Genomic DNA, 111,721 nt, shown 5'->3' with positions numbered 1-111,721 from the left:
CGAAGAGCACCCCCCTGGCAGCACCAGCGAAAAGGAACCGCGAGAGGGGATCCCGTGCGAACCGGTGGCAGCAGGACACGCAGCAGGGCGCGCTTCGGCGCGATCATGGCGGGCGGGGCGCTCGCCGTACCGCCGCTGATGCTCACCGGCGCGGCCGCGAAAGCCGACCCGTCCGCCGTCCGGCTGATCATCGCGACCTCGACGTCCGCGGCCGCCGTCGGCGCGCCCGGCCACGCGCTCGGCCACACCGTCCGCGTCCGCGCTGAGGGCGGCGTCGCGCACCGCACCGTCCTGCGCCTCCGCGCCGCCGCCCCGCTGACCTGGGCGGACCGCCCGCCCGGCTGCGCCCGGCTGAGCTCCGGCCACGAACTCCGCTGCGACCTCGGCGAGGTGGGCGGCGCGCGGGTGACGAGGACCGCCACCGTCTCGATCCCAGCCTCCGCCCTGGCGCGGCCGGCGCGGACCCGGCCCGCCATCCTCACCATCGCCGACGCCGACAACGCCGCGCCCCGCTCGTCCCGCACCGTCCTCGACCTTCCGGCCGACGGCGGCGAGTCCGCGGCGGCCGACGCGCCGCCCGCCCAGCCCCAGCCCGGCCCCAACGAGGGCGACGCGCACTGCACCGCCGACGCGCCCGGCACCGGGAAGTCCTGCCAGGACGACACGTCCACCGGCAACGCCGTCGTGCCGCAGGGGGCCGCACCCCAATGCCAGGCGGGGCGTCCGCAGGACGTCCCCGCCTCGTCGTGCCACAAGAGCCCGGCGACGACCGCCGGCCAGCACCTGCACCAGGGGCGGCCGACTCAGCCCGAGCATGTCCGTCCGCCGGCGCACGGCCGGCCATGCCCGCACGGCGAACCGCCCGCGCACGCCCAGCCCTTCGCCCACGCGAAGCCGCCCGCGCAGGGGAAGCCACCCGCGTACGGTCAGTCGTCCGCGCAGGGGAAGCCGGCGCATCACGGTCGGCCGCTGGCGCACGGACTGCCGCCTTCGGACGGGGCGCCGGTACAGCACGCCGCGCCCCACCAGATGGGTGACACCGATGCCGGGGCTCAGCAGCCGCATCACAGCGCGCCGGCGCACCAGGGCGCCACGGCACACAAGTCGCCGAGCCACCACGCCGAGCCGAGCCAGCACACGGTCACCGTCTACGGCGACGGGCCGAGCAGCGCGGCCGATGGAAGTGACGCGGCCGGCCAGCACACCTGGTCGTACGACGAAGGCGTGCCGTGGGACGACGGGGTTCCCGGCGCCGGGAAGCACGAGCATCACGGCGGGACGCCCACGGGCGACGTCGCGTCGGCGGAGGACGGCTACCCGGCCGGTGAGTGGTCGGCGGCGGACGGCGGCGCCGGTTACGGCTGGACCGCCGACGGCGGGCATGTGAAGGAGGGGCATGTGCCGGACCTGCCCGTCGTGCCCGGCCAGGGACGGCCGGGCGTCCCGCTCCCGCCGCTGAACGCGCCGGGGCCGGTGCCCATGCCGAACAGCCAGGCCATGGCCGGGACGACGAGCGACGGCACCGACCGCGGCGACGGCCGGATGATGCTGGTGTCGCCGGTCGGGATGGAGCAGGGCAACGGGACCGACTGGGCGGTGGTGCTCGGCGTCGCGATCGTCGCGGAGATCGGCCTGCTGTGGGGCGCGGCGTGCTTCGGCCTGTGGCGGCGCCGGATCGCGCTCTACCGTGCGGAGACCCGCGCGGCGGAGGCGCGGGCGGAAGCCGCCGCGCGCGGCGGCGCCTACATCTGACGGCTTCCCGGACGGTCGGCCCCGACCCGCGCCCCCCGGGGCGGCGCTCGCTGGAATCCGCCGGGATCTTCGGCGTCCCCGGCTGATCACCCGGGCGATGTGCCGCCCGCCTCCTCGTCACCGAGCGTCTCGACGATCCGCTCGACCTCGTCGGCCAGCCGGGAGTCCTCGATCATGCGCGGCCTGAGCGCCGATGCGGCGCCGTACTTCAGCGTGGTGAGGGGGATGTACCTGCCGGTGCCGCCCTGCGTGCCGGCGGGCGGGCTGCCGTACATCCCATCGAGACAGGCGAATTCCATCGCGTTGAACGCGACGATGCAGTCCTGCCAGCCCAACCAGCTGGCCTGCTCCACCCGTTGCCGCCGTTCGTGCCGCTGTTCCTCCAGCACGTGTTGCAGGCTCTCGTAGGAGAACTCGTAACGGATGATCGGATGCGGATAGATCCCGGTGTCGTACTCGTAAACGGTCTTCCGATGCGTGTCGTACATCCCGAACAGCATCGCCGTCGCGAATCCCGAGCGGCCGAAGACGACATCGGGACGCTTGGCAGCGAGCCCCGCCTGGCCCGGGGCCAAGAGGAGAATCCGGGCGAGGGTCTGCCCGGCCAGGATGTCGGCTTGTACCTCCATCCCGCGCCGCAACCGCGTCTGATCGAGATCAGGCCGGATGCGCGGGTCGCCGGACCCGGCCAGCCTGGCGAGCTGGTCGTGGCCTTGGGCGATGTGAGCCAGTTCATGCAGCGCGAGAAAGAGCAGGCAGTGACAGGTCATGTCATTGACCGCCTCCTCCCGCCTCCTCTTCGCAGGCGTTCGCCGGTCGAACGCGTCGAGCCTGTCCCAGTACCCGGGGTCCTCCTCGGCGTCCGCACCGAAGACGACGACCAGGTCGGGGGCGATTTCCCAGGGGAAGTCCCGGACGTCCATGGCCGAGCCCATCATGTGGATGACCGGACCGCGCTGGTCCAGGTGCCACAGCAGGCGGCGCGCGAGAGCCCTGGCCCGAGCCAGGGCGCCGAGCGGAATGAAGATGGCCGCTCGGCGGTCGTCGAGAAAGGTGACACCGCACCGCAGCGACGGCGAATTGGTGATCACGAGGTCGATCGCGTCCTGGAACGGGGTCTGCTTGAGCAGACCCCGCATCACCGCGCCGACGCTCTGCAGGGTGCCGCCGACGGCGGAGGCACCGTCCGGGGTCAGGCAGGCCTCGACCAGCTCCTCGTCGGCCGGCCCGCCGGCCAGAGCGACGGCCTCCTCGAACCGCATCCCGCTACTCGCCGCCGGGCGCGGCGCACAACCGGTCGACCCCGTAGTGCATGATCATGACCGAGACGGCCGCGACGGGGACGGTCACCCCAAACCGGCTCCCCAGGACATCGACGAGAGCGCCGAGCAGCGCATTGCGGTCCTTGTTCGCGCCGGCGACCACCGACCCCGACCCGCACACGGCCGCGCGGAACGCCTCCATGTTCGCCTGGAACCAGCGCCGCGCGACCAGCCGCTTCTCCGCGTCGTTCGCGTCCTTGGCCCCGAACCCGTCCGCCAGCAGCGCTTCGCCGATCATGACTTCGACCTCGTTCAGGGGCAGCTCGAAGATGGGTTCCATGGGCGAAGGCGCAGGCTGCATGAAAGCGGACCCCTCTGGAGGCTCTGACCCGGATCCTTGCATCTTCCCAAAAGAGCAGGGCCGGCGTCAGCCGCACGGCCGGGCCCGGCCGCAGCGCCTCGAAGCGCCCACCTCCCTCGTGCGGGCATGTGAATCGAGTGCGGATGTACTGGCCCGGTGTCGAATAGGGGATCGTGTCACTAAGCTGTTGCGCTGACAGCAAAGTCGCGGTCACGGACGGGGGGATCTTCGCCTCGGACCACTAGTGCGCACACGGTCGGTAACGACGCCTGCGCCCACGCGTGAAATGGCAATTCCTCTTGTCACAGCGGTGACAAACCCGGCCGCGGCGAATGTGGCGCGCAGCTAATATCGCACGCTGCCTACCATCCGGTAGCTTCACGATCATCGCCGGTAGCCGGGGGCGCTGGACACGGTCGTCCGGTCGGCCGCACGCATCGCCGACGGCGCCCGCCCCCTACGATGGCCCGCCCGGCCCGTCCCCTCGGGAGATAGATCAATGGCATTGGGCTCGCTGCTTCCCGAACTCCTCCCCGGCGGCTCCGGCCGCACCCCGCTGATCGAGCGGGTCGCGCGGTGGGCGAGGGAGAAGCCGGACGCCCCGGCCTTCACCTTCGTCGACTACTCGCTGGACCCGGCCGGCAAGCACATCACGCTGAGCTGGGCGGAGACCGACAGGCGCGCCCGCGCGACGGCGACCGCGCTCCGCCAGGTGACCGGTCCCGGCGAGCGCGCCGCGCTGCTGCTGCCGCAGACGCTCGAGTACATGATGACGATGCTCGGCGCGATGTACGCGCACGTCATCGCGGTGCCGCTGTTCTCGCCCGACCTGCCCGGGCACGCCGACCGGCTGATCGGCGCGTACACCGACAGCGAGCCGGCGGTGATCGTCACGACCCGGAACGCGCTGCCGCACGTGGAGAAGTTCCTCGCCGACCACGATGTCCCGCAGCCGAAGGAGATCCTGTTCGCCGAGGAGGTCGACCTCGGGCTCGCCGCGTCCTGGGAGGACGAGCCGATCGGGTTCGACGACCTGGCGTACCTGCAGTACACGTCCGGGTCGACGCGCCGCCCGGCGGGCGTGGAGATCACCCACGGCAACGTGACGGCGAACGCGGCGCAGCTGTGGGCGGGATGGGCGCCGGAGAAGCCGGACCCCGAGCTCGTGAGCTGGCTGCCGCTGTTCCACGACATGGGCCTGATCGCGACGATGGCGCTGCCGCTGGTGCGCGGCGACCACGCGATCTACACCGACCCGGTGTCGTTCATCATGAACCCGATGCGCTGGCTGCAGCTGATCGCGGCCCGGCCGGGCAAGAACGTCTACACCGCGGGCCCGAACTTCGCGTACGAGTACGTGGCGTCGATGGCGTCGCCGGAGAAGCTGGAGGGCCTGGACCTGTCCGGGCTGACGACCTGCCTGAACGGCGCGGAGCCGATCCGCACCTCGACGCTCGCGACGTTCGCGGAGGCGCTCGCGCCGGCGGGCCTGCGCCCGGGCGCGCAGGCCCCCGGGTACGGGCTGGCGGAGGCGACGGTATTCGTCACCGCCGCCGCCGAGGACGCCCCCCCGAAGATCATCTCGGTGGACCGGGACGCGCTCACGCAGGGCGAGGTGCGGCTGTGCGACGCGGACGCCGAGCGGGCCAGCACGCTGGTGTCGTGCGGCCGGCCGTCCGGGCAGATCGTCGCGATCGTCGACCCGGACGCGCGCGCCGAGCAGCCCGACGGGCACGTCGGCGAGATCTGGGTGCACGGTCCGAACACCGCCGCAGGGTACTGGCGCAACTCCGAGCGCAGTCAGGACACCTTCGGCGGCGAGCTCGCCGACCCGGGCGATCTGCCGGCCGGGCCGTGGATGAAGACCGGCGACTACGGCGTGGTCCACGAGGGCGAGCTGTACGTCACCGGCCGCATCAAGGACCTGATCATCGTCGACGGCCGCAACCACTACCCGCAGGACATCGAGGTCACCACGCAGGAGGCGCACCCGGCGGTGCGGCCCGACTTCGTCGCCGCGTTCGCGCTGCCCGGCGAGGAGACCGAGCGGCTCGTCGTGGTCGCCGAGCGGAACCGGCGGGTGCCGCTCGGCCGGCTGGACCTCGACGAGGTCGAGTCGGCGGTGCGCGGCGCCGTGAACGTCGAGCACGAGATGAGTGTGCACGCGTTCGTGCTCGTCGAGCCGGGCGGGGTGTCCCGCACGTCCAGCGGCAAGATCGCGCGGGCGGCGACGCGGCGGCGGTACCTGGACGGCGCGCTGCCGACCACGGCGGCGCGGCTCGCGTCCCGCAAGTAGTCTCGGCCTCGCACGCCGCGTCCCGCGGCCGCGACGACACAGGAGGACCATGCTCTCGGGGCTGGGGCGTCTCATCCATCGGCGACGGTGGGTCACCCTCGTCTGCATCCTGCTGCTGACCGGCGTGGCGGGCGCCTGGGGCCTCGGCGTGCTCGCGAAGTTCAAGGCGGGCGGCTTCGAGGACCCGAACGCGTCCTCGACGCTCGTCGCGCGGCTCGGCGCGACCTACTTCGGCAGCACGAACCCCGACGTCCTCGTCCTCTACAAGAGCGACACGATGACGGTGGACGACCCGCGCTACGAGGCCGCCGTCGTCACCACCGCGGCGCGGCTCCCGAAGAGCCAGGTCGCCGAGATCATCTCCTACTGGTCGTTCGACGAGAAGGACGCCGCGTCCTTCGCCTCCCGCGACAAGCACGAGACGTTCGTCGCGCTGAAGCTGAAGGGCGACGACCCCACCAAGATCGAGAACTACCAGAAGCTGAAGGACCGGCTGCGGGCGCCGGGGCTGACCGTCCAGTTCGGCGGCGCCGTCCCGCTCGGGCAGGAGTTCGGCGAGCAGGTCGTCGCCGACATCGTCAACGCCGAGACGATCACCATCCTGCCGCTGCTGATCCTGATGGTGCTGCTGTTCGGCGCGATCGTCGCCGGCCTCCTGCCGATCGGCGTGGCCGCCTTCTCCACGATCGGCGGCCTGGCCGTCCTGCACGTGGTCACCTACGTGGCCGACGTGACGTCGTTCGCGCTCGAGGTCGTCACGATGATGGGCGTCGGCCTCGCGATCGACTACTCGCTGTTCATCATCAGCCGGTTCCGCGAGGAACTGCAGCGCGGCATGGCCGCAAGGGGCCTACCGCCCGGCAAACCCTGGAAACGCGAGCGCGACAAGCGCGCGCGCAAGGCCGCGAAGAAGGCCTACAAGCAGGCGATGCTCCCGGCCCGGGAGGACGCGCTCGCCGCGACCCTCGCCACCGCCGGCCGCACCATCATGGTCTCCGGCGTCACCGTGTCCGCCGCGCTCGCGGGCCTGCTGCTGTTCCCGCAGATGTTCCTGCGGACCATCGGGCTCGCCGGCATCGCCACCGTCATGGTCGCCGTGTTCGGCGCGACGGTCCTGCTGCCGACGATGCTCGCCCTGCTCGGGACGCGCGTCGAGGGCGGCCGGATGCCCTGGCGGCGCCCGACGTCCAAGCGCGCGCAGCGCGACCGGGACAGCGGCTTCTGGTACCGGCTCGGCCACAGCGTCATGAAGCACCCGCTGCCGTACTTCGCCGGGGTGGTGGTGATCCTCGGCGTCATGTTCCAGCCGTTCCTGCACGTCCAGTTCGGCAGCGTCGACGCCCGCGTCCTGCCGAAGGCGAGCCCGACCCGCGCCGTCGTCGAGACCGTCAAGCGCGACTTCCCCAACGGGTCCGCCGAACCGATCGACGTGGTCGTCTCCGGCGACCTGATCCCGCGCGACTGGAAGCCGTCCAAGTCGGGCGACAACATCCCGCCCTACCTGGAGAACTTCCGCAAGACGCTCGCCGCGCTGCCGGGCGTCACCGAGGCCAAGTTCACCGGCTACTCCGGCGAGTACGGCGGCGTGCGGATCTCCGTCACGCACAAGTACGAACCCATGGACAAGCACGCGCAGGACCTCGTCAAGAAGATCCGCGCGATGAGCCTGACCTCGGACGGCACCCCGATGCACATCGACGTCGGAGGCAGCACCGCCGCGCAGATGGACCTGATGTCCAGCCTGATGCGCAGCCTGCCGAAGATGGCGGTCGCCGTCGGGATCGCCACGTTCCTGCTGCTGTTCATGTTCTTCGGCTCGGTCCTGCTGCCGCTGAAGGCCATCGTCATGAACGTGCTGTCGATCGGCGCGTCGTTCGGCGCGATCGTCTGGGGCTTCCAGTACGGGCACCTCGCCGGGGTCCTGGACTTCACCCCGACCGGCGGCGTCGAGGCCACCAGCATGATCCTGATCCTCGCCGTCGTGTTCGGCCTGTCCATGGACTACGAGGTCTTCCTGCTCAGCCGCATCCGCGAGGAGTGGGACCGCAGCCACGACAACCGCGCCGCCGTCGCCCGCGGCATGCAGCACACCGGCAGCATCATCACCAGCGCCGCCCTGCTGTTCCTCGTCGTCGTCGCCGCGTTCAGCATGGCCGGCATCACCGTCGTGAAGCTGATCGGCGTCGGCATGTTCGTCGCCGTCGTCGTGGACGCCGTGCTCGTCCGGTCCCTGCTGGTGCCCGCGACGATGCGGTTCCTCGGCAGGGCGAACTGGTGGCTGCCCGGCCCGCTCGCGTTCCTGCACGCCAAGATGGACCTGCGCGAGCACAGCGCGGCCGCCGCGGGCGCGGGTGCGGCGGCGGTCGCGGTCCCGCCGCCCCTCCCGGAGGCGCAGCCGTTCCCGTACCGCGTGCACTGGGAGCAGGCCTCGTCGGAGGCGCCGCCGGCGCCGGCAAGGCCTGAGCCTGCGCCACCTGCGCCTGCCGTGCCACCTGCGCCGCCTGCGCCCGAGCCCGCCGCCGTGCCGGTGCGGGACGCGAACGACGCGTTCCGGTCCGTCCTGCAGCCCACCCCGAGCGGGCCGGTCGACGGCGAACGGCCGCAGCTGGTGTTCCGCGACCCGCACCCGTCCGCGCCGCGCCAGCAGCAAGCACCGCAGGCGCCGCGGGAACCGTGGGCGCCGTGGGCGAACGGCCGGCCGCAGCCGCAGCCCGTCCGGCCACCGCGCGTCAAGCGCCGGATCGTCCCGTCCCCCGACGGCAACGGCTGGACGTGGAGCTCCGACTGACTTTTAGCGCAGCAGCCCGTCGATGACGTCGCGGGCGCGGCCCACGCCGTCCTCCGCCCGGATGCGCCGGCCCACCTCGTACGCGCGGTCCGCCATCTCCTGGTCCTCCGCGACGCGCCGCAGCCTCCGCGCGAGCCGCGGCACCGTCATCGCGCGGAACGGCAGCGGCGCCGGCCCCGCGCCGAGCGCGGCGACCCGCTCGCCCCAGTACGGCTGGTCCCCGAAGAACGGGCACACCACCGTCGGGACGCCCGCCCGCAGCCCCGCCGCCGTCGTCCCGGCGCCGCCGTGGTGCACGACCGCCGACATGCGGGGGAACAGCCACGCATGCGGGACGTCCCGCACCGCGAGGACCTCGTCGTCCGAGGTGTCCGGGTCGCCCTGCACCACGCCGCGCAGGCCCGCCAGCCGCAGCGCCGTCCGGACGACCCGCCCCGTCATCCGCGCGTCCTTCGGCACCATGCTCCCGAACCCGACGTAGACCGGCGCGGGCCCCGCCTCCAGGAACGCGGTGATCTCCTCCGGCGGCTCCCATTCCGGCTCGTCCCAGAACCAGTACCCGGTCATGTGGACGCTCGCCGGCCAGTCCTTCGGACGCGGCACCACGGCCTCGCTGAAGCACGCGAGCACCGCCGTCCCGTCCCGCCGCAGGCCCCGCAGCGGAAGCCGGGGCAGCCCCAGCCGCTCGTCCCGCCACGGGTTGATGAACGGCCGCGACAGCTGCCACGCGATCTGGTCGACCGCCCCGAAGCTCGCCCGGTTCCCCCAGCGGCCCAGCATCCGCGCCTGCGGCACGAACGGATGCGGGAACGCCCCCGTCGGCTGGCTCGGCTGGAAGTGGATCAGCGCCCGCGGCACGCCCAGATGCGCGCCGATGTGCTCCGGCAGGAAGCCCAGCGTCGGGCCCAGGATCAGATCGGCGCCCTTGCAGGCGTCCAGGCACTCGCCCAGCAGCCGTTCCGCCATCGGCCCGAGGATGCGCCGGAACCCGCCGAGGAACTTCACCGGGTTCCGGCCGCCGGCCAGCAGCTCCTGCCCCGCGTCCGATTCCAGGATCTCCGTCGGGTCGGCCGTCAGCGGTGCCAGCTCCAGGCCCGCCGCCATCGCCATCGGCGCGTACCGCGCGCTCGCGACGAGCCGGACCTCGTCACCCCGCTCGCGCAGCGCCCGCCCGAGCGCCACGCACGGCTGGATGTCGCCGCGCGACCCCGCGGCGAAGATCACGATTCGGCTCATGGCGGCTCCTCACCAGGCATCGCTGCGCGGGCTGACGGACGGCTCGCCGGGCGGCTCCCCGTCCTCGGGCACGTACGGCGTGTACAACCATCCGTCCGGCGGCGGCGGAGGCCACCCCGGCCCGCCGACCTCCGGCACCTCCCCGTCGTCCGCCGCGTCCGCCGCGTCCGCCGGGTCCGCCGCGTCCGCCGGGTCCGCGCCCCCGCGTCCGGCCACCCAGGCGTCCCCAGGCTCGCCGCCGAGCACGTGAGCCGGCCGCTCGTCGACGTCCGGCACACCGCGAGGCTCGCCCGCCGGCTCGCTCATCACCGGGGCGCTCAGCGGATCGGAGACGTCCTGACCCGGCGCGACCAGCGGCGACGCCCCGGAGCCCGGCGGGTTCTCCGCCGCCTGGCCGGAGTCGCCCACGCGCGTCTCGCCTTGGGCGGTCGTGGCGTCGTCGTGGCCGGGCGTCGGCGGGGTGCTCAACGGGCCGGGGGTCTCCCAGTTCAGCGTGATCGGCTGGGACGGCGCGGTGCCTTGCGCGCCGCTCGGCTCGGCCGTCGCCACCGGGGCTTCGGGGTCCGCGGCATCCGGTCGGGGCGTTTCGGGCGCGGGGCCGGGCGCCTCGCCGAGGGGTTCATCGTCGGGCGGGGACGACGCCGCGCCGCCGGGGGCGGACTCCGGCCCCTGCGCGGCGTGGGGCACCGAGGGAGCGGGGTCTTCGCCGTCCGCCGCCTGCTCGTCGTGCGGGGGGTTCCCGCCGCGGGCCGCCAGTTCGCTGAGGAGGGCGGCGGCTATGGGTTCGGTCTCGGGGGTGGGGGCCGGGAGGGGGGAGCCGCCGGGCGTCCAGCGGTCGGGGAGCGTGGCCAGCGGGTCGTCGTCGGGCGGGAGGGTGCCGCGGGAGCGGGCGGCGGACTCGTCGTCGAACCACTTGCTGGTGGGCGGCGGGGGCTCCTCGGCGGGGAAGGTCCAGGTGGGGATGGCGGTGTCGGCCCAGTCCTGCCAGGGGGACGTCGTGCCCGGCGGGGACGGGTGCCGGGGGGCGGGCTCGTCGTCGTCGGGGATGTCGCTCCACCAGTGGGGACCGGGGGTGCGGGGTGCGGCCATGGTGTCCGTTTCCGTCCTGAGGGGGGTGGGCGCCTGGACGGGGCCGGCGGACGGGGTCGCGCCGGCGGGGTCCGGGCCCGGGACGACGGGGATCGGGTCGCGGGGAGTGGCGGTGACGGCGGTGGCGGTGGCGAGGGCGGGTTCGGGGCGCGCGGCGCCCGCGAGGGCGGGTTCGGCGAACGGGGTCTGCTTGCCGTGCTTGGGGCCGAGCCAGCCGCGCCGGCTGGGCAGGGTGAGGCCGCTGATGACGCCGCCGATGAGGACGAGGACGGCGCCGAGGACGAGCCCGGAGGAGGTGCCCTGCCGGAAGGTCTCGAGGGCCTCGGCGCTCGCGCCCTCGTCGGGGACGGTCTGGATGAGCAGGCCGACGATGGCGATGCCGAACGCGCCGGAGGCCTCGCGGATGACGTTGATGACGCCGCTGGCGACGCCGGCGCGCCGTTCGGGGACGGCCTTGAGGACGTACATGACGAGGGGCATGGCGAGGGCGGCGCCGACGCCGACGAGCAGGACGCCGGGCATGAGGTCGGCGTACCCGTCGCCGATCCCGAGCGCGGAGAACAGCACCATGCCGACGCCCATGAGGCCCATGCCGGCGCCGATGGCGGGCCGGGGGCCGACCTTGGCGGCGAGCACGAACGCGACGGGCGTCAGCACCATGATCGTGAGGGCGGGGGGCAGCATGACCAGGCCGGCCTCGGGCGGGGAGAAGCCGAGGAAGCGCTGCAGGAACGGCTGGGAGTAGAACATCATCCCGTTGAAGCCGATGCCGTAGAGCATCTGGGACACCAGGCCGCCGGTGAAGACGCGGTTGCGGAAGAACCGCAGGTCGATCATCGGGTCGGGGGCCCAGCTCTCGACGACGATGAAGCAGGCGAGCGCGATGGCGCCGAGCGCGAAGGTGCTGAGCACGGACGGGTCGCCCCAGCCGTGCTTGTTGCCGTCCTCGAGGCCGTAGATGAAGGCGAACAGCATCGTCGCGGAGATGAGCACGCCGGGCAGGTCGATGCGGGCGTGCGGGTTCTTGCTGCGGCCGGTGAGGACGACGGCGCCGAGCAGGATGACGAGGACGCCGGGGACGATGTTGATCAGGAAGATCCAGCCCCAGTGGAAGTGCTCGACGATGATGCCGCCGATGGTGGGGCCGAGCGCGGTGGCGCTGGACGCGGCGCCGATGAAGACGATGTTGCCGATGGAGCGCTGCTTGTCGCTCCGCCCGACGGTGACCATGACCTGGGTGGCGGGCAGCACCAGCGCGGCGCCGCCGCCCTGCACGATGCGGGCGAGGATGAGCACTTCGGAGGTGTGGGACAGGCCGCAGACGGCGGAGGCGGCGGTGAAGACGACCATGCCGGTGGTGAAGGTGAGCCGGCAGCCGTACAGGTCGGTGAGCCGTCCGCCGGTGATCATCAGGCAGGAGAACATGAGGATGTAGCCGGTGGCGACCCAGTCCTTGGCGGAGGACGACATGCCGAGGTCGGCCATGATCCTGGGCAGCGCGGTGAAGACCACCGTGTTGTCCATGGTGGTCATGAACGCGCTGACGGCCACCACCGCCAGCGCCCATCGGTATCGGCCCCGGGTCACCTGATCCCGCGGCGGGTCCCGTGCCGCCGGGAAATCCGCCGCTTCCCCCTAAAAGCGTTCGTGGCTATTGTTACTATTGGTTGGCATCTGGTCACTCGGCCCGCTGTTAGGGCAGAGCCCCTCAACTATCCCATCAGGCCACATTGGTTACTGCTGAGTCTTGTCATCACCGTGACAAGTGGCAGGGGAGAAAAGTGGTCTGGGTGCGCATCGTGAGCCGGTCACCGTAGGACAAAGTGGTCCCTCCGCTTCGATGAACGATCCCGGTTTCATGGGGGGAACCCACCGCATGCAGAGCAACGATCGTTCCGGAGCCGCGCGCGACACCGCGGAGGGCGACACTCGCGCCGCCGAGGACGCGATTCGCCGGCACCTGATCGAGCAGATCGCGCGGCGCTCCAGGATCCCCGAGGCCGAGGTCGACCCGGACCGTCCGCTCGAGGAGTTCGGGCTGGCGTCGCGGGACGCGGTCGCGATCGCGGGCGATCTCGAGCAGATGCTGGGCCGGGCGCTGCCGGCGACGCTGGTGTGGGAGCACCCGACGATCAACAAGCTGTCCCGGGCGCTGGCGGGCGGCGCCTCGGCCGCGGCCGAAGCGGAGCCCGCGGCGGCGCCGGTCCGGGCGGCGGCGCGCGACGACGAGCCGATCGCGGTGATCGGGATCGGCTGCCGGTTCCCCGGCGGCGACCGCGACCTGACGGGCCCGGCGGAGTACTGGCGGTTCCTGACGGGCCGGGGCGACGCGATCCGGGAGGTGCCGGACGGCCGCTGGGACCCGTTCGACGACGGTTCCCCGGAGGTCGCCGACCGGCTGGCGCGGACGACGCGGCTCGGCGGGTTCCTGGACGACGTGGCGCGGTTCGACGCGCAGTTCTTCGGGATCACGCCGCGCGAGGCGGCGGTGATGGACCCGCAGCAGCGGCTCGTCCTCGAGGTGGCGTGGGAGGCGTTCGAGCACGCGGGGATCGGGCCGGCGTCGCTGCGCGGCAGCCGCACCGGCGTGTTCGTGGGCGTGTCGGCGCCGGAGTACGCGGCGTTCACCGCGTCGGACCTGGCGTCGCTGGAGCCGTTCACGGCGACGGGCGCGGCACTGAGCATCATCGCGAACCGGCTGTCGTACCTGCTGGACCTGCGCGGCCCGAGCATGATCGTGGACACGGCGTGCTCGTCGTCGCTGGTGTCGACGCATCTGGCGGTGCAGGCGCTGCGCAGCGGCGAGGCGGACGTGGCGCTCGCCGGCGGGGTGAACGTGCTGCTGTCGCCGACGGTGACGATGACGTTCGACCTGGCGGACGCGACGGCGAAGGACGGGCACTGCAAGGCGTTCGACGCGTCGGCGGACGGGATGGTCCGCGCGGAGGGCTGCGGCGCGGTGGTGCTGAAGCGGCTGTCGGACGCGGTCCGCGACGGCGACCGGATCCTCGCGCTGGTGAAGGGCTCGGGCGTCAACTCCGACGGCCGCTCCAACGGCCTGGTCGCGCCGAACTCGGACGCGCAGCGGGCGCTGCTGCGGGACGTGTACGCGGCGGCGGGCGTGGAGACCGGCGAGGTCGACTACATCGAGGCGCACGGGACGGGCACGTTCCTGGGCGACCCGATCGAGGCGAAGGCCGTCGGGGAGGTGCTCGGCGCGGGCCGGGCGGAGGACGAGCCGCTGCTGATCGGGTCGGCGAAGAGCAACCTCGGCCACATGGAGTCGGCGGCGGGCATAGCGGGCCTTATCAAGACCGTCCTGGCGCTGCACCACAAGGTGATTCCGGCCAGCGCGCACTACAAGGAGCCGAATCCGCACATCCCGTTCGACGAGCTGCGGCTCCGGGTGGTCGCGGACGAGACGCCGTGGCCGGAGCGGAGCCATCCCGCGCGCGCGGGCGTGTCGGGTTTCGGGTTCGGCGGGACGAACGCGCACGTGCTGCTGGAGGAGGCTCCGGCGCAGGAGGTCGCGAGCCGGCCGGCGGTGGTGCGGACGTTCCCGCTGTCGGACACGAGCGACGACCGCGTCCGCGACCACGCCGCGCTGCTGGCGGAGTGGGTCCCGGCCCGCGACGACGTGAAGCTCGCCGACCTGGCGCGGACGCTGCACCGGCGCGGCGGGCGGGGCCGGTCCCGCGCGGCGGTGTCGGCCCGCGACCGCGACGGCCTGGTCGAGGGCCTGAAGGCGCTCGCGGAGGGCCGTCCGCATCCGGGCGTGGTGACGGGTTCGGCGCTCGGCGTCCCGGGACGTCCGGTCTGGGTGTTCTCCGGATACGGGGCGCAGCGCGCGGGCATGGCGCAGCGGCTGCTGGAGGAGGAGCCCGCGTTCGCCGAGGCGATCGACGACCTGGACGGCCTGTTCGCCGAGGAGGGCGGCCCGGACCTGTGGTCGCTGCTCGAGGAGGGCCGCAAGCCGGACGGCCCGGCCGACACGATGCCGGTGCTCTTCGCGGTCCAGCTCGGCCTGGCCCGGATGTGGCAGGCGTACGGCGTGGTGCCGGGCGCGGTGATCGGGCACTCGATGGGCGAGGTCGCGGCGGCGGTCGTCGCGGGCGCGCTCACCCCGCAGGACGGCGTCCGGGTGATCGTGCGGCGGTCGAAGCTGCTGACGCAACTGGTCGGCGGCGGCGCGATGGCGGTGCTCGGCGCGTCCGCGCAGGACGTCGAGCGGCTCGCGGACGGGCTGCCCGAGGTGTATGCGGCGGTGCACTCCTCGCCGAAGCAGACGGTCGTGACGGGCGACGCCGATCAGGTCGCCGAGATCGTCAAGCGTGCGGAGGCGGAGGGCCGGCTCGCGCGCATGGTGCAGGCGGAGGGCGCGGGGCACTCCCCGCAGGTCGACCCGCTGCTGCCCAACCTGCGCGAGCAGCTCGCCGAGGTCGGCCTCGAACCCGGCACGCCGCTCGCCGACGGCATCAGGCTCTACACGACGGCGCTGCCCGACCCCCGGGCGTTCGACGGCGAGGACGCGCGGCTGGACGTCGAGTACTGGGCGGCGAACCTGCGCAACCCGGTCCGGCTGACGGACGCGGTGGCGGCGGCGGCCGAGGACGGGTTCCGGACGTTCGTCGAGGTCAACGCGCATCCGATCCTCGCGCACGCGGTCGGGGAGACCCTCGCCGGCAGCGGCGCCCTCGTCACGCACACGCTGAAGCGCGCGCCGAAGGGCCAGGAAACCGACGACACGCTGACGTTCCACGCGCAGCTCGCGACGCTCGCCGCGCACGGCCTCGCCGTCGCGCAGCCCTCGGACGGCCGGATCGTGGACGTCCCGCAGTCGCCGTGGCGGCACGAGCGCCACTGGGTCGACCTGTCGAACCGCAACCGCGGCGGCCGTGACGAGCATCCGCTGCTCGGCGCGCACGTCGAGCTGCCCGGTGAGGACCGGCACGCCTGGCGCGCCGACGTCGGCCTGGACGCGCAGCCGTGGCTCGGCGACCTCGCCGTGCACGGCCTGCCCGCGCTGCCGGTCGCGGCGTTCGCGGAGATGGCGCTCGCGGCGGGCGCGACGGCGCTCGGCACCGAGGCCGTCCGCGTCAACAGCCTGTGGATGGAGCGCCCGCTCGCGCTCGCCGGGCGCACGACGGTGACGACGACGTTCGCCGAGGCCGAGCAGCGCGTCGAGGTGCACGCGCTGACGCCCGCCGGCACGTGGGCGCGGCTGGCCAGCGCGGACGTCGGCGAGGACGCGCGTCCCGCCCCCGCGCCGGAGCCCGGCGCGGCGACGGAGGTCGCGGGCGCCGAGCGCGGGTCGCGGCACTACCGGCTGCACCCCGAGGTGTTCGACCGCTGCCTGGCCGCGCTGTCCGCGGAGGCGGCGGCGGTCGCGGGCGGCGGCGTCTGGCTCGCCGAGACGATCGGCAGCCTGCGCGTGCACGGGCCCACGCACCGAGGCGGGCACGTCCGCGTGGCGGCGGTGCAGGACGACGGCGAGATGACCGGTTCCGTCCTGCTGCTCGGCGCCGGCGGCGAGGTCCTGGCGGAGGCGACCGGCATCGTGCTGCGCCGCACCGAGCGCCACGACGTCCCCGTCCCCGTCGCGGACAAGCTGGTCGAGCTGCTGTGGGACGAAGCGGAGGCCCCCGAGCCCGGCGAGCGTGACGGCACATGGCTGATCCTCGCCGACGACGATGACGCCCTCGCCGCAGCGACCGCCGCCGGGCTGGAAAGCAGCGGACGCCGCGCCGTCCGCCGCGACCGCACCGACCTGGGCGACACTTCCGGCGTGGAAGGGGTCGTGCTCGTCCCGGCCGCCGACCTCGTCGACGAGGACCTCGTGCTCGCCATCGCGGAGACGAGCCGCTCCCTGCCGGACGGCCCCCGCCTGTACGTCGCGACGCACCGCGCCGTCCCCGTGCTGGACGGCGAGGCCGGCGAGCCCGGGCACGGGTTCGCCGCCGCGCTGACCCGCGTCCTGGCGTTCGAGCGGACCGTCCAGCGGGCGACGCTCGTCGACGTCGACCGGCCCGACGACCTGGTCCGGGAGCTGCTCGGCGATGGCGCCGCCCGCGAGGTCGCCTGGCGCGCCGGCCGCAGGTACGCGGCGCGCCTCGCGCAGGCCGCCCTCCCCGACTCCGACGCCAGGCCCAGGAAGATCGTCCGGCGCGGCGGCGCCTACATCATCACCGGCGGGTACGGCGGGATCGGCCTGGTCACCGCGCGGCTGCTGGCCGAGCGCGGCGCCGGACGGATCGTGCTGTCCGGCCGGAGCGGCCCCGGCGCCGGCGCCGAGAAGGTGATCGCGAAGCTGCGCGAGAGCGGGGTGGACGTCGGCGTCGTCCTCGGCGACATCGCCGCGCCCGGCACCGCCGAGCGCCTGGTGAAGGCCGCCACGGAGGGCGGCCTGGCGCTGCGCGGCGTCGTGCACGGCGCCGGCGCGATCGACGACCGGCTGATCGCCGACCTCGGCGCCGAGGATCTCCACAGGGTGTGGACGGCGAAGGTCGAGGGCGCGCGGCGGCTCAGCGACGCCACCTGGGACGCCGGCCTCGACTGGTTCGCGCTGCACTCGTCGGCGGCGGCGCTGCTCGGCTCGCCCGGCCAGGCCGCGTACGCGGCGGCGAACGCCGCGATCGACGCGCTCGCCGCGTACCGGCGGGCGCACGGCCGGCCCGGCACCACGATCAACTGGGGCACGTGGTCGCGCGTCGGCGGCGCGGCCGAGACCGCGGTGACCGTCATCGACCCGATCAGCCCCGAGGAGGGCGCCGAGGCCCTCGAAGCGCTCCTCGCGCACGGCACGACCGCGGCGGGCGTACTGCGGTTCGACCCGGTCACGGCCGTCGAGCTGTTCCCCGAGATCCGCAACATGCCCTACTTCGCGGCGCTGACCGAGGCGGCGGCCGAGCGCGGCGCGGACGACGCGGGCGACTGGCCCGGCGTCGACGCCCTCAAGAACCTCGACCCCGTCGAGGCCCGCGCGCTGATCGCCGCGCGGGTCCGGTACCGGATCGCGTCCGTCCTCGGGTTCGACCCGGAGCGCCTCGACCCCGCCGTCCCGCTCACCGACCTCGGCCTGGACTCCCTCGTCGCCGTCCGGATCAAGAGCGGCGTCGAGCACGACCTCGGCCTGACCGTCCCGCCGTCCGTGCTGCTGCAGGGCGCCAGCGTCAACGTGTTCGAGGAGTGGGCCGCCGGCGAGCTGGGCCTCGCCGGCGCCGCCGCCCCGTCCACCGCCGTGTCGAACGCCGAGTCCGGCTACGTCATGCCGCGCGACGCCGCCGAGCGCCTCGCCGTCCGGATCTTCGAGGACGTCCTCGGCCTCGACCGGGTCGGCGTCACCGCCGACTTCTTCGCCGACCTCGGCGGCCAGGAGCACCAGGCCGACCAGGTCGTCGCGATGGTCGCCGCCGAACTGGCCCGGGAGGTCGGTCGGGGTCGGTTGGTCGGGGAGAACAGAGAAGTGACGCGCGGCGAGCTGTTCGAGGTCCCGACCGCGGAGAACGTCGCGGAGGTCATCCGGGCCGCCGACGAGGAGGCCGCGCGGCAGACCGTCCGGCCGCTCAAGCCCACCGGCGACCGCCGCCCGATCTTCATCGCGCACCCCGCCGGCGGCACCACCGCCTGCTACCGGCAGCTCATCGACCTGCTCGGTGCCGACCAGCCCGTCTACGGCCTGGAGCGGTTCGAGGACGCCCCGTCCGTCGAGGAGCGCGCCGCCCGCTACGTCCAGCACCTGCTCGAGGCGCAGCCCGAGGGCGCGTTCCGGCTCGGCGGCTGGTCGTTCGGCGGCGTCCTCGCCTACGAGACCGCCCGGCAGCTCACCGCCGCCGGCCGCGACGTCGAGTTCGTCGCGCTGTTCGACGCCGGCATCCCCCTCGCGGTGGACGACGAGTCCGACACCCTCGCCCGCCGGTTCGCCGCGTTCGCCGACTACATCAACCAGACGTACGGCCTGGACGTCACGCTCACCTACGACGAGCTGTCCGGACTGGACGAAGAGGCGCAGTTCGCGCTGGTCATGGAGCGGGCGGCGCCGCTGGTGGACTACATCCCGCCGGCGGCCCTCACCCACCAGCTCACGTCCCACCAGGACACCCGATCCCTGGAGGCGTACCAGCCGCGGCCCTACGACGGCCGCGTCATCCTCTACCACGCCCCGGAGGAGACCCCCTGGGCGGTGCGCGACGCGCGCTACGTGCTCGACGGGACCAACGGTTTCGGCGGGCTCTGCTCCGACCTGGAGATCGTCACGATCCCCGGGGTGCACCACCTGAACCTGCTGGACCCGCCGGGCGTGGAGATCCTCGCCGCGCACCTGGAGGGCCGGCTCGCCGGACGCGCCGCGGGCGCGGACGGCGGCACCCGGCGGCCCGCGGACGGCCCGGACGCGCGCGACGCGTCCGGCCGCGCCCGGACCGCGGCACGGTCAACTCCGGCCCGCTGAGGCCGCGCCCCACCCCGTCGTTCACGGAGGACACTCATGGCCCACGACCTGCTCGACGCCGTCCGGTCCGGAGCGAGCGGACCCGAGCTGCAGGAGATCGACCTGCCGACCCGGTTCCGCGCCGCGTTCACCCGCAAGGACGAGGTCGGCATCTTCGACGGCCAGACCGACAAGGACGTGCGCAAATCCATGCACGTCGGCGAGGTCGACATGCCCGAGCTGGCGCCCGACGAGTGCGTGGTCGCGGTGATGGCGGCGGCGATCAACTTCAACACCGTCTGGTCGGCGATCTTCGAGCCGGTGCCGACGTTCGCGTTCCTGGAGAAGTTCGGCCGGCAGGGCTGGTACGGCGCCCGCCACGACCTGCCGTACCACATCCTCGGCTCCGACGGCTCCGGCGTCGTCGTCCGCACCGGCAGCGGCGTGAAGAACTGGAAGGCCGGCGACAAGGTCGTGCTGTCCCCGTCCTACGTGGACGAGGAGGACCACGGCTCCTACGACGACGGCATGATGTCGGAGTCGCAGCTCGCGTGGGGCTTCGAGACCAACTTCGGGTCGCTCGGCGAGTACTGCATCGTCAAGGCGAACCAGCTGATCCGCAAGCCCGCGCACCTCACCTGGGAGGAGGCGGGCTCTAACACGCTCTGCGCCGCGACCGCGTACCGGATGCTCGTCGGCAGCCACGGCGCCCGCATGAAGCAGGGCGACGTCGTGCTGATCTGGGGCGCGACGGGCGGGCTCGGCTCGTTCGCGACGCAGCTGGTCAGGAACGGCGGAGGCATCCCGGTCGGCGTCGTCTCCTCCGAAGAGAAGGCCGAGATCGTCCGGTCGCAGGGCTGCGAGCACGTCATCAACCGCAGCGAGCTGAACCTCGGCGAGCAGGGCCTGCGGCACCCGAAGGCGGGCCGGATGCTCGGCGAGGCGATCCGCCGCCTCGTCGGCGAGGACCCCGGCATCGTGTTCGAGTACCTCGGCCGCGAGACGTTCGGCGCGTCCGTCTACGTCGCCAAGCGCGGCGGCAAGATCGTCACCTGCGGCTCGTCGACCGGCTTCAAGCACGAGTACGACAACCGGTTCCTGTGGATGCGGCTGAAGAGCATCATCGGCTCGCACGGCTTCAACTACCACGAGGCCGTCGAGGTGAACCGGCTGTTCTCGCTCGGCATGATCCACCCGACGCTGTCCTCGGTGTTCCCGCTGGACGAGGCGGGCGAGGCGACCCGAGCCGTCCAGACCAACCAGCACATCGGCAAGGTCGCCGTCCTCTGCGGCGCCACCGGCGAGGGCCAGGGCATCGACGACCCGGCGCTGCGCGAGCGCATCGGCGAGGACAAGTTCACCCTCTACCGCCGCTGACCACCCGCCGGCCTGCGGCGTGCCGTTTCCGGGACGGCACGCCGCGATTCGGCGTCAAGGGGCGGGCTCAGGAGGCGGTCATCGTCGAGTAGACGATGAGGTTCTCGGTGTAGTGGCCCGCCTTGGGGTCGAAGGCGCCGCCGCAGGTCACCAGGCGGAGCGCCGGGTGGTCCAGCGACTCGCCGAAGACCTTCCGGTGCGGGAAGGCGTCCTTGTTGACGCGCTGCGTCCGCTCCACGGTGAACGTGGCGGTCGTCCCGTCCTTGCGGCCGATCTGGATCTTGTCGCCCGGCTTCAGCTCCTTCAGCCGGAAGAAGACCGCGGCCTTCTTGTTCGCGTCGACGTGGCCGAGGATGACCGCCGGGCCGACCTCGCCCGGCGTCGGGCCCTCCTTGTACCAGCCGGCCAGGTTCGGCCTGCTCAGCGGCGGTTCCTGGATCCGGCCGCCGGGCAGCAGCCCGATCTGGCCGACCGGCGCCGACACCCCGATCCTCGAGATCGTGATCTTGGTGGGCTCGGACGGGGCCAGCGACGAGACGTTCGACGCGGCCGTGGTGCCGCCGGGCGTCGCGCTCGCCGCCGGCGCCGACTTCGGTGCGGACGGCGAGGACGCGGCGTGTCCGTCGCCCCCTCCGCAGGCGCTGATCAGCAGCCCGGCGAGCAGCACCCCGGCCACCGCGCATCCGGCGCGGCCGAGCCCGGCGGGCACCGCGGCCCCCCGGTCCCGGCCGTCGCCGGCCGATGCTCGGAACTCAGGCAACGTTCGACCGCTCCCGCGCCGTCCGCCGCCGCAGCGCGACGGCACCGAGCCCGGCGGCCGCGAGCGCGCCCCAGCCGATCGCCATCAGCGGCGCGCCGGAACCGGCCGTCCGGCCGTACATGCTGCCGTCACCGGTGTCGATCCGCCCGTTCGGGATCTTCGGCGTGGCCGGCTGCAGGCCGCTGCCGGGCTTGGCCGGGGTCTTGGACGGGTGGGTGCTGTACTTCACGGACCCGAAGCCCTTGCAGACCACCGTCGCGACCGTCGGGTCGGGCAGGCTGCTCTTGAAGGTGCCGGTCGCGGTCCAGGTGGCCTTGCCGACCTTCTTCACGGGCAGCGGGTTGCGGGTGTAGCCGTTGCCGGTGATGGTCACCGTGCCCGGGCACGTCACCGTGAACGTGGTGTGCCGTCCGGGCGCGACGACCCGGCTGGACAGCTTCACCTTGTCGAACCCGAACGTGAACGTCGGCTTCGGCTCGGTGGGCGGCGCCGTCGGCGGCTTCTGGCCGGTGACGTCCACCCAGTGGGGGACCTTCTGCCCGGCCTTGAGCTCGCACTTCAGCAGGGTGCCGTTCGCGAGCTTGACCTGTTTGCCGATCTCGGCCTTCTTGCAGAACTGCCCGGCCTTGGGCCCGTCCTGGGCGTCGGCGAGGGCGGTGCCCGCCATGCCGAACACCAGGGACCCGGTGGCGACCGCCGCCGCGGCCAGCCGAGTTGCACGCATTGCTGCTCCTCTGATCGGGGGGTCTCTCCATGCGTTCCGGGCTGGATTCGCACCTGGCCGATGGCGGGGGAAGCCGCGGGACCGCGCGGCTTGCAGGGCGGGTGCGCTCGTGCAGTAAGGCCCGGTGTGCCGGACGAGAACGATGCGCCTGGAGCTTAGCGGGATCAATCACCGCACAACCGGAATGCGCTGGAAAAGTGAGCTGACTGGCCATTTCCGGAAATCTGCGGGAATGCTGTAAACCCCGCTCGCCCCCTGCGCGACTCTGTGGTCAGAAACGATCTTTGTTGGTGCCCGTGTTCGCCGAGGCCCGGGAGTGACCTCCGTCGCATCGGCTTTATGCATGCCGAGCCGGTCATTTCGTGACGTGCTGGGCATTCTAACGATACGGGCAGGGAACGTCGCTCAACGTAGTCGCCGCCATGTGCGGCAAAAACGGATGAAGTGTGTGCCAGTTTGGCGCTGTCCCGGTACGTGATCTTGGCCATCACCATGGCCAGGTGACCGCCCGAGGAGAGCTCCCATGGAACGGCACCTGAGGGCACTGGCCCGCGCGTGCGCCCCGACCGCGGTCGCCGCCGCCGGCCTGACGGCCGTCGCGGGCCCCGCCCACGCCGACGACCCGCCCACCCCCAGCCTGGACAACTACTCCATGCGGCCCGCCTGGAACCAGGCCGAGCTGCAGGACCGGGTCGAGCAGCTGGACGCCCAGCTCCCCAAGCTCGGCGTGCAGAACATCCTGGCCGAGGCCCCGCGCCAGGGGACCACCGCCGACGGCAAGGCCTGCAACTCCAAGGCCATCGACGGCACCACCGGCCACCAGCCGGACGTGACCTACGGCTTCTGCTGGGACACGGCCGACTCCGCCGCGTCCGGCAACTACGAATGGACGCCGCAGGGCGACGACCAGCGATGATCGCGGTTGAGCCGCGGCGTGCCGCCCTGATGAGCGCGGCCAGGGCGACACGCCGCACGTCAACGGGTCAGGGCGGGCGCCGGACGGCTCCGCGAACTCGACAGGGTCGTCGACGGCGTTCAGAAGGAGTTCCTCGCACCCCTGACGGCCAGCAGCGCCAGTTCGTCACCCTGCTGTCGCGGCTCGTCGACGCCCGGCCGTGACCCGGTGAAGGAGGGACGTCAGGAATCGGCGGCGAGGCGGAGGCCCAGGCCGAGAAGGACGAGCCCGGACACCTGCTCCATCCGGCGCCGGATCGACGCGCGCCGCAGCAGCACACGGGCGCGTCCGGCCAGCCAGACCATCGGCAGGAACCACGCCATGTCGACCACGGCCCAGATCACCGAGAACAGGACGAGCGTCGCCAGGACGGGCGCGCCGTGCGGGACGAACTGCGGCAGGAACGACACCGCGAACACGCCCGCCTTCGGGTTCGCGACGTTGGTGATCAGGCCCTGCCGGAACGCGCGCCCGTGCGAGACGGCCGCGGCCGGGGCCGGCTCCCCGTCCGCTCCGTCCTCGTGCCGCGCCTTCCACAGCGCGCGCGCCCCCATGCACACCAGGACCACGGCGCCCGTTATCCGCATCGCGTCGTAGGCGAGGCGCGAGGCGAGCAGGAGGGCGGACAGGCCGAACGCGGCGGCCAGGCCCCACAGCAGCACCCCGCACTCGTTGCCCAGCACGGTCGCCATGCCGTTGGCGCGGCCGTTCATCACCGAGCGCCGCAGGATCACGGCCGTGCTGGGGCCGGGGACCATCGCGACCAGGAACGCCGCGCCGACGAATGCCACGAGCGAGGACACCATCCGCCAAGTATCCAAAGCCGCTCATGTCCCGACAACGCGTTTCCGGGCGGCGCGTCCGTCTCGGCGGACTCCTAGCTAGGCGAACTGGCCGGGCACGTAGTCGCCGGCGGGCATTCGCGTGATGACGTTGAGGCGGTTGTAGGCGTTGATGAGGGCGATCATCCCCACCAGGGCGGCGAGCTGCTCCTCGTCGAAGTGCTTCGCGGCGTTCGCCCAGGTCTCGTCGCTGACGCCGGACCCGTCGGCGAGGCGGGTGCCCTCCTCGGCCAGCTCGAGCGCCGCGCGCTCGGCGTCGGTGTAGACCGTGGCCTCGCGCCAGGCGCCCACCAGGTTGATCCGCTGCCGAGTCTCCCCGGCGGCCGCGGCGTCCTTGGTGTGCATGTCGAGGCAGAAGCCGCAGCCGTTGATCTGGCTCGCGCGGATCCGCACCAGCTCCTGCGTCGCGGCGGGAAGGCCCGACTCGGCGATGGCCTTGCCCGCGGAGTTGAAGTACTTCGCGACCTTCATGGCCAGGTCGCTCCCGTAGAAGTTGATCCGGGCGTTCATGGTGATCTCCTCATGGTGGTTTCGATGCCGATACCTCCATGACGGAGCCGGCGGGCGGAATGTGACGTCCCGCCCGCACGGTTCACCGGCCTCAGGGGATCTGCGCGCCGAACGTCTGGAGCGCCTCGGTGACCGGCTGGAAGAACGTGACGCCGCCGGTCTGGCAGTCGCCCGACCCGCCCGACGTCAGCCCCAGCGCGGTCTTCCCGCTGAACAGCGGGCCGCCGCTGTCGCCCGGCTCGGCGCAGACGGTCGTCTGGATCATCCCGGTGACCGTCCCCTCCGGGAAGTTCACCGTCGCGCCGACCGCCGTGACCCGCCCGGTGTGCACGCCCGTCGTGCTGCCGCTGCGCGCCACCTGCTGGCCGACCACCGCGTCGGCGGCCTTCGCGATCGGCTGCGCGGTGCCGTCGTGCAGGTCGACCGCGCTCTGCCCGTCGTCCGTGGCCTGGACGAGCGCGAAGTCGTTGCCCGGGAAGTCGCTCTGCACCGTCGTGCCGAGAGCCTGCGCGCCCGCCTGGTCGGCGGTCCAGTCCTTCACGATGTTCCCGCAGTGCCCGGCGGTGAGGAAGAACGGCTGCCCGCCCCGCTCGACGTTGAAGCCCAGCGAGCAGCGCGCGCCGCCTCCGAAGATCGCGTCGCCGCCGAGCGCGAGGGTGTGCAGCCGGCCCGGGAGGCGCACCATCCGCACCGCCGTCCCCATGCCCGCCGCCGCGCGCCGCACCCCGGCCATCCGGGCGCCCTTCACCGAGTCGTCGACCCACATCACGACCTGCGACGTCGCCGGGTCGACGGCCCATCCGGTGCCGGGCGTCCCGGCCATCGACCGGCGCAGCGCGGCGGTCGTCCTGGCCAGGGTCCGCGGGCTCGTCCGCATCATCTTCGGGACGGCGCCCGCCGACCGCACCATCGCCGCGTCCGCCGCGGTGGCGACCGTGACGACGGGACGTCCGGCGGCGTCGAGGTACCCGCCGGCGGTCCGTCCGCCGAGCCGTCCGGCGAGCCGCGCCGCGAGCGCCGCCGCCCGCGGCTGCGCGCTCGACGCCCGCGCGCCGCCGGCCTGTGCTCTGCGGGCCTGCGCGTCCCCGGCGAGCTTCGCCGCCTGCGCGCCCTCCCCGGTGTGGCCGGCGTACAGCGACCCGGCGACGAGGCCGGCCGCACCGGCGACCGCCACGCTCGCTCCGACCACGGTACGCAGACGACGTTTCCTCGCGGCGTTCCGGCGCCTCATGAGCCCTCCAGCTCCCGAGATGACGATCTACGGGAGGTGTTACGGCGCCGCGCCCGGCGGAGTTCAACGCTCCTGCCGCGGTCCCGCCGGACCGTCGATCGTGCAGGTCAGAGCCTTAATGATTTACCTACGAGGAGTAGTCGACCGGTCGCGCTCCGGGTACTGGAGGGGAGGAGACAAGGGTCCGGCAGGGCCCCGAACCCCTGGAGGAGAAACATGAAGATCCCGAGTCCGCTGCGCTCGGCGGCGCTGACCGCCGCCGGCCTGGCCATGGCCACCGGCCTGGCCGTGGTCGCGCCCGCCGCCTCGGCGAGCGCGGCGGAGACGACCGCGGGCGCGCAGGCGCATCCGCGCGGCTGCCCGTGGGGGACCCACTGGGACCCGTACTGGCACAGATGCGTCCGCGACCGCGGCCATCACCACGGCGGCTACGGCCACCACCACGGCCACCACGGCCACGGTCACGGCCACGGTCACGGCGACCACGGCCACCACTGGTAGAACGCACTGAGGCGTCCGGCCGTCCCGGTGAGATCCCGGGGCGGCCGGACGTCGTCCGGCCGGAACTTGCCACCGGCAGATGCAAGCCTCTACTGGCGGAAAAGCTTGCATCTGCGAAAGGAATGTTTGACAAGAGCCGCAGGTGCGGAAGCATCGAGGGAGCGGGCCGTGCCGTCGGCTCGCCTCATGGTGTTCCGGAGGAACGCATGGACAAGGGGATCTCCTCCCGGCTCCCGCAAGCGGCCGCCTCGTCCCGTCCGGCTCGAGTGCCCGGCGCCCGCGCACCCGGCGCGGCGGGGACCCGGCTCCGGCTGTCCGGTGACCTGGAGCGCGCCGCCCTGCTGGCGGTCGCCGACCTGCGCGAGATGCCGCAGCGCACCGTCGAGGCCGGCTTCGCCTGCGGCCGGCTCGGCGAGCAGCGGCACGCCTACACCGGCCCGCTGCTGCTGGACGTCCTGCTCGCCGCCGGCCCGCGGTTCGATCCCGTCATCGGCAAGGACCGGGTGCGGTTCCTGATCGCGGTGACCGGACGGGACGGGCACACCGCCGTCCTGTCCTGGGCCGAGATCGACCCCCGCTACGGCGGTGGCGTCGCGCTGCTGGCCACCCGCGTGGACGGGCGCGACATGGACGCCGACGGCCCGCAGCTGGTGGTGCCCGGCGACACGGCGGGCGGCCGGTACGTCTCCCGCATCGCCGCGATCTGGACCGGCCCCGCTGCCGCCGCCGGAGCGGCCTGACCGGCTCCGCGGAAGGTCAGGACAGGTCGCGGGCGAAGCGCGCCGCGCCGCTCGGCGCGGTGCACCCCAGCGCGTCTTCGTCTTCTTCGGCCTGCGCACCGACCCGCACGACCTGCCCCCGGTGCTCGGCATCGCCGCGCTGCCGGCCGTCATCGGCATCGCGACGAAGCTCGCGGCCGGCTGGTTCGCCGCCCGCCGCGCCGGCGTCGCGGTCACCGGACGGCTCCGCGCCGGCGTCGCGCTCGTCCCGCGCGGCGAGTTCAACATCGTCATCGCCGGGCCGCGGTCACCGCGGGCACCAACGCCCGCCTCGGCCCGCTCGCCGCGGCGTACGTGCTGATCCTCGCGGTGGCCGGGCCCGTCCTCGCGCGCGGCGTCGAACCGCTGACCGGGGCCGTCCGCGCGCCGGAGCGACCGCCGGGACGCGCGCCACGACGACGCGCCGCAGAACGACGACGACGTGCCCGTCACCCTCGCCCCTGGCGGGACGAGGCTGAGCTTCGGCACCCCCGAACCGGGTGACGCCCACCGGCCCTTCGGGGTGGTGGGTGGAGGAGGATGGGCGGTCGACCAGATTGACGACTGGTTCTGAAGAGGTGCCGTTGTGCCTGTGATCGTCGTCGGGACCGTGGCGTACGCTGCGCTGGGGCTTGCCTGTATCGCCGTGGGAGTGCGCACCCGCAAAGGCGTCGGGAAATACAAGGTGTCCCGCAGCGCGAAGGTGAGTTACGAAGAACTGCCGCTCAGGGAGCGGACGCGCACGGGCAACGCGCTGTTGGTTCTCGGCGTGGCGTTGCTGTTGTGCAGCCCGTTCAGTCTCCTTCCAGGGCCGGCCGTGGCGGTGGTCTTTCTCGTGGCGCTCTGCTGTTTCGTCGCCTACCTGGTGATCCAGGTGGGCTTGAGGAGGGCCGCGCAGGCGGTCGTCCGGGCCAAGGCGGGGTGAGGGGGAGGCCGCGCGGGCGGGCCGGCGGGGGCCGGGCCGCCGCGCGCGGGCACACCCACCGCGGGGACTCAGGGGCCGAGCGCGTGCCGCTCCTCCTCGGTCGCTGCACGGTCGGGGGCGGCGAGGTCGTGGATGAAGCGGCGGTTCAGCGCGATGCGGACGCGGCCGAGGCCGGAGCGCCGCTCCGGCGCCTGGACGCCCTTGGTGTCCGGGCGGGCCAGCGACACGGCGGCCGGCGGGCGGTCGTCGGTGATCAGCGCGGTCTCCTCGGCCGGGAGGTGCCGCTCCACCTCGATGTACTCGCCGCTCGGGAGGCGCCGGATGACGCCGGTCTCCAGCCCGTGCCGGACGAGCCCGAGGTCGCGGCGCTGCAGGCCGAGGCAGATGCGGTACGCGACGATGTACGCGAGGACGGGGCCGAGGATGATCGTGCAGCGGAAGAACCAGGTCGTCCAGAACAGCGGGATGTCGAACCGGTCGGCGATGACGTCGTTGCCGCCCGCGGCCCACAGCACCCCGTAGAAGACGACGCCGCCCATGCCGATGCCGGTGCGGGCCGGGACGTCGCGGGGCCGGTCGAGCAGGTGGTGGACGCGGCCGTCGCCGGTCACCCAGCGTTCGACGAACGGGTAGGCGGCGAGGCCGGTGAACAGCAGGCCGGGCACGCCGAGCGCGGGGACGAGCACGTTCATCGGGACCGTGTGGCCCCACGCGCTGATCTCCCAGGCCGGCATCATCCGCAGGGACCCCTCCAGCCAGCCCATGTACCAGTCGGGCTGCGAGCCGGAGCTGATCGCGCCGGGGTCGTACGGGCCGAACAGCCAGATCGGGTTGATCTGGAAGAACGCCGCGAGCAGCGCGGTGATGCCGAAGACCCACAGGAAGAACGCGGTGGTCTTGGCGATGAAGACGGGGAAGAACGGGTAGCCGCGGACGGTCGTGTTGGTGCTGCCCTTGCCCGGGAACTGGGTGTGCGTCTGCCGCCACGTCAGCACGACGGCGTGCAGGGGGATCAGCGCGAGCAGGATGCCCGGGATGAGCAGGATGTGGACGACGTACAGCCGCGGGATGATGTCGGTGCCGGGGAACTCGCCGCCGAACACGAACATCACCAGGTACGAGCCGACGAGCGGGACGGACGCGAGCACGCCCTCGAGGATCCGGATGCCGGTGCCGGACAGCAGGTCGTCCGGCAGCGAGTAGCCGAACAGGCCGTTCACCATCACCAGCATGAACAGCAGGATCCCGATCAGCCAGTTCAGCTCGCGGGGCTTGCGGAACGCGCCGGTGAAGAAGTTGCGGAGCAGGTGGACGGTGATGGCGGCCATGAAGACGTCGGTGGCCCAGTGGTGGATCTGCCGCATGAGCAGCCCGCCGCGCACGTCGAAGCTGATGTGCAGGGCGGAGGCGTACGCCTCGCTCATCCGCACGCCCTTCAGCGGCCCGTAGGACCCGTCGTAGACGGTCTCGTTCGCGCTCGGGACGAAGAACAGGGTGAGGAACACCCCGGTCAGCACGATGATCAGGAACGAGTACATGGCGATCTCGCCGAGCAGGAAGCTCCAGTGGTCGGGGAACGCCTTGCGGAGCGCCTTGCGCGCGAACGCGGCGCCGCCGAACCGGTCGTCGGCGGCGCGGCCGGCGGCGGCGAGGGCCCTCGCGGGAACGCGGTCGGCTGGGCTCGGGGGGACGCGGTCGGCTGGGCTCGCGGGCACCGGGCACCACCTCACGCTTGCGCATGCTCGCCTGTGCCTTCACTGTCGCACCGGACGGACGGTCAGGCCAGGGGTGGCGCCGACTGTGGATAACCATCGAACCGACCGGCCGAACCTGGTCGTATCTCGACCTAGACTTTGCGCCCGGGCACCGCCACGGGTCATGATTTGCCCCACACGAGTCCCAAAAGTAAGTAATTACCCCGTGTGTACGGCGCGCAACGCAGGGGGACGAGCGGCGGGGAGGTTCCGTGTCGGACGACGGTTCGGCCACGTTCGGGCGCCCGTGGGCGGATCTGCCCAGGGAACTGGCGGATCACATGCGGCCGCACCTCGACGAGGTGGCCGACGACATGATCCAGGAGATCCAGACCAAGGTCCGCGAGTACGACCGCCCCGGCGACGGCTCCTACTCGGGGACGCTCCGCCAGGCCGTCGAGCGCGTGCTGCACTACTTCGTCGACCGGGTGGCCGATCCCGGCCACGAGCCCGCCTCCGTCACCGACTTCTTCCGCGCCATCGGCCGCGGCGAGGCCGGCGAGGGCCGCAGCCTCGACGCGATGCAGTCCGCGATGCGCGTCGGTGGAATGGTCGCCTGGCGGCGGATCACCGAGGGCGCCGAGGCCCAGCGGGTCTCGCCGCGCACCCTCGGCGCCGTCGGGGAGGCGCTGATGCAGTTCCAAGACGAGCTGGCCAAGGCCGCCGCCGAGGGGTTCTCGCAGGCCAAGGCCGCCGTCGCGGGCGAGATGCAGCGCCGCCGCAAGCGCCTGCTCGACCTGCTGTTCGCCGACCCGCCCGCCGCGCAGGAGGCCATCGCCGACCTCGCCGCCGCCGCGCACTGGCCGCTGCCGCGCACCGTCGCCGCCGTCGCGCTCGGCCGTCCCGGGCAGGACACCCGGCAGCCCGCGTTCCCGCCGGACGTGCTCGCCGACCTGACCCGCCGCACCCCCAGCCTGATCATCCCCGACCCGGACGGCCCCGGCCGCGCCAAGCTCGTCGACCGCGCCCTGGCCGGCAGCCTCGCCGTCGTCGGGCCGACCGTCCCGCTGATGGAGGCGGCCCGGTCGATCCAGTGGGCGCGCAAGACGCTGTGCCTCGTCCAGCGCGGCGTCATCGAGGCCCACGACGGCGTCATCCGCAGCGTCGAGCACATGTCGACGCTGATCCTGTTCCAGGACGAGGGGCTCATCACCTCCCTCGCCGACCTGCGCCTCGCGCCGCTGTCGCACCTGCGCGCCAGCCAGCAGGACCGGCTCGCCGAGACGCTGCTCGCGTGGCTGCAGTCGGGCCGCAACGCCAACGAGGTCGCGATGCGGCTGCACGTCCACCCGCAGACCGTCCGGTACCGGCTGCGGCAGCTGGAGGAGCTGTTCGGCGACCAGCTCCTGGACCCGGACCTGCGCTTCGACCTGGAGATCGTGCTGCGCGCCCGCGCGCTGCTCGCCGACAACGCCGGCGAGCGCATCATCCCGCCGGCCCGCGAGGCCGTCGGCGACAGCGCCGAGGTCGTCACCTTCCGCCGCACCTGACCGGGCCGCCCGCCGGCACCCGGCCGCGCGGTCAACGCGGAGGAGGCGAGGGTTCCCGACAGCAGCAGCGAGCGCAGCTCCTGGTACGTCCGGCTGTGGCGGGTGACCGAGGCCTCTTTCGTCCCCCCGGCTCCGGTGTCGCTCTCCCGGCTCATTCGCGGGCCTCGGTGGAGGGACGCGCGTCCGCCGGGCGGACAGGGCGGGGCGACTCAACCGCCGAACCGGACGCCGCCGCGGAGGCGCTCGGCGGTGGCGACGCGCTCGGCGAGCCGGGTCTGCGCGTCGCACAGCAGCCACAGCTCGCCCTCGTCCAGCGCGGTGATCTCCTCCAGGCAGCCGTTGAGCAGCTGGTAGTCCGACAGCGGGGTGACCCGGGTGGCCTTCAGGCCCCGCTCCGAGCGTTCGCCGTGCCAGCCGGGCATGCAGGTGATCAGCGACATCGACGCGGACTCCTTGGTCGGCCTATGGTAGGTCTACCCTAGGCCGACCACCCCGGTCCCGCGCCGGGTTCGGCAGAATGCCTGCAAGGCCTCCCGGCAGGCAGCAGAGAAGGATCCGGTATGCCGCGTCCCCCCACCAAGGCCCAGGCGATCACCAGCGCCCTCGCCGCCCGCATCGTCGAGGGCGAGCTGGAACCCGGCGCCTGGCTGCCGTCCGAGCGCGACCTCGCGCGCACGTTCGGCGCCGACCGCTCCACCGTCCGCCGCGCGCTGCGCATGCTCGCCGAGCAGGGCCTGGTCGAGGCCCGGCACGGCGCCGGCGTCCAGGTCCGCACGGCCGCGCCGGTGCGCCGCGCCGCGTCCGACATCACCCGGCAGGTCGGCGCCTGGCGCGGCTTCCACGTCTCCGCGCAGCGGGACGGCCGCCGCCCGTTCACCCGCACCACCGTCGCCGAGATCGAGGCGGGCGAACGGCTCGCCCGGCACCTGGACGTCCCGCCCGGCACGCGGGTGCTGGAACGCGCCCGCGTCCAGGGCGTCGAGGGCGAGCCGCCCGTGCAGACCGCCACCACCTGGGTGATCCTCGACATCGTCGCGGAGATCCCGCGGCTGCGCGAGATCGACACCGGCCCCGGCGGCATCTACTCGCGGCTCGAGGAGACCGGGCACCGCATCGCCTTCGAGGAGACCGTCACCTGCCGGCTGCCCCGCGCGGACGAGCAGGAGACGCTGCGGATCGGGCCCGAGCAGCCCGTCCTCACGCTGTGGCGGCGCGGCACCGACGAGGACGGCCGCGTCGTCGAGGTCACCCACCGCGTCGTGGTGGGCGACCGGCACGAGCTCGTGTACCGCTACGGCCCGGGAGCCTGAAATGAGCCGAGAGCAGGAGCCCGCCGTCCGCCGCGTCGGCTCGCGGGTCGTCTACGAGAACCCGTGGATGCTCGTCCGCGAGGACGAGGTCGAGCGCCTCGACGGCTCGCGCGGCATCTACGGCATCATCGAGAAACCGGACTTCGCGCTGGTCATCCCGGTCGAGGGCGACGGCTTCCACATGGTGGAGGAGTTCCGGTACCCGATCGGCAGGCGCACCTGGAGCTTCCCGCAGGGCTCGCTGCCGGACCGGCAGAGCGCCGAGCCCGAGGAGCTGGCCCGCATCGAGCTGGCCCAGGAGACCGGCCTGCGCGCCGGCACCCTCACCCACCTCGGCCACCTGAACTGCTCGCACGGGACGAGCGGCCAGGGCTTCGACGTCTTCCTCGCCACCGACCTGAAGGCGGGCGAGGCCGACCGCGAACCCGAGGAGCAGGACATGCGGCAGCGCCTCGTACCGCGCGCCGAGTTCGCCGCGATGATCCGCGACGGCCGCGTCACCGACGACTCCACCGTCGCCGCCTACACCCTCCTCACCCTCCACGAGAACCGTTGACTTGTGGCGGGGGGGGGGGTTGGGGGGGGGGGCGACCCCCCACACCCCCCAACGCACACGCGGGGGGCGGTTATGGACGGCCGCATAACCACGACACGCCACAAGTCAACGCGGGGGGCCGGGGAGGGTGACGCGGATGCGGCAGCCCGCCCGGGTGTCCAGGACGGTGATGTCGCCGCCGTGCAGCTCCGTCGCCCAGTTCGCGATGGCGAGGCCGAGGCCGGTCCCGCCGCCGGGCGTCCCGGCGCGCGCGCCGTTCGCCGCGCCGCGCGAGAACCGCTCGAACACCCGCGCGCGCTCCTCCGGCGGGATGCCCGGCCCCTCGTCGGCGACCTCGGTGACCAGCCCGCCCGGCGCCGCGCCCGGCCGCGCCGACACCGTCACCGGACGGTCCGCCGGGCCGTGCTTCGCCGCGTTGTCCAGCAGGTTCGCGACGACCTGATGCAGCCGGTCCCGGTCGGCGGTCGCGCGCAGGCCCGGCGGGACGTCCGCCTCGAACCGCGCGCCCGGATGGCCCGCCGCCGCCTCCGCCGCCACGTCGCCGATGAACGCCGCCACGTCCAGCTCGTCCAGGTCGAGCGGCGCCGCGCCCGCCTCCACCCGCGACAGGTCCAGCAGCTGCGTGACGAGCCGGCCGAGCCGCTCGGTCTGCTCCAGTGCCGACTCCAGCACGTCCGGCGTCGCGGGCGTGACGCCGTCCGCGACGTTCTCCAGCACCGCCCGCAGCGCGCTGATCGGCGTCCGCAGCTCGTGCGAGACGTTCGCGACGAACTCCCGGCGCTGCCGGTCCACCTCCGCGAGATCCGCCGCCATCCGGTTGAACGCCTGCGCCAGCTCGCCGACCTCGTCCCGCGACGTCGCCCGCACCCGGCGGCTGTAGTCGCCGCGCGCCATCGCCCGCGCCGCCGCCGTCATCTCCCGCAGCGGCGCCGTCATCCCGTGCGCGAGCAGCTGGATCACCACCAGCGAGATCAGCACCCCGACCGGCATCGTCTGCCGCGCCCGGAACCCCAGCGGGTACCCCCACAGGACGATGAGCACCGCGACGCACGCCGTCACCACCACGACGACGCCGAACTTCACCTTGATGGACCGCAGCGGGTCCAGCGGCCGCGGCCACCTCGTCCACAGCCTGTGGAAAACCCTCGCCTCCATCATTGCGCCGCCTCCACGCTGTAGCCGACGCCGTGCACTGTGCGGATCAGACCCTGCCCGAGCTTGCGGCGCAGCGCCTTCACATGGCTGTCGACGACCCGCGTCCCGGACGCGTCCGCCCAGTCCCACACCTGCTCCAGCAGGACGGCGCGGGTCAGCACCGCGCCCCGGTTCCGCAGCAGGCACGCGAGCAGGTCGAACTCCGTCGGCGTCAGGTGCACCTCCCGGCCGTCCCGCCGCACCCGCCGCGCCCGCGGATCCACCTCCACCGGCCCCGCCCGCATCGGCCCGTGGCCCGCCGCGTCCACCCCGGGCCGCTCCACGCGCCGCAGCACCGCCCTGATGCGCGCCATCAGCTCCCGCATGCTGAACGGCTTCGTCACGTAGTCGTCGGCGCCGACACCGAGCCCGACCAGCAGGTCCGTCTCGTCGTCGCGGGCCGTCAGCATCAGCACCGGCGTCGCCCGCTCCGCCTGCACGCGCCGGCACACCTCCAGGCCGTCGAACCCGGGCAGCATCACGTCCAGCACGATGAGGTGCGGCCCGAACGCGCGGGCCCGCTCCACCCCGGACGGCCCGTCCGCCGCCGTCTCGACCGCGAACCCCTCGGCGGCCAGCCGGTCCGCCACGGCCCGCGCGATCGTCGGCTCGTCCTCCACCACCAGGATCCGCGTCTCACCCACATGGGCACTCTAAGCACACGAAACGCCCACACCGTGCCCGACATGTGGAGATCCTGTGTTCGTCACCATTCGTGGACGGGGGCGTTGGTGCGCATGTTCTCGACGTAGCGGCGGGTCATGAGGCGGAGGGCCTCGTGGCGGGGGGCGGCGGTGGACTCCTCGATGGCCTCGACGGTGTCGATCTGCCAGGCGGAGCCGGTGCGGCCGGTGACGCAGCGGCGCTCGACGATGCCGAGGAGCCGGTCGCGGCGGGCCGGGTCGACGCCCCAGCGGTCGAGGCCCTCGTGGGCGAGGGGGAGCAGCTTGCGCAGGATGAGCTCGGCGGCGGGGACCTCGCCGACGCCGGGCCAGTAGAGGGTGGCGTCGATGCCGTCGCGGGCGGCGCGGTGCAGGTTCTCCTCGGCCGTGTTGAACGACATCCGCGACCAGACGGGACGGTCCTGCTCGGCGAGCATGCGGACGACGCCGTAGTAGAACGCGCCGTTGGCGACGACGTCGGCGACGGACGGCCCGGCGGGCAGCACGCGGTTCTCGATGCGCAGGTGCGGACGGCCCTTCACGACGGCGTAGATGGGCCGGTTCCAGCGGTAGATGGTGCCGTTGTGCAGGGTCAGCTCGCCGAGTTCGGGGATGCCGCCTTCGTCGAGGACGGTGAGGGGGTCCTCGTCGTCGCAGAGCGGGAGGAGGGACGGGAAGTAGCGGGTGTTCTCCTCGAAGAGGTCGAAGACGGAGGTGATCCAGCGTTCGCCGAACCAGACGCGGGGCCGGACGCCCTGGGACTTCAGCTCGGCGGGGCGGGTGTCGGTGGCCTGCTCGAACAGGGTGATGCGGGTCTCGTGCCAGAGCCGGTGCCCGAACAGGAAGGGGGAGTTGGCGGCCATCGCGACCTGCGCGCCGGCAACGGCCTGGGCGGCGTTCCAGTAGGCGCCGAACTGGTCGGGGCTGACCTGGAGGTGGAACTGAACGCTGGTGCAGGCGGCTTCGGGGAGGATCGTGTCGGTGTGCATGCGCAGCGGCTCGGGGCCGTCGATGGCGATGTGCATCTCCTCGCCGCGCGCGCGGAAGATCTGGTCGTTGAGCATCTTGTAGCGGGCGTTGGAGGAGAGGGTCTCCTCGCCGATGTCGCTGCGCCGCAGGGTCGGGAGCACGCCGATCATGACGAGCTCGCCGCCGACCTCGCCGGCCCGGGCCTCGGCGTGCTCGAGCTGGTCGCGGACCTCGGTCTCCAGGGCGCCGGTGCCCTCGCCGCCGAGCTCGCGCGGCGGGATGTTGATCTCCAGGTTGAACTGGCCGAGCTCGGTGGCCCAGGCCGGGTCGGCGATGGCCTTGAGCACGTCGGCGTTGCGCATCAGGGGGTCGCCGAGCTCGTCGATCAGGTTGAGCTCGATCTCCAGGCCGATGTGCGGGCGTTCGAAGTCGAACTGGGATTCGCCGAGCATGCGGGCCAGCACGTCCAGGCATCTGCGGACCTTGTCGCGGTAGCGCCGGCGGTCCTCGCCGCTGATGGTGACCGAAGCCACGTCCCTGCCCATGTGTCCGTCCCTGGTGCTCCGGAGGAACCGTCATAAAACGGGATGTCCCGGCTGAGGGGGTGGAAAACCCGGCGGGTGATTTCGGGCCGCGTTTAGTGACTGGCCGGTAACCTGTACCGGCGATCCGGGGTCCCGTGACACTCTGTGATGCATGCGGATCCGCCCCCGGTCGATCAGGACCAGGGACACCGTCGTCGCCGCGATCATCGCGGCGCTCGTCTGGGGCGTCACCGCGGCCGGGGTCGACCTCGCCGTCCGCGCGATCGTCCGGTCCGACCTGCTGCAGCGCACCCAGGTGGACGCGCGGCGGGTCAGCGGCGGCGTCCGGGACGGCTCGCTGCGCGACCCGATCCCCGACGGCAGCGGCGGACGCGTCCTGATGCAGGTCGTCGAGCCGGGCGGGCGCGTGCGGGCGGCGACGCCGGCCGCCGCGGGACGCCCGCCGGTCAGCCGGCTCTGGCCGTCCCCGGGGATGCGGGTGCGGGACTTCACCGAGTGCCGGGGGAGCTGGCCGCACCGGCGCTGCCTCGTCGCGGAGGCGATCCGCGCCACCACCGCGCCCGGCTCGGTCGTCGTGTACGCCGCCGAGCCGATGCCGTCCTACCTGGTGAACGGGCTGCTGGAGGCGGCGCTCGGGGCCGGGGTGGCGGTCCTCGCCGGGCTCGCCGCCTGGATCACCTGGCGGGTCGTCGGCCGGACGCTCCGCCCCGTCGAGGCGATCCGCGCCCAGCTCGCCGAGATCAGCGCGTCCGACCTGAGCCGGCGGGTGCCGGAGCCGCCCGGCGAGGACGAGATCGCGCAGCTCGCCCGCACCGCGAACGCGACCCTCGACCGGCTGGAGTCGGCGGTCGGGCGGCAGCGGCAGTTCGCCTCGGACGCCTCGCACGAGCTGCGCACCCCGATCGCGGGGCTGCGCGCCAACCTCGAGGACGCGTCGATGCACCCGGACGACAACGACCTGCCCGCCGTGGTCGAGCAGGCGCTGCACGACACCGACCGGCTGGAGTCGATCGTCACCGACCTGCTGCTGCTCGCCCGGATCGGGACGGGCGGGACGGTCGCGCAGGAGCCGATCGACCTGTCCGCGCTGGCCGGCGCGGAGATCGGCCGCCGCACCTTCCAGGTGAAGATCGAGAAGGAGCTCGCGCACGGCGTGACGGTGCGGGGCGTGCGGATGCAGCTCGTCCGGCTGCTGGGGAACCTGCTGGACAACGCCGAGCGGTACGCCGACCGGGTCATCGCCGTGGAGGCGGTGCGCGACGGCGGCCACGCGCTGCTCACCGTGACCGACGACGGCGTCGGCATCGCGCCCGCGGACCGCGAGCGCGTGTTCGAGCGGTTCACCCGGCTGGACACCGCGCGCAGCCGCGGCGCCGGCGGCACCGGGCTCGGCCTCGCCATCGCCCGGGAGATCGCGCAGGCGCACGGCGGGACGCTGCGCGTCGAGGACGACGCCCGCGGCGCCCGCTTCGCGCTCCGCCTACCCCTCGACGTGGAATGACCCCTGGACAGCGGAAAGGGCCGTCCACCGGTGTGGAACGGCCCTTTCCGGTGCGCGCGCCCGTCAGTATCTGTGTGTGTGGGCGCCCCCCCACACCCCCCGGCACAAGCCGCCTAACGGGCGCCTTACGCTCCGCTGGCGCTCCGCTCCAGGCGCCCGTCAGGCGCGGACGGCCTGGATTTCCAGCTGGAGGGTGACCTTGTCGCCCAGGAGGGCGCCCTCGCCCTTCAGCGGGACGTTGAACTCGATGCCCCAGTCCTTGCGGTTGACGGTGGTCTCGGCGGAGAACCCGGCGCGCGTGCCGCCCCACGGGTCCTCGCCGACGCCGTGGAACTCGACCGTCAGGGTGACCGGGCGGGTGACGCCCTTGATGGTGAGGTCGCCGTCCAGGTAGTACTCGCCGTCCTCGGCCCGCACGCCCGTGGTGTTGAAGGTCATGGTCGGGTGGTTCTCGACGTCCAGCACGTCCGCGCTGCGCACGTGGGCGTCGCGGTCGGCGTTGCGGGTGTCGAGGGAGGCCACCTTGATCTCGGCGGTGGCGGTGGAGCCGGCGAGGTCCTCGGCGATCTGCACGGAGCCGGAGAACTCGGTGAAGGACCCGCGCACCTTGGTCATCAGGTGCCGGATGGAGAAGGTGACCTCGGAGTGGGCGGGGTCGATGTTCCAGGTGCCGGCGGTCAGGCCCGGGGCGATGGTGTCGATGCTCATGGTGGCTCCAGTGGCGCTAGTGCTTGAAAATTCAACGACTAACCCGAGGTTAGTTGAAGGCTCAAACACGTGTCAACCGCCCCTTGTTCCCCCCGTTTCCGGCGGCTGCGGCTAGGACGCGGCGGCCTCCGGACGGGCGCCGAGGAGCGGGTGCGCGCTGCCGTCCAGCAGGACGCGGGCGACCTGCGGCGGGTCGTCGGACATCGGCACGTGGCCGCAGCCCTCCAGCCAGACGAACCGGGCGTGCGGGAGGCGGCGCTGCGCGCGGACGGCCTGGCTGCGCAGCAGCAGCCGGTCCTTGGTGCCCCACGCGATGGTGACCGGGACGTCCGCGCAGGAGCCGGTGAACCGGGTGGCCCGGCCGGCGCGGAGGGTCGGCTCGAAGCCCACGGCGTCGCGCAGCGCGCGGGCGTCGCCGGTGAGGGCCTCGATGTCCATCAGGTCCGGACGGCCGTAGATCATGCCGAACATCGCGGCGCGGCGGCGCGGTGAGCGGGCCAGCCGGGCCAGCATCGCGTCGGGGACGCGGGCGCCGAGCCGGGACGCGCGCAGCACCGAGGACGCGTAGCGCAGTTCGGCGGCGTTGAAGAAGCCGGCGGGCGACAGTACCGTCGCGGAGCTGACCAGGCCGCGGTCGGCGGCCTCCAGGGCGAACAGGCCGCCGAGCGAGTTGCCGGCGATGTGCGGGCGGTCCAGGCCGAGGTCGGCGAACGCGGCGGCGAGGACGGCGATCGCGGAGTCGAGCGTGTAGGGGGTGCCGCCCGGCAGCGGCGGGGACTCCCCGAAGCCGGGCAGGTCGACGGCGATGACGTCGCGTTCCGCGGCGAGCAGGTCCAGGACCGGGTACCAGCCCTGGCGGCGGTGGCCGATGCCGTGCAGCAGCACCAGCGGCGGGCCCTCGCCGCGGCGGTCGAAGACGATGTCCACGGGCCGAGGGTAGGCCCGAAGTTACTCGCCGGTCACTAGTGACGCTGGTCACGCCGGGCGGTCAGGCCCCGGTGACCTCGGCGGGGCGGCGGTGCTCCAGCGCGTTGCGCAGCTGGGCGCGGCCCCGGTGGATGCGCGAGCGGACGGTGCCGAGCTTCACCCCGAGGGACGCGGCGATCTCCTCGTAGGTGAGGCCCTCGATGTCGCACAGCACGACCGCGGCGCGGTACTCGGGGGCGAGGCCGTCCAGGGCCTTCTGGATGTCGGCGTCGAGGTGGCGCTCGTCGTAGGACTGGGCGGGGCTCGGCTCGCGGCCCTGGAGCCGCTCGGCGGCGTCGTCGGCGAGCGCGTCGAAGCGGATGCGCTGCTTGCGGCGGGCGCGGTCGAGGAACAGGTTGGTGGTGATGCGGTGCAGCCAGCCCTCGAACGTGCCGGGGCTGTAGGACGACAGCGAGCGGAAGACCCGGATGAAGACGTCCTGGGTCAGGTCCTCGGCGTCGTGCCGGTTGCCCGTGAGGCGGTACGCCAGCCGGAACACCCTTGTGGAGTGCTCGGTGACGATCTCCTCCCACGTTGGAGGAGTCCACGCCATCGTGCCTGCGCTCACCACGACCCCCGTCTGATACGAAATCGTTACGGCACAGCATGCCGGTACCCAGATAAGACCGGTGTAAGAAGCCTCCGGCGTGGCCGGATCCGGCGGCCCGGGGATCCGGCCCTTCACCTGGGGATCATCGCCCGGACACCCGCGGGCTCTACGGTCCCGGCTGTGACAGATCGCTCATTGCCTTACCGCACGCTCATCGCCGGCGCCGCGCTCGCCGCCGTGCTCGCCCCCGGGACGGCGCTCGCCGCGTCCCGGCCGTCCCCCGCGAGCGCGACGCTGCCGCGCGTGCCGCTCGCGCAGTTCCAGAACGGGCTGCTGCCCGGCAGCGTCGCCGACGACCACGGGGTCGCGCTCGGCGGCGTCGGCAGCGACCTGTTCCACGAGAAGGGCGCCCCGCGCGACGAGTTCTGGGCGATCACCGACCGCGGCCCGAACGGCGAGGTCACGGTGGACGGCGAGGACCGCGTGACGTTCCCCGTCGCTTCGTTCGACCCGGCGATCGTGAAGCTGCGGGTCCGCAAGGACAAGCTGAAGATCACCCGAGCGCTGCCGATCACGGACGCGCAGGGCCGCCCGGTGACGGGCCTGCCGAACGTGGAGGGCCGCGAGTCGGCCCCGTACGGCTTCGACGGGACGGAGCGGCTCGCCTACGACGCCGACGGCATCGACTCCGAAGGGCTCGTCCGGACCAAGGACGGCGACTTCTGGGTGGCGGAGGAGTACGGCCCGTCGCTGCTGCACCTGGACCGCCGTGGGCGGGTCGTCGAGCGGTACGTCCCGCAGGGGTGGACGGGGAAGCCCGGTTACCCAGTGAAGGCGGTGCTGCCCTCGATCCTGAACGAGCGGACCGAGAACCGTGGCTTCGAGGGGCTGACCGTATCTCCGGACGGTAAGTCCCTGTACGTCGCGGTGCAGAGCCCGCTGTCGAATCCGGACAAGGACGCCTACAAGAAGTCGCGGATCGCCCGCGTGTTCCGGTTCGACCTCCGCAAGGGCCGCGTGGCCGGCGAGTACGCGTACCGGTTCGAGGACGTGTGCGCGTTCGACCCGGCCGACTGCGGCGACCAGAAGGAGATGAAGATCTCCGCGCTGACCGCCGTGAGCGACCACGAGCTGCTGGTGGACGAGCGGACCGACAACGTCGCGAAGATCTACCGGGTCGACCTGCGCAAGGCCACCGACATCCTCGGCATGCGCTGGGACGACGAGCGGACGAGCCCGTCGCTGGAGCAGTCCGCGTCGGGCATCGCGCCGCTGCCGAAGACCCTCGCCGTGGACCTCGGGACGGTCCCGGGCGTCCCCGGCAAGATCGAGGGCGTGGCGCTCGCCGACTCCCGCACGCTCGCGGTGATCAACGACAACGACTTCGGGCTCGGCACGTTCGGGCCGGACGGCCGGCTGGTCGACAGCGGCGTCCCGACCCGGCTGACGTACGTCCCGCTGCCGCGCTGAGCGGGCGCGCCGGGCGACCGGGCTCGACCGTGTGACCGAACTCATTGGACCCGATGACAACAGGCATTGAGTCGATCGCCGGTGGGCCAGGATGATCGGAGGCGTCCCCACCCACCCCGAAACGCTCCGAGGACGTGGCATGGCGCGCAGCTACAACCTGGCCGATCTGCTCGAGATCCTGGCGGAGGCGGGGCCCGAGCGCCCCGCCCTCGTCGCCGGCGCCGAGCGGCGCACGTACGCGCAGCTCGACGAGCGGGCGAGCCGGGTCGGCCGCCATCTGGCCGCCGCGGGCGTGCGGGCCGGCGAGCACGTCGCGATCCTCGCCTACAACCGCGCGGAGTGGGTCGAGGCGATGATCGGCGCGTTCAAGATCCGCGCGGTGCCGATCCCGGTGAACTACCGGTACGTCGCGGGCGAGCTGCACCACGTGCTGTCCGACTCCGACTCCGTCGCGCTGATCGGGGAGCGGTCGCTGCTGGAGAAGGTCGAGGAGATCCGCGGGGACCTGCCGGAGCTGCGGCACGTCGTCGTGCTGGAGGACGGCTCGTCCGCGGACATACCGGACGCCGTCCGCTACGAGGACGCCCTCGCGGCGGCCGGGTCCGGCGGCACCTTCCCGGAGCGGTCCAGCGACGACCGCTACATCATGTACACCGGCGGCACCACCGGCTACCCCAAGGGCGTCGAGTGGCGCTGCGAGGACATCTTCTTCGGCGCGCTCGGCGGCGGGAACGTCCTCGGCGACCCGATCACCAGCCCCGAGGCGATCGCGGCGAACGCCGAGCAGCCGGCGATGGCCGTGCTCGACTGCGCGCCGGTCATGCACGGCGCCGGCCAGTGGGTCGCGTTCATGGGCCTGTTCAGCGGCGCGAAGGTCGTCCTCTACACCGACCACGCGTTCGACGCCGGCAGGGCGCTGACGCTGCTCGCCGAGGAGCAGGCGAACGTGCTGATGCTGGTCGGCGACGTGATGGCCCGCCCGGTCGCCAAGGCTCTGGCGACCGGCGCGTACGACACGTCCTCGCTGATGGCGATCGCGTCCGGCGGCGCGCCGCTCACCGAGGGAGCAAAGCAAGCACTCCGTTGCCAGTTGCCGAACATCATGTTCCTCGACAACTACGGCGCGTCCGAGACCGGGGCGTGCGGGCCGTCCGTGGACGCCAAGGAGGGCACCGCCCGGTTCATGATGAAGCCGGGCATCACCGTCCTGGACGACGACCTGAAGGTGGTCGCGCCCGGCCAGATCGGCAGGCTCGCGCGCAGCGGCAACATCCCGCTCGGGTACTACAACGACCCGGCGAAGACCGCGTCGACGTTCTTCACCGATGCCGACGGCACCCGGTGGTCGATCCCCGGCGACTTCGCGAGCCTGGAGGAGGACGGCACCATCACCCTGCTCGGCCGCGGCTCCCTCATGATCAACACGGGTGGCGAGAAGGTCTACCCGGAGGAGGTCGAGGTCGCGCTGAAGGACCACCCGGACGTCTACGACGCCGTCGTCGTGGGCCTGCCGGACGAGCGGTTCGGGCAGCGCGTCGCCGCCGTCGTCGCCCCGCGCCCCGGCGCGACGGTCACGCTGGACGAGCTGACCGAGCACTGCCGCGGCCGCCTCGCCGGCTACAAGCTGCCCCGCGAGCTGAAGGTGGTCGGCGAGGTGCAGCGCACCGCGGTCGGGAAGTCCGACTACAAGTGGGCCAGGTCCGTCTTCGCCTGACCCGCTCCGCCGGACGGGGCGGCGGCGGATTCCACAACCAGCGACGCGCCGGAAAGCGGTCAAGAAAGAATTGACGGCGGCGGGGCGTGCGGCGCCGGATCCGGGCGCATAACACCCCCATGAACGGGGACCGGCCGCCACCGCTCGCGCGCCGGTACCGGCTGCTCTCCGTGGTCGGCCGCGGCGGCATGGGCACCGTCTGGCGCGCCTACGACGAGATGCTGGACCGGGACGTGGCGGTCAAGGAGGTCCGCCTGCCCGGCCGCATCACCGAGGGCGAGCGCCGCGCGCTGTGCCGGCGGCTGCTCGCCGAGGCGCGGGCGACCGCCGCGCTCCGCCATCCCGGCGTCGCCGCCGTCCACGACGTCCTCGTCGAGGACGGCCGCCCGTGGATCGTGATGGAGTTCCTGCCGGCGTGCTCGCTGAACCGGCTGGTCGCCGAGGGCGGCCCGCTCGGCGTGCGGCGGACGGCGCGGATCGGCGCCGCGGTGCTGTCGGTGCTGCGCGCCGCGCACGAGGCCGGCATCCTGCACCGCGACGTGAAGCCGAGCAACGTCCTGGTCTGCGACGACGGCCGGGTCCTGCTCACCGACTTCGGGCTCGCGCTGCACACCGACCGGGGCCGCGGCGCCGGCGGGACGCTGCAGGCCGAGACGATGGCGGCGGGCATCGAGGGGTCGCCCGCCTACCTCGCGCCGGAGCGGGTGCACGGGCTGCCGAGCGTGGAGGCGTCCGACCTGTGGTCGCTCGGCGCGACGCTGTACACGGCGGTCGAGGGGTTCTCGCCGTTCCTGCGCTGCCACGCGCTCGCGTCGATGGTCGCGGTGCTGCTCGGCGACTACGCGCGGCCCGTCCGGGCGGGTGCGCTCGCCCCGGTCATCGAGGGGCTGCTGCGGGAGCGTCCCGAGGACCGGCTGTCGGCCGCGGCGGCCGCCCGGATGCTGCAGGAGGTCGCGGACGCCGAACCGGCGGGCGCGACGGCCGCCGTCCTGGCCCCCGTGCCGAAACCGCGCCGGCCGAAGCCCCGGCCGTCCTGGCGCGCGGCGCGCGTCCGGCGGACGCTGCGGGTCCCGGTGCTGGTCGGGCGGCGGCTGCGGCTCGGCGCCGTGCTGAGCGTCGCGGTCCTCGCGGTGGTCGCGGCGGGGGCGGGGACGTGGACGGCGCGGTGGAACTCCGTCGGCAAGAGCGACTCGTTGGCGCTGCGCCCGGCCGCGGGCGTCGAGGCGAAGATGGTGAAGTACACCGAGAAGGGCGCGTACTCGGTGCGCGTGCCGGCCGGCTGGCAGAGCGAGCGGCGCGGCGACGTCATGGAGTGGGACGACCAGGCGTCGGGGCGCAGGCTCCGGATCTTCCCGGCCCCCGGCGAGCCGCTGGACGGGCTGCGCGCCGCCGAGCGCAGGGCCGAGGTGAGGCACCTGTATCCCGGTTACCGCCGGCTGCGGCTGGAGGCCGCGCCGGAACTCGGCGAGGACGCCGCGGAATGGGAGTTCGTCTGGAACGGCGGGCATGGCCGACATGGCGGGCATAGTGGGCACGGCCGGCAGGGCGGGGAGCACGTGCTGTGCAGCCGCGCCGCCGGGTACGAGTTCTGCTTCCACGCGCCGGAAGCGCAGTGGACGCCGGGGCAGCGGCTCTACGACCGCGTCCTCAGGACGTTCAAGCCGCGGAAGGGCTAGAGGCTCTTCTGGAGGCGGAGCAGGAACTCGGCGTTCGACGAGGTGCCCTTCATCTTCTCCAGCAGCTGCTCGATCGCCTGCTGCCGCTCCAGGCCCTGCAGGGCGCGGCGCAGCCGCCAGGTGAGCGCCAGCTCCTCGGGCGACATCAGCAGCTCGTCGCGGCGGGTCCCGGACGCCTCGATGTCGACGGCGGGGAACACCCGCCGGTCGGCGAGGCCGCGGTCGAGCTTCAGCTCCATGTTGCCGGTGCCCTTGTACTCCTCGAAGAACACGTCGTCCATCCGGGAGCCGGTCTCCACCAGCGCGGTCGCGAGGATGGTCAGCGAACCGCCGTTCTCGATGTTGCGGGCGGCGCCGAAGAACTTCTTCGGCGGGTAGATCGCGGTGGTCGCGACGCCGCCCGCCAGGATGCGGCTGCTGGACGGCGCCGCGAGGTTGTAGGCGCGGCCCAGCCGGGTGATCGAGTCGAGCAGCATCACCACGTCGTGGCCCTGCTCGACGAGCCGCTTGGCGCGCTCGACGGCCAGCTCGGCGAGCGCGGTGTGCTCCTGCGCGGGCCGGTCGAACGTCGAGTGGATCACCTCGCCGCGGACCGTCCGCTGCATGTCGGTGACCTCTTCGGGGCGCTCGTCGATCAGCACCACCATGAGGTGCACCTCGGGGTTGTTCTGGCTGATCGCGCTCGCGAGGGCCTGCAGCACCATCGTCTTGCCGACCTTCGGCGGCGAGACGATCAGGCCGCGCTGGCCCTTGCCGATCGGCGCGACGAGGTCGATGACGCGGGTCGCGAGCGCGCCGGTGTCCAGGCGCAGCCGCTCGTCCGGGAACAGCGGGGTCAGCTTGGCGAACTCGGGGCGGCCGGCGGCCTGCGCGGGCGGCAGCCCGTTCACCGACTCGACGGTGGCGAGCGCGCCGAACTTCTCCCGGCCGCTCTTCGGCGGGCGGGCCGTCCCGGCGACGGCGTCGCCCGGCCGCAGGTGGTACGTCCTGACCTGCGCGAGCGACACGTGCACGTCGTCGTTGCCGGGCAGGTACCCGGACGTGCGGACGAACGCGTGCTTGTCCTGGACGGCGAGGATCCCGTGGAACGGGACGGCGGGCTGGTCGTCGGCGGCGGGCCGCCTGGCCTGCTGCTGCGCGCCCTTGCGCGCGGTGGGAACGGTGTGCGCCCTGCCCTCGGCGGGGCGGCGTTCCGAAGTGAGTGTGGGAGTGGACATACGGGTCCCTTCTCAGGGCGGCGCGGTGAGCGCCGCGCCCCCTGGAGTCGAATCCCGCGTACGGCGGCGGAGCCCGCGGCTCGTACGCGAGGAGAATGCGAGAAATGCAGCTCGGTTCACCGGGCTGACGTCGGCTCCCTTGTGCGACGGTCCAGGACGCTCGTCGGCGCGTCCGGACGGGGGATCACCGGGCGCTCAGATGGCCCGGGCGGGGAAGAAGCGCGCCTCAACCGCGGAGCGCGGGAAATCAAAGGCGCTGCTTCGACAGTACAGCACCGGCGGCCGTTCGCGCATTCCCCAAGGTCATCGGCGCGTCAGCTGGCGGGTCGGCGGGCGCGGGGCAGGGTGAGGGACGACAGGGGGCGCGTCTGGAGCAGCCAGAGGGCGCCCTCCCGGTCGAACCCGAACTCGATCTCCTGCGGGCCGCCGAACAGGGCCGCGGCGCGCGCGGCGAGCTTGACCAGCGCCCGCAGCTGCGGATGGGCGAGCGGCTCCTCCTCCGGCGCCCCGCTGTCGCGTTCCAAGCTGATGACCTTGCCGCGCCGGTTGAGCGCGTAGGTGGTGGCGGCCTGGCTGTCACGGAGCGCGCGCGGGCCGCCCAAGGTGGCGGAGACGATCACGCGGTCGGTCCGGCTCTCCAGCGGGTCCGCGCCGAACAGCACGCCGCCCGACACCAGGTCCAGCTGCGGCTGGACGAGGATCGCGGTGGTCGCGGGCCCCGTCGCGGACGCCACGACCCCCGTGACGGCCTTGAGGAACTCCGGCCAGCCCTTGACGTCCAGGGCGGACACGTACCGGCCCTCCGCGCCCTCCTCGTGCGTGGACGAGGACCGCACCGCGAGGGCGCGGGCCCCGCTCGCGCTGAGGCGGGCCCACGCTTTGCGCAGCTCGCCGGTGTTCCGGTAGCGCTCGCCGCGGACGAAGCACTTCACGGGGATCACGAAGCCGGGCGGCACCGGCAGCCCGTGGCGCACCGCGCGCGCCAGGTCGGACGCCTTGGCGCCGGCCAGATCGGGCGCGGCGGCCAGGGGGTCGTCCAGGTTGATCGTCCAGAAGGCGTGTGCGCTCTGCTGCACCGCGAGCTCCGTTTCGGGGTCAGAGACCGCTCATCTGTCTATAATCCGGCGGGCGTCCTCAGCATTCCTCCCTCGCGGGGGGCGTCCCTAATCCATCCGTTCGGAGTATCCCTGGGCGCGCGCGTCGTCCTCGGGGCGGAGGAACGCCCGCCATGCCGGGTTCCGTACGATGTTGCCGCTGGTGGAGCGGTAGGGAGGACCATGGGCGGCGGATTGCGGTGCGAGGTCGCGGGCGGGGTGGGGACGATCACCATCGACCGGCCGGAGAAGCGGAACGCCATGTCCGCGGACATGTGGCGGGCCCTGCCCGGGATCCTGGACGGCCTGCGGGCCGATCCGGGCGTCCGCGTCGTGGTGCTGACCGGCGCGGGCGGGAACTTCTGCGCCGGCGCGGACATCGCCGAGCTGCCCGACATCCACCGCGACGACGACTCGCACCTGTCGTCGGTCGCCGAACGCGCCCTCGCCGCGTTCCCGAAGCCGACGCTGGCCGCGATCGAGGGGTTCTGCGTGGGCGGCGGCTGCCAGCTCGCCGCGGCGTGCGACCTGCGGTTCGCGGCGCCCGGCGCCCGGTTCGGGATCACCCCCGCCAAGCTCGGCATCGTGTACCCGGCGGCGGCGACGGCCCGGCTCGTCCGGCTCGTCGGCCCGTCCGCCGCGAAGTACCTGCTGTACTCGGCCGACCTGGTCGGCGCGGACCACGCGCTGCGGATCGGGCTGCTCAACGAGATCGTCGACGACCTGCCGGCCCGGGTCGCGGCGTTCACCGCGACGCTCGCGTCGCGCTCGCTGCTGACCCAGCAGGCGACCAAGGACATCGTGGACGCGATCGCCGCCGACGAGCCGGTGGAGGAGAGGGTCCGGGGCTGGCTGGAGGAGGTCGCGGCGCGCGGCGAGGTCGCCGAGGGCATCGCCGCCTTCCTGGAACGCCGCCCGCCCCGCTTCACCTGGACGTCCCGCTAGGACGCGTCGAGGAGGCGGGCGGCGGGGAGGCGGCGCAGGCGCGCGGCCGCGCGGGACGGGTCGTCCAGCAGCCCGGCGGTCTCCGGGAGGCGCAGCTCCGCCAGCGGGAGCACGCCGCACAGCAGCTCCCGGGGCGTCCGGACGATCAGCAAAGGGCCGATCTGCGCGGTGAGCCGCTCCAGCCGCTCGCGCTGCGCCGAGCGGAAGCGCTCCAGCTCGTCGCGGGTGCCCTTGAGCGCGGTGAGCTGGGTGCGGATGTCGGCGATCTCGGGCGCCCCGGCCCGCCGCCTGCGGTCGAACGCCAGGTACAGCTCGCGGCCCGCGATCGCCAGGCAGAGCAGGACCAGGATCACCTTCATCGCGCCCTCCCGAGGGCCACTCGCCCGAGCAACCTATGTCACCGCACGGGAACCCGGGTAGTCCGCTCCGCCCTTGAGAGCGCCGTCAGCGGTTGAGGTAGGCCAGGACGGCGAGGACGCGGCGGTTGGTGTCGTCGGTGACGGGCAGGTCGAGCTTGGCGAAGATGTTCGCGGTGTGCTTGGTGACGGCGCGCTCGGTCACCACGAGCTGCTCGGCGATCGCCGCGTTCGAGCGTCCCTGCGCCATCAGCTCCAGCACCTCGGTCTCGCGCGGGGTGAGCCGGCTCAGCGGGGTGTCGCGGGTGTTGCTGGCGACCAGCCGGGAGATCACCTCGGGGTCCATCGCGGTGCCGCCGGCGGCGACCCGGCGGACCGCGTCCACGAACTGGGCGGTGTCGAACACCCGGTCCTTCAGCAGGTAGCCGATGCCGCCGGTGCCGTCGGCGAGCAGCTCCCGGGCGTACAGCTGCTCGACGTACTGCGACAGCACCAGCACCGGCAGGCCCGGGATCCGGCGGCGCGCCTCCAGCGCGGCCTGCAGGCCCTCGTCGGTGAAGGACGGCGGCAGGCGCACGTCGACCACCGCCACGTCCGGGCGGTGGTCGACGAGCGCCTTCAGCAGCGAGGGCCCGTTGTCGACGGCGTCGGCGACCTCGAAGCCGTGCGTCTCCAGGAGGCTGACGAGTCCCTCTCTCAGGAGGGCGAGGTCTTCGGCGAGGACAACGCGCACGGCAGCTCCAGCGTGACGATGGTCGGGCCGCCCACCGGGGAGTTGAGGGCGAGCACGCCGTCGAATGTACCGATTCGCCGCTCGATCCCGCGCAGTCCGGTGCCGCCGTCCAGGGACGCGCCGCCGCGCCCGTCGTCGGTGACGGTGATGCGCAGCATGCCGCGCTCGTGCCGCATGTCGACCCAGACGCGGGACGCGCCGGAGTGCTTGGCCGCGTTGGTGAGGACCTCCGACACCGCGAAGTAGGCGGCGGACTCGACCGGCGGCTCGGGCCGGGCCGGCAGCTCGGCGACGACCTCGACCTGCAGCGGGTGGTCGAGCGCGAGCGCCTTCACCGCGTCGCCGATGCCGCGGTCGGCGAGCACCGGCGGGTGGATGCCGCGGACGAGGTCGCGCAGCTCGTGCAGCGCCTTCGCGGACGACTCGCGGGTCTGCGCCAGCAGGGTCCGCGCCTTCTCCGGGTCCTTGTCGAGCAGGTGCTCGATGGCGCCGAGGCTCATGCCCATCGCGACGAGCCGGGCCTGCGCGCCGTCGTGCAGGTCGCGCTCGATGCGGCGCAGCTCGGCGGCGGACGCGTCCACCGCGTCCGACCGGGACTCGGTGAGGTGCCGCACGCGCAGCGCCAGCCGGGACTTCTCCGTCGGGCCGAGGACGGACCGGCCCCACCGGCCGTACACCCGCATCATCGCCGGGCCGAGCAGGAACCCGGCGGCGATGAGCAGCGTGGCGACGACCAGGGTCGACGCGATCCGGCCGGTGTCGTGGCCGTAGCCGTCGGTGACGTGGACGTAGGCGTACCAGTCGTTGCCGCCGTAGTTGGTGATCAGCTTGCCCGCGAACGCCGCGACGGCGTACCCCCACAGCCCGTAGCCGATCAGCAGGGCGGGCAGCGCCGCGGTGAACAGCGCGACGAACGGGTCGGCGAGCACCCACAGGTAGTCGCGCCAGGTGGCGGGGTCGCGGGCCAGCGCGAGGGAGCGCCGCACCGAGCCCTTGACGCCGGGCTCGCGCGCGGGCTCGGGGAGGTAGGGCCGCTCGATCGGGTGGCCCGTCCAGCGCTCGATCTTCTCGCGGTAGCCGTCGAGCTGCCGGCGCAGCGCCATCGTCGCGGACGGGAACAGCAGGATCCCGACGAAGCCGCCGACCAGGGTGACGACCGCGGCGAACCACAGGCCCACGAAGGTCGCCGGGATCGACCGGAGCCACAGCCCGAGCCCGCGCCAGGGCGCCCGGAGCCGCCGCTGCAGGGAGGTCTCGCTCACCGGCCGCTCGGTGACCCCGTGCTCGGTCACCTCGTGCTCGTACACCTTGTGCTCGTTCACCGTGTTCCTCCGGTCGTCGCCTGCCGTCGTGAATCCAGTCTCCGGCCGGCGTCCGTCCCGCACAGTGTGCCCGCAACCCGGACGGGGGGTGTAGTCAGATACACCGTTGTCTGAGGCTGCACGAGTGCGAGTCTCAGGCAGTCGCGGCTTGCGCCGTGACGGTCCCGGTCTCATCCACGGGGGGCGTGGTGCCGGGTTCCTGCTTCACGGGCGGTCGCCCGGCGGGGCCGGGTCTTACCTCGCCTCCACAGGCGTTTTGCCTCTCCGCCCCACTGGCGGCGAGGTCTCGCAGATTGATCGCGGCGTTGACATCGCGGTTCAGGGCCAGGCCGCAGGCGTCGCACCGGAACGTCCGCTCGGACAGCGACAGGCTTGGCTTTCGCTCACTGCAGCCCGAGCAGGTCTTGGACGAAGGGAACCAACGATCGGCCGCGACCAGGCAGCCACCGTTCCAACCGGTCTTGCAGGAAAGCATCCGCCGCACGGCCCCGAACCCCTGATCGGCCACGGCGCGGGCGAGCCGCCGGTTGGCGACCATCCCGGTGACGTTGAGGTCCTCCACAACCACGGTCTCGTACCGGGCCGCCAGATGCGTGGTGGCTTTGAGCGATCCGCCGCCGCCCGGTCCTAGCCGGGCGGCGGCTGCTCGTACGGGGGTTGCACATGCTGCTGCTCGTAGTACTGCTGCGGCATGGCGGGCGGCGGTGGCGGCAGCGCCGGCGGCGCTGGCGGCAGGGCGGGTTGCTCCGGTTGCTCGACGGCCCGGCCCGCCCTGCGCTCCTGGTAGGCGTCCTTGAAACGGCCGCCGAGCCGCTTGCCCGCGTCCTGCACCTGCTGCGCCCGCTCGCTCGCCACGGCCTCGCGCAGCTTCCCGGCGGACGCCCGGCCGAGCTCCCGCAGCCGCTCGGCCCGCTCGGACTCGATCGCCTGCCGCACGCGGTCGTGCTGGGCGAGCCGCGCGGCGTTGTCGCGGGCCGCCTGCCGGGCCACCTGGCCCGCGGCCTGGGCGCCGTCCCACGCGACGACGGCGCCCTGCCGCGCCGCCGCCACGGCGCGCTGGTAGCCGCCCGCCCGCACCACCACCGTGCCGCCGACCAGGTCGGCGAGCGTGCGGCGCCGCCGGCCGACGAGGGCGGGCAGGCTGTTTGCCACGAAGAGCGCGACCGCGAGCACCCACAGCAGGACGGAGAGGAAGAACAGCCCCTCCAGCAGGAGCACCCAGGCGAGCGCGTACAGGCCGGTGCCCGACGCGGTCGTGACCAGCGCCCGGCGCGCGGCGCGCGCCTTGCCGGGCTTGGCCGGGACGGCGCTGTGCCCGACGCGCAGGTCCATCACGGCCTTGCCGGCCGTCCGGCCGAGCCAGGCCGTTCCCGCGAACTGGAGGAGCAGCTCCGCCAGGACGAGCAGCAGCAGGCCCTGCTCGACGGTGGCGACGAACGTGTCCCACACGCCCGCGCCGAACTCGCCGGCCGCCTTCTTCACGCTCCCGCCCGACAGCAGCAGTTCGACGCCGGCGGACCACGCCTTGTGGGGCAGGTCCTCGGTGACGTAGGACTGCAGCCGCCCCCACGTCATGGCGCCGAGCAGCAGCGCCACGACCAGCAGGATCCCGGTGTCGATCGACCAGGCCAGCAGGCGGCGGCCGGGCGGCGCCGCCTCGCTCTCCGGTCCGGGCGGCTGCTGCTGCTGGTACGGCGGCTGTGGTGGCTGTGGTGGCGGGCCCGGATGCGCCGGCCCTTGGTACGGGCCGCCATAGGGCGCGGGGAACGGGGAGGGCGGAGGGCCGTGCACGCGTGAACCCCTCTGGATCGGCGCGGGACACCGTGATCTTAAGGACCGCCGCCGCCCGGCCGCCATCAGATGACCACGTCCTGCCAGTGCAAAACTTAGTATGAATCTAAAAATAGGCTTGACCGTCTGATGTAGTGAGCCTAAAGTTCGACTCGTTCCACTTACTTGGAGGTGTCCATGACCGCGCCCACCCGCGCACCGGCCGCGGCGCCCGCCGACGCGACCGGACGGCTCGACCCGGCGCTGCTCAAGACGTCGTTCGTGCTGGTCCTCGGGCCGATCCTGGCGCTGCTGGACACGACGATCGTCGGCGTCGGGCTGGACGCGGTCGCCCGTGACTTCGGCGCCCCCGTCGCGACCCTGCAGTGGGTGTCCGCCGGGTACCTGCTCGCGATCGCGATGGTGATGCCGCTGGCCGGCTGGGCGAGCGACCGGTTCGGCGCCCGGACGACGTGGATGGCGTCGATCGCGCTGTTCACCGCCGGGTCCGCGCTGTGCGGGCTCGCCTGGTCGGCCGGGAGCCTCATCGCGTTCCGGGTGCTGCAGGGCGTCGGCGGCGGCCTGATCCAGCCGGTCGGCCAGTCGATCGTCGTGCGGGCCGCCGGTCCGAAGCGGCTCGGCCGCGTCATCGGCCTGACCGTCATGCCGCTGACGTTCGCGCCCGTGCTCGGGCCGGTGCTCGGCGGGCTCATCGTCGAGCGGCTCGACTGGCGCTGGATGTTCCTGGTGAACGTCCCGCTCGGCCTGGTCACGCTGCTGCTCGCGGCCCGGTACGTGCCCGCGTTCGCCGGGGCCGGCGGATCGGCGCGGCGGCTGGACCTGCGCGGGCTCGCGCTGCTGTCGCCCGGCCTCGCGGCGGCCGTCTACGGGTTCTCCGAGGTCGGCGACGCGGGCGGGCTCGGTGCGGTGCGGGTGTGGGGTTCGCTCGCGGCCGGGGCCGTGCTGCTCGCCGGTTACGGCGTGCACGCGCTGCGCCGGCGCGGCACCGCGCTCATCGACCTCGGCCTGTTCGCCCGGCGCGGCTTCGCGGTCGCGACGGCGAACTCGTTCCTGCAGGGCGCCGCGCTCTACAGCTCGATGCTGCTGCTGCCGCTGTACTACCAGCAGGTCGAGCACGCGTCCGCGCTGGAGGCCGGGCTGCTGCTCGCCCCGCAGGCCCTCGGCACCGCCGTCGCGACGTTCTTCGCGTCGCGGCTCGCCGACCGGATGGCGCCGCGCCCGCTCATCCTGACCGGCATCGTCCTCACGCTCGCCGGAACGGTCGCGTTCACGCAGCTCGGCGCGGGCCCGGCCGGGTGGCTGCTGACGCTGTCGCTCGTCGTGCGGGGCGCCGGGCTCGGCGTCGTGATGGCGCCCGGCATGGCGACCGTCTACGCGAGCGTCCGCCCGGACGAGACGGCCCGCGCCGCCGGCGCCGTCAACACCCTCAACCGGGTCGGCGGGTCGCTCGGCACGGCCGTCCTCGCGGTCGTCCTGCAGCGGTCGCTCGACCATCACCCGCCGGCCGCCGCCTACGGCGCGACGTTCTGGTGGGCGGTCGGCCTGTCCGCGCTGACCCTCGTCCCCGCCCTGTTCTACCCGTCCCGTATCCCGAAGAAGGAGAGCCGGTGAACCTGCGCGTCACCCATGGCGAGCGCCCGCGGCTGCTGACCGTCCACGCGCACCCCGACGACGAGTCCAGCAAGGGCGCCGCGACGCTGGCGAAGTACGCCGCCGAAGGGGCGGACGTGCTCGTCGCGACCTGCACCGGCGGGGAGCGCGGCAGCGTCCTCAACCCGGCGCTCGACCGGCCGGAGGTCCGCGCGGACCTGCCCGCGATCCGGCGCCGGGAGATGGCGGCGGCGCGGGAGATCCTCGGCGTCCGGCAGAGGTTCCTCGGCTTCACCGACTCCGGCCTTCCCGGCGACGGCGAGGACCTGCCGGCCGGCTGCTTCGCGCTGGAGCCGCTCGCGGACGCGGCGCGCCCGCTGGTCGCGCTCGTCCGCGAGTTCCGCCCGCACGTCGTCATCACCTACGACGAGACCGGCGGCTACCCGCACCCCGACCACATCAAGACGCACCAGGTCACGGCGGAGGCGTTCGACGCCGCCGCGGACCCGGACCGCTATCCGGGCACGGGCGCGCCGTGGCGGCCGGTGAAGCTGTACTACCAGGGCGCGTTCTCGCGGGACTGGTTCCAGGCCCTGCACGACGGCATGCTCGCGCGGGGCCTGGAGTCGCCGATGGGCCCCGTGCTCGCGGAGTGGCCGGACGGCGCCGCGAGGCTCGAGACGACCACCCGCGTCCCGTGCGCGGAGTACTTCGGCGTCCGGGACCGGGCGCTGCTCGCGCACGCCACGCAGATAGACCCGGACGCCGGGTTCATGCTGCACCCGCGCGACGTGGAGCGGGAGGTCTGGCCCACCGAGGACTACCACCTGGCCCGCTCGCACGTCGAGACGGAACTCCCCGAGAGCGACCTGTTCGCCGGCCTCCCGGTCACCGTCCCGGCGGGTTAGAGCGCCACGAACGTCAGGCCGCGCTTCTTCATCTTCGGGATGACCTTGCGCAGCGCCGCGATGGTCTCCGACCGGTCGCCGCCGCCGTCGTGGCACAGCATGATGTTGCCGGCCTTGCCGCGCAGCAGCGTCCGGCGGATGTGCCCGACGCCCGGCCGGGACCAGTCGCGCGGGTCGACCGCCCAGTCGATCGGCAGCATGCCGTGCTCCGCGACGAGCTCCAGGATCGTCTTCGACCAGGCGCCGCCCGGCGACCGGAAGAACTGCGGCTCGATGCCGGTCGTGTCGGCGATCCGGTCGCGCGCCTGCACCATCTCCTTCTTGACCCGCTTCTTCGGCAGGCCCGCGATGGTGATGGGGTGCGTCTCGGTGTGGTTGCAGATCTGGTGGCCGGCGTCGGCGACCCGGCGCACCAGCTTCGGCCACTCCTTCACCTGCTCGCCGATCATGAAGAAGGTCGCGTGGATCTCGTGCTCGGCCAGCAGGTCGAGCATCTTCGGGGTGTACACCGGGTGCGGGCCGTCGTCGATGGTGAGCGCGATCGTCTTCGGCGGCGGCGCCGGCGACAGCTGCGTCAGCTCGCGGACGGGAGTCTCCAGCGCGGTCAGCTTCGCCTGCGTCCAGGTGGCGGGCCGCGGCGTCGGGGTGGGGGACGGCGCCGGCTTCGGGTGGATGACGGGACGGGCGCGCGGCGTCGGCACGGACGGCTTCGCCGCGGCGTGCGACACCCGGGACGGGTGCGCCTCGTCGGCGCCGATCGCGGTGATGCCGACGGCGGCGGCCCCCATCAGCCAGAGCGCTCTGCGGCGGGACGGTCCGCCTGCCTCCTCGTCCTCCACAAGTCCCACGCTATCGGGCTTTTCGCTCCCTCGAGCGGCCTTGCGGATCACAATCGGCTCAACTGGGAAGACCCGTTACAGAAGATCGTTCTGGTCGGGGGGTGGGATGAGCGCGGGGCCCGCCGTCGGACCGCTCCTGGCGCTCGTCCTCGGCGCGCTCGCGGTGGTCGCGGCGGCCCTCGCGCGGCTCGGCCGGATCGGTCTCGGCCGGGACATCGTGGTCGTCTCGGTCCGCGCGGCCGTGCAGCTCGCCGCCGTGTCCGCGCTCATCGCCGCGGTGCTGCGCGACGCCGGCTACACCGCCGCGTTCGTCGCGGGCATGGTCGTCATCGCCGTGGTGACGGCGGGCCGCCGCATCACCGGCGGCCTGCGCGCGGGCGCGTGGACGACCGCGCTGCCGATCGTCGCGGGCGTCGCGCCCGTCCTCGCGCTGCTGCTCGCGTCGCGGCTCGTCCCGCTGCGCACCGTGTCGGTGCTGCCGATCGCCGGCATCTTCATCGGCGGCGCCATGTCGGCGACCGGGCTCACCGGGCGGCGCGCGCTCGACGAGCTGGCGACGCGGCGCGGCGAGTACGAGGGCGGGCTCGCGCTCGGGCTGACGCCGCGCGACGCCGCGATGGAGGTGTGCCGCCCCGCCGCCGCGCTCGCGCTGTTCCCCGTCCTCGACCAGACCCGGACGGTCGGGCTCGTCACGCTGCCCGGCGCGTTCGTCGGCGTGCTGCTCGGCGGCGCCGACCCGGCCCAGGCGGGCGCGACGCAGCTGCTGGTGCTCATCGGGCTGCTCGCCATCGAGGTCGTCGCGGTGCTCATCACGCTCGAGCTGGTGGCGGCGGGCGTCCTCACCCGGGCGCGTCCGGACGGGTCCGTTCGGCATAGTCGGCGGAGATGGCGTCCGCGGTCGCGCGCAGGCCGGTGAGGTCCGCCCCGTCGGGCACGGTCACGGCGGCCACCACGCGTCCCGTCGCGTCGCGGACCGGCGCGGCGGCGTAGCGGCCGGACGCGCCGGCGCGCTCCAGGTCGTCGAGCAGCGCGGGCGGGCCGGTGACGAGGCGGGCGGCGCCGCCGGTCGCCGCGCCGAGCCGCGCGAGGTGCGGCGCCGCGACGGCGCGGACGTCGGGGCGGCCGAGGGTGTCGGCGAGCGCGGCGAGGCGCGCGCCGAGGTGGAAGCGGTGGTGCTCGTCGCGGCGCACGAACCGCTCGGCCTCCAGCGCGCGCAGCAGCCGCAGCACGGTCGTCTTGTGCACGCCGAGCTTGCGGGCCAGCTCGTCCAGGTTGTGCGGGCCGTCGCCGAGCTCGATCAGGATGCTCAGCCCGCGCGCGAGGCTCTGGCTCATCGGGTTCCCTCCTCCCGGCGGCCGATGCCGGAGCGCAGCGTACCCGCGGCCCGGGACCGCCCGGGCCGCTGAGGGGGGCGGGGGTCGGCCCGCGCGGCACGGGGAAGGATCATCGCGGGCGGAGGCGACAGGGGAGGGCATGCCGGTGACGGGGATCGACGCGACTGCCGTGGACGCGCTGGACGGGGAGCCGCTCGACTGGCGGTTCAAGGCGATCCCGGCGTCCGCGCAGGGGATGACGGTGGCGCAAGCGCGGGACGCGCGGCTGCCGCTGGACGACTTCGGCACGCCGCTGCTGACCCTCGACGCCGGCGCGCTCGACCACAACGTCCGGATGATGGCGGACTGGGTGAGCGCCGCAGGCATGGAACTGGCACCGCACGGTAAGACTACGATGGCCCCCGAGCTATGGCGCCGGCAGCTCGACGCGGGCGCGTGGGGCATCACGCTCGCGACCTTCCCGCAGCTGCGCGTCGCGCGCGCGTTCGGGGTCCGCCGCGTGCTGCTCGCGGGCGCGCCGCTCGACCCGGCCGGCCTCGCCTGGCTCGCGGGCGAGCTGGACGGCGATCCCGAGTTCGCGTTCGTCTGCTGGGCCGACTCGGTGCGGTCCGTCGAGCTGATCGACGGGGCGCTGCGCGCCGCGCGGGCGCAGCGCCGCGTGGACGTGTGCGTCGAGCTCGGCGGCCCGAACGGCCGGACCGGCGTCCGCGACGACGGCGACGCGCGGGCCGTCGCCGACGCGATCCGCGCGGCGCCGTCGCTGCGCCTCGCCGGGATCGGCGGCTACGAGGGCGCGCTCGCGCACGACGCGTCCGAGGAGGGCCTCGCCGCCGTCGACGCCTACCTGCGGCGGATCGCGAACCTGCACGGGCGGCTGGAGTACGAGACCGGCGCGCCGGTCGTCACGGCGGGCGGCAGCGCCTTCTTCGACCAGGTCGCCGAGGTGCTCGGCGGGCTCGACGCGCAGGTGGTGCTGCGGTCCGGCGCGTACCTCGTCCACGACGACGGCTTCTACCAGGACATCACGCCGTTCGGGCGGGGCGCCGGCGCGGGCGGCGAGCACCTGCGCCCGGCCATGCACGGTTGGGGCCGCGTCGTGTCGGTGCCGGAGCCCGCGCTCGCGCTGCTGGACGTGGGGCGCCGCGACGTCCCGTTCGACGCGGGCCTGCCGCGGCCGCAGCTCGTCCGCGGGAAGGGCGCCGCGCCGGTCGAGGGCGCGCGCGTCACCGCGCTGAACGACCAGCACGCCTACCTGCGCGACGCGTCCGTCGAGCCCGGCGACATCGTCCGGCTGGGCCTGTCGCACCCCTGCACCGCGCTCGACAAGTGGACGCTCATCCCGGTCGTCGACGACGCCGGCGCCGACCACCCCGCCGTGACCGGCTACATCCGCACCTATTTCTGACCTGCGGCGCGCGTTCTGGCGGCCCATCACCGGCTTTTACGAACATTCGTGTCTGTGGGGATGTTACGGTTTTTCCTGCACATCGGGGGCCGGACGTCTCCGCCGGCACGTACGGCGGGACGGCCGAGCGATCAGGGCCCGGCGCAGCCGGTGCGCGGTGATGTCGCTACGTCCAGGCAGTGCGCCACGGGGGCCGATCTGTACCGGACGACGCGTGCCGCCGCCGCACCACGAAGGCTGACCCCGTCGCCGGGCCGATCGCCGGCCCCGCTCCGCCCTGCCCAGCAACGACCCGACCCTGCAACGGGCCGTGCGCGCGCGGGGTGCAGGACCGCCGACGCGCTGCACAAGGCCACCACGCACCTGGCCGCCCGCTACGAGACCGTCGTGGTCGAAGACCTCAACGTCACCGGCATGCTCGCCAACCGGCGGCTCGCCCGCGCGGTCGCCGACCAGGGATTCGGGGCCGTCCGACGGATGCTGGATTACAAGACCGGATGGAACGGCGGACGCCTGATCGTGGCCGACCGCTGGTTCCCGTCCTCGAAGACCTGCTCGGGCTGCGGCGGGCGAAAGCCAAGCCTGTCGCCGTCCGAGCGGACCTATCGGTGCGACGGCTGTGGCCTGGTGCTGGGCAGGGACGTCAACGCCGCGATCAACCTGCGTGACCTCGCCGCCAGTGGGGCGGAGAGGCAAAACGCCTGTGGAGGCGATGTCAGACCCGGCCCCGCCGGGCGACCGCCCGTGAAGCAGGAACCCGGCACCACGCCCCGCGTGGATCAGACCGGGACCGCCGCCGCACAAGCGACGGCTAACTGGACAGCGGATACTCACATTCGCTCACATCTCAGGTAACGGTTGACCCGCCATGACTCCGAGCGGGCCCGCGAGGCCGGCGGTCAGGGCAGCAGCCCGGCGCGGCGCGCCGACGCCACCGCCTCCAGCCGGGTGTGAGCGTCGAGCTTGCGCATCGCCGACCGCAGGTAGCTCTTCACCGTCTCCGGCAGCAGCCCGAGACGCGCCGCGGCGTCCGCGTTCGTGCAGCCGATCGCCACGTAGGACAGCACGTCCACCTCGCGCGGCGACAGCACCGGACGCGGCGGGCCGGCCGCGGGCTCCGGCGGCGCGTCCGGGGTGAGCCCGGCGGCGGCGAGCCGCAGCGTCATCGCGCGCAGCCGGTCGCGGGTCGGCGCGTCCGCCACCTGCTCGGCGAGCGCCCGCAGCTCGGCGTGCACCGCGCGGACCTCCTCCCACCGCGCCGCCGCGTCCTGCGGCGCCGGCGGGCGCCACGCCAGCGCCTCGTCGGCCCGGTCCGCGACGGCGAGGTCCTGCTCCAGGTCGCGGGCCGCCTGCACCGCCGCGCCGACGATCCGGTCGGCGAGCGACAGCGGCTCGCGCAGCGCCCCGTACAGCACGCCGCGCACGCGCCGCCGCACCACCACCGGCACCGCCACGATCGACAGCAGCCCCTCGCGGCCGACCGGCTTGTCGTAGTCGTGGCTGATCGACGCCGCGCACGGGTAGTTGCTCACCCACATCGGCCGGCCCGTCGCCATCGCCTTGCCGCCGAGCCCGTTGCCGTGCCGGACGACCAGGCCGTTCAGCGAGTCGGTGGTGTTGCCGACCAGCTCGGTGATGCGCAGCCGGTCCCGGCCGCTGAGCGCGCCGCCGAACACCATGGGCAGGCCGGTCGCGCGGTGCAGCGTCAGCACCGCCGACCGGACCGCTCCGGCGTCGTCGCCCATGCCGCCCAGCATGCCCGCACGCGGCCGATCACGGAAGGTCACACGCTCGGGAAAGTCGCGCGGTCGCAACGTCAGCCGGCCGGGAAACTCAGGCGTGCTCGCGTGCGGCCACGTCGCCGAGCCCGAGGATGTCCACCGCCTCGGCCCGCATCTGCACCTTGCGGATCTTCCCGGTGACGGTCATCGGGAACTCGTCCACGACGTGCACGTACCGCGGGATCTTGAAGTGCGCGAGCCTGCCGTGGCAGAACTCGCGGAGCGCCTCGGCGGTCAGCTCCGGCGCGCCCTCGCGCAGCCGCACCCACGCCATCAGCTCCTCGCCGTACTTCTCGTCCGGGACGCCGATGACCTGCGCGTCCACGATGTCGGGATGGGTGTAGAGGAACTCCTCGATCTCGCGCGGGTACACGTTCTCGCCGCCGCGGATCACCATGTCCTTGATCCGGCCGGTGATGTTGACGTACCCCTCGGCGTCCATGACCGCGAGGTCGCCGGTGTGCATCCAGCGCGCCGCGTCGATCGCCTCGGCCGTCTTGTCCGGCTCCTCCCAGTAGCCGAGCATCACCGAGTAGCCGCGCGTGCAGAACTCGCCGGGCGTGCCGCGCGGGACGGTGACGCCCGTCTCCGGGTCCACCACCTTGACCTCCAGGTGCGGCATGACCGTCCCGACCGTGGACACGCGGCGGTCGAGCGAGTCGCCCGCCCGGGTCTGCGTCGACACCGGCGACGTCTCCGTCATGCCGTAGCAGATCGCGACCTCCGCCATCCCGAGCCGGTCGATGACCTGCTTCATCACCTCCACCGGGCACGGCGACCCCGCCATGATCCCGGTGCGCAGGCTGGACAGGTCCAGGGCGGCGGCGGACGGTTCGTTCAGCACCGCGATGAACATCGTCGGCACCCCGTACAGCGACGTGCAGCGCTCCGCCGCCACCGCTTCCAGGGTCGCCTTCGGGTCGAACGCGGGCGCGGGGATCACGACGCACGCGCCGTGGCTGGTCGCCGCGAGGTTGCCCATCACCATGCCGAAGCAGTGGTAGAAGGGGACGGGCACGCAGATCCGGTCCTCCTCGTCGTAGCCGCACAGCTCCCCGACGAAGAACCCGTTGTTCAGGATGTTGTGGTGCGACAGCGTCGCGCCCTTCGGGAATCCCGTCGTCCCCGACGTGTACTGGATGTTGATCGGGTCGTCCGCGCCGAGGCCCTCGCCGATGCCGTGCAGGAGGTGCCGGTCGCCGGCGCGTCCCGCCTCTACCAGCGCGTCCCACGCCTGCGAGCCGATGAGGACGACGTCGGCCAGCGCGGCGCAGCGCGGCCGCACCTCCTCGATCATCGCCGCGTAGTCGGACGTCTTGAACGACGCCGCCGCGACGAGCGTGCGGATCCCCGCCTGGTTCAGCACGAACTCCAGCTCGTGCACCCGGTACGCCGGGTTGATGTTCACCAGGATCGCGCCGAGCTTCGCCGTCGCGTACTGGACGAGCATCCACTCCGCGCAGTTCGGCGCCCAGATCCCGACCCGGTCGCCCTTCGTCACCCCGAGGTCGCGCAGGCCGAGCGCGACCGCGTCGACGTCGGCGGCGAACTGGTCGTAGGTCCAGCGGCGGCCCGTCGCCGCCTCCACGAGGGCCTCCCGGTCGGCGAACGCGGCCACCGTCCGGTCCAGGTTCGCGCCGATCGTGTCGCCGAGCAGCGGCGTCGCCGAGACGCCCGACGCGTAGGACAGCGTCATCGCAGGTCCTCCTCACGGAACTCGCCGGGCGGCCGGTCGTCCGCGCCCGGATGCTTGCCGATCTCCGCCGTCCGCAGCTCCACCCGGCGGATCTTCCCGGAGATCGTCTTCGGCAGGTCGCCGAACTCCAGCAGCCGCAGCCGCTTGTACGGGGACAGCTGCGCCCGGCTGTGCTCGAAGATCGCCTTCGCGGTCTCCGCGGTCGGCTCCCAGCCCGCCGCGAGGGTCACGTACGCCTTCGGCACCGCGAGCCGCACCGGGTCCGGCGACGGCACCACCGCCGCCTCCGCCACCGCCGCGTGCTCGATCAGCACGCTCTCCAGCTCGAACGGGGAGATCTTGTAGTCGGACGCCTTGAACACGTCGTCCGCGCGCCCGACGTAGGTGATGTAGCCGTCCGCGTCGCGGGAGCCGATGTCGCCGGTGTGGTAGAAGCCGCCCGCCATCGCCTCCTCGGTGCGCGCCTCGTCGCCGTGGTAGCCGGTCATCAGCCCGAGCGGACGGTCCGCCAGGTCGAGGCAGATCTCGCCCTCCTCGCCCGGCTCCCCGGACACCGGGTCGATCAGCGCCACCGCGTAGCCCGGCACGGGACGTCCCATCGAGCCCGGCTTGACCTGTTGGCCGGGCGTGTTCGCGATCTGGACGGTCGTCTCGGTCTGCCCGAACCCGTCCCGGATCGTCCGGCCCCACGCGTCCTTCACCCGTTCGATGACCTCGGGGTTCAGCGGCTCGCCCGCCGCGACCACCTCGCGCGGCGGCGTCGCCAGCCGGCCGAGATCGGACTGGATCAGCATCCGCCACACCGTCGGCGGCGCGCAGAAGCTCGTCACGCCGCACCGCTCCATCGCGTCCAGCAGCCGGTCGGCGTCGAACCGCGTGTAGTTGAAGATGAACACGCACGCCTCGGCGTTCCACGGCGCGAAGATGTTGCTCCACGCGTGCTTCGCCCACCCCGGCGACGAGATGTTCAGGTGGACGTCCCCGGGCCGCAGCCCCAGCCAGTACATCGTCGACAGGTGCCCCGCCGGGTACGACGCGTGCGTGTGCTCGACGAGCTTCGGCTGCGCCGTCGTCCCGGACGTGAAGTACAGCAGCAGCGTGTCCGACGACATCGTCATCCCGTACTGGGAGAACTCGTCGGAGCCCGCATAGGCGTCGGCATACCGCAGCCACCCGTCCACCGGCTCGCCGACCGCGATCCGCGTGAACTCGCCCTCCAGCCCGGCGAACTTGCCCGTGTCGGACGAGCCCGTCACCACGTGGCGGGCCCGTCCCCGCGTCAGCCGGTCCTGGAGGTCGGCCGGGCCGAGCAGCGGCGTGCACGGGATCAGCACCGCGCCGAGCTTCATCGCGGCGAGGACCGTCTCCCACAGCTCGACCTGGTTGCCGAGCATCAGCACGATCCGGTCGCCGCGCCGCACCCCCGCCCCGCGCAGCAGGTTCGCGACCTGGTTCGAGCGCCGCGCCAGCTGCGCGAACGAGTACTTCTCCTCCGCGCCGTCCTCCTGGACGATCCACAGCGCCGGCGCGTCGTTCCCCTCGGCGATCTTGTCGAACCAGTCGAGCGCCCAGTTGAAGCCGGTCAGCACCGGCCAGCGGAACTTCTCGTACGCGGTCGCGTAGTCGTCGCGGTGCGCGAGCAGGAAGTCGCGCGCCGCGCGGAACTCGACTGCGGGCATTGGTCTCTCCTCGTAGCCGCACGAACACCTGGCACTGCCGCCGGGCCGTCGCCCGAAAGGCGTGGTCAGGGGCATGGTCGAACATCCGGAGTGACCCACGCCACCCCCGAACGGGGGTAGCCGGGCGACTGCTTCCTACCCGCCCGCGACGAAGGTGGACCGCAGCAGGCGCGCCATGTGCTCGCCCACCTCGTCCGGCGTCCAGCCGCGGTCGACCAGCAGCGTCTCGCCGGCGCCGTTGGAGCAGGCGATCATGACCCGGTGCGGACGTCATAGGGTCGTCGCCCATGACCGCCTCCCCAGCCGACACCGGCACCGCCTACGACTCCGTCGCCGACCTGTACGCCTCGCTGTTCACCACCGCGTTCCTCGACATGCCGTTGGACCTCGGGATGATCAACGCGTTCGGGCGGCTCGCCCGGGACGCCGGGCCGGTCGCCGACCTCGGCTGCGGCCCCGGGCACCTGACCGCCCACCTGCGCTCGCTCGGCTGCGACGCGTTCGGCGCGGACGTGTCCGCGGAGATGATCCGGATCGCCCGCGCGGCGCACCCGGGCGTCCGGTTCGACCACGCCCCGATGACCGAGGTGGACGTGCCCGACGGTGCGCTCGGCGGCGTCCTCGCCTGGTACTCGATCATCCACACGCCGGTCGAGGACGTCCCCGGCCTGCTCGCCGCGTTCCACCGGATGCTGGCGCCCGGCGGGCACCTGCTGCTCGGCTTCTTCGTCTCCGACACCGGCGAGCCCGTCCCGTTCGACCACAAGGTGGCGCCGGCGACCCGCTGGCCCATCGACGCCCTGGCCGCCCTGACGACCGAAACCGGCTTCACCGAGATCGCGCGGCTCCGCCGCGAGCCCGCCGAAGCCGAGCGCCACCGCCAAGGCCACCTCCTCGCCTGCAAGCCCCCACGTTGACTTGCGGCGAGTCGTCGTTATGCGGCCCGCCGAAACGACGACTCGCCGCAAGTCAACGGAGGACGGCGAGGGGGAGGCGGTTTAGGCGGGACGGGTCGGTGATGACGGTGAAGCCGGTGATGCGGTCGTGCTCCACCTCGACCTGAAGGACCGCCGCTAGGCGGCCTCGGGGGGCGACGATGACGCCGACCGCGCCGTCCACCAGGGCGAGACGGGCGTTCCGGGCGCGGACGGGGTTGGCGAGGGTCTCCCCGGCGATGCGGCGGGCGCCCCGGACCTCCGCCGCGCCCTCGGCGCGCCGGAACGCGTCCGGCGCGAGCACTGCGAGCAGCGCGTCCATGTCGCCGGAGCGGGACGCGGCGAGGAACGCCGACACGGCCTCCCGCTGCCGCGCGAGGTCGGCGGCGGGCACCGACGGCGACCCCTGCACGCGCTGCCGGGCCCGGCTCGCCAGCTTCTTCGTGGTCTCCGGGGTCCGCTCGACGATCCCGGCGATCTCCGCGAACGGCACGGCGAACAGGTCGTGCAGGACGAACGCGACGCGCTCGGCGGGCGCGAGGCGGTCCAGGACGACGAGCATCGCCAGCCCCACCGAGTCGGCGAGCACCGCCTCCTCCTCGGGGTCCCGGCCCCCGGCCTCCTCCAGCGCGGCCAGGCCGTCGAGGCCGGCGGGGGCCTCGTCGCGGCGCCGCCGCGCCCGCAGCATGTCGAGGCAGATCCGCCCGGCGATCGTGGTGAGCCAGCCGGGCAGGTTCGCGACGTCTCCGGCACCGGCGCGGGACGCCCGCAGCCACGTCTCCTGGATCGCGTCGTCGGCCTCGTCGAGCGAGCCGAGCATCCGGTACGCGACCGCCCGCAGGTGGCCGCGGCACGCGTCGAACCGCTCGGCCAGCACCTGCTCGTCCATCGGTCCCCTTTCGTCGGCGCGGGTCGTCATAGCTGTGGGAACACCGACGACACGAGAGCGAAGGAGACGCGCTCCACCATGCTATCGGCCCATGACCAGGTCGCCTCGCTGCTGCACCTGGACTCCAGCCACTCCGGCGACTCCATCACCCGGCGCCTGTCCGCGCGGTTCGCGGACGCGTGGCGGGAGCGGCACGGGACGTCCGGCTACCGGTACCGCGATCTCGTCGCGGATCCGGTGCCGCCGATCTCGGCGGCCTATTGCGAACTCGGACGCCGCGTCGAGAGGAACGGCTACGTCCCGCCCGCGAAAGTGGACGCGCTCATCGAGACCGCCGCCGAGGAACGGGAATGGGCGCTGACCCTGCCGCTGGTCGAGCAGTTCGCGGGTGCCGGAACCGTGCTGATCGGCGCCCCGATGTACAACTTCTCGGTGCCCGCGTCGCTCAAGGCGTGGATCGACCGGATCACCTTTCCCGGCGCATACACCGACCCTGACACGGGCCGGAGCCTGCTGCACGGCAAGCGGATCGTCGTCGTGACGGCGCGCGGCGGCGCGTACGGGCCCGGCACGCCGCGCGAGGGATTCGACTTCCAGGAGCCCTATCTGCGGGCCTATTTCGCCAATCTCGGCGTCGCGGAGGACGGCGTGTCCTTCGTCAACGCCGAAATGACCCTCGCGGACCTCGTCCCGCACCTGGCGCGGTTCAGGGAAATGGCGGCACGATCGCTCGCCGGGGCGGAGGAGGCGGTGGTCGCCCTGGCCTCCCGGTGACTACGTGGCGGGAGTGTAGGGCGGGGCCACGCCCCAGCCCCAGTGCGGCATCGGCGCTTCGAGCGGCGGCGTCGCGCCGGGCTGGGAGTTCGACAGCGCGATGCGGGTGCCCCACTCGATGTAGGAGGCGAACGCGGCGCGGAACTCGGGGTCGGCGGGCAGGCCGACCTCGTCGGCGGCGTCCATGAGCAGGCTCACCCAGCGGCGGCGCTGCGCCTCGGTGATCGCCTTGCCGAGGTGCTGCCGGACCATGTGGTGGTAGCCGCCGCGCTCCCGGCTGTAGCGCTCGGGGCCGCGGAACACCTCGCCGAGCCAGATCGCGACCCATTTCGGGTGGTCGGGGGCCATGTGCTCGAAGAGGGGGCGGAGCAGGTCGTCCTTCAGGACGGTGGTGTAGAAGACCTCGGTGAGGCGCTGCAGGGCGTCGGCGCCGCCGGCCCAGTCGTACATGGTCGGGACGGACGAGCCGGCGCCGCGGACGGGCGTGCGCTCGTAGTGCCGCATCTCCTCGATCCGCCGCACGTACGGTTCGATCTCGGCGAAGAAGGCGGGGAAGTGCTCGCCGGAGCGGAAGCCCTTTGAGTGGTCGTCGGCGGACGTCCAGCAGATCCGCAGGATGTAGCACTCGGGTTCGTCGACACAGCGGGACAGCTCGTAGTCGACGCACTGCGGGGCGGCGGCGAGCGGGACGGCGGCGCGGGCGTAGGCGGCCTCGAACTCCTCGGCGTCCGCCTGGTCGATCCGGTAGCGGATGTACTCGACGATCACCAGGGCCCCAGGGGATGGTCTTCCGGACGGGTAATCACTGTAACGCTGTAATCACCCGTCCGGAAGACCGCGCGGTCACGTGTTCGGGGACGTTCCCGAAGTGCGCCGGTACCAGGCGAACCCGCCGCCCGCGACCACCACGACGGCGGCGATCAGGCCGATCCACAGCCAGCCGGACGAGCCGCCGGAGCCGTTCCCGGCGGCCTTCGCGGCGGGCGCGGACGCCGCGGACCCGGCGGGCGCCGCGCCGGTGGATCCGGTGACGGTGAACTTGTAGGTGCCGCTGATCGGGTGGCCGTCCGGCGACACGACGCGCCAGCCGACCGTGTACACACCGTTCGGCAGCGTGCCCTTCACCGCCTCGGTGACCTTGTTGTCCACCGCCTGCGCCTTGCCCGCCTCGTGCCGCCCGCCCTTGGCGTCCGTCAGCACGACCTGCGGCAGTTGCACCGGGTCGGCGTAGGTCAGGACGATCTGGGTCGGCGGCGCGATCGTCGCGTCCGCAGCCGGGTTCGCGGCGGTCAGCGACGTGTGCGCGGACGCGGGCGACGCGGTCAGCGCCAGCGCGGCGAGCGCCGCGGCGGCGCCGCCGGCGGTGCGCCGGACGGCCCGGGTCACGCCCGGCTCCGCGCGCGGGCCAGGCCGTAGCCGCCGACCGCGATGCCGATCACGCCGACGCCGATGCCGACGCCGCCGAGCGTCCGCGCGGTGCCGTCGTCGGAGCTCGCCTCCGCCTTGGCGGCGGGCTTCGACTGGGCGGTGAGCCCGGCGGTGGCGGTGTCGGTGGCGCCCTTCGGGGTCAGCTTCAGCGTCGGCGCCGGGTGCTCGGGCTCGCTGGTGCCGTCGCCCGGGTCCTGCTCCCACTTGACGACCTGGCCGTCGGAGTAGGTCTGGTCGGCCTTGAACATCATCGTGTCGGTGTCGGTCGGCAGCGGGCCGAGCGAGACGTCGAACTCCTGGAACTGGCCCGGCTCGATCTTGCCGCCGGACCAGGTGATCTGCGTGACGGCCTTGGTCAGCTCGCCGCCCTCGGTCTTGATCGGCTTCGGCAGCGTGGACTTCACGACCTTGGCCGTCCAGCCGGGGACGGGACGCACCGACACCGACGCGAGCGGGTGGTCGACCGGGAAGTTCACCACGAGCTTGGTGGTGTCGGCGTTGTCCTCCTCGTTCGGCACCCGGAACGAGACCTTGGCGTAGGAGCCCTGCTCGGCGGTCTTCGGGTTGACGGTGACGTGCGCGGACGCGGCGGTGGCGAGCGCGATCACGCCGAGGCCGGAGAGCGCGGCGAGCGTGCCGAGCCGGCGGGCATGCGTGCGGGAAGGCAAGACGGAACTCCGTTCGAGTCGTACGGGAATGGCCGGGCACCGGGGGATCCGGCGGCCGGCGACGTACGGCGCTCGCTCAGCGAAGGGCGAGCGCCCTCGAACGCGGCGGAGGTCCCCGCCGGACGACCTGGTGCCGGAGCGCGCGTCCCGTGGCGAGCGCGCCGGCCGCCACCGGCACCACGGGGGTACGTACCGGACGCCCCGCCGGTTCGATCAGCAGCAGCGCGAGCAGCAGCCGGATCGGCCGGTCGGCGGCGGACGCGAGGCGCCGCGCGAGGGACCACGCGGCCCGCTCGCCGCGCCGCAGCCACCAGGCCGCGAGGACGGCGGCGGCGACGTGCGCGAGGGTCATGGAGGTGCCGGAGCCGTGCATCGCGGGCGCCGGCCCGGCGGCGGCGTGCCCGGCCGTCGCGGCCGTCGCCGCCGTGTCGCAGTGGCGCATGCCCTCGGCCGCGCTCGCGAACAGGGTGTGCAGCGCGAACTGGCCGCCGAGCAGCCCGCCCATGATCGTCGGGAGGGAGCGCTCGTGGCCGGCGAGGGCGAGGGTGACCGCGAGGACCGCGCCGAACCCGGCGAGCACCGCCCATCCGGGCGCCGGGTCGTGCGAGGCGAGGTCGTGCCCGAGGGTCGCCAGCGTGACGCACACGGTCGCGAAGACGACCGCGCGCGCGGTGCGGAGGACCGGCTGCCTGGGACGCGGGGACATGACGGGGACATCGTCCCACCTCAGTCCGGCCGGCCGCACCCGACCCCCGCAATCCGGTCCCGACCCGCCCTACATGTTGGGGTTGCGCAATGTGGATCAACAAGATGTAGGGTTCAATCCCGTGCTGGTTCGCCCCCGCCGCTCGCGGCGGGGGCGTCGCAAGAGGGAACCCGGTGCGAGTCCGGGACTGCCCCGCAGCGGTGAGCGGGAACGACCGCCGTCACAGGCACTGAACCGGGACGTCCGGATCGGGAAGCGACGGCCAGTAGGTCGTGCCTCCGGCGGGAGGCGCGGCGCCCGCGAGTCCGAAGACCTGCCATGCACGCCGTACGTCCGAGGCTTCGCGGGTGAGCCGGGGGACGGTGCGCGGCAGCATGCCGCCGCGCCCGTTCGCATGCCCTCGCGAGGCCCGCTCACGAGGGAGAGAACGTGACAGTCACCATGCAGGCGCCGGCGGTCCAGGGGATCGCCGCCGACGTCGCGGCGGCCTGCGCCGGCATCGAGGGGACCGCGCCGGAACGGGTGCTCGGCGCGGTCCGGGCGGGGGACGGCGCGAGCGCCGCGGACCTGCGGGACCTGGCGATCGGGGAGGCCGCCGCGCTGGTCGCGGCGGAGCCGGGGTACTCGCGGGTCGCCGCGCGGCTGCTCGCGGCCCGGATCCGCGACGAGACCGCCGAGGCGGGCGTCCGGAGCTTCGCGGAGTCCGTCGCCGCGGCGCACGCCGAAGGCCTCCTCGCCGACGCCCCGGCCGCGTTCGTCGCCGCCAACGCCGCCGCCCTTGACGCCCTGATCGACGACGGGGCCGACGACCGGTTCGGGTACTTCGGCCTCCGTACCCTCTACGACCGGTACCTGCTGCGGCATCCGCGGACCCGGCTCGTCCTGGAGCGCCCGCAGCACTTCTTCCTGCGGGTCGCCGTGGGCCTTTCCAACAGCGTGGACGAGGCGGCCGAGCTGTACGGGCTGCTCAGCACGCTGTCGTACCTGCCCAGCTCGCCGACGCTGTTCAACTCGGCGGCGCGCCGCCCGCAGCTGTCGTCGTGCTTCCTGCTGGACTCGCCGCGCGACGAGCTGGAGGCGATCTACGAGCGGTACGGGCAGGTCGCGCGGCTCAGCAAGTACGCGGGCGGGATCGGGATCTCCTGGACGCGGGTCCGCTCGCGCGGGTCGCTGATCCGCGGCACGAACGGGCACTCCAACGGGATCGTGCCGTGGCTGCGCACGCTGGACGCGTCCGTCGCCGCCGTCAACCAGGGCGGCCGCCGCAAGGGCGCCGCGTGCGTGTACCTGGAGCCGTGGCACGCCGACGTCGAGGAGTTCCTCGAGCTGCGCGACAACACCGGCGAGGACGCGCGCCGCACCCACAACCTGAACCTGGCGAACTGGATCCCGGACGAGTTCATGCGCCGCGTCGAGGCGGACGGGACGTGGTCGCTGTTCGACCCGAAGGAGGTCCCCGAGCTGACGGACCTATGGGGCGACGCCTTCGACGCCGCCTATCGGGCGGCCGAAAAGGAGGGCCGGTACGTCCGGCAGGTCCCGGCCCGCAAGCTCTACGGCCGGATGATGCGCACCTTGGCGGAGACCGGAAACGGGTGGATGACCTTCAAGGACGCCGCGAACCGGGCCTGCAACCAGACCGCCGAGCCGGGCCGGACCGTCCACCTGTCGAACCTGTGCACCGAGATCCTTGAGGTCACGAGCGAGAACGAGGCGGCGGTGTGCAACCTCGGCTCGGTGAACCTGGCCGCGCACGTGTCGCCGTCCGGGGTCGACTGGGAGCGGCTGCGCGCGACCGTCCGCACCGCCGTCCGGTTCCTGGACCGCACCATCGACCGCGGCTTCTACCCGACGCCCGAGGCGGAAACGGCCAACCGGAAATGGCGTCCGGTCGGCCTCGGCGTCATGGGCCTCGCCGACGTGTTCTTCACGCTGCGGCTCCCCTTCGACTCGGCGGAGGCCCGCGAGCTGTCCACCCGGATCGCCGAGGAGATCGCGCTCGCCGCGTACGGCGCGTCCGCCGACCTCGCCGAGGCGCACGGCCCGCTCCCCGCCTACGCCGAGACCCGCACCGCGCGCGGGCAGCTGCACCTCGACCACTTCCCGGACGCCGCGCCGGCCCGTCCCGCCGAATGGGACGCGCTCCGCGCCCGGATCGCCGGCGTCGGGCTGCGCAACTCGCTGCTGATCGCGATCGCGCCGACCGCCACGATCGCGTCCATCGCCGGCTGCTACGAGTGCATCGAGCCGCAGGTGTCCAACCTGTTCAAGCGCGAGACGCTGTCCGGCGAGTTCCTGCAGATCAACGGCTACCTCGTCGAGGACCTGAAGTCGCTCGGTCTGTGGAACGACGCCGTCCGCGAGGCGATCAAGCGCGCGAACGGCTCGATCCAGGGCCTGGCCGACCTGCCCGCGGAGATGCGCGAGCTGTACCGGACGGCCTGGGAGCTGCCGCAGAAGGCGCTCATCGACCTCGCCGCCGCCCGCACCCCGTACATCGACCAGTCGCACTCGCTGAACCTGTTCATGGAGACGCCGACGATCGGGAAGCTGTCGTCGATGTACGCCTACGCGTGGCGCAGCGGCCTGAAGACCACCTACTACCTGCGCTCGCGTCCCGCCACGCGGATCGCGCAGACGACCGTCGCCGCGGCGGTCTGCTCCCTGGAGAACCCCGAGACCTGCGAGGCGTGCCAGTAATGCTCCTCGATCCCGGCATGGACCTGACGCTGCGGCCCATGCGCTACCCCGACTTCTACGAGCGCTACCGCGCCGCGATCCGCAACACCTGGACCGTCGAGGAGGTGGACCTCGCCTCCGACCTCGCCGACCTCGCCCGCCTCACCCCGGCGGAGCTGCACCTGGTCAACCGGCTCGTCGCCTTCTTCGCCACCGGCGACTCGATCGTCGCGAACAACCTCGTCCTCAACCTCTACAAGCACGTCAACGCACCGGAGGCCCGGCTCTACCTGTCGCGGCAGCTGTTCGAGGAGGCCGTGCACGTCCAGTTCTACCTGACCCTCCTCGACACCTACCTGCCCGACCAGGACGAGCGGGCCCGGGCGTTCGCGGCGATCGAGCACATCCCGTCGATCCGGGCGAAGGCGGAGTTCTGCTTCCGCTGGATCGACTCGCTCGGATCGCTGGACGAGCTGCGCACCGCCGCCGACCGGCGCGCGTTCCTGCTCAACCTGATCTGCTTCGCCGCGTGCATCGAGGGCCTGTTCTTCTACGGCGCGTTCGCCTACGTGTACTGGCTGCGGTCGCGCGGGCTGCTGAACGGCCTCGCGTCCGGGACGAACTGGGTGTTCCGGGACGAATCCATGCACATGGAGTTCGCGTTCTCCGTCGTCGACACCGTCCGGGCGGAGGAGCCGGGGCTGTTCGACGCGGAGCTGACCGCGCAGGTCACCGCGATGCTGGAGGAGGCCGTCGAGGCGGAGCTGGCGTTCGCCCGCGACCTGTGCGGCGACGGCCTGCCCGGGATGAGCGCCGGCGACATGCGCGCCTACCTGGAGTACGTCGCCGACCAGCGGCTCGCCCGCCTCGGCCTGCCGGTCCGCTACGGGACGGCGAACCCGTTCGCGTTCATGGAGCTGCAGGACGTCCAGGAGCTGTCGAACTTCTTCGAGCGGCGCGTCTCGGCGTACCAGATCGGCGTCGAGGGCGAGGTGGCGTTCGACGAGGCGTTCTGACGAACTTTCCGACGGGGGCGCGCGTTGAACTGGGAGAAGCTAGGCCGAGGAGGAAGAACATGGCTTCTCTCATCGACCGGATCATGAATTTCGTCCGGGGACCGCAGGGGCAGAAGGCCCGGGCGAAGGCGGAGCAGTTCGCCCGCAGCCCCCAAGCGCAGAAGGCGCGCGCCAAGGCGGAGCAGTTCGCGCACGGCCCGCAGGGCCAGAAGGCGCGCGCGAAGGCCGAGCAGCTCGCCCGCAGCCCGCAGGCGCAGAAGGCCCGCGCGAAGGCGGAGCAGTTCATCAACGACCCGCGCAACCAGGAGAAGGCCCGCAACCTGCTCTCCCGCCTGCGCGGCGGGCGCCGCCACTGAGCCGCCGGCGGCCGCCCCGAACCGGGGCGGGCCGTCCGGCGCGCGTCATGTGTCGAGGTTGGCCAGGTAGGCGTCGTTTCCCTGGGCGCCCGCCACCGCGTCCGGCGGGACGATCTCCTCCAGCCGCTCGACGACCTGCGCGTCCAGTGTCAGGTCGCCGGCGGCGGCGTTGGCACGGGCGTTCGCGGCCTTGCGCGTCCCCGGGATCGGCAGCGCGCCGCGGCCGACCAGCCACGCCGGCACCAGCTGCGCCGGCGTGACGCCCTGCTCGGCGGCGAGCGTGGCCACCCCGTCCGCGAGCGAGACCACCTGTACCGCCTCGCGCTGTCCCTGCCGTCCCCGCCGCCCGCCGCCGCGGACGGCCCGGTCGCCCCGCCGGTGCAGCGGCTGCTGGACGCCATCGACCCGTCCCGGCGTACGTGATCAACACCCGCCTCGACGTGCTGGCCTGGAACGCGACCGCCGCCGCGCTCATGCCGCACCTGGCGGAGCAGCCCGCCTCGCGCCGCAACATGCTCCGGTACGCGCTCTGCGACCCGCGCGCCCGCACGTTCTACGTCGAGTGGGAGGAGGTGGCCCGGCACGGCATCGCGCAACTGCGCGCCGCGACCGGCCGCGACCCGGACGACCCCGCGACGCGGGCCCTGATCCGCGAGCCGTCCCGGACCCCGGAGTTCCGCACCTGGTGGGACCGGCAGGACGTCAAGGGCCCGGGCATGGGCCGCAAGGAGTACCGGCACCCGGTGGTCGGCCCGCTGTCCCTCGACTACATCGGCATGGTCCTCCCGGGCACCCCCGACCACCAGTTCGTCACCCTCACCGCCCCCGAAGACGGCCCGTCCCGCACCACCCTCGCCGAACTGACCGCCCACTGACCTCAGCAGAGGTCGGTTGGAGGCCGGTGCGCATGTGACCGAGCTGGGAACAGGGTTCGAGCTGTCGAGAGAGTGGCGCTGACGGCGGCCGACTCCGAGGCTCTGATCCGATCGTTGATGGAGGGTGCATGAGCATGAAGATCGCGCACTGGCGTAAGAGCAGCTACAGCGGTGGTGAAGCCGGCCAGTGCGTTGAGTTGGCTGAGCTGGACGGGGCGGTGTCGGTGGGCATTCGGGACGGCAAGAATCCTGAGGGCGGGCACCTGGCGGTCGGACGCGCCGACCTCGCCGTCCTCGTCTGCCGCATCAAGGACGGTGCTCTGGACCTCTGATCTCGAAGACCGCACTCGGCCCCCTCTTTGGAGGGGGCCTTTTGCGTCGGGTGGGTCAGGGCGGTGGGGCGGTGGCGTGGGCGGTGAGGCGGTCGAGGAGGGCGGGGAGTTCGGCGAGGCGGTCCTGCTCCTCCGGGGTGAGGGCGGTGGCGATGGCGGCGGCGAGCCAGTCGCGGCGGGCGCGGCGGTCGCGATCGAGGGCGGCGCGGCCCTCGGGGGTGATCGCGATGACGCGGCCCCGGCCGTCGCGGGGGTCGGGGCGGCGGGCGGCGTAGCCGAGGTTCTCCAGGTCCTTCACCGTGCGGCTCTGGCTCTGGTGCCGGACGCGGCGCCGCCGCGCGAGGGAGGAGATGCTCGCCTCGCCGTCGCGGTCGAGGAGGCCGAGCGTCTGGGCGAGCGGCGCGGCGAGCGCGTCGGCCTGGGACCGGGTGGTGCGGACGAGCGCGCCGATGGACGTGCGGAGCCGCTCGGCGAGGTGCTCGTGCTCGGTCATGGCGGCCTCCGGGGGACGCGGCGTCCCCGCCATTATATACAGCAAAGGTGTACAGTTGGAGCTGTGCATCTTTCACGGAAGGAAGGCCGCCGATGCAGCTGACCAAGCACGTCCACGCCTGCGTCGTCCTTGAGAAGAACGGCACGACGATCGTCGTCGACCCCGGGAAGCTCACCCCGGACGCGGAGGCCGCCGTCGCCGCCGCCGACGCCGTCCTGATCACGCACGAGCACTTCGACCACTTCGACGACGCCCTGCTCGGCGCCGCCCTGGAGAAGCGTCCCGACCTGCACGTTTACGCGACCGCGTCGGTGCGGGACAAGCTGGGCGAGCACGGCGGCCGGGTGCGGGCCGTCGCGCCCGGCGACGCGCTGCACATCGGGGACTTCGCGGTGACCGTGCACGGCGGGCGGCACGCGGTGATCCACCCCGACATCCCGGTCGTCGACAACACCGGTTACCTGTTCGACGGCCGGGTCTACCACCCGGGCGACGCGTACCACGTCCCCGACGTCCCGGTGGACACGCTGCTGCTGCCCACCAGCGGGCCGTGGACGAAGGTGAGCGAGGCCGTCGACTTCGTCCGGAACGTCCGTCCGGCGCGCCTGCTGCAGATCCACGAGGTGATGCTCAGCGAGCTGGGGCAGAACTCGGTCGCCGGGATGCTGAGCAACCTGACCGGCCTGGAGATGGCGCTGCTCGCGCCGGGTGACGCCCGGGAACTGTGAACCGCCGGACGGTGTCGGCGCCCGGCACTACGGTGTGCGGGCATGATCAAGAAGAGCCCCCCGCCGTCCGATGAGGACGTCCTGGAGATCCCGCGGTCCTGGACGACCCGGCGGCCGGGGAACTGCCGGCCGACCACCTGCCATCGCGGGCCTCCAGCTCCGGCGGCTGGAACTGGCGATGACGACGGGGCGCCGGTGGACGCCCGGCGAGTTCACCGCGTACTTCGTCCGGCATCCGCTGGTGTGGCACATCGCCCGGCGCCTGGTCTGGCTCGCCGAGCACGACGGCACCGCGACCGCGTTCCGCCTCGCCGAGGACCGCACCTGGGCGGACGCCACCGACACCGCCGTCGCGCCGGCGGCCGGCACCGCCGTCGGGGTCGCGCATCCGCTGCACCTCGGGGACGCGCTGGACGGCTGGTCCGGGATCTTCGCCGACTACGAGATCACGCAGCCGTTCCCGCAGCTCGCACGGGTCGTGCACGCCCTCACCGCGGAGCAGATGGCCGGCGGGCGGCTGGCCCGGTTCGAGCAGGCGACCGTCCGGTTCGGCAACGTGCTCGGGCTGGAGCGGCGCGGCTGGTACCGGGGGCCGATCGACTCCGACGGCGGGATCGACTGCATGGTCCGCCCGGTCGCTGATCGGCGGTACGTCGTCGTCACGCTGGCGCCGGGCCTGTACGCCGGTGATGTGCGCGCGTCGGGGGACCAGACGTTCGAGGCGGACTGGATCGGTGCCGACCCGGCCCCCGATCGCTTCTCCCATCTCGATCCCAAGCCGTACCGGTCCGGCGGGCTGGACCCGGTGACGGCCTCCGAACTGATCGCCGACCTCGAGGAGGCGGTCTCGCGCTGAGGTCCGGCGGGTCGGGCGGCGCGCTTGTTGCGTGCTAGACGCAACTGCGGATTGTTTGCAATAGTGGCGGCATGGCTGACTACACGCTGCCCGACCTGCCGTACGACTATGCCGCGCTGGAGCCGGCGATCACCGGGGAGATCCTGGAGCTGCACCACTCCAAGCACCACGCCGCCTACGTCAAGGGCGCCAACGACACGCTGGAGAGGCTCGCCGAGGCGCGCGCCAAGGAGGAGTTCGGCGGGCTGGTCGGCCTGGAGAAGACGTTCGCGTTCAACCTGTCCGGACACGTCCTGCACTCGATCTTCTGGGACAACCTGTCGCCCGACGGCGGCGACCGCCCGGACGGCGAGCTGGCCGCGGCGATCGACGAGCACTTCGGGACGTTCGAGGCGTTCCGGAAGCAGCTGACCACGGCGACGTCCACCGTGCAGGGGTCCGGGTGGGGCGTGCTCGCGTGGGAGCCGCTCAGCGGGCGCCTCGTGGTCGAGCAGGTCTACGACCACCACGGCAACGTGGGTATGAACACCACGCCGCTGCTGGTGTTCGATGCCTGGGAGCACGCCTACTACCTGCAGTACCGCAATGTGCGTCCGGACTACGTCGAGAAGCTCTGGTCGCTCGTCAACTGGCCGGACGTCAAGGCCCGCTTCGACAAGGCCCGCGCCGCGTAGCAGGCGCCGCGCCCGGAAGACCACGGCGCCCTCCAGGCCGGGATCGTGCTCAGAACCTTTCCCTTGCGGCCTGGAGGGCGCCGTGCCGCGTGTTACCAGCGGGTACCTAGACTGGCGCGCGTGATCAGCGACTACCCGCACCAGGTCAGCGTGCCGACGCGCTGGAAGGACAACGACGTCTACGGCCACGTCAACAACGCCGTCCACTACGCGCTGATGGACACCGCGATCAACGAGTGGATGATCGGCAAGGCGGGGTTCGCGCCGCTGGACGCGCCGTCCGTCGCCCTCTGCGTGGAGTCGCACTGCCAGTACAAGGCCGAGGTGTCGTTCCCCGACACGATCCGCCTCGGCCTGCGGATCGGCAAGCTCGGCACCTCCAGCGTCCGCTGGGAGATCGGCATGTACCGGGCGTCCGACGACGCGCTCATCGCCGAGGGTCACTTCGTGCACGTCTTCGTCGACCGCGAGACCCGGCGGCCCGTGCCCATCGCCGACCCGATGCGCACCGAGATGTCCAAGCTGGTCGTCACTCCACGCTGATCCCGTCGTAGGTGCGCTGGGCGGTGATGATCTCGCCGGCGTGGTCGCGGATCCAGGTGGTCAGGGTGCGCAGGGACGTGGTGAGGCCGCGGCCGAGCGGGGTGAGGGCGTAGGTGACCGAGGGCGGGACGGTCGGCTCCACCGTGCGCAGGACGAGGCCGTCGCGGACGAGGGTGCGCAGCGTCTGCGACAGCATCTTCTCGCTGACGCCCTCGATCCGGTCGCGCAGTTCGTAGAAGCGCAGGTCGGAGCCGTCCAGCGCGGTGAGCACGAGGACGCCCCAGCGGCGGGTCACGTGGTCGAGGACGACGCGGGCGGGGCAGTCTCGGCGGAAGACGTCGTCCATCAGGGAACCTACTCTCGCTGCCTGGGCTTACTCGAAGGTACGTACTTACGAAAGGTTAGCCCGGTCTCCTAGCGTGTGCGGCATGGAGCCAATCGCACTCGTGACCGGTGGGGGCCGTGGCATCGGCGCGTCCACCGCAAGGGAACTCGCCCGCCGCGGATACCGCGTGGTCGTCAACTACTACCGCGACGAGGCGTCGGCGAAGGCCGTCGCCGCGGAGACGGGCGGGACGGCGATACGCGCCGACGTCCGCGACCCCGGGGAGGTGGCGGCGCTCGTGGCGGCGTGCGGGCCGGTCACGGCCCTGGTGTGCAACGCGAACATCGATCCGGCGTTCGGGCCGGTGCGGTCGCTGCCGTGGAAGGCGTTCATCGGGAAGGTGGAGGGCGAGCTCGCCGCGGCGTACCACGTGACGCAGGCCGCCTTGCCGGACATGCCGGCGCACGGGCGGATCGTCTACGTGTCGAGCCTCAGCGCCGAGCTCACGCGGCCGATGAGCGGCGCGCACACGGCGGCGAAGGCAGCGCTGGAGGCATTCGCGCGGCATGTCGCGGCGGAGGCGAGCCCGGTGGGGGTCAACGTGGTCGCGCCCGCCGCGGTGCGCACCGAGGGGTCGTCGGCGGTGCGGACGCCGGAGATCGAGGAGGCCCTCGCCGCGCGGTCGGTGCTCGGGCGGATGGTGGAGCCGGACGACGTGGCGGCGGTGATCGCGGCGGTGGTGGACGGGTCGCTGCCCGCGCTGGCGGGCGCCCGGATCCCGGTCGACGCGGGGTTCCGCGTGCTCTCGGCGCCGTGAGCGGGGCTCAGGGCCGCAGCTCGATGGTGAGAAGGCGGGCGAAGTCGGTCTCGAAGCGCTCGTAGCCGGCGCGGAGCGCGTCGCCGGGCCAGCCGGGCGGCAGGAGGGCGGGCGGCAGGATCGGGTCGCGGAGCAGGTGGCGCAGGGCGGCGGCGGCGAGGGTGAAGCGTTCGGCGATCGTGCCGGCGCGGGCGAGGGACGCGCGGAGCGCCTCGGCGGTGGCGGCCCAGCCGTCGAGGTCCCAGAGGGCGCGGGCGAGGACGGCGGGGTCCTGCTCGGGGCGGCCCGCGAGGAAGGTGCACTGGCGGACGACGGTCTCCGAGCGCGGCCGGTCGAGGTTGGCGGGGCGCAGCCAGGTGCCCTCGCGCAGCTCGGCGAGCCGCAGCGCGGACATGGCCTGGCGGAGGGCGGCGCGGTCGGCGGCGGGGCGGCGCTCGGCGGTGATGATGGCGATCTCCCAGGTGCCGTCCCAGGGGCGGGTGCGGGGCCGGCGGCTCTCGTCCTGGCGGGCCTGGCGGCGCAGGAGCCGGTCGGTGAGCGCGTACTTCCCGTCGGTCTGGACGAGGTCGCCGGCGGTGACCATGCGGGACAGCGCGACGCGGATCGTGCCCTCGGCGATGCCGAACAGGTCGCCGACGCGGACGAGGTGGCGCGCGGCGAGCCGGGGCGGGTGGACGCCCAGCAGGGTGCTGAGCACGACGGAGCGCGCGGTGAGGGGGCGGAGGTGGAGCGTGTCCATGGCTGCTGCGGACTTTATCCGGTGCGGGCCGGGCGGGGCGGCCGTCCGGGTGCGGACGCCGGTGAGATTACAGTCTTCCATCACGTGACATGGAAGCGTAACGTCCGGGGCATGGCCTCTTACCTGACCGAGCCGTTCGACCGGCTCCCGTTCGGCGGCGCCGACAAGGCCCGCCGGTACGCGACGGAGCGCTACCAGGGGGCCGCGGGCCTCAACTGGTACGACTGCGACCCGACGCTGCGCTTCCTGATGCGGCGCCACCTCGGCGACGGCCTCGGCTGGGCCGAGCCGCGCCTGCGCGCGCTGGGCGCGCTCATGGGCGGCCCGGTGAACGCGTGGGCGGAGGAGACCGACCGGAACCCGCCGCGGCTGGAGAAGTACGACCGGTGGGGCCGCGACGTCAGCGAGGTCGTGATGCCGGGCTCGTTCGAGGCGTCCCGGCGCGAGCTGGTCGCGACCTCGTTCACCCGGCCGGACCTCATCGCGGAGGCGAGGGCGAACGGCGTGGACCCGGCGCCGCTCGGCGTCGCCTGGAGCTACCTGCTCGACCAGGCCGACATCGGCATGGCGTGCGCGCTCGGCACCGGCGGCGACATGGTCGTCCGGCTCACCGAGCTGTTCGCGCCGGACGAGGTGAAGGAGCGCGTCCGGGAGATCTTCGCGGCCGGGGAGTTCTCCGGCGAGGCCGCGCAGATGCTCACCGAGCGGTCCGGCGGCTCCGACCTCGGCGCGCTGGAGTCGACGGCGTCCCGGGACGGTGACGCGTGGCGGCTCAACGGCTTCAAATGGTTCGCCTCGAACGCCAACGGGTCGGCGTTCGTCGTCCTCGCCAAGCCGGAGGGCGCGGTGGACGGGGTGCGCGGCATCGCGCCGTTCCTGGTGCTGCGGGAGCGGCGGGACGGGACGCGCAACGGGGTGCGGATCCGCCGGCTGAAGGACAAGCTCGGCACCCGGTCGGTGGCGTCCGCGGAGATCGAGTTCACCGACGCGGAGGCGTTCCTGCTGGCCCCGGCGTCGAGCGCGGGCGAGGGCGGGGACGGCAGGGGCCTCGCGCGGATGATGGAGCTGACGAACGGCGCGCGGCTCGGCATCTCGATGATGGGGCTCGGCTGCGCGCGCCGGTCGCTGGTGGAGTCGCTCTGCTACACGCGGGCGCGCGAGGCGTTCGGGGCGCCGCTGGACGAGCAGCCGCTGATGCGCCGCAAGCTCGCCGAGATGATCGTCGAGACGGAGGCCGTCCAGGCGCTGGTGTTCGACGGGTACCTGGGGAGACCGCGGCTGCGGGTCGGCGCGGCGCTCATCAAGCTGCGCGCCGCGCGGCTCGGCGTGACGGCGGCGAGCGACGCGATCGAGATCCACGGCGGCAACGGCTACATCGAGCAGTGGCCGGTCGCCCGCATCCTGCGGGACGCGCAGGTCAACCCGATCTGGGAGGGCGGCGACAACATCCTGTGCCTGGACGTCCGCCGCGCCATCGAGCGGCAGGACGCGCACGAGCCGTTCCTCGACCGGCTCACCGAGGCCGTCCGGAACGCGCCCGCCGGCGACGACGCGACCGCCGACCTCGTCGGCGAACGGATCGGCCACGTCCGCGAGGCGATCGCGAAGTGGCGCGGCCTCGACCGGACGACCGCCGAGGCGCGCCTGTACCCGCTCGCGCAGTACATGGCGGACGTGTACGCGGCGGCGCTGCTGCTGGAGCAGGCCGGCTGGGAGCGCGCCGACTCGGGCGCCGACCGCAAGGCGCTCGTCGCGCGGCTCTACGCTCGAAGGCACCTCGCCGACGCGGGCCCGCTGCGGGCGATCGACGCGCCGGCCGAGGACCTCGACCGCTTCAAGGACCTGGTGGACGGCGCGTTCGTCCGCGCAGAGGAGTGAGATGCCGGTAAGGAGCGAGCGCCGCGGGCCCGTCACGACCGTGGTCATGTCCCGTCCGGAGGCGCGCAACGCCGTGGACGGGACGGCCGCGGCCGAACTCGCGGCGGCGTTCCGGGCGTTCGACGCCGACCCGGGCGCGAGCGTCGCCGTGCTGTGGGGCGAGGGCGGGACGTTCTGCTCGGGCGCCGACCTGAAGTCGATCGGCACCGACCGCAGCCCCCGGGTGGACGCGCCGCCCGCCGACGGCCCGCTCGGCTGCACCCGGATGCGGCTGTCGAAGCCGGTGATCGCGGCCGTCGCGGGGCACGCGGTCGCGGGGGGCCTGGAGCTGGCGCTCTGGTGCGACCTGCGAATCGTCGAGGAGGACGCGACGTTCGGCGTGTACTGCCGCCGCTGGGGCGTCCCGCTGGTGGACGGCGGAACGTTCCGGCTGCCCCGCCTCATCGGCACGAGCCGCGCCATGGATCTGATCCTGACGGGCCGCCCGGTCGGCGCGCGGGAGGCGTTCGACATCGGCCTCGCGAACCGGCTCGTCCCGCCGGGGACGTCCCGGGAGGCGGCGGAGGAGCTGGCGGCGGACCTCGCCCGCTTCCCGCAGGCGTGCCTACGCAACGACCGCATGTCCGTCCTGGACACCGAGGGCCTGCCAGAGGACGAGGCCCTGGACGTCGAATTCCGCCACGGCCTGATCTCCCTGCAAGACGCCGAAGAAGGCGCCGAAAAGTTCAAGGCCGGCCAAGGCCGCCACGGTAGCTTCACCTAACGCCCCAAACAGTAACCTGACACTTACATCAAGGCCCGCACCGTTCTAAGCTCGACCCGCGACCACCCGAGCGTTGCGATCGCGCAGCGAGCCCCTGGGCGAGCCGGAGCGATGCAGCGATCGCCGCGTGGCCCGTTGAAGGAAGGCCCTCCAGGGCCTGACGCCGAGGGCAACGCAGTAAAAGGAGCGGAATGACCCTGAGCGTGGACGAGGCGGGCCGGGCGCTCGCCGATCCGAAGGCGTACGCCGACGACGCGCGGCTGCACGAGGCGCTCGCGCTGCTGCGGCGCGAGGCGCCGGTGCACTGGGTGGAGGCGCCGGACTACACGCCCTTCTGGGCGATCACGAAGCACGCGGACGTGCTGGAGATCGAGCGGAACCACGAGATCTTCCTGAACGCGCCGCGGCCGCTGCTCGGCACCGCCGAGTTCGACGAGCTGAACCGGCAGCGCGCCGAGCAGGGCATCGCGCTGCGCACGCTGATCCACATGGACGACCCCGACCACCGGGTCATCCGGGCGATCGGCGCGGACTGGTTCCGGCCGCGCGCCATGCGGGCGCTCGAACCGCGGGTGAAGGAGCTGGCGAAGCGGTACGTCGACCGGATGGTGGAGCTCGGCGGCGAGTGCGACTTCGCGCAGCAGGTCGCGGTGCACTTCCCGCTGTACGTCATCCTGTCGCTGCTCGGCCTGCCGGAAAGCGACTTCGACCGCATGCTGAAGCTGACCCAGGAGCTGTTCGGCGGTGACGACGACGAGCTGCAGCGCGGCCAGTCGAACGAGGAGAAACTGCAGGTCCTGCTGGACTTCTTCGCCTACTTCCAGGGGCTGACGGAGGAGCGCCGCAAGCACCCGACCGACGACCTCGCGTCCGCGATCGCGAACGCGCGGATCGACGGCGAGCCGCTGAACGACTTCGACACCGCCTCGTACTACGTCATCATCGCGACGGCCGGGCACGACACCACCAGCGCGACGATCGCGGGCGGCCTGCAGGCCCTCATCGACCACCCCGACCAGCGGAAACGGCTCACCGAGAACCCGGACCTGATGCCGCTCGCGGTGGACGAGATGATCCGCTGGGTCACGCCGGTGAAGGAGTTCATGCGGACCGCGACCCGCGACTACGAGTTGCGAGGCACGACGATCCGGGAGGGCGACGCGGTGCTGCTGTCCTACCCGTCGGCGAACCGCGACGAGGACGTGTTCGACGACCCGTTCGCGTTCGACGCGGGCCGCGACCCGAACAAGCACCTGGCGTTCGGGTTCGGCGTGCACTACTGCCTGGGCGCGGCGCTGGCCCGCATCGAGGTCCGCGCCTTCTTCGAGGAGCTGCTGCCGCGGCTGCGCTCGATCGAGCCGGCGGGCCCGGCGGAGAGCATCGCGACCACGTTCGTCGGCGGCCTGAAGCGGCTGCCCGTCCGCTACTCGCTGGCCTGAGAGGACTCGCGGTGCAGATCGACGCCGCGGTGCTGCGCGCCGCAGACGCCCCCTACACGATCGAGCGGGTCGAGCTCGCCGACCCGGGGCCGGGCGAGATCGCCGTCCGGATCGCGGGCGCCGGGATGTGCCACACCGACCTGCTCGGCCGGGCGCCGGGCGACCTGGTCGGCAAGCCGGTGATCCTCGGGCACGAGGGATCCGGGGTGGTCGAGGCGGTGGGGCCGGGCGTCGCCGGCGTCACCGTGGGCGACCACGTGGTCATGTCGTTCGACTCGTGCGGGACCTGCGCGAACTGCCGGGACGCGAAGCCCGGCGCCTGCCCGCAGATGCCCGCGCTGAACATGATCGCGGTGCCGCTGGACGGCACGCCCCGCGCCCTCGACGCCGACGGGAACGCGGTCGGCAACCGCTGGTTCGGGCAGTCGTCGTTCGCGTCGCACGCGCTCGGCACCGTGCGGAACGTCGTCCCGGTGCCCAAGGACGTGCCGCTGGAGAAACTCGGCCCGCTCGGCTGCGGCGTGCAGACCGGCGCCGCGTCCGTGCTGATCTCGCTGGGCGTCCGCGCGGGCGACGGCATCGCGGTCTTCGGCACGGGCGCGGTCGGGCTCGCCGCCGTCATGGCGGCGAAGGTCGCGGGCGCCACCACGATCGTCGCGGTCGACCTGAACGACGCGCGCCTCGACCTCGCCCGCGAATTCGGCGCCACCCACACGCTCAACGGCGCCGACGACGACATCGCCGGCCGGATCCGGGCGCTGTCGGGCGGCGAGGGCGTCCAGTACTCCTTCGACACGACCGCCGTCCCGTCGGTGGTGTCGGCCGCCGTCGCCTCGGTGCGCACCACCGGCGTCTGCGCCCTCGTCGGCGTCGGCTCCGAGGAGTACCGGCTCGACCCCAACCTGCTGCTCATGGGCCGGACGGTGAAGGGCGTCATCGAGGGCGACGCCGTCCCGCAGACGTTCATCCCGAAGATGATCGACCTGTGGCGCCGGGGCCTGTTCCCCTTCGACCGCCTGATCGAGACCTACCCGCTCGACCAGATCAACCAGGCCGAGGCGGACGCCGCGTCCGGCAAGGTCGTCAAGCCGGTGCTCGTGCCCCGGCATCGCACCTAGCCGCCCGAAGAGCGGTTCTCCTGCCAGCGCTCCACGGCCGTCTGCACCGCCGCCTCGTCTTCGAGGGCGTGGCCGCCGGACGCCCCCGCCGCGCCGAGGATCACCTCGCCGTCGGTGACCAGGACACCGCCCGCCCACGGGACGAAGTCGCCGCCGTAGAGGTGCTGGATGCCGTCGACGATCCCGCCGGGCAGGTCGATCTGGCCGGAGGACTTCAGCGCCAGCAGGGCGGTGCGGGCTTTGGCGACCGCGATCCGGCTGGTCATCGGCATGCCGCCGTCGTCTCGGCGCAGGACGATCGGCTCGCCGGTGACGTCGACGACGGCCACCGCCAGCGGAGGGAAGCCGCGCTCCGCGCGGACCTCCAGCGCGGCGTGCGCCAGCCAGTCCGCATCGGCCAGCGTCAGCCCGGGAATGCCTGGAGTGTCGGTCATGATCACCGACGCTAGCGACCGCGGCTCCGAGCGGCAAAACGGCCGACGCCCCGAGACGAGACCGCGGTTCGCCGTGGGTCAGCGCACCCGGTGCAGCAGGTCGCGGCCGGCGGCGAGGCGGCGGCAGTTCTCCGCCGCGACCTCGAAGTACCGGTCCCACGTCTCGCCGGTGAGCCACGCGACGTGCGGCATCACGGCGACGTTGTCCAGCGCGAGCAGCGGGTTGCCCGGGTCGACCGGCTCGCGCTCGAACACGTCCAGGCCCGCGCCGCCGAGCCGGCCGGACGCCAGCGCCGCGACCAGCGCGGACTCGTCGATCACCGCGCCGCGCGCCGTGTTCACCACGACCGCGCCGGGCGGCAGCAGCGCGAGCCGCTCCGCGTTGAGGAGGTGGTGCGTCTCGTCGGTCAGCGGGACGTGCACCGACAGCACGTCGCTCGCCCGCAGCAGGTCGTCCAGCTCCCGCCAGGCGGGGTCGTCGCGGCGCGGGCGCCGCGAGGTGTACAGGACGCGCGCGCCGATCGCCTCCAGCATCCCGCGCAGCAGCCCCGCGATCTCGCCGCCGCCGAGCAGCCCGACCGTCCGGCCCCTCAGCTCGCCGCCGGCCAGCGACCGGGCGGCGGGCCAGCCCTCGCCGCGCCGCGTCCGCGCGTCGAACGCGACGAGCTTGCGCAGCGCCGCGAGCATCAGCAGCAGGCTCGTCTCCGCGACGGCCTGCGCGTTGCGGCCCGGCATGTTCGCGACCGCGATCCCGCGCTCGGCGGCGGCGTCCAGGTCGATCGTGTTCACCCCGGTGCCGAGCTTCTGGATCAGCCGCAGCTTCGGCGCCCGGTCCATGTCCGCGGCGGTCAGCGGGCGCAGCACGTGCCAGATCACCTCGGTGTCCGGCAGCAGCTCGGCGAAGCGGGCGTCGTCCTGCTCCGAGCAGGAGACGATGTCCAGGCCGGGCTCGGTGTGGTCCATGTCGTAGTGCAGCAGCACCCGCATCCTGGCCCCTCTCGGTCGGTTCACGTTCACTGAACCCGGCGGCCGCGGCCGGTGTTCCGCGGGCTATCTTTCCGATCGTGACGCGCACCGCGAGCCCGGGAAGGGCCGCCCCCGGCGGGCGGTGGTTGGTCCGCCGCGTCCCGGAAAGGGAACCGGTATGACGGCATCCTGGCTTCCCGGCCTGCCGATCGTCCAGGCGCCGATGGCGGGCGGGCCGTCCACGCCGGAGCTGGTCGCGGCCGTGTCGGACGCGGGCGGGCTCGGCTTCCTCGGCGCCGGATACAAGACGGCCGACGCCGTGCGCGCCGACATCGACCGGACGCGGGCGCTGACGTCCCGGCCGTTCGGCGTGAACGTCTTCATGCCGTCGCACGACGCCGTCGACCCCGCCGCCGTCGCCGCGTACCGCGAGCTCCTCGCGCCCGAGGCACTGCGGCTCGGCGTCGACCCGGGCACCCCGGCTGCCCGCGACGACGCCTACGACGCCAAGATCGCCGCACTGCTGGACGGCCCGCCCGCCGTCGTGAGCTTCACGTTCGGCTGCCCGGACGACGCCGTCGTCCGCGCCTTCCAGGAGCGCGGCACCGCCGTGGTCGTCACCGTGACGACCGCCGAGGAGGCCCGGCTCGCGTCCGCCGCCGACGCCATGTGCGCGCAGGGCACCGAGGCGGGCGGGCACCGCGGCTCGTTCACCAACACCTTCGACGGCGCGCTCCCGCTCCGCGACCTGCTCCGCGACGTCCTGGCGGTCACCGGCCGTCCCGTCATCGCCGCCGGCGGCCTCGGCACCCCGGACGACGTCGCCGAGATCCTGTCGCTCGGGGCCGCCGCGGCCCAGCTCGGCACGGCGTTCCTGCGCTGCCCCGAAAGCGGCGCGAGCGCCCTGCACAAGGCCGCGCTCGCCGACCCCCGCTTCACGTCCACCGCGATGACCAGGGCGTTCAGCGGACGGCCCGCGCGCGGCCTGGTCAACCGCTTCCTGACCGAGCACGACGCCGACGCGCCCGCCGCCTACCCGGACGTCCACTACGTGACGTCGCCGCTCCGCAAGGCCGCCGCCGCGCAGGGCGACCCGGACGTCGTCAACCTGTGGGCCGGCACCGCCTTCCGCGCCGCCGCCGAGACCCCGGCCGCCGACCTCGTCCGGCACCTGGCGTCCCGCCTCTGACCCGCCCCCGGGTTCCGGGCCGCGTCAGCCGACCGGGTCGTCGCGCAGGTTGCGCGGATGGCAGCCGACGTGCCGGCCGTCGCGCAGGAGGCGGGCGTCGCGCTGCAGGTGGTCCGTCCCGTACCCGCGGCGCTGCTGGTACGCCCAGTAGCCGGCGCGGGACGGGCCGGTCCACCGCTCGAAGATCATGACCTCGCGGGCGTCCGGCCCCCCGGTCGCGTTGACGACGAGGTCGCCGCGCCCGAGCCGCGCGAGCGGGACCCGTTCGCAGTAGGAGGCCAGCAGCGCGGCCGAGTTGGGGCCGGGCGCCGGCAGCCCCAGCGCCATGGACGCGTACCCGGACCCGTCGGCGCGGTAGCCCTGGTAGCTGCCCGCCTGGTCGTAGGGCACCCGGCCCGGCGCGTGCGGATGCCAGCTCTGCGCGCGCGCGACGACCTCGTGCCGGTAGATCGCATGGACGGCGGCGCGTCTGGCGACGGGTGAGGCCGACGCGCGCCCCGGGCCGTGGGGCGTCTCCTGCGCGTTGGTGCGCAGCGTCGTCCCGAGCAGCACGCCGGCGGCCCCGGAGACGAGCACGCACCCCGCCACCGCACCGATGAGCACCGCCTTCGGGCCGCGCCTTCGAAGCGGGGTTTCGGACGGCGCGGCGGGCTCGGCGTCCTGCGCGGCCGCTTCGTCCCCGGGTGGGCTCGTCTCGCCGTCCGGCGCGTCCGGCTCGGCCGGGGGCGTGGCGTCGGGCGTCCCGGAGGCGGCGGCCTCCCGGGCCTGATCGGCGACGTCCCAGAGGGCCTCCAGGCGGTGCCGGTCCCCGCCGCACAGCTCCGCCAGCGCCGTGACGGCGCTGCGCGGCACGAACGTCTCCCCGCCGAGCCAGCGGCTCCACGACGACCTGCTGGCGTGCGTCCGGCGCTCCAGGGACCGCAGGTCGTGCCCGGACGCGGTGCGCAGCTCGCGCAGCTCGGTGAGCAGCACGCGCACCGCGTCCGGCAGGTCGTCGGGCAGTGGGGCCGGCGGGCGGCTTGGGCTCATCGGTGCATCTCCTGCAGGTCGGACCGCGGGCCCGCAATGGGCCGCGGGCAACGCCCGGCACTCCGTCGCGGCGGACCATTATGCCCAGTCCGGCCGCTCGAATGGCCGGAACGGAGATCGTCGCCGTGCGTTTCCAAATGCGCACCAAGGGTGATCGGCGGCATTGTCCCGCACGGGCCCGGCTGTCCCGTCCGCGTCCCGTTCGGAGGGCTGTCTCTGCTGGTCAGAGCCTTGCGCGTGTCTCTCTGTCCCGACCTGGCCGCAAGGTCTCCGCAACCCCGCGGAACTGTCCCTAACGTCTGCCGGGTCGATCGACGCGACGCTTCACCAACCCGCTCACCGCGTCCCTTGCGGACGCAATTCAACGACCATTCACGGAGGTTCATCAATGGCTTCCCCTCGGGCCATCCTCATCGGGGCCGGCTCCCTCGCGCTCGCCGCCGGCACCGCCGCCGGGCTGATCGGGCTGACGTCCCCCGCCGAGCATTCCGCGGCGCCGCAGGGCGCGCGGTTGCAGGCCGACAGCGGCGCGACCGTCGTGGCGGCGTCCGTTCCGAAGGTCACCCGGGCGCAGGTCATCGCGCGGGCCAAGACCTGGCACCCGCACACGAGCAGCCGCGTCCCCTACAGCCAGTCCAAGACCCACGGCGGCTACCGCACCGACTGCTCGGGCTACGCCTCCATGGCGCTGCGGCTGCCCAAGCCCGGCCCGAACACGGTCGGTCTCGCCTCCTCGAAGTACAGCAAGCGGATCTCGATGTCGCAGCTCAAGAAGGGCGACCTGGTGATCGACGCGATCGGGAGCAACACCACCCGGCACGTCGTCATCTTCGAGAAGTGGACGAGCAGCAAGCACACCGCCTACTGGGCCTACGAGCAGCGCGGCCACTACGGCACCGACCACCGCACCCGCACCTACGGGCTGGCCAAGGGCAGCCAGTACAAGGCGTACCGCCCGAAGAACATCACCTGACCACTCCCCTCAGAGGCCCGGCCGGTGCGCTCCCACCCGGCCGGGCCTCGCCCTTCTCCGCGAGTCTCCCTCCCGTGGGGGAGGCGGGTCGTGCCGGCGGGGGAGGTGCGGCGGGGGGTGCGCGCGCGACCGTCGAGGCATGACTGATTCCGCTGTCGCCGCCGCGCGCCCCCGGCGGGTGCAAGCCCTGTGGGCCGCCGCGCACACCCCCGCCGCCGGGACGCCGCGCTGGGCGCGGACCGCCGCGCTGCTCGTGCCGCTCACCGTGCTGCCGTCCAGCCTGTGGCGGATCGCGGCCGTCGCCCTCCACCTGCCGATCATGCAGCACACGGGCGGCGACGAGAGCGGCAACCTGCCGTCCTGGATGCCGCTCGAGCTGTACGTCGTGCTGCTGTCGGTCCTGTCGGAGGCGCTGGCCTTCACCGCCGTCGGCCTGGTGTCGACGTGGGGCGAGACGTTCCCGAGGTGGGTGCCGTTCCTGCGCGGACGGCGCGTGCCGACGCTCGCCGCGGTCGTCCCGGGCGCGCTCGGCTCCGCCGTCCTGACCTGCCTGTGGACGTGGGTGTTCGCGATGCTGGCGTTCGGCCGCGACATCCAGGGCGAGCGGCTCGCCGCCGACTCGCCGCTCAGCGCCGACACCTGGCAGGGCGCCCTGGTCATCGTCACCTACGTCCCGCTGGTCGCCTGGGGGCCGCTGCTCGCGGCCGTCACGTTCGCCTACTACCGGCGCCGCGCCCACGGCGCCTGAGACACCGTGCCGTCGAGGAGGACGGCGGCCAGCCGGGTCAGCTCGGCGCGCTCGGCGGGCGACAGCCGTTCGGTGAGCGCGGTGACGCGGCGGCCGATCTCGGCGCCGGCCCGCTCGGTGAGCCGCCGCCCGTCCGGGGTGAGCGAGACGAGGACCGCGCGGCCGTCGTGCGGCGACCGGGCCCGCCGCACGAGGCCGCGCTTCTCGGCCCGCCCGACGAGCCCGGTCATCGACGACTTGTCCAGCCCGAGGTAGGTGGCGAGCTCCACCATGCCGGCGTCCCTGTCGCGCAGGATGCCGAGCAGCCTCATCTGGATGATCGACAGCTCGTGCTCGGCGCCGAGGGCGGACAGCGCGCGCTGGACCAGGAACGACAGCTGCACCAGAGCGTCGACGGTATCGAGAGGGCGGTCGGCGGCGGCGTCGGTGGTCACGCCGGCAGCCTAGCCAATGTAGTACGCGGCACCAACTACTTGGCCAAAGTAGTACGTGGAACCAATCAATGCGGCTTCCGGGCGCGCCCCAACCCCGTTGACTTGTGGCGTGTCGTGGTTATGCGGCCGTCCATAACCACGACACCCCCCCCCCGGTTCATGGGGGGGTTTTGGTGTTCCCGGACCCCCCCATAACCACGACACGCCACAAGTCAACGGGCGGGGAGGATGCGGCCTGTTACCGCGCCTAGGCCCAGGCGCGCGCCGGACGGGGCCGGCGCGGTGGCGGAGATCGTGACGGTGTCGCCGTCCTCCAGGAACGTCCGGGGCTCGCCGCCGACCTCGACCGGCTCCCGGCCGCCCCAGGTCAGCTCGATGAACGCGCCGCGCTGGTCCTTGCGCGGGCCCGACACCGTCCCGGACGCGAACAGGTCACCGGTGCGGGACGAGGCGCCGTTCACCGTCATGTGCGCGAGCATCTGCGCGGGCGACCAGTACATCTCCCGGTACGGCGGACGCGACACGACCTGCCCGTTCCACTCCACGACCAGGTCGAGGTCCAGGCCCCACGGCTTCTCCTCCCGCAGGTAGGGGAGCGGTTCCGGGTCCTGCTGCGGCGTCGGGACGCGGGCCGCCTCCAGCGCGAGCAGCGGCACCACCCACGGCGACACCGACGTCGCGAAGCTCTTGCCGAGGAACGGCCCGAGCGGCACGTACTCCCACGCCTGGATGTCGCGCGCCGACCAGTCGTTGACCAGCACGACCCCGAAGACCCGCTCAGCGAACTCGTCCACGGCCGCAGGCGCGCCGAGCGGCGAGCCGGTGCCGACGACGAACCCGACCTCCGCCTCGATGTCCAGGCGCCGGCACGGCCCGAACGCCGGCGCGGGCTCGTCCGGCGCCTTGCGCTGCCCGCTCGGCCGGACGATCCCGGTGCCGGACGGCACCACGGTGCCCGCGCGGCCGTGGTAGCCGACGGGCAGGTGCTTCCAGTTCGGCATCAGCGGCTCGGCGTCCGGCCGGAACAGCCGCCCGAGGTTCGACGCGTGGTGCTCGGAGGCGTAGAAGTCGACATAGTCGGCGACCTCGAACGGCAGGTTCAGCGTCACCGCGTCCAGGGGGTGGACGGCGCCGTCCGGCAGGTCGCCCGGCACGGCGTCGATGATGTGCTCGCGGACCTCGACCCACCGCTCGTGGCCCTGCTCCATGAACGCGTTGAGCGACGGCCGGGAGAACACGTCGTCGCCGAGGACGGCGGCGAGGTCGACGACGGAGTCCGCGACCCGGACGCCGACGCGCGGCTCGCCGCCGTCCGGCGCGAACACGCCGTAGGGCAGGTTGTCGAGTCCGTAGAGCGAACCGGCCGGGATCGAAATGCGGGTCATGCGTCTTCCTTGAGGAGGGAGGCGGAGAGGAGGCCGAGGGCGGCGAGGTCGGTGACGGGGTCGGTGATGCTGCACGTGCCGAACGACAGGAAGCGCGCGCGGGCGAAGGCCGCGCGCGCGTCGCCGAGGGCCGCGACGCGGGCGGCGACGGACGCGGCGTCGCGGTCGGCGAGGACAGCGGCGGCGTCGGCGGCGTCCGCGCCGTGCATCGCGGCGTCGGTGGCGAGCAGCAGGTTGAGGAATCCGTGCTGGTGGAAGCCGGTTTCGGGGTCGGTGTTGCGGACCGGGTGGTGCAGCCCGGCGGTCGCCTTGAACGGGACGCCGGCGCGCACGGCGGCGAGGATCGCGGCGGCGAGCTCGTCCGGCGCGGGGTACAGGTTCGCGTGGACGCCGCCGGTGCGGAACTTGGCGCGGTGGCCGGACTCGCCGAGCGCGGCGATGATCGCGGGACGGCGGTCGTCGCGCGGCACTTCGACGAACACCGGGACGTCGATGCGCTCGAGGCCGTGCAGCAGGTCGGTCGCGGTCATGCCGGTGGGCACCGCGACCTCGACGGCGCGCACGTCGACCGGCAGGTCCGCGGCGGCCGCGACCGCCCTGGCGGCCTGCGCGGGCCCGTTCGGCGCGGTGATCGACAGGTCGAGCGGGTCGCCGGTGAGCAGCGCGTGGAGCTGGTCCAGCGCGGTCGCGGGCAGCACCAGCGGCCCGACGAGCGCGGCGTAGGGGGCGGACCGGTGCCGGCGGTGCGCGGGGACGGCGTCGGCGAGCGGGGCGAGGCCGGGCGGGAACACGGCCGCGTCGTCGCACAGGCCGCGCGCGAAGGCGGGCAGGTCGCCGGTCATGGGTTCCGCCTTCCCGCCCAGGTCCACGCGTATGCGGGGTCCTCGCAGGCGAGGCCGCCTTCGCCGAGTTCGAGCGGGCGGAAGGTGTCGACCATGACGGCCAGCTCGTCGAAGAAGTCGACGCCGATGCTGCGCTCGTACGCGCCGGGCTGCGGGCCGTGCGCGAGGCCGCCGGGGTGGACGGAGACCGACCCCGGCCCGATGCCCGAGCCCTTGCGGGCCCCGTAGTCGCCGCCGCAGTAGAACATGATCTCGTCGGAGTCGACGTTGGAGTGGTAGTAGGGCACCGGGATCGACAGCGGGTGGTAGTCCACCTTGCGCGGCACGAAGTTGCACACGACGAAGCCGGTGCCTTCGAACACCTGGTGGACGGGCGGCGGCTGGTGGACGCGGCCGGTGATCGGCTCGAAGTCGTGGACGCTGAACGTGAACGGGTACAGGCAGCCGTCCCACCCGACGACGTCGAACGGGTGGTGCGCGTAGGTGAAACGCGTCCCGCCGATGCCCCGCGAGGTGCGGTGCTTGACGAGCACTTCCACGTCGGTGCCGGTGGCGGCGAGGGGTTCGCCGGGGCCGTGCAGGTCGCGCTCGCAGTACGGGGCGTGCTCCAGGAACTGCCCGAACCGCGACAGGTACCGCTTGGGCGGCGCGACATGCCCGGTGGCCTCGATGACGTAGGCGCGCAGCGGCTCGTCCGCGGCGGGCAGCCAGCGGTGCGTGGTGGAGGTGGGGATGACGACGTAGTCGCCCTGCTCGGCCTCCAGCGCACCGAAGACCGTCTCGACGGTCGCGGCGCCGGACTCGACGTAGACGATCTCGTCGCCGGTCGCGTTGCGGTACAGCGGGGAGTCCGCCGCCGACACGACGTAGGAGAGCCGCACGTCGGCGTTGCCGAGGAGCAGCCGGCGGCCCGTGACGGCGTCGGTGCCCGCCCAGGCCTCCTTGGGGAACAGCTCGTGCAGCCGCAGATGGCGCGGCTTGAGCGGGTGGTTCGGCGTGGTGGACGGGTCGGGGACGTCCCAGGGCCGCGAGTCGGTGATCGCCGACGGCATCTCGCGGTGGTACAGCAGCGAGGAGTCGGCGGAGAAGCCCTCCTCGCCCATCAGTTCCTCGAAGTACAGCCGGCCGGACGCGTCCCGGTGCTGGGTGTGCCGCTTCGGCGGCACCTCGCCGACCCGCCGATAGTGCGCCATGGGTCCCTCGCCTCCCACAGATGGTTAACGCATTTACTATCCTTCCGCGACACTACGGCGCGCGGCAGGCGGAGAAAAGGCCCCGGCCGAACCGGAGAGGCCGGCGGGCTAGCTGCGCTCGCGGACGTCGAACCGGTGGCGGCCCTCGATCAGCTTGTCCAGCAGCATGATCAGCATCCGCTGCTCGGTCTCGGTGAGCACGCCCGCCCACTGCCGCTCCCGCTCGTGCTGGCCCGCGAAGATCTCCAGCATCCGGCGGCGGCCGTCCTCGGTCAGCGACAGGATCACCGAGCGGCCGTCCCGCTCGCCCGGCGTGCGCACCATCATCCCGTCCGCGACCAGCGTCTTCGCCAGGTTCGACACGGCGGCGCGGCTCATCCCGGCGAGCGCGGCGGCGCGGTTCGGCTCCAGCGGCCCGGCGAGCCAGGTCACGAACAGCAGCCGGAACCCCGCCCAGGAGTGCCCGCGCGGCCGGTGCACCGTGGACTCCAGGTCGTAGGTGACGATCGCGGACGCCCGGTTCAGGGTGAGCAGCAGCCGGGTGGCGAGCCGGTCCGGGAAGCCGAACTCGTCCGCCAGCCGGCCGCCGGCGAGGTCGACGAACGACCAGAAGTCCAGGTCCGCGCGCTCGTCGTTCATGGCCGCCACCCTAGCCCCGGACGGCCGCCGAAGTAGTACAGGGTTTGATCACTCTGTGACGTGTCGCCGGGACGATCACGGGCACGTCTCCCTGTGCAGTCGGCGAGTGGGGAGATCATGGCGACGGTCGCGGACCAGTTCATCCGGGTGCTCCGCCAGGCGGGCGTCCGGCGGATCTACGGCGTGGTGGGCGACAGCCTCAACCCGGTCGTGGACGCGGTCCGCCGCACCGGCGGCGACATCGAGTGGGTGCACGTCCGCAACGAGGAGGCGGGCGCGTTCGCCGCCGCCGCCGAGGCGCAGACGACCCCGGCGGCGTCGGCAGGATGCTCGACCTGGCCCGCAGCAACCTGCGCAACATCCCCCGCCCCTGAGACCGCTCGTCCCCGGCCGTCGCGGCGTGGTGGGATGGGGGTGTGAGCCGGGCCGTGGAAGAGAGCAACCGCCGGCTGCTGCGCGCGCGCGACGCGATGGACCGCGCCTACGCGCAGCCTCTGGACGTTCCGGCGCTGGCCCGGATCGCGCACGTGTCCCCGGCGCACTTCACCCGCGCGTTCCGGGCCGCGTTCGGCGAGACGCCGCACCGCTACCTGCAGCGCCGCCGCGTCGAGCGGGCGATGTTCCTGCTGCGGGAGACCGACCGCAGCGTCACCGACGTCTGCTTCGAGGTCGGCTTCGGCAGCCTCGGCACGTTCAGCCGCACCTTCCGCGCGATCGTCGGCCGGTCGCCGCGGGAGTACCGGCGGGAGGCGACGGCAGTGGACGTGCCGACCTGCTTCACGATGGCCTGGACGCGGCCCGTCGGCTGAGCAGATTCGGATAAGTCTTTCCGGGGCGCGCTCGCTAGCGTGAACCGCATGTTCACATCGATCACGCATTCCCAGATCTACGTCCTGGACCAGGACGAGGCCCTCGATTTCTACGTCGGCAAGCTCGGCCTGGAGGTGAGCGCCGACGTCGACATGGGGTTCATGCGCTGGCTGACGGTCAGCGTCCCCGGCGACCCTGGCCGGCACATCCTGCTGGAGCGGCCCGGCCCGCCGTCCCTGGCGGAGGAGACGGCCGAGCAGGTCCGGGAGCTGCTGACGAAGGGCGCGATGGGCGGCCACCTCGTCTTCGGCGTGGACGACTGCCGCAAGACCTACGAGACGCTGCGCGGCCGCGGCGTGGAGTTCACCGAGGAGCCGACCGAGCGCCCGTACGGCATCGACGCCGCGCTGCGCGACCCGTTCGGCAACAGCATCCGCTTCACCCAGCAGGGCTGAAGGAGGCGGCCATCTCGGCGAGGACCTCGTCGGTCACCTCGGCCATGGAGCGGGGCGGGTCCTGCTCGGTCCAGGTGAGGACGCCGATGCGCAGGGCGGTCAGGAAGGCGCCGGCCAGGACGACGGCGCGGGTGGACCCGGGCGGGAGGCCGTCGCGGCCCGCGATGAGGTCGGCGAGGGTCCGCTCGAACGCGGCGTAGTGCGCGAGCTGGCGGGCGAGGACGGACGGGTGGGCGCGGGCGAGGCGGGCCTGCGCCGCCCAGCTCGGGTCGGGCTCGCCGATCTCGCCGGCCAGCTCGTGGAACGCGGCGCGCAGCGCGGCCCAGGACGGCTCGTCGGGCGGGCGGGCGGCGAACCGGTCGAGGAGGGCGCGCATGCGCTGCTCGTCGCCGTAGAGGAGGGCGTCCTCCTTGCCGTCGAAGTAGTTGGAGAAGGTGCGGCGGGACACGCCGGCGGCGTCGGCGATGGCCTCGACCGTGACGGCGTCCAGCCCGTGCTCGACGGCGAGGCGCATCGCGGCTTCGTGCAGGGCCGTGCGCGTCGCCTCCTTCTTGCGCTCGCGCAGCCCGCCGGCCGGGGTCTCCATGCTGTCCAACTCTACGGGGGCGGGCCGCCGCTGCGGCCCAAAAATTTTCTCGGCGCGAAAACTTGCTCATTGGGAATAAAGCGGGCCGCTGACGCCTTGTAGAAAGCGTTCCTGCTCATCACCCCGGAGGCGTCCCTTGACCGTGTCCGCCGATTCAGTGCCCGCCGAGAGCGCGGCCCCGCCGTCCGCGACGATGTCGCGCAGATCGATCTTCGAGGCGCTCAGCGGCCTGCTGCTGGTGCTCTTCGTCGCGATGCTGAGCGAGACCGTCGTGTCCACCGCCCTGCCGCAGATCATCGGCGCGCTCAAGGGCAGCCAGTCGCAGTACACCTGGGTCGTCACCGCGACCCTGCTCACCGCCACCGCGAGCACCCCGATCTGGGGCAAGCTCGCCGACCTCTACGACAAGAAGCGGCTGCTCCAGGCCTCGATCGTCATTTTCGTCGTCGCGTCGATCGCGTCCGGCTTCGCGCAGAACAGTGCGCAGCTCATCGTGTTCCGCGCGCTGCAGGGACTCGGCGTCGGCGCGCTGCAGATCCTCGTCCAGATCGTCATGGCCGCGATGATCAGCCCCCGCGACCGCGGCCGCTACTACGGCTACCTCGGCGCCGTCATGGCCGTCGCCACCGTCGGCGGCCCGCTGCTCGGCGGGCTGATCGTCGACACGTCCTGGCTCGGCTGGCGCTGGTGCTTCCTCATCGGCGTGCCGTTCTCCGTCGTGTCGTTCGCGCTGCTGCAGAAGACGCTGAAGCTGCCGGTCGTCCGGCGCGGCGACGTCAGGATCGACTACTGGGGCGCGACGCTGCTGGCCGGCGGCGTCAGCCTGCTGCTGATCTGGGTGACCTTCGTCGGCGACAAGTTCGCCTGGCTGTCCTGGCAGACCGGCGCGATGGTCGGCGCCGGCGCGGCGATCCTCGCCGTCGCGGTGTGGGTCGAGTCGCGGGTCGCCGAGCCGATCGTCCCGCTCGGCATCGTCGCCCGCCGCAACACCGCCCTCGCGATCCTGGCCAGCCTCGCGGTCGGCATGGCGATGTTCGGCGGCGCGGTCTTCCTCGGCCAGTACTTCCAGATCGGCCGCGGCTACAGCCCGACCGAGGCGGGCCTGCTCACGATCCCGATGATGGTCGGCGTGCTCGGCTCGTCCACCATAGTGGGGCGGCTCACCACCCGGACCGGCAAGGTCAAGTCCTACATCGTCGCCGGCGCGGTCGTGCTCACCGCCGGGTTCGCGGCGCTCGCGACCATCGACCAGCACACCTCGCTGGTGTTCGTCGGCGCGGGCATGTTCCTGGTCGGCGTCGGCGTCGGCATGGCGATGCAGAACCTCGTCCTCGTCGTGCAGAACTCGGTGCACCTGCACGAGATCGGCGCGGCGAGCGGCACCGTCACGTTCTTCCGCTCGCTCGGCGGGACGATCGGGGTCTCGGTGCTCGGCGCCGTGCTCGCCAACCGGGTGTCGGACAACATCGCGCACGGGCTCGCGCGCATCGGCGTGAACCCGTCCGCGGACGGCGGCGACACCGGGAACCTGGACGTCGGCGCGCTGCCCGGCCCGGTCCGGGAGATCGTCCGCGCCGCCTACGGCGACGCCACCGGGCACATCTTCCTGTTCTCCGCGCTGATCGCGGTCGTCGGGATCGTCGCGGCGGCGTTCCTCAAGCCGGTGACGCTGCGCGACAGCCTCGACCTGCCGGACGACGCGCCCGCCGGCGCGGTCGAGGCCGAGATCGGCGAGGTCGCCGCGGTCGCGGCGGTGCCCGCCGCCGCGAGCGAGACGGGACGTCCGGCGAGCCGGTAGCTCCCACACCCCGGGGTCAAGGGCCGACGGGCCGCAGCGTGCCACGCGGCGGCCCGTTTCCGTGCCCGGCCCGCACCGGCGCGTTGTCAGGATCCTGACAACGACCCGCCGGAACACCTGGCCTGAGTCGCAAGAGCCGCGAGGGCCCCCGTCCGTACGGTCGAAGCCCCACTGGATCACGCGGCGGACCGGGAGCGGCAGATGAGCGGACGATCGGAGTTCGGGCGGCGCACCGCGTCGGTCGCGAGGGCGGGCGAGATGTTCGTCCGCAGCGGGCTGTGGCGCCCCGGACCGCCGCTCCGCGTCGCCCGGCAGCTCGGCGCGCTGCGCCGGTGGGGCACCCTGCTCGGCGGGACGGTCGCGTCCGCCGCCGCCCGCGACCCGGACGCCGTCGCGATCGTCGACGACCACGGCGAGCTGACGTACGGGCAGGTCGACGCCCGCACCGACCGGCTCGCCGCGGCGCTGCGCCGGCTGGACGGGGAGCCGCGCGTCGCGGTGCTGTGCCGCAACCACCGCGGCATGGTCGAGACGCTCGCCGCCTGCGGCAAGGCCGGCGCCGACCTGGTCATGCTGAACACCGGGATGAGCACCGAGCAGCTCGTCGCGGTGGTCGCCCAGCAGGAGGCCGACGTGGTGATCGCGGACGCGGAGTTCGGCGCGTTCCTCGCCGCGCTGCCGAAGACGGTCCGGGCCGTCACCGCCGGGTCGCCGGACGCGGAGCTGGAGACGCTCATCGCGACGGCGCCCGCCGGGCCCCTGGAGCCGCCGCCCCGCACCGGCCGGACGATCGTGCTCAGCTCCGGCACGACGGGCCGGCCGAAGGGCGCCGACCGCCGCTCCCGCCCCGGCCTGCAGCCGCTCGCGTCGATCCTGTCCCGCATCCCGTACCGGGTGCACGAGCGGATGTTCATCGAGGCGCCGCTGTTCCACACCTGGGGATACGCGATGCTGCAGGTCGCGGTGTCGCTGCGCGCCACGATCGTGCTGCGCGCCCGGTTCGACCCCGAGCTGACGCTGCGGCGGGCCGAGTCGACCGGCGCGACGGCGCTCGTCGCCGTCCCCGTCATGCTCCAGCGGATCATGGACCTGCCGGACGCCGTCCGCGCGAAGTACGACACGTCCGCGCTGCGGATCGCCGCCGTCAGCGGCTCCGCGCTGCCTGCGACGCTGGCGACCGCGTTCATGGACGCGTTCGGCGACGTCCTCTACAACCTGTACGGGTCGACGGAGGCGTCCTGGGTCACCATCGCGACGCCCGCCGACCTGCGCGCCCACCCCGACACCGCGGGCACGCCGCCGCCCGGCACCCGGGTGGCGATCTACGACGACGACGGCCGTCCCGTCCCGCCCGGCGCCACCGGGCGCATCTTCGCCGCCAACGAGCTGATGTTCGCCGGCTACACCAGCGGCGACACCAAGGAGATGCGGGACGGCCTGATGAGCCTCGGCGACCTCGGCCACCTCGACGCCGACGGGCGGCTGTTCGTGCACGGCCGCGACGACGACATGATCGTCTCCGGTGGCGAGAACGTGTTCCCCGGCGCGATCGAGGCGGCCATCGCGGCGCTGCCGCAGGTCAGCGAGGTCGCGGTGACCGGGGTACCGGACGAGGAGTTCGGGCAGCGGGCCGCCGCGTACGTCGTGGTCCGCGACGGGGAGGCGCTCGACGCCGACGCCGTCCGCGCGCACGTCCGCGACCGCCTCGCCCGCTTCGCCGTGCCCCGCGACGTGCACTTCGTGGACGCCCTGCCCCGCAACGCCACCGGCAAGGTCGTCCGCCGGTCCCTCACCCCGCCCGGCTGACCGCGCCCGGCTGACCGCGCCCGGCCACGGGCATGCCCGCCGACGGACGGGCTGTTTCGCGCGGAGCTCTAGCGGAGCGGGAAACTGTCCGTTCGTCGTGGCGGGGGTTCCAGGGGGTCGTCCCGCTGGGAGACAACGTCCCCCTGGGAGACGTCGTCCTCCTGGGAGATCTCGAACCAGAGGCGGGTGCGGCGGGGCGTCTGGTCGAGGCCCCACTCGTCGGCGAGCGCGTCGATGACGGTGAGGCCGCGGCCGTGGTCGATGCGGCGGCGGCCGTGCAGGTCGTCCCGGACGGGGCCCTCGTCGGACACCTCGACGCGCAGCCGCCGCCCGTCGGTCTCGACCGCGACCGTGATGGCGCCGCTGCCGTGCAGGACGGCGTTGGCGATCGCCTCGGCGGCCATCAGCTCGACGTCGTCGAGCAGCTCGTCGCGGGCGACGACCTTGGCGGCCAGCTCGCGCACGGTCCGCCGCGCGCGCCGGCCCTCCACCGGGTCCCCGGCGAAGCCGAACGGTTCGCCGAGCCGTTCCATCCCTGTCACCGCATCACCACATCGAATCGGAAGCGCACTGCAATCATTCACCTGCGGTGCGTGATCGGGCAATGCGCCGGACGAGTCGATTCGCGTCTTTTCGGGACGCGCCCGCCGGACCGGGCGCCGCGCGCCGCGTCGGGGGACGCGCGTACACCGGCCGGGACCGGTCCAACGCCCGGTCATCGACCCTTGCGCGGGAGCCTACGGTATGGATCACCCTGCCATCGCCCCCTTGTGAAAATGGTGTACGGCGGTGTGCGCGCCACTCACATGTGCGCACATAAGCGGTGAAATCTCCGTGCCATAGGTGCAATCGCCGGACGCTCCCGCCGTGTCACGATCCGTTGCGTCAGCGTTCGTCGCCCGGTGGCCGGCCGTACAGGGGGTGCCGCCCGCCGGGGCCTCCTTCGGCTCCGGACCCGGGGCCCACCCCCCGGAGGTGCACCGTGAGCAGCACTGAGATCGCGTGGGCGGCCGTCCTCGCCTGCACCGCGCAAGCCGTCTACTTCATCGCGTTCGTCCTGTTCAAGACGGCCGCCGGGCGGATCGGCCCGCTCGGCGGCCGGCGGCCTCTGCACGGTGCGGCGCTGCTGCTGCGCAGCCCCCGCTGGGTCGCCGGGGTCGGGGTGATCCTGGCGGGCTTCGCGCTGTTCGCGGGCGGGCTGATCGGCCTGCCGGTGGTCGCGGCGCTGCCCGCCTACGGGCTGAGCCTCGCGCTGCTCCTCGTCGTCGGGATGAGCGGGTTCGGCGAGCGGCCCACGTCCCGCGAGTGGCTGGCCGTCGCCATCGTCGTCGCCGCGATGATCACCGCGGCGCTGTCGGTGCTGCCCGCGCGCGGCGAGACGCTCGCCGCGGCCCTGCACCGGCCGGACGGCGCCGCGGCGGCGCAGGCGCTGCCGCTGTGGAAGGCGGGGCTGGTCTTCGTCCCGTCGCTGGGCCTGCCGCTGTGGATGTTCTTCTTCCGGGACCGGCCGGTCGCGGGGCGGCACGCGCGGCCGATCACCGGCATCGCCTACGGGCTCGGCGCGGGCGTGCTGCTCGGCGCGACGGAGGTGTTCGGCCAGGGCATGGCGATGATGCTGGCCGGGCACCGCGGCGCGGCGGTCCTGTCGACGCCGCACCCGTACCTGTTCGTGCTGGCGGGCGTCCTCGGGCTCGGGCTGCTGTCCATCGGCCTGCAGCGCTGCCGGCTCACGATCATCGTCACCGTGGTGACCGTGACCGCGAAGACGCACCTGCTCCTGTCGGCGACGCTGCTGTACGGGGAGCCGTGGCCGCACGCGCCGGCGCTGTTCCTGCTGCGGCTGGCGGGCGTGCTGTTCGCCGTGCTGGCGCTGCTGGCGTTCCCCCGCCACGAGCAGCGCCCCGCGCCCCGTCCCGCCCCGCGCTCGGCCCGCCGCGCCGAGCCGGAACGTCGCGCCGAGCCGGAACGTCGCGTGGAGTGGACGGCGCCGCGCGCGACCGGCCGGTACGCCAGGACGCCCGCGCGGTTCCCGGACGGGCCGTCCGCGCGCCCGGGCACCCCGCCGGCGAGCCCGCCGCCCGCCGGGTATCCGATCGTCCGGCCGGTCCAGCCGCCGGACCCGCAGGTCCGCTTCCCCGCGGGAGGGTGACGGTCACGGCGCGGGCGTCCAGGCGGTGGTCTCCAGGCGGCCGGTGTTGCCGAGGTCGAGGGGCCCGTTGGCCCGGACGACGAGGACGGGGCGTCCCGGCGCCGGCCGGACCTCCAGGTAGCTGCCGTTGACGGCCGGGACGGTCGACTCGGTGACGAGGTTGCGCCACACGATCCCGACGCGGGCCGACTCGCCGGGCGCGACGGTCACCGGCTTCGGCCCCGGGTCCTTGATCTCGCGCGTGCCCTTGACGGGCCGGATGTCGAACGGCTGCCGGTTCTCGTCGAGGACGCGCAGGGCCGGGTAGCCGTTCAGCCGGTACGGCCGCGTGCCGCAGTTGCGGAGTTCGACCCAGGCCGCGCGCAGGCCCGCGGCGGCGTCGGGCCGGTGCATCGAGAGGCTGACGCCCTCGGCGGAGCAGGCCGTCGAGGGGTCCGGCGAGGCGATGGGCAGGACCGGGGACGGCCCGCCGGAGACCGCGCCGGACGGCGTGCCGGACGGCGCGCCGGGCGCGGACGCGGTGCCGGACTCCGTCCCGCACGCGGCGGCGCCCGCCACGGCGGCCAGTGCCCCAGCCACCGCGACAAGCCGTCGCAAACCCGCCGCACATCCACTCATCACGCGATCATTCCAGATGTTCGCCGTGGTGCCCGCGCGGCCGGAGGCATCCTCACGAGATCGCCACATACCGCCGGCCCGGCGCCCATACCGGCCGGGCCGGCGGCCGGCTACTTGAGGCGGCGGAGCCGCGGCGCGGGATGGGGGACGGGCGCCGGACGGCGCGGACCGGGCGACGGGCGCCGCGAGCGCAGGAACGCGGCGCGCAGCGCGACCTCGATGCCGAACCGGGCCTCGGGATCCTCCAGCTCCGCGCCGAAGGTCTGCTCGATCTTGCGCATCCGGTACCGGACGGTCTGCGGGTGGATGTGCAGCAGCTCGGCGATCTCGGCGGCGGTGCCGCGGGTGACCAGCCAGGTCCGCAGGGTCTCGGTGAGCCGGTCCTGCTGGCCCGGGGTCATGCCGTCGAGGATGCCGAGGCGGCGCCGGGTCAGCTGCTCGACCAGCGCCGGGTCCGACAGCAGCCAGAGCGTGACGAGGTTCTCCTCGCACAGCACCACGGGCTCGCCGTCGAGGACGCCGTCGAGGGCCAGGGACAAGGCCTGACGCGCCCAGCGCAGCGAGTCGGCGGCCTGCCCGGTCGGCATGGTGAGGCCGACCGCGACGCGGCGGCCCGGGACGGCCGCGTCCAGCATCGCGCGGCGCGCGGCGGTGAACGGGCCGGGCATCAGCAGGTGCGGGGCGGCGCATTCGAGGTCGGCGAGGACGTCGTCGTCCAGCGCGGTCCACACGCAGCGGGCCTCGGGTTCGACCGCGACGAGGGTGACCTCGGCCGGAACGGTCCAGCCGGCGGCCTCGGCCGCCTCGGCGACGTCGCCGTCCGGCTCGTCGACGAGGCGGTGCAGGAGGCGGCGGCGCCGGTCGTCCATCGCCGGGATGGGCCGGGCCTTGGCCTCCAGGTAGCCCTCCAGCGACACCGCGGCGAGCTCGTCCAGGTAGACGAACAGGGCGTCGGCGAGGCGGGACATGACCGCGGAGGAGATGTCGTGGCGCGGCGCGACCTTCATGACGCGCCGCCACGCGACCTGGCCGCCGATCCGGTAGGCGGCCTGCAGGCTGTCCATGCTGCGGCCCTCGTGCGCCTCGTACTGGCCGAGCATGCGGGCGGTGCCGGCGGAGCCGTCGTTGACATCCGGGACGCAGGGGACGCCGGGCGGCGCGGCGACCCGGTCGACGAACGCCGACAGGCTGTGCTCGACGCTGATGCGCAGCACGTGCCCGTAGGGCCCGTCGATGGGGCGGGCGTACTCGGGGATGGCGCGCCGGATCTCGGCGACGATCTCCTCGGCGAGGCTGGGCAGTTCGGGACGCATGATGCGGGCGAGCCGCGGCGGGAGCGCGGACGAGCGCTCGGCGAGACCTCCAGGGTCGAGGGTTCTGGTCATCGGGCACCTCCGTCACCGCGTTCCGCGCGGGCCGGGGAGCGGGGGGTCGGGGTGGGGTCGCCCCTCCCGACCCGGCAGGCGCGGGCGGCGGTAGTTCGAGACCGCGGGTGGGAGTGGGACGCGCCGAGCGGGGACCCCCGCGCGCCGGCCGTCCGCGGTCCAGGACGTCTCGAACGGTACGCAGCGCAACGGGCGCGTTCTGTAGAGCGAAAGAACAAATCCTGTCGGCCGCTGCTCAACTGGTTATAACCGGGCGCGTGGAACACGTTTTAGGCGGCTGACCTGCTGGCCGTCAGGAAAGTGCCGAATATCCGGGTGATGTCACGAATATTTAGCGCAGGGTGTTAGAAGAAGATTCGAATTCGGCGGCCGCCCCGTCCGTCCGGACGGGGCGGCCGCCGCGGAGCGCCCGGCGGTCAGCCGCAGAAGGCCGTCTCGGCGGCCTTCGCGAGGTCCGCGCGGAAGGTCTCGTCGTACTCGAACTTCGACTCGTTGTAGGTGATGACCGCCTGGCGGCGGCCGTCGGCGCTGGTGTAGGTCCACGTCCGGTAGCCGGGAAACCCGCCGTCATGGCCCCACCCGTACCCGCAGGAGAACGCGATGCGGGCCGCGCCGAGGCCGTAGTCCTCCACGACGCCGTCGTCGTTGACGGGCTGGACGGTCCGCATCTCGCGCATCTGCTTCGCCGGGAGCAGCCGGCCGGTGAACAGGGCGCGGTGGAAGCGCGCCACGTCGTCGACCGTGCTGATGATGCCGCCGGCCGTGCGGGCGCTGGACGGGCTGATCTGCGTGCTGACGTCGCCGTAGTCGTTGTAGTAGCCGTGGACGTACGGGCCCGGGAAGCCGGGGTTCGTCGTCGGGTAGTAGGTGTGGCGCAGGCGCAGCGGCGTGAAGATCCGGCGCTGGAATTCGGTGCCGACGGGATGCCCGGTCGCCTTCTCGATGATCATTCCGGCGAGCAGGTAATTGGTGTTGGAGTAGTTCCAGCCGGTCCCCGGCGCGTACAGCGGCGGCTTCTCCATCGCGATCGCGATCAGCTCGGCGGGCTGCCAGGTGCGGGACGGGTCGGCCATCACCCGCGGGTCGGCCGTGTAGTCGTTCAGGCCGCTGGTCTGCGCGAGCAGCCGCCGGACGGTGATCTTCGATCCGTCGTTGCCGTTCGCCGCGACCAGGCCGGGCAGCCAGTGCTCGACGGTGTCGTCCAGGGACAGCCGGTGCTCGGCGGCGAGCTGCAGCACGACCGTGGCGGTGAACGTCTTGGTGACGCTGGCGATGCGGAACAGCAGGCGGGCGTCCATCGGCGCGCCGGTCGCCTTGTCCGAGACGCCGGCGGTGACGTGCGAGACCCGGCCGCCGCGCCGGGTCATGACGATCACGCCGGGCACTCCGTCGGCGACGAGCCTGTCCGCGCGCTCCTGCACCTTCGCGTCCAGGCTCTTGCCGTTCCCCGGACGGGCGGCGGCGTTCGCGGCGGGCACGGCGGCGGCGGTGAGCGCGGCGCCGGCCAGCGCGGTGGACAGGACGCGGACCATCATGCGGGCCATGGGATTCTCCTCGGCGGTTCGGAAGCTGACGTGATCAAGACTTCCGGTCCCGCGGCCGTCCGGCATTGGCCCTGGACACCATCCCGGGGGTGTACCTACCGACACCTCCCGCCGGCCGCCGCTCCCGGATATATTCAACAGAGATTCCAATAGCAGGAGGTTGGCCGTGCCGGACACCGAGGTCGCGATCATCGGGGCCGGGCTGAGCGGCATCGGCATGGCGATCGCGCTCCAGCGCGCCGGGATCGGCGACTTCGTCGTCCTGGAACGCGCCGGCGACATCGGCGGGACGTGGCGCGACAACGTCTACCCCGGCGTCGGCGTGGACGTCCCGGCGCAGGCCTACCAGTTCAGCTTCGCCCTCAACCCGCGCTGGAGCCGGGTCTTCGCGCCCGGCGCCGAGGTGAAGGAATACCTCGACGGGCTCGCCGACCGCTACCGCCTGCGCCGCCACGTCCGGCTGGACACCGAGGTCACCGAGCGGATCTGGGACGAGGACGGCCGGTTCTGGCGGCTCCGGACCTCCGCCGGCGAGCTGACCGCGCGGTTCGTCGTCAGCGCGATCGGCGCGTTCGTCGACCCCAAGCCGGCCGACATCCCCGGCATCGACGACTTCGCGGGCACGGTGCTGCGCTCGTCCGCCTGGGACCACGGCTGCGACCTGACCGGCAAGCGGGTCGCGGTGATCGGGACGGGCGCCAGCGCCGTCCAGATCGTCCCGGAGATCGCGCGGCGCGCCGCCCGGCTGGACGTCTACCAGCGCACCCCGATCTGGGTCGGCCCGAAGCTGGACGCGCCGATCCCGCGACCGCTGCGGCGGCTGTTCCGGCGCGCGCCGCGCGTCCAGGACGCGGTGCGGCGGATCGCGACGCGGGGCGTCGAGATGGTGCTGATCGACCTGGTCGTCGGGCACGGCAGGGCACCGTGGATCGCGCACGGCGGCGCCCGCCTCGCCCGGTCGGTCTGGTACCGGACGCAGGTCAAGGACCCGGAGACGCGCCGCAGGCTCACCCCCGGCTACGGCCTCGGCTGCAAGCGCCCGTCCGTCTCCAACACCTACCTCAAGACGTTCAACCGGCCCGGCGTCTCGCTCGTCACCGACGCCATCGAGCGCGTCACGCCGGCCGGCGTCCGCACCGCCGACGGACGCGAGCGGCGGGTCGACGCGATCGTCCTCGCGACCGGGTTCCGCCTGGCCAGCGACCCGGAGGTGTTCCGCCGCACGCCGGTGCGCGGCCGCGGCGGCTTCGACCTCGCGACGTTCTACGCCGAGCACCGGCTCGCGTCCTACGAGGGGATCAGCATCCCCGGGCTGCCGAACCACTTCATGATGTTCGGTCCGTACGGCTGGGTCGGCGGAACCTGGCACCAGCTCGTCGAGACCACCTCGGCCCATGTCGTGCGCGTGATCCAGGAGGCGCACCGCCGCGGCGCGACCGCGGTCGAGGTGCGGCCCGAGCCGACCGAGCGCTGGACCGCCCGCATGCGCGACCGGCTCGCCCGCTCGCTGTGGGCGACCAACGGCTGCGCCACCGCGAACAGTTACTACTTCGATCACCACGGCGACACGCCCTACCTGCGGCCGACGAGCGCAGCGCAGGCCGCGCGCGCCGCCCGCACGTTCCCGCTGGACGACTACGCCTACACCGTGGCGCCAGTGAACCAGGCGCCCCCCGTGTCCGAGACGAGGCCCGCATGACGCAGCGCACCATCCGCACCCGCAGGATCGCCTTCGACCACCCCAAGGGCTCGATGCGCCGCCACTACGTGGACGGCGACCTGGTCATGAGCCACATCGTCGCCCTGCTGTCGGCGACGTTCCCGCCCGGCGAGGACTTCTTCGTCCGGTCCGTCCATCACTACCGCGACCGGATCACCGACCCGGGCCTCGCCGAGCAGGTCCGCGGGTTCATCGGGCAGGAGGTCGTCCACGGGCGCGAGCACGACCGCCTCAACAGGGCGCTGCACGACATGGGCTACCCGACCCGCCACTTCTCCGCCGTCGTGCGGCGCGACCTCGGCCTCGCCGACCGGTTCCTGCCGCCGATCGTCCGGCTCGGCTTCACCGCCGGGCTGGAGCACTACACCGCCACCCTCGCCGAGGTGCTGCTCACCAGCCCCCGCGCGCAGGCGCTCCTCGGCGACACCGAGGTCCGGTCGGTGCTGCTGTGGCACGCGCTGGAGGAGTCCGAGCACAAGGCCGTCGCGTTCGACGTCTTCCGGCACGTCGGCGGCACCGAGCGCACCCGGATCCGGACGATGCGGTGGATCAGCGCCGGGTTCCTGCTGCTGATCGTCACCGGCACGCTCGTCTCGCTGCTCACCGACCGCGCCGCCTACCGGCCGGGACGGCTGCTGCGCAGCATCGCCGGCCTGCGGCACTCGCCGTTCCTGACGCCCGAGGTCGTCCGCCGGATCCGCGCCTACAACAAGCCGGGCTTCCACCCGGACGACATCGACAACACCGAGCTGCTCGAACGCTGGCGCGAGGAGCTCTTCGGCACCGAAGGCGCCCTCACCGCGAAACTCGCCACCGGCGGGCACCGCTGAGTCCCGCTTCCCGGGGCGGTTGGAAGGGACAAAAGGATGGAAAAGGTCGTCGGGTGGCGTAATTTCCTCATGGCCGGTGCCGTCGGAGGGTCGGGGATGCTTCTACCTCAGGCCTTCCGGCAATCACCGGCCTACGCGGCGCCGGTTCACGGACACGGGTCCGGAGACACCGAAGTGACGGTGACTCCGCCCTTGAAGAAGTACGTCGACCCGCTGCCCCGGCCAGTGACGGCCATTCCGGACACGTCGGCCTATCCGGGCGCCGATTACTACGAACTCACGATGCGGCACTAAGCCTGAATCCGCCGCGTGAGTTTGGGTGATCGGCAGGCGGATTTCTCGCGGTTTCGGGTGTGTTTGGCTCGCCGCTCACTGTTTGTGCGGCTTGTCCACAGGCTGGCGGTCGGAGGGCTCTGGGCGGGGTGACCGTGGTGGTCGTCGAGGGTGCGGTGACCGGATCGGGGCTGGTCAGGCCGCTGCTGTTGGCGGCGGATGGACGGTGTCGAAGACCGCCCGCCAGGCGGGTGCCCAGGGCCAGTGCTCGGGCAGGTGGAGGGTGAGATGGCCACGTCCGTGCCGGGCGAGGCGGGCCGGGAGGTCGATCAGGTGACGGCGCAGCGTCGCACCGCGCGCCTTGGCGTGGAGCGCCGAGGCCAGGCAGTCTGCCGCGCGCAGCAGGTTGTGGGTGATGGCGGCGCAGGTGAGCCGGGCGGCGTTGGCGGCGAAGTCGCCGGAGGGCAGGTGGGCCAGGGGCCCGTCGGTGAGGTCGGCGAAGGTCTGCTCGATGGCGCCGGTGTGGTCGCGGTGCTGGGTCTCGGCCTGCAGCATCTCGAACGGGGAATCGGTGAAGACCGCGTGATACCGCCACACCTTGAACAGTTCGTCCTGCCCGGTGGGGGCCGTGGGGTTGAGCCTGCGGACCCGGCGGACGATCAGCCGGGCGGTCACCGGGGTCTTCTTGGAGGCGAACGCGGTGTAGGTGGTCTCGGCGACCTCGGCGTCGGAGATCCACTGCCCGGACTCCTCGTCGAAGATCGCGTTGGGGTAGCGGATCGCGGTCCACGCGTCCGCCGGGATGGCGGCGATCGCGGTCTTGATCTTGGGGTCCATCTTCGCGGTGACCGAGAAACGGGCCCCGTTGCGGCGGCACGCGGCGATCACCTTGGCCGAGTAGAACGCCGAGTCGCCGCGCATCACCAGCAGCCCGGTGGCCCCGCATCGGCGGGAGGTGCCGATCGCCTCGGCGACCAGGGCGTCGGCGCCGCGCGCTGAGGACGCCGTCCCGCCGCGCAGCCTGGTCGCGGTGATGACCGGGGCGGCCAGCGGCGTGCACAACGTTGCGGCCAGGGTGTTCAGGCCACGGATCAGCACACTTTTGCCTTGGATCTTGGTGTGGCCGAACCCGGCGCCCTGCTTGCGGGCCGAGTACACCCGCCGCTGCATCGAGTCCACGTCCAGGAACGCCAGCGCGCCGGCACCGGGCAGCAGCGGCGTGTGCGCGGCCAGGCCGTTCAGCAGTTCCCGCCCGGCCTTCTCCAGTTGGCGGACGTTCCCCCACCGCAGGCAGCGCAGGAAGGAGCCCAGCGTGGACGGCGCCCGGATCTGGTCGAACACCTTGGTCATGCCGCCATGCCGCAGCACGTCCAGGTCGTCGATCGAGTCGGCGCCCGCGGCCATCCCCGCCACGATCGAGGACACTTTCGCCGCGGCGTTGGCCCCGCACCGGTCGGCGACCCGGACGTGCTCGCTCACCAGGTCCGGCAGGCCGCAACGCTCGGCCAGCCGCATCACCGGCACCAGCCCCGCACACGAGATCAACCGTTCGTCATCGAACACCACATGGGTCTTACCGGCAGCGTGAGACAATCGCACTTACGACGAGCCCTCTCGATCCGGGTGCATGGAAGCGTAGGAACTCCCATCCTCCCAGGCCGGAGGGCATCGTCATGTTCGGGACGCCTTCACCGCCGAATGCCGAGCGGTGGATTCAGGCTAAGTAATCGTTTGCCGGACGCGTTGCTCTGGCTTGCCTTGCTCCAAATCGGCCCTACTCACTGCGCGCTCTCCATTGGGTTAGTAGACGTCCCTGTAAGGCTTTCCTGGTCGCTCACGGATGTCAGGTGCCCTTCGAGAGGGTGTTGCTTGATTGGCAAGAGGGGTGTTCGGGTGGTGGGGTGGCGCTTGCGTACGGGGCCGCCCCTCCAAAGTCAAGGGCGCCTTCGGCGTCGCTTCGCGATGGACTTCGTCCACCCTTGACTTTGGAGCCTCTGCGGCCCCTGGGCAGGTGATAGGGGCAGGCTCCGCCTGCCCCGCCCCCGGGTCGCGCCACCCCACCACCCCCTCCGTCAGGAACGAAGAGAACCCAAGGGACGCGGCAGGGGCACCTGACGGAGAGAGGGGCATCGAAGGTCGACCTCTGTGCGCGAGACGGGCGCCGCACGTGCGTCGACCGGGGCCAGCGCGTCAGACCTGACCGGCCCCGTCCCGGGCTTCCCATCAATCCATCCGCCGTCTGAAGTGCAGTTCCCGGACACTGACCATCTCGTCGTGGCCGCCTGCGATCAGTATGCGGACGGCCTGCACTGAGGGGCGGGGGCGTCCTCCTCGTCGTTCACTTCTCGCGGCACCTTGCCGCGCTGTTTCGTAGGCCCTATGGCCACACAGTGGACGTCGAGATCGTCCTTGCGGGGGTGCTGCTCGAAGGACGGCGAAGGCAGCGGCCTGGTTTGAACGCCGGTTCCCAGATCCACGTGCCGCCGACGCCGCCGTCCGCCTCTGCGGCGCCGCCGGGTGTCCGGTTAGCCGCGTGGATCTGGGTGCGGGCCCGGCCAGGCATCGGCTGGAGTCACGATGGGGGCCGCGAGGCCAGTGCAGGATCCGGGGGCCCGGCTCCGATGGTGACCCACTGGCGTGCGGTGCGGGTGTGCGGTGTGGTGTGGGCATGCCGAGTCCGCCCGGGACCCTGAGTGGTTCCGGGCGGGCTCGGCGGTCGTCGTGCGGGTGGGGTGGGTTATGCGGCCCAGTCGAGGGGGTCGTCGGGTGGGCCGGTGCCGCCGGGTGGTCCCGTCCCTGTCGCGGCTCGGGCGTGGGCCGGTGGGAGCAGCCGGTAGACGTACCGCCCGTCGGGATCCTTGGTGATGTGGATCTGGTCGGGGCTGGTGTGTTTGAACCGGTTGTGCCATCCGCAGGTGAGGGCGAGTTGGTCGATGTCGGTGGGGCTGCCGAGTGCCCATCCGTGGACGTGGTCGACCTCGCACAGCGTGCCCGGCATCTCGCATCCCCGCACCGCGCAGGAGGGGTAGAGGGTTTCGAGGACTTGGCGTTGGGCAGCACTCGCGAAGCGTTCCCGGTAGCCCAGGTACAGCGGGGTGTTCCCGCGCCCCAGCAGCAGCGGGGAGACACCCGCCGCCAGGGCGATGCGGCGGGCTTGGGCGGCGGGGATGGGGGTGCCGTCGGTGAGGCGGGCGGGGGCGTTGCCGCCGGTCAGTGTCTCCAGGTCGCAGATGACGGTGACCTTGGAGGCCTTGTGCCCGCCCGACAGCACACTCGACAGCGCCGCCGCCGTCCGCTCGGCCACGTCCCGGCGGTCGTCGGGCCCGGCCGGCTTGGC

At 73.3% G+C, this 111,721-nt stretch carries 101 protein-coding genes, 3 pseudogenes and 1 riboswitch; of the genes and pseudogenes, 51 read left to right on the top strand and 53 right to left on the bottom strand.

What is annotated here, in order from left to right:
- Positions 1-54 precede the first annotated feature (54 nt).
- Positions 55-1,752, top strand: coding sequence for a hypothetical protein (locus F8568_RS02520; RefSeq protein WP_151590941.1), 1,698 nt, complete (start codon positions 55-57; stop codon positions 1,750-1,752).
- 86 nt (positions 1,753-1,838) lie between these two features.
- Here F8568_RS02520 and F8568_RS02515 read toward each other — a convergent pair whose 3' ends face one another.
- On the bottom strand, positions 1,839-3,014 hold the full coding sequence (locus F8568_RS02515; protein WP_151590939.1) for a hypothetical protein: 1,176 nt from the start codon (positions 3,012-3,014) through the stop codon (positions 1,839-1,841).
- A 4-nt stretch (positions 3,015-3,018) separates the two neighbouring features.
- Positions 3,019-3,354, bottom strand: coding sequence for a hypothetical protein (locus tag F8568_RS02510; RefSeq protein ID WP_151590937.1), 336 nt, complete (start codon positions 3,352-3,354; stop codon positions 3,019-3,021).
- 520 nt (positions 3,355-3,874) lie between these two features.
- Here F8568_RS02510 and F8568_RS02505 point away from each other — a divergent pair.
- Together F8568_RS02505 and F8568_RS02500 are read left to right on the top strand one after the other, a co-directional pair.
- Positions 3,875-5,671, top strand: coding sequence for a fatty acyl-AMP ligase (locus tag F8568_RS02505; RefSeq protein WP_151590935.1), 1,797 nt, complete (start codon positions 3,875-3,877; stop codon positions 5,669-5,671).
- Positions 5,672-5,720: 49 nt separating this feature from the next.
- On the top strand, positions 5,721-8,459 hold the full coding sequence (locus F8568_RS02500) for an MMPL family transporter (RefSeq protein WP_151590933.1): 2,739 nt from the start codon (positions 5,721-5,723) through the stop codon (positions 8,457-8,459).
- Positions 8,460-8,462: 3 nt separating this feature from the next.
- Here the strand turns inward: F8568_RS02500 and F8568_RS02495 are convergent, their stop codons facing one another.
- Both F8568_RS02495 and F8568_RS49330 read right to left on the bottom strand, forming a co-directional pair.
- A complete protein-coding gene (locus F8568_RS02495) occupies positions 8,463-9,695 on the bottom strand; it encodes a glycosyltransferase (protein ID WP_151590931.1) in 1,233 nt (410 codons plus the stop codon).
- Positions 9,696-9,704: 9 nt separating this feature from the next.
- Positions 9,705-12,371 carry an MFS transporter gene (locus F8568_RS49330; RefSeq protein ID WP_328600690.1) on the bottom strand — a complete coding sequence of 889 codons (2,667 nt, stop codon included), beginning with the start codon at positions 12,369-12,371 and terminating at the stop codon, positions 9,705-9,707.
- Positions 12,372-12,660: 289 nt separating this feature from the next.
- Here F8568_RS49330 and F8568_RS02485 point away from each other — a divergent pair, with 289 nt between their 5' ends.
- Complete coding sequence (locus tag F8568_RS02485; protein ID WP_151590929.1) at positions 12,661-19,230, top strand: type I polyketide synthase; 6,570 nt, start codon at positions 12,661-12,663, stop codon at positions 19,228-19,230.
- A 36-nt stretch (positions 19,231-19,266) separates the two neighbouring features.
- Entirely contained in the window at positions 19,267-20,586 is a 1,320-nt protein-coding gene (gene ccrA / locus F8568_RS02480; protein ID WP_151590926.1) for a crotonyl-CoA carboxylase/reductase, read from the top strand.
- Between the two features lie 67 nt (positions 20,587-20,653).
- On the opposite strand, the gene F8568_RS02475 is transcribed toward ccrA, so the two are convergent.
- Positions 20,654-21,346 (bottom strand): class F sortase, encoded by a 693-nt coding sequence (locus F8568_RS02475; RefSeq protein ID WP_202124409.1) that lies wholly within the window; start codon positions 21,344-21,346, stop codon positions 20,654-20,656.
- Positions 21,339-22,070 (bottom strand): hypothetical protein, encoded by a 732-nt coding sequence (locus F8568_RS02470; protein WP_151590924.1) that lies wholly within the window; start codon positions 22,068-22,070, stop codon positions 21,339-21,341. The genes F8568_RS02475 and F8568_RS02470 overlap by 8 nt, the downstream gene beginning before the upstream one ends.
- A 523-nt stretch (positions 22,071-22,593) precedes the next feature.
- Between F8568_RS02470 and F8568_RS02465 the strand changes: the two genes are divergently transcribed.
- Positions 22,594-22,986: a hypothetical protein gene (locus F8568_RS02465; protein ID WP_151590922.1), complete on the top strand. Its 393-nt coding sequence runs from the start codon at positions 22,594-22,596 to the stop codon at positions 22,984-22,986.
- A 221-nt stretch (positions 22,987-23,207) separates the two neighbouring features.
- On the opposite strand, the gene F8568_RS02460 is transcribed toward F8568_RS02465, so the two are convergent.
- The 3 genes from F8568_RS02460 to F8568_RS02450 all read right to left on the bottom strand — a co-directional run bounded on the left by F8568_RS02460 (position 23,208) and on the right by F8568_RS02450 (position 25,551).
- Positions 23,208-23,831, bottom strand: coding sequence for a LysE family translocator (locus F8568_RS02460; protein WP_151590920.1), 624 nt, complete (start codon positions 23,829-23,831; stop codon positions 23,208-23,210).
- A 75-nt stretch (positions 23,832-23,906) separates the two neighbouring features.
- The gene (locus F8568_RS02455) at positions 23,907-24,377 is read right to left on the bottom strand and encodes a carboxymuconolactone decarboxylase family protein (protein ID WP_151590918.1); all 471 of its coding nucleotides are present in this window, start codon (positions 24,375-24,377) and stop codon (positions 23,907-23,909) included.
- A gap of 91 nt (positions 24,378-24,468) precedes the next feature.
- On the bottom strand, positions 24,469-25,551 hold the full coding sequence (locus F8568_RS02450) for a S1 family peptidase (protein WP_202124408.1): 1,083 nt from the start codon (positions 25,549-25,551) through the stop codon (positions 24,469-24,471).
- Positions 25,552-25,824: 273 nt separating this feature from the next.
- On the opposite strand from F8568_RS02450, the gene F8568_RS46520 reads away from it, so the two are divergent.
- From F8568_RS46520 to F8568_RS02435, 4 genes are all read left to right on the top strand, one after another.
- Positions 25,825-26,109, top strand: a complete 285-nt coding sequence (locus tag F8568_RS46520) for a hypothetical protein (protein ID WP_151590914.1) — start codon at positions 25,825-25,827, stop codon at positions 26,107-26,109.
- A gap of 206 nt (positions 26,110-26,315) precedes the next feature.
- Positions 26,316-26,849: a molybdopterin-binding protein gene (locus F8568_RS02445; protein WP_236008302.1), complete on the top strand. Its 534-nt coding sequence runs from the start codon at positions 26,316-26,318 to the stop codon at positions 26,847-26,849.
- A 121-nt stretch (positions 26,850-26,970) separates the two neighbouring features.
- Positions 26,971-27,189 carry a hypothetical protein gene (locus tag F8568_RS02440; RefSeq protein WP_236008301.1) on the top strand — a complete coding sequence of 73 codons (219 nt, stop codon included), beginning with the start codon at positions 26,971-26,973 and terminating at the stop codon, positions 27,187-27,189.
- Positions 27,190-27,453: 264 nt separating this feature from the next.
- Complete coding sequence (locus F8568_RS02435; protein ID WP_151590912.1) at positions 27,454-27,792, top strand: hypothetical protein; 339 nt, start codon at positions 27,454-27,456, stop codon at positions 27,790-27,792.
- 68 nt (positions 27,793-27,860) lie between these two features.
- Here F8568_RS02435 and qcrB read toward each other — a convergent pair whose 3' ends face one another.
- A complete protein-coding gene (qcrB, locus tag F8568_RS02430; RefSeq protein ID WP_328600689.1) occupies positions 27,861-29,507 on the bottom strand; it encodes a cytochrome bc1 complex cytochrome b subunit in 1,647 nt (548 codons plus the stop codon).
- A gap of 320 nt (positions 29,508-29,827) precedes the next feature.
- On the opposite strand from qcrB, the gene F8568_RS02425 reads away from it, so the two are divergent.
- Positions 29,828-31,036 (top strand): PucR family transcriptional regulator, encoded by a 1,209-nt coding sequence (locus F8568_RS02425; protein WP_202124442.1) that lies wholly within the window; start codon positions 29,828-29,830, stop codon positions 31,034-31,036.
- A 209-nt stretch (positions 31,037-31,245) separates the two neighbouring features.
- Here F8568_RS02425 and F8568_RS02420 read toward each other — a convergent pair whose 3' ends face one another.
- Positions 31,246-31,476, bottom strand: a complete 231-nt coding sequence (locus tag F8568_RS02420) for a hypothetical protein (protein WP_151590908.1) — start codon at positions 31,474-31,476, stop codon at positions 31,246-31,248.
- Positions 31,477-31,596: 120 nt separating this feature from the next.
- On the opposite strand from F8568_RS02420, the gene F8568_RS02415 reads away from it, so the two are divergent.
- Both F8568_RS02415 and F8568_RS02410 read left to right on the top strand, forming a co-directional pair.
- Entirely contained in the window at positions 31,597-32,346 is a 750-nt protein-coding gene (locus tag F8568_RS02415; protein ID WP_151590906.1) for a GntR family transcriptional regulator, read from the top strand.
- 1 nt (position 32,347) lies between these two features.
- Positions 32,348-32,902 carry an NUDIX domain-containing protein gene (locus F8568_RS02410; RefSeq protein WP_151590904.1) on the top strand — a complete coding sequence of 185 codons (555 nt, stop codon included), beginning with the start codon at positions 32,348-32,350 and terminating at the stop codon, positions 32,900-32,902.
- A 105-nt stretch (positions 32,903-33,007) separates the two neighbouring features.
- Here F8568_RS02410 and F8568_RS02405 read toward each other — a convergent pair whose 3' ends face one another.
- The 3 genes from F8568_RS02405 to F8568_RS02395 form a co-directional block, all read right to left on the bottom strand.
- The gene (locus F8568_RS02405) at positions 33,008-34,060 is read right to left on the bottom strand and encodes a HAMP domain-containing sensor histidine kinase (RefSeq protein ID WP_236008300.1); all 1,053 of its coding nucleotides are present in this window, start codon (positions 34,058-34,060) and stop codon (positions 33,008-33,010) included.
- Positions 34,057-34,740 carry a response regulator transcription factor gene (locus F8568_RS02400; RefSeq protein ID WP_151590902.1) on the bottom strand — a complete coding sequence of 228 codons (684 nt, stop codon included), beginning with the start codon at positions 34,738-34,740 and terminating at the stop codon, positions 34,057-34,059. The genes F8568_RS02405 and F8568_RS02400 overlap by 4 nt, the downstream gene beginning before the upstream one ends.
- Positions 34,741-34,802: 62 nt before the next feature.
- Positions 34,803-36,272, bottom strand: coding sequence for a glutamate--cysteine ligase (locus F8568_RS02395; protein ID WP_151590900.1), 1,470 nt, complete (start codon positions 36,270-36,272; stop codon positions 34,803-34,805).
- Positions 36,273-36,423: 151 nt separating this feature from the next.
- Here F8568_RS02395 and F8568_RS02390 point away from each other — a divergent pair, with 151 nt between their 5' ends.
- Entirely contained in the window at positions 36,424-37,773 is a 1,350-nt protein-coding gene (locus F8568_RS02390) for an ATP-binding protein (RefSeq protein ID WP_151590898.1), read from the top strand.
- Positions 37,774-37,932: 159 nt separating this feature from the next.
- On the opposite strand, the gene F8568_RS02385 is transcribed toward F8568_RS02390, so the two are convergent.
- The 3 genes from F8568_RS02385 to sigE form a co-directional block, all read right to left on the bottom strand.
- Positions 37,933-38,481, bottom strand: coding sequence for a YceI family protein (locus tag F8568_RS02385; RefSeq protein WP_151590896.1), 549 nt, complete (start codon positions 38,479-38,481; stop codon positions 37,933-37,935).
- A 111-nt stretch (positions 38,482-38,592) separates the two neighbouring features.
- Entirely contained in the window at positions 38,593-39,408 is an 816-nt protein-coding gene (locus F8568_RS02380; protein WP_151590894.1) for an alpha/beta fold hydrolase, read from the bottom strand.
- A 61-nt stretch (positions 39,409-39,469) separates the two neighbouring features.
- The gene (gene sigE / locus F8568_RS02375) at positions 39,470-40,000 is read right to left on the bottom strand and encodes an RNA polymerase sigma factor SigE (protein WP_151591418.1); all 531 of its coding nucleotides are present in this window, start codon (positions 39,998-40,000) and stop codon (positions 39,470-39,472) included.
- 177 nt (positions 40,001-40,177) lie between these two features.
- Here sigE and F8568_RS02370 point away from each other — a divergent pair, with 177 nt between their 5' ends.
- From F8568_RS02370 to F8568_RS02360, 3 genes are all read left to right on the top strand, one after another.
- A complete protein-coding gene (locus F8568_RS02370; protein ID WP_151590892.1) occupies positions 40,178-41,467 on the top strand; it encodes an esterase-like activity of phytase family protein in 1,290 nt (429 codons plus the stop codon).
- Between the two features lie 139 nt (positions 41,468-41,606).
- On the top strand, positions 41,607-43,181 hold the full coding sequence (locus F8568_RS02365; RefSeq protein WP_151590890.1) for an acyl-CoA synthetase: 1,575 nt from the start codon (positions 41,607-41,609) through the stop codon (positions 43,179-43,181).
- A gap of 119 nt (positions 43,182-43,300) precedes the next feature.
- On the top strand, positions 43,301-44,857 hold the full coding sequence (locus F8568_RS02360) for a serine/threonine-protein kinase (protein ID WP_151590888.1): 1,557 nt from the start codon (positions 43,301-43,303) through the stop codon (positions 44,855-44,857).
- On the opposite strand, the pseudogene rho reads toward F8568_RS02360, so the two are convergent.
- Both rho and F8568_RS50130 read right to left on the bottom strand, forming a co-directional pair.
- Positions 44,854-45,966 (bottom strand): annotated as a pseudogene (rho, locus tag F8568_RS02355) (transcription termination factor Rho); the annotation flags it as partial. The gene F8568_RS02360 and the pseudogene rho overlap by 4 nt on opposite strands.
- A 422-nt stretch (positions 45,967-46,388) precedes the next feature.
- Entirely contained in the window at positions 46,389-47,150 is a 762-nt protein-coding gene (locus F8568_RS50130; protein ID WP_151590884.1) for a PEP/pyruvate-binding domain-containing protein, read from the bottom strand.
- Positions 47,151-47,351: 201 nt separating this feature from the next.
- On the opposite strand from F8568_RS50130, the gene F8568_RS02345 reads away from it, so the two are divergent.
- Positions 47,352-48,113: an enoyl-CoA hydratase/isomerase family protein gene (locus F8568_RS02345; RefSeq protein WP_151590882.1), complete on the top strand. Its 762-nt coding sequence runs from the start codon at positions 47,352-47,354 to the stop codon at positions 48,111-48,113.
- Here F8568_RS02345 and F8568_RS46515 read toward each other — a convergent pair.
- The 5 genes and pseudogenes from F8568_RS46515 to F8568_RS02325 all read right to left on the bottom strand — a co-directional run bounded on the left by F8568_RS46515 (position 48,110) and on the right by F8568_RS02325 (position 52,315).
- A complete protein-coding gene (locus F8568_RS46515) occupies positions 48,110-48,472 on the bottom strand; it encodes a hypothetical protein (RefSeq protein ID WP_151590880.1) in 363 nt (120 codons plus the stop codon). The genes F8568_RS02345 and F8568_RS46515 overlap by 4 nt on opposite strands.
- A gap of 85 nt (positions 48,473-48,557) precedes the next feature.
- On the bottom strand, positions 48,558-49,202 hold the full coding sequence (locus tag F8568_RS02340) for a LuxR C-terminal-related transcriptional regulator (protein WP_151590878.1): 645 nt from the start codon (positions 49,200-49,202) through the stop codon (positions 48,558-48,560).
- Positions 49,166-50,524, bottom strand: coding sequence for a sensor histidine kinase (locus F8568_RS02335; protein ID WP_328600688.1), 1,359 nt, complete (start codon positions 50,522-50,524; stop codon positions 49,166-49,168). Before F8568_RS02335 ends, F8568_RS02340 begins: the two co-directional genes overlap by 37 nt.
- Positions 50,525-50,657: 133 nt before the next feature.
- A pseudogene (locus F8568_RS02330) lies at positions 50,658-51,116 on the bottom strand (RNA-guided endonuclease InsQ/TnpB family protein); the annotation flags it as partial.
- Between the two features lie 35 nt (positions 51,117-51,151).
- Positions 51,152-52,315, bottom strand: coding sequence for an RDD family protein (locus F8568_RS02325; protein WP_160573481.1), 1,164 nt, complete (start codon positions 52,313-52,315; stop codon positions 51,152-51,154).
- A gap of 177 nt (positions 52,316-52,492) precedes the next feature.
- Here F8568_RS02325 and F8568_RS02320 point away from each other — a divergent pair, with 177 nt between their 5' ends.
- Positions 52,493-53,926 (top strand): MDR family MFS transporter, encoded by a 1,434-nt coding sequence (locus F8568_RS02320; protein ID WP_151590860.1) that lies wholly within the window; start codon positions 52,493-52,495, stop codon positions 53,924-53,926.
- Complete coding sequence (gene mca, locus F8568_RS02315) at positions 53,923-54,813, top strand: mycothiol conjugate amidase Mca (RefSeq protein WP_328600687.1); 891 nt, start codon at positions 53,923-53,925, stop codon at positions 54,811-54,813. Before F8568_RS02320 ends, mca begins: the two co-directional genes overlap by 4 nt.
- Here the strand turns inward: mca and F8568_RS02310 are convergent.
- Positions 54,810-55,652: a polysaccharide deacetylase family protein gene (locus tag F8568_RS02310; RefSeq protein ID WP_328600686.1), complete on the bottom strand. Its 843-nt coding sequence runs from the start codon at positions 55,650-55,652 to the stop codon at positions 54,810-54,812. The two genes, mca and F8568_RS02310, sit on opposite strands and share 4 nt — an antisense overlap.
- A 106-nt stretch (positions 55,653-55,758) precedes the next feature.
- Between F8568_RS02310 and F8568_RS02305 the strand changes: the two genes are divergently transcribed.
- Positions 55,759-56,568: an ABC transporter permease gene (locus F8568_RS02305; RefSeq protein ID WP_151590857.1), complete on the top strand. Its 810-nt coding sequence runs from the start codon at positions 55,759-55,761 to the stop codon at positions 56,566-56,568.
- Here the strand turns inward: F8568_RS02305 and F8568_RS02300 are convergent.
- Complete coding sequence (locus F8568_RS02300) at positions 56,492-56,986, bottom strand: helix-turn-helix domain-containing protein (protein ID WP_151590854.1); 495 nt, start codon at positions 56,984-56,986, stop codon at positions 56,492-56,494. The genes F8568_RS02305 and F8568_RS02300 overlap by 77 nt on opposite strands.
- A 145-nt stretch (positions 56,987-57,131) precedes the next feature.
- Between F8568_RS02300 and F8568_RS02295 the strand changes: the two genes are divergently transcribed.
- Complete coding sequence (locus F8568_RS02295; RefSeq protein WP_328600685.1) at positions 57,132-58,391, top strand: alanine racemase; 1,260 nt, start codon at positions 57,132-57,134, stop codon at positions 58,389-58,391.
- 60 nt (positions 58,392-58,451) lie between these two features.
- Complete coding sequence (locus F8568_RS47655) at positions 58,452-59,246, top strand: RNA-guided endonuclease InsQ/TnpB family protein (RefSeq protein WP_236008322.1); 795 nt, start codon at positions 58,452-58,454, stop codon at positions 59,244-59,246.
- A gap of 44 nt (positions 59,247-59,290) precedes the next feature.
- Here the strand turns inward: F8568_RS47655 and F8568_RS02285 are convergent, their stop codons facing one another.
- From F8568_RS02285 to F8568_RS02275, 3 genes are all read right to left on the bottom strand, one after another.
- Positions 59,291-60,136: a helix-turn-helix transcriptional regulator gene (locus tag F8568_RS02285; RefSeq protein ID WP_151590846.1), complete on the bottom strand. Its 846-nt coding sequence runs from the start codon at positions 60,134-60,136 to the stop codon at positions 59,291-59,293.
- An 88-nt stretch (positions 60,137-60,224) separates the two neighbouring features.
- On the bottom strand, positions 60,225-61,868 hold the full coding sequence (locus tag F8568_RS02280; RefSeq protein ID WP_151590843.1) for an AMP-binding protein: 1,644 nt from the start codon (positions 61,866-61,868) through the stop codon (positions 60,225-60,227).
- Positions 61,865-63,547, bottom strand: a complete 1,683-nt coding sequence (locus F8568_RS02275) for an AMP-binding protein (protein WP_151590840.1) — start codon at positions 63,545-63,547, stop codon at positions 61,865-61,867. The genes F8568_RS02280 and F8568_RS02275 overlap by 4 nt, the downstream gene beginning before the upstream one ends.
- 287 nt (positions 63,548-63,834) lie before the next feature.
- Here F8568_RS02275 and F8568_RS02270 point away from each other — a divergent pair, with 287 nt between their 5' ends.
- Positions 63,835-64,464 carry a class I SAM-dependent methyltransferase gene (locus tag F8568_RS02270; protein ID WP_151590837.1) on the top strand — a complete coding sequence of 210 codons (630 nt, stop codon included), beginning with the start codon at positions 63,835-63,837 and terminating at the stop codon, positions 64,462-64,464.
- A 52-nt stretch (positions 64,465-64,516) separates the two neighbouring features.
- Here the strand turns inward: F8568_RS02270 and F8568_RS02265 are convergent, their stop codons facing one another.
- On the bottom strand, positions 64,517-65,371 hold the full coding sequence (locus F8568_RS02265; protein ID WP_151590833.1) for a sigma-70 family RNA polymerase sigma factor: 855 nt from the start codon (positions 65,369-65,371) through the stop codon (positions 64,517-64,519).
- A gap of 78 nt (positions 65,372-65,449) precedes the next feature.
- On the opposite strand from F8568_RS02265, the gene F8568_RS02260 reads away from it, so the two are divergent.
- Entirely contained in the window at positions 65,450-66,145 is a 696-nt protein-coding gene (locus F8568_RS02260; protein WP_151590830.1) for an FMN-dependent NADH-azoreductase, read from the top strand.
- Here F8568_RS02260 and F8568_RS02255 read toward each other — a convergent pair whose 3' ends face one another.
- The 4 genes from F8568_RS02255 to F8568_RS02240 all read right to left on the bottom strand — a co-directional run bounded on the left by F8568_RS02255 (position 66,146) and on the right by F8568_RS02240 (position 68,947).
- The gene (locus F8568_RS02255) at positions 66,146-66,913 is read right to left on the bottom strand and encodes a group II truncated hemoglobin (protein WP_151590827.1); all 768 of its coding nucleotides are present in this window, start codon (positions 66,911-66,913) and stop codon (positions 66,146-66,148) included.
- A 75-nt stretch (positions 66,914-66,988) separates the two neighbouring features.
- Positions 66,989-67,531: a copper resistance CopC family protein gene (locus F8568_RS02250; RefSeq protein ID WP_328600684.1), complete on the bottom strand. Its 543-nt coding sequence runs from the start codon at positions 67,529-67,531 to the stop codon at positions 66,989-66,991.
- Entirely contained in the window at positions 67,528-68,241 is a 714-nt protein-coding gene (locus F8568_RS02245; RefSeq protein WP_151590824.1) for a YcnI family copper-binding membrane protein, read from the bottom strand. The genes F8568_RS02250 and F8568_RS02245 overlap by 4 nt, the downstream gene beginning before the upstream one ends.
- A 76-nt stretch (positions 68,242-68,317) precedes the next feature.
- Positions 68,318-68,947 (bottom strand): hypothetical protein, encoded by a 630-nt coding sequence (locus F8568_RS02240; RefSeq protein ID WP_151590822.1) that lies wholly within the window; start codon positions 68,945-68,947, stop codon positions 68,318-68,320.
- 108 nt (positions 68,948-69,055) lie between these two features.
- A riboswitch (cobalamin riboswitch) is annotated at positions 69,056-69,283 on the top strand.
- A gap of 93 nt (positions 69,284-69,376) precedes the next feature.
- On the opposite strand from F8568_RS02240, the gene F8568_RS02235 reads away from it, so the two are divergent.
- Genes F8568_RS02235 through F8568_RS02225 form a run of 3 tightly spaced genes read left to right on the top strand, consistent with a single transcriptional unit; the run spans position 69,377 to position 72,998 of the window.
- Entirely contained in the window at positions 69,377-71,647 is a 2,271-nt protein-coding gene (locus F8568_RS02235) for a ribonucleoside-diphosphate reductase subunit alpha (protein ID WP_328600683.1), read from the top strand.
- The gene (locus F8568_RS02230; protein WP_151590819.1) at positions 71,647-72,642 is read left to right on the top strand and encodes a ribonucleotide-diphosphate reductase subunit beta; all 996 of its coding nucleotides are present in this window, start codon (positions 71,647-71,649) and stop codon (positions 72,640-72,642) included. The genes F8568_RS02235 and F8568_RS02230 overlap by 1 nt, the downstream gene beginning before the upstream one ends.
- Positions 72,643-72,701: 59 nt before the next feature.
- A complete protein-coding gene (locus F8568_RS02225) occupies positions 72,702-72,998 on the top strand; it encodes a hypothetical protein (protein ID WP_151590816.1) in 297 nt (98 codons plus the stop codon).
- Positions 72,999-73,043: 45 nt separating this feature from the next.
- On the opposite strand, the gene F8568_RS02220 is transcribed toward F8568_RS02225, so the two are convergent.
- Entirely contained in the window at positions 73,044-73,307 is a 264-nt protein-coding gene (locus tag F8568_RS02220) for an aldo/keto reductase (protein ID WP_160573479.1), read from the bottom strand.
- Positions 73,308-73,402: 95 nt separating this feature from the next.
- Between F8568_RS02220 and F8568_RS02215 the strand changes: the two are divergent.
- Positions 73,403-73,873: pseudogene (locus F8568_RS02215) on the top strand (MmyB family transcriptional regulator); the annotation flags it as partial.
- A gap of 128 nt (positions 73,874-74,001) precedes the next feature.
- A complete protein-coding gene (locus tag F8568_RS02210) occupies positions 74,002-74,205 on the top strand; it encodes a DUF397 domain-containing protein (RefSeq protein WP_328600682.1) in 204 nt (67 codons plus the stop codon).
- A 55-nt stretch (positions 74,206-74,260) separates the two neighbouring features.
- On the opposite strand, the gene F8568_RS02205 is transcribed toward F8568_RS02210, so the two are convergent.
- On the bottom strand, positions 74,261-74,698 hold the full coding sequence (locus F8568_RS02205) for a MarR family winged helix-turn-helix transcriptional regulator (RefSeq protein WP_151590808.1): 438 nt from the start codon (positions 74,696-74,698) through the stop codon (positions 74,261-74,263).
- A 92-nt stretch (positions 74,699-74,790) separates the two neighbouring features.
- On the opposite strand from F8568_RS02205, the gene F8568_RS02200 reads away from it, so the two are divergent.
- The 4 genes from F8568_RS02200 (at position 74,791) to F8568_RS02185 (ending at position 77,499) form a co-directional block, all read left to right on the top strand.
- Entirely contained in the window at positions 74,791-75,426 is a 636-nt protein-coding gene (locus F8568_RS02200; RefSeq protein ID WP_151590805.1) for an MBL fold metallo-hydrolase, read from the top strand.
- Positions 75,427-75,496: 70 nt separating this feature from the next.
- Positions 75,497-76,282 (top strand): DUF4132 domain-containing protein, encoded by a 786-nt coding sequence (locus F8568_RS02195; RefSeq protein ID WP_151590802.1) that lies wholly within the window; start codon positions 75,497-75,499, stop codon positions 76,280-76,282.
- Between the two features lie 71 nt (positions 76,283-76,353).
- On the top strand, positions 76,354-76,956 hold the full coding sequence (locus F8568_RS02190) for a superoxide dismutase (RefSeq protein WP_151590799.1): 603 nt from the start codon (positions 76,354-76,356) through the stop codon (positions 76,954-76,956).
- Between the two features lie 120 nt (positions 76,957-77,076).
- Complete coding sequence (locus F8568_RS02185) at positions 77,077-77,499, top strand: acyl-CoA thioesterase (protein ID WP_151590797.1); 423 nt, start codon at positions 77,077-77,079, stop codon at positions 77,497-77,499.
- Here the strand turns inward: F8568_RS02185 and F8568_RS02180 are convergent.
- Positions 77,486-77,845, bottom strand: a complete 360-nt coding sequence (locus F8568_RS02180) for a winged helix-turn-helix transcriptional regulator (protein ID WP_151590794.1) — start codon at positions 77,843-77,845, stop codon at positions 77,486-77,488. The two genes, F8568_RS02185 and F8568_RS02180, sit on opposite strands and share 14 nt — an antisense overlap.
- 82 nt (positions 77,846-77,927) lie before the next feature.
- Between F8568_RS02180 and F8568_RS02175 the strand changes: the two genes are divergently transcribed.
- Positions 77,928-78,641 carry an SDR family oxidoreductase gene (locus F8568_RS02175; protein ID WP_151590791.1) on the top strand — a complete coding sequence of 238 codons (714 nt, stop codon included), beginning with the start codon at positions 77,928-77,930 and terminating at the stop codon, positions 78,639-78,641.
- Positions 78,642-78,648: 7 nt separating this feature from the next.
- Here the strand turns inward: F8568_RS02175 and F8568_RS02170 are convergent, their stop codons facing one another.
- Positions 78,649-79,380: a PaaX family transcriptional regulator C-terminal domain-containing protein gene (locus F8568_RS02170; RefSeq protein ID WP_151590788.1), complete on the bottom strand. Its 732-nt coding sequence runs from the start codon at positions 79,378-79,380 to the stop codon at positions 78,649-78,651.
- Positions 79,381-79,491: 111 nt separating this feature from the next.
- On the opposite strand from F8568_RS02170, the gene F8568_RS02165 reads away from it, so the two are divergent.
- From F8568_RS02165 to F8568_RS02150, 4 genes are all read left to right on the top strand, one after another.
- Positions 79,492-81,258, top strand: coding sequence for an acyl-CoA dehydrogenase family protein (locus tag F8568_RS02165; protein ID WP_151590784.1), 1,767 nt, complete (start codon positions 79,492-79,494; stop codon positions 81,256-81,258).
- A gap of 1 nt (position 81,259) precedes the next feature.
- The gene (locus F8568_RS02160; protein ID WP_151590781.1) at positions 81,260-82,021 is read left to right on the top strand and encodes a crotonase/enoyl-CoA hydratase family protein; all 762 of its coding nucleotides are present in this window, start codon (positions 81,260-81,262) and stop codon (positions 82,019-82,021) included.
- Positions 82,022-82,212: 191 nt separating this feature from the next.
- Positions 82,213-83,460: a cytochrome P450 gene (locus tag F8568_RS02155; RefSeq protein WP_151590778.1), complete on the top strand. Its 1,248-nt coding sequence runs from the start codon at positions 82,213-82,215 to the stop codon at positions 83,458-83,460.
- An 11-nt stretch (positions 83,461-83,471) separates the two neighbouring features.
- A complete protein-coding gene (locus tag F8568_RS02150) occupies positions 83,472-84,578 on the top strand; it encodes an NAD(P)-dependent alcohol dehydrogenase (RefSeq protein WP_151590775.1) in 1,107 nt (368 codons plus the stop codon).
- Here F8568_RS02150 and F8568_RS02145 read toward each other — a convergent pair.
- Both F8568_RS02145 and F8568_RS02140 read right to left on the bottom strand, forming a co-directional pair.
- A complete protein-coding gene (locus F8568_RS02145) occupies positions 84,575-85,012 on the bottom strand; it encodes a GlcG/HbpS family heme-binding protein (protein WP_202124407.1) in 438 nt (145 codons plus the stop codon). The genes F8568_RS02150 and F8568_RS02145 overlap by 4 nt on opposite strands.
- Positions 85,013-85,090: 78 nt before the next feature.
- Complete coding sequence (locus F8568_RS02140) at positions 85,091-85,999, bottom strand: 2-hydroxyacid dehydrogenase (RefSeq protein WP_151590772.1); 909 nt, start codon at positions 85,997-85,999, stop codon at positions 85,091-85,093.
- 157 nt (positions 86,000-86,156) lie between these two features.
- Here F8568_RS02140 and F8568_RS02135 point away from each other — a divergent pair, with 157 nt between their 5' ends.
- Positions 86,157-87,167 (top strand): nitronate monooxygenase, encoded by a 1,011-nt coding sequence (locus tag F8568_RS02135; RefSeq protein ID WP_151590769.1) that lies wholly within the window; start codon positions 86,157-86,159, stop codon positions 87,165-87,167.
- 24 nt (positions 87,168-87,191) lie between these two features.
- On the opposite strand, the gene F8568_RS02130 is transcribed toward F8568_RS02135, so the two are convergent.
- The gene (locus tag F8568_RS02130) at positions 87,192-88,196 is read right to left on the bottom strand and encodes a helix-turn-helix domain-containing protein (RefSeq protein ID WP_151590766.1); all 1,005 of its coding nucleotides are present in this window, start codon (positions 88,194-88,196) and stop codon (positions 87,192-87,194) included.
- Between the two features lie 388 nt (positions 88,197-88,584).
- Here F8568_RS02130 and F8568_RS02125 point away from each other — a divergent pair, with 388 nt between their 5' ends.
- Positions 88,585-89,169: an NlpC/P60 family protein gene (locus F8568_RS02125; RefSeq protein WP_151590763.1), complete on the top strand. Its 585-nt coding sequence runs from the start codon at positions 88,585-88,587 to the stop codon at positions 89,167-89,169.
- Positions 89,170-89,308: 139 nt separating this feature from the next.
- Complete coding sequence (locus F8568_RS47650) at positions 89,309-89,917, top strand: hypothetical protein (protein WP_151590760.1); 609 nt, start codon at positions 89,309-89,311, stop codon at positions 89,915-89,917.
- On the opposite strand, the gene F8568_RS02115 is transcribed toward F8568_RS47650, so the two are convergent.
- The 5 genes from F8568_RS02115 to F8568_RS02095 form a co-directional block, all read right to left on the bottom strand.
- Positions 89,890-90,351 carry a MarR family winged helix-turn-helix transcriptional regulator gene (locus F8568_RS02115; RefSeq protein ID WP_151590757.1) on the bottom strand — a complete coding sequence of 154 codons (462 nt, stop codon included), beginning with the start codon at positions 90,349-90,351 and terminating at the stop codon, positions 89,890-89,892. The genes F8568_RS47650 and F8568_RS02115 overlap by 28 nt on opposite strands.
- 212 nt (positions 90,352-90,563) lie before the next feature.
- Positions 90,564-91,736, bottom strand: coding sequence for a fumarylacetoacetase (gene fahA, locus F8568_RS02110; protein ID WP_151590754.1), 1,173 nt, complete (start codon positions 91,734-91,736; stop codon positions 90,564-90,566).
- Positions 91,733-92,578: a hypothetical protein gene (locus tag F8568_RS02105; RefSeq protein ID WP_151590751.1), complete on the bottom strand. Its 846-nt coding sequence runs from the start codon at positions 92,576-92,578 to the stop codon at positions 91,733-91,735. The genes fahA and F8568_RS02105 overlap by 4 nt, the downstream gene beginning before the upstream one ends.
- Complete coding sequence (locus tag F8568_RS02100; RefSeq protein ID WP_151590748.1) at positions 92,575-93,771, bottom strand: homogentisate 1,2-dioxygenase; 1,197 nt, start codon at positions 93,769-93,771, stop codon at positions 92,575-92,577. Before F8568_RS02100 ends, F8568_RS02105 begins: the two co-directional genes overlap by 4 nt.
- Positions 93,772-93,879: 108 nt before the next feature.
- On the bottom strand, positions 93,880-94,410 hold the full coding sequence (locus tag F8568_RS02095) for a MarR family winged helix-turn-helix transcriptional regulator (RefSeq protein WP_151590745.1): 531 nt from the start codon (positions 94,408-94,410) through the stop codon (positions 93,880-93,882).
- A gap of 117 nt (positions 94,411-94,527) precedes the next feature.
- On the opposite strand from F8568_RS02095, the gene F8568_RS49325 reads away from it, so the two are divergent.
- From F8568_RS49325 to F8568_RS02080, 3 genes are read left to right on the top strand one after another with little or no spacing between them, the layout of a single operon-like run.
- Positions 94,528-94,830 carry a thiamine pyrophosphate-binding protein gene (locus tag F8568_RS49325; protein ID WP_268896135.1) on the top strand — a complete coding sequence of 101 codons (303 nt, stop codon included), beginning with the start codon at positions 94,528-94,530 and terminating at the stop codon, positions 94,828-94,830.
- A gap of 50 nt (positions 94,831-94,880) precedes the next feature.
- Positions 94,881-95,219, top strand: a complete 339-nt coding sequence (locus tag F8568_RS02085) for a helix-turn-helix domain-containing protein (RefSeq protein ID WP_151591403.1) — start codon at positions 94,881-94,883, stop codon at positions 95,217-95,219.
- Positions 95,220-95,267: 48 nt separating this feature from the next.
- A complete protein-coding gene (locus F8568_RS02080) occupies positions 95,268-95,675 on the top strand; it encodes a VOC family protein (RefSeq protein ID WP_151590743.1) in 408 nt (135 codons plus the stop codon).
- Here the strand turns inward: F8568_RS02080 and F8568_RS02075 are convergent.
- On the bottom strand, positions 95,659-96,261 hold the full coding sequence (locus F8568_RS02075; RefSeq protein ID WP_151590740.1) for a TetR/AcrR family transcriptional regulator: 603 nt from the start codon (positions 96,259-96,261) through the stop codon (positions 95,659-95,661). The genes F8568_RS02080 and F8568_RS02075 overlap by 17 nt on opposite strands.
- Positions 96,262-96,454: 193 nt before the next feature.
- On the opposite strand from F8568_RS02075, the gene F8568_RS02070 reads away from it, so the two are divergent.
- A complete protein-coding gene (locus F8568_RS02070) occupies positions 96,455-98,059 on the top strand; it encodes an MDR family MFS transporter (protein WP_151591401.1) in 1,605 nt (534 codons plus the stop codon).
- A 201-nt stretch (positions 98,060-98,260) separates the two neighbouring features.
- A complete protein-coding gene (locus F8568_RS02065; protein WP_151590737.1) occupies positions 98,261-99,865 on the top strand; it encodes an AMP-binding protein in 1,605 nt (534 codons plus the stop codon).
- A gap of 68 nt (positions 99,866-99,933) precedes the next feature.
- Here the strand turns inward: F8568_RS02065 and F8568_RS02060 are convergent, their stop codons facing one another.
- Positions 99,934-100,398, bottom strand: a complete 465-nt coding sequence (locus F8568_RS02060) for an ATP-binding protein (protein ID WP_151591399.1) — start codon at positions 100,396-100,398, stop codon at positions 99,934-99,936.
- 449 nt (positions 100,399-100,847) lie between these two features.
- Here F8568_RS02060 and F8568_RS02055 point away from each other — a divergent pair, with 449 nt between their 5' ends.
- Positions 100,848-102,014, top strand: a complete 1,167-nt coding sequence (locus tag F8568_RS02055) for a hypothetical protein (RefSeq protein WP_151590734.1) — start codon at positions 100,848-100,850, stop codon at positions 102,012-102,014.
- Between the two features lie 3 nt (positions 102,015-102,017).
- Here F8568_RS02055 and F8568_RS49320 read toward each other — a convergent pair whose 3' ends face one another.
- The 3 genes from F8568_RS49320 to F8568_RS02040 form a co-directional block, all read right to left on the bottom strand.
- Positions 102,018-102,593, bottom strand: coding sequence for a DUF4232 domain-containing protein (locus F8568_RS49320; RefSeq protein ID WP_160573477.1), 576 nt, complete (start codon positions 102,591-102,593; stop codon positions 102,018-102,020).
- A 149-nt stretch (positions 102,594-102,742) separates the two neighbouring features.
- Positions 102,743-104,017, bottom strand: coding sequence for a helix-turn-helix domain-containing protein (locus tag F8568_RS02045; protein ID WP_151590728.1), 1,275 nt, complete (start codon positions 104,015-104,017; stop codon positions 102,743-102,745).
- 416 nt (positions 104,018-104,433) lie between these two features.
- On the bottom strand, positions 104,434-105,561 hold the full coding sequence (locus F8568_RS02040) for a serine hydrolase domain-containing protein (RefSeq protein WP_160573476.1): 1,128 nt from the start codon (positions 105,559-105,561) through the stop codon (positions 104,434-104,436).
- A gap of 166 nt (positions 105,562-105,727) precedes the next feature.
- Here F8568_RS02040 and F8568_RS02035 point away from each other — a divergent pair, with 166 nt between their 5' ends.
- From F8568_RS02035 to F8568_RS02025, 3 genes are read left to right on the top strand one after another with little or no spacing between them, the layout of a single operon-like run.
- Positions 105,728-107,260, top strand: coding sequence for a flavin-containing monooxygenase (locus tag F8568_RS02035; RefSeq protein ID WP_328600681.1), 1,533 nt, complete (start codon positions 105,728-105,730; stop codon positions 107,258-107,260).
- Entirely contained in the window at positions 107,257-108,111 is an 855-nt protein-coding gene (locus F8568_RS02030; RefSeq protein WP_151590719.1) for a metal-dependent hydrolase, read from the top strand. The genes F8568_RS02035 and F8568_RS02030 overlap by 4 nt, the downstream gene beginning before the upstream one ends.
- 36 nt (positions 108,112-108,147) lie before the next feature.
- Positions 108,148-108,405, top strand: coding sequence for a hypothetical protein (locus F8568_RS02025; protein WP_151590715.1), 258 nt, complete (start codon positions 108,148-108,150; stop codon positions 108,403-108,405).
- A gap of 174 nt (positions 108,406-108,579) precedes the next feature.
- On the opposite strand, the gene F8568_RS02020 is transcribed toward F8568_RS02025, so the two are convergent.
- Positions 108,580-109,983, bottom strand: coding sequence for an IS1380 family transposase (locus F8568_RS02020; protein WP_151590712.1), 1,404 nt, complete (start codon positions 109,981-109,983; stop codon positions 108,580-108,582).
- Positions 109,984-111,121: 1,138 nt separating this feature from the next.
- A partial coding sequence (locus tag F8568_RS02015) for an HNH endonuclease signature motif containing protein (RefSeq protein WP_151590710.1) occupies positions 111,122-111,721 on the bottom strand: 600 nt, incomplete at its 5' end.

Origin of the sequence: Actinomadura physcomitrii, from assembly GCF_008923205.2 — a bacterium.
Classification (GTDB): domain Bacteria; phylum Actinomycetota; class Actinomycetes; order Streptosporangiales; family Streptosporangiaceae; genus Spirillospora; species Spirillospora physcomitrii.
The sequence above is the reverse complement of the archived record's forward strand: the minus strand, read 5'-3'. Positions and strand labels throughout refer to the sequence as shown.

What these genes read in the sequence shown, in the direction of transcription:
- F8568_RS02105 (WP_151590751.1), bottom strand. Translation starts at nt 92,578, where the DNA reads ATGACCGGCGACCTGCCCGCCTTCGCGCGCGGCCTGTGCGACGACGCG.
- F8568_RS02415 (WP_151590906.1), top strand. Translation starts at nt 31,597, where the DNA reads ATGCCGCGTCCCCCCACCAAGGCCCAGGCGATCACCAGCGCCCTCGCC.
- F8568_RS02445 (WP_236008302.1), top strand. Translation starts at nt 26,316, where the DNA reads ATGGACAAGGGGATCTCCTCCCGGCTCCCGCAAGCGGCCGCCTCGTCC.
- F8568_RS02465 (WP_151590922.1), top strand. Translation starts at nt 22,594, where the DNA reads ATGGAACGGCACCTGAGGGCACTGGCCCGCGCGTGCGCCCCGACCGCG.
- F8568_RS02160 (WP_151590781.1), top strand. Translation starts at nt 81,260, where the DNA reads ATGCCGGTAAGGAGCGAGCGCCGCGGGCCCGTCACGACCGTGGTCATG.
- F8568_RS02025 (WP_151590715.1), top strand. Translation starts at nt 108,148, where the DNA reads ATGGAAAAGGTCGTCGGGTGGCGTAATTTCCTCATGGCCGGTGCCGTC.
- F8568_RS02500 (WP_151590933.1), top strand. Translation starts at nt 5,721, where the DNA reads ATGCTCTCGGGGCTGGGGCGTCTCATCCATCGGCGACGGTGGGTCACC.
- F8568_RS02405 (WP_236008300.1), bottom strand. Translation starts at nt 34,060, where the DNA reads ATGATGGAGGCGAGGGTTTTCCACAGGCTGTGGACGAGGTGGCCGCGG.
- F8568_RS47650 (WP_151590760.1), top strand. Translation starts at nt 89,309, where the DNA reads ATGACTGATTCCGCTGTCGCCGCCGCGCGCCCCCGGCGGGTGCAAGCC.
- F8568_RS02135 (WP_151590769.1), top strand. Translation starts at nt 86,157, where the DNA reads ATGACGGCATCCTGGCTTCCCGGCCTGCCGATCGTCCAGGCGCCGATG.
- F8568_RS02510 (WP_151590937.1), bottom strand. Translation starts at nt 3,354, where the DNA reads ATGGAACCCATCTTCGAGCTGCCCCTGAACGAGGTCGAAGTCATGATC.
- F8568_RS02230 (WP_151590819.1), top strand. Translation starts at nt 71,647, where the DNA reads ATGCTCCTCGATCCCGGCATGGACCTGACGCTGCGGCCCATGCGCTAC.
- F8568_RS02060 (WP_151591399.1), bottom strand. Translation starts at nt 100,398, where the DNA reads ATGGAACGGCTCGGCGAACCGTTCGGCTTCGCCGGGGACCCGGTGGAG.
- F8568_RS02175 (WP_151590791.1), top strand. Translation starts at nt 77,928, where the DNA reads ATGGAGCCAATCGCACTCGTGACCGGTGGGGGCCGTGGCATCGGCGCG.
- F8568_RS02495 (WP_151590931.1), bottom strand. Translation starts at nt 9,695, where the DNA reads ATGAGCCGAATCGTGATCTTCGCCGCGGGGTCGCGCGGCGACATCCAG.
- F8568_RS02080 (WP_151590743.1), top strand. Translation starts at nt 95,268, where the DNA reads ATGTTCACATCGATCACGCATTCCCAGATCTACGTCCTGGACCAGGAC.
- F8568_RS02190 (WP_151590799.1), top strand. Translation starts at nt 76,354, where the DNA reads ATGGCTGACTACACGCTGCCCGACCTGCCGTACGACTATGCCGCGCTG.
- F8568_RS02395 (WP_151590900.1), bottom strand. Translation starts at nt 36,272, where the DNA reads ATGGGCAGGGACGTGGCTTCGGTCACCATCAGCGGCGAGGACCGCCGG.
- F8568_RS02485 (WP_151590929.1), top strand. Translation starts at nt 12,661, where the DNA reads ATGCAGAGCAACGATCGTTCCGGAGCCGCGCGCGACACCGCGGAGGGC.
- F8568_RS02170 (WP_151590788.1), bottom strand. Translation starts at nt 79,380, where the DNA reads ATGGACACGCTCCACCTCCGCCCCCTCACCGCGCGCTCCGTCGTGCTC.
- F8568_RS02225 (WP_151590816.1), top strand. Translation starts at nt 72,702, where the DNA reads ATGGCTTCTCTCATCGACCGGATCATGAATTTCGTCCGGGGACCGCAG.
- F8568_RS02070 (WP_151591401.1), top strand. Translation starts at nt 96,455, where the DNA reads ATGTCGCGCAGATCGATCTTCGAGGCGCTCAGCGGCCTGCTGCTGGTG.
- F8568_RS02125 (WP_151590763.1), top strand. Translation starts at nt 88,585, where the DNA reads ATGGCTTCCCCTCGGGCCATCCTCATCGGGGCCGGCTCCCTCGCGCTC.
- F8568_RS46515 (WP_151590880.1), bottom strand. Translation starts at nt 48,472, where the DNA reads ATGAAGGTGATCCTGGTCCTGCTCTGCCTGGCGATCGCGGGCCGCGAG.
- F8568_RS02210 (WP_328600682.1), top strand. Translation starts at nt 74,002, where the DNA reads ATGAGCATGAAGATCGCGCACTGGCGTAAGAGCAGCTACAGCGGTGGT.
- F8568_RS02205 (WP_151590808.1), bottom strand. Translation starts at nt 74,698, where the DNA reads ATGACCGAGCACGAGCACCTCGCCGAGCGGCTCCGCACGTCCATCGGC.
- F8568_RS02420 (WP_151590908.1), bottom strand. Translation starts at nt 31,476, where the DNA reads ATGTCGCTGATCACCTGCATGCCCGGCTGGCACGGCGAACGCTCGGAG.
- F8568_RS02095 (WP_151590745.1), bottom strand. Translation starts at nt 94,410, where the DNA reads ATGAACGACGAGCGCGCGGACCTGGACTTCTGGTCGTTCGTCGACCTC.
- F8568_RS02165 (WP_151590784.1), top strand. Translation starts at nt 79,492, where the DNA reads ATGGCCTCTTACCTGACCGAGCCGTTCGACCGGCTCCCGTTCGGCGGC.
- F8568_RS02460 (WP_151590920.1), bottom strand. Translation starts at nt 23,831, where the DNA reads ATGGTGTCCTCGCTCGTGGCATTCGTCGGCGCGGCGTTCCTGGTCGCG.
- F8568_RS02075 (WP_151590740.1), bottom strand. Translation starts at nt 96,261, where the DNA reads ATGGAGACCCCGGCCGGCGGGCTGCGCGAGCGCAAGAAGGAGGCGACG.
- F8568_RS02145 (WP_202124407.1), bottom strand. Translation starts at nt 85,012, where the DNA reads ATGACCGACACTCCAGGCATTCCCGGGCTGACGCTGGCCGATGCGGAC.
- F8568_RS02200 (WP_151590805.1), top strand. Translation starts at nt 74,791, where the DNA reads ATGCAGCTGACCAAGCACGTCCACGCCTGCGTCGTCCTTGAGAAGAAC.
- F8568_RS02365 (WP_151590890.1), top strand. Translation starts at nt 41,607, where the DNA reads ATGGCGCGCAGCTACAACCTGGCCGATCTGCTCGAGATCCTGGCGGAG.
- F8568_RS02180 (WP_151590794.1), bottom strand. Translation starts at nt 77,845, where the DNA reads ATGGACGACGTCTTCCGCCGAGACTGCCCCGCCCGCGTCGTCCTCGAC.
- F8568_RS02030 (WP_151590719.1), top strand. Translation starts at nt 107,257, where the DNA reads ATGACGCAGCGCACCATCCGCACCCGCAGGATCGCCTTCGACCACCCC.
- F8568_RS02360 (WP_151590888.1), top strand. Translation starts at nt 43,301, where the DNA reads ATGAACGGGGACCGGCCGCCACCGCTCGCGCGCCGGTACCGGCTGCTC.
- F8568_RS49325 (WP_268896135.1), top strand. Translation starts at nt 94,528, where the DNA reads ATGGCGACGGTCGCGGACCAGTTCATCCGGGTGCTCCGCCAGGCGGGC.
- F8568_RS02390 (WP_151590898.1), top strand. Translation starts at nt 36,424, where the DNA reads ATGCGGATCCGCCCCCGGTCGATCAGGACCAGGGACACCGTCGTCGCC.
- F8568_RS02195 (WP_151590802.1), top strand. Translation starts at nt 75,497, where the DNA reads ATGAGGACGTCCTGGAGATCCCGCGGTCCTGGACGACCCGGCGGCCGG.
- F8568_RS02085 (WP_151591403.1), top strand. Translation starts at nt 94,881, where the DNA reads ATGGACCGCGCCTACGCGCAGCCTCTGGACGTTCCGGCGCTGGCCCGG.
- sigE (WP_151591418.1), bottom strand. Translation starts at nt 40,000, where the DNA reads ATGGCGTGGACTCCTCCAACGTGGGAGGAGATCGTCACCGAGCACTCC.
- F8568_RS02240 (WP_151590822.1), bottom strand. Translation starts at nt 68,947, where the DNA reads ATGTCCCCGCGTCCCAGGCAGCCGGTCCTCCGCACCGCGCGCGCGGTC.
- F8568_RS02065 (WP_151590737.1), top strand. Translation starts at nt 98,261, where the DNA reads ATGAGCGGACGATCGGAGTTCGGGCGGCGCACCGCGTCGGTCGCGAGG.
- F8568_RS02455 (WP_151590918.1), bottom strand. Translation starts at nt 24,377, where the DNA reads ATGAACGCCCGGATCAACTTCTACGGGAGCGACCTGGCCATGAAGGTC.
- ccrA (WP_151590926.1), top strand. Translation starts at nt 19,267, where the DNA reads ATGGCCCACGACCTGCTCGACGCCGTCCGGTCCGGAGCGAGCGGACCC.
- F8568_RS02285 (WP_151590846.1), bottom strand. Translation starts at nt 60,136, where the DNA reads ATGGGCGACGACGCCGGAGCGGTCCGGTCGGCGGTGCTGACGCTGCAC.
- F8568_RS02270 (WP_151590837.1), top strand. Translation starts at nt 63,835, where the DNA reads ATGACCGCCTCCCCAGCCGACACCGGCACCGCCTACGACTCCGTCGCC.
- F8568_RS02040 (WP_160573476.1), bottom strand. Translation starts at nt 105,561, where the DNA reads ATGGCCCGCATGATGGTCCGCGTCCTGTCCACCGCGCTGGCCGGCGCC.
- F8568_RS02130 (WP_151590766.1), bottom strand. Translation starts at nt 88,196, where the DNA reads ATGAGCCCAAGCCGCCCGCCGGCCCCACTGCCCGACGACCTGCCGGAC.
- F8568_RS02305 (WP_151590857.1), top strand. Translation starts at nt 55,759, where the DNA reads ATGAGCGCGGGGCCCGCCGTCGGACCGCTCCTGGCGCTCGTCCTCGGC.
- F8568_RS02100 (WP_151590748.1), bottom strand. Translation starts at nt 93,771, where the DNA reads ATGGCGCACTATCGGCGGGTCGGCGAGGTGCCGCCGAAGCGGCACACC.
- F8568_RS02515 (WP_151590939.1), bottom strand. Translation starts at nt 3,014, where the DNA reads ATGCGGTTCGAGGAGGCCGTCGCTCTGGCCGGCGGGCCGGCCGACGAG.
- F8568_RS02385 (WP_151590896.1), bottom strand. Translation starts at nt 38,481, where the DNA reads ATGAGCATCGACACCATCGCCCCGGGCCTGACCGCCGGCACCTGGAAC.
- F8568_RS02425 (WP_202124442.1), top strand. Translation starts at nt 29,828, where the DNA reads ATGCGGCCGCACCTCGACGAGGTGGCCGACGACATGATCCAGGAGATC.
- F8568_RS46520 (WP_151590914.1), top strand. Translation starts at nt 25,825, where the DNA reads ATGAAGATCCCGAGTCCGCTGCGCTCGGCGGCGCTGACCGCCGCCGGC.
- fahA (WP_151590754.1), bottom strand. Translation starts at nt 91,736, where the DNA reads ATGACCCGCATTTCGATCCCGGCCGGTTCGCTCTACGGACTCGACAAC.
- F8568_RS02410 (WP_151590904.1), top strand. Translation starts at nt 32,348, where the DNA reads ATGAGCCGAGAGCAGGAGCCCGCCGTCCGCCGCGTCGGCTCGCGGGTC.
- F8568_RS02275 (WP_151590840.1), bottom strand. Translation starts at nt 63,547, where the DNA reads ATGCCCGCAGTCGAGTTCCGCGCGGCGCGCGACTTCCTGCTCGCGCAC.
- F8568_RS47655 (WP_236008322.1), top strand. Translation starts at nt 58,452, where the DNA reads ATGTTACGGTTTTTCCTGCACATCGGGGGCCGGACGTCTCCGCCGGCA.
- F8568_RS02345 (WP_151590882.1), top strand. Translation starts at nt 47,352, where the DNA reads ATGGGCGGCGGATTGCGGTGCGAGGTCGCGGGCGGGGTGGGGACGATC.
- F8568_RS02505 (WP_151590935.1), top strand. Translation starts at nt 3,875, where the DNA reads ATGGCATTGGGCTCGCTGCTTCCCGAACTCCTCCCCGGCGGCTCCGGC.
- F8568_RS02045 (WP_151590728.1), bottom strand. Translation starts at nt 104,017, where the DNA reads ATGACCAGAACCCTCGACCCTGGAGGTCTCGCCGAGCGCTCGTCCGCG.
- F8568_RS02140 (WP_151590772.1), bottom strand. Translation starts at nt 85,999, where the DNA reads ATGCGGGTGCTGCTGCACTACGACATGGACCACACCGAGCCCGGCCTG.
- F8568_RS02260 (WP_151590830.1), top strand. Translation starts at nt 65,450, where the DNA reads ATGCTATCGGCCCATGACCAGGTCGCCTCGCTGCTGCACCTGGACTCC.
- F8568_RS02265 (WP_151590833.1), bottom strand. Translation starts at nt 65,371, where the DNA reads ATGGACGAGCAGGTGCTGGCCGAGCGGTTCGACGCGTGCCGCGGCCAC.
- F8568_RS02155 (WP_151590778.1), top strand. Translation starts at nt 82,213, where the DNA reads ATGACCCTGAGCGTGGACGAGGCGGGCCGGGCGCTCGCCGATCCGAAG.
- F8568_RS02280 (WP_151590843.1), bottom strand. Translation starts at nt 61,868, where the DNA reads ATGACGCTGTCCTACGCGTCGGGCGTCTCGGCGACGCCGCTGCTCGGC.
- F8568_RS02300 (WP_151590854.1), bottom strand. Translation starts at nt 56,986, where the DNA reads ATGAGCCAGAGCCTCGCGCGCGGGCTGAGCATCCTGATCGAGCTCGGC.
- F8568_RS02470 (WP_151590924.1), bottom strand. Translation starts at nt 22,070, where the DNA reads ATGCGTGCAACTCGGCTGGCCGCGGCGGCGGTCGCCACCGGGTCCCTG.
- F8568_RS02320 (WP_151590860.1), top strand. Translation starts at nt 52,493, where the DNA reads ATGACCGCGCCCACCCGCGCACCGGCCGCGGCGCCCGCCGACGCGACC.